An 85,327-nucleotide genomic window follows, 5' to 3' on the forward strand; every position below is an offset into this window, starting at 1 on the left:
CTGGCGGCCGCCGCCGGCCGACAGCTCCCGCAGCACGGTCAGGCAGCGGATCAGCGGACCCACCGCTTCCGGCGGGGCGGCCGGGGAGGGCGGTGCGGCGGGGGCGGGGTGGGTCATGGCCTCTCCCTCGTGCGGTGATCTCGTGCGAACCGTACCCGGCGGACCGTTGACAGGGTCGGGGGCGGGGTCCAGACTCGGAGCGTCCATTCTGAACTAAAGTTCACTGTGCGAACAAGCCGGCGCTTTCTGGTGCCTGGACCTTCGACAGAGGCGGGAGGGCGGGGCCGATATGGCCGACATCCGTTCGTTGCACGAGGCCGTCGCCGAGCTGATCCACGACGGGGACACCGTGGCACTGGAGGGGTTCACCCACCTCATCCCGTTCGCCGCGGCGCACGAGATCATCCGCCAGGGCCGCACCGGCCTCACGCTCGCCCGGATGACCCCCGACGTGGTCTACGACCAGCTGATCGGCGCGGGCGTGGCCGCGAAGCTGGTCTTCTCCTGGGGCGGCAACCCGGGCGTCGGCTCGCTGCACCGCTTCCGGGACGCGGTCGAGAACGGCTGGCCCGGCCCGCTGCGGACCGACGAGCACAGTCACGCCGGGATGGCCAACCGCTATGCCGCGGGCGCGGCCGGGCTCCCGTTCGCCGTGCTGCGCGGCTACCGCGGCAGCGACCTCCCCTCCCGTACGCGCACGGTCGCCACCGTCACCTGCCCGTTCACCGGTGAGGAACTGGCCGCCGTCGCCGCCCTCAACCCGGACGTCACGGTCATCCACGCCCAGCAGGCCGACCGGGCCGGCAACGTCCAGCTGTGGGGCCTGACCGGTGTGCAGAAGGAGGCGGCGCTGGCCGCCCGGCGCGTCCTGGTGACCGTCGAGGAACTCGTCGACACCCTGGAGCCGCGCCCCGGCGGCGTCGTCCTGCCCACCTGGGTCGTCGACGCGGTCGCGGTCGTCCCCGGCGGCGCCCACCCCTCCTACGCGGCCGGGTACTCGGTCCGCGACAACGCCTTCTACCGCCGCTGGGACGCCATTTCGCGGGACCGCGCGGCGTTCGGGCGGTGGCTGGAAGGGATCAGGGGCGGCGCCACCACCTCTCCCGCGACGACCGCCCCCACCACCGCACCCGGTGCCCCACCCGCGCCCGCCCCGGCACCCCAGCCTGCCGCGACACCCCTGCACGCCCCCGCGCCCGCACCAGCCCCGCCCTGCACCCCCGACGAGCTCATGGAGGTCAACGCGGCCCGGGCGCTGGCCGGTGCGCGGACCTGTTTCGTCGGGATCGGGCTGCCCAGTACGGCCGCCAACCTCGCCCGCCGCACGGTCAATCCGGACCTGGTGCTGATCTACGAGTCCGGCACCCTCGGCTCCAAACCGACCCGGTTGCCGCTGTCCATCGGGGACGGCGAACTGGCGGACAGCGCCGACGCGGTGGTGTCCGTGCCCGAGATGTTCAACTACTGGCTGCAGGGCGGCCGGATCGACGTCGGCTTCCTCGGCGCCGCGCAGGTCGACCGGTTCGCCAACATCAACACCACCGTCGTCGACCGCGGCCCCGGCAAACCGGAGGGCCGGCTGCCGGGTGCCGGCGGTGCGCCCGAGATCGCCGCCAACTGCGGGCAGGTGCTGATGGTCCTGCGGCACAGCCGCCGCAACTTCGTCGGCTCGCTGGACTTCGTGACCACCCTCGGCCACGGCAGCGGCCCCCGGGACCGGGCCGCGCTCGGCCTGCCCGGCGCCGGCCCGACCGCCGTCATCACCGACCTCGGCGTCCTCCGCCCCGACCCCGGCACCGCCGAGCTGGTCCTGACCGACCTGCACCCGGGAGTGACGGTCGAGCAGGTACGGGCCGCCACCGGCTGGGACCTCAAGGAGGCGGCCCGGATCGGTGTCACCGACCCGCCCACCGCCGCCGAACTCGCCGCCCTGCGCGCCCTGAAGGCCGCCACCCCCCAGGGCACCCCCGCATCCGGTACGCCCGAGGCGGCCGGCGCACGGAAGGACACCGCCACCCGATGATCACCGACCGGCCCCGGGACGTGTACGTCGTCGACGCCGTCCGTACCCCCTTCGGCAAATACGGCGGCGCGCTGTCCGGCGCCCGCCCCGACGACCTCGCCGCACATGTCCTCAAGGCCCTGGTGGACCGCGCGCCCGGACTGGATCCGGCCACGATCGACGACGTCTGGTTCGGCAACGCCAACGGCGCGGGCGAGGAGAACCGCGATGTGGCCCGGATGGCGGTGCTGCTCGCCGGGCTGCCGGTGTCCGTACCCGGCGTCACCGTCAACCGCCTCTGCGGCTCCGGTATGGAGGCCGTCATCCAGGCGGCCCGGGCCGTCGCGCTGGGCGACGCCTCGGTGGCCGTCGCCGGCGGTGTGGAGTCGATGAGCCGGGCGCCCTGGGTCCTGCCCAAGCCGGACCGCGCCTTCCCCGCGGGACCGGGGACCCTGCACTCCACCACCCTGGGCTGGCGGCTGACCAACCCCGCGATGCCCGGTGAGTGGACCGTGGCGCTGGGCGAGGGCGCGGAACTGATCGCCGACCGCGACCGGATCAGCCGCGACCGGCAGGACGCCTTCGCGCTGGCCAGCCACGAGAAGGCGGCCCGGGCCCGGAAGGACGGCGCGTTCGCCGCGGAGATCGTGCCGTACGGGGACGTGGCCGAGGACGAGGGCATCCGGGCGGACACCTCGTTGGCGGCGCTGGGCCGGTTGCGGCCGGCCTTCCGTACGGGGGGCGAGGCGGTGCGCGGGGCCACCGGGCCGTCGGCCGGCGCGGGCACCGTCACGGCCGGCAACTCCTCACCGCTCAGCGACGGTGCGGCCGCGCTGCTGCTGATGGACGAGCGGGGGCTGGGCGCCTCCGGCTGCACCCCGCTCGCCCGGATCCGCAGCAGTGCGGTCACCGGTATCGAGCCGCAGTACTTCGGGCTCGGCCCGGTGGAGGCGGCCACCCGGGCCCTGGAGAAGGCCGGCCGCGGTTTCGACGCCCTGCACACCGTCGAGCTCAACGAGGCGTTCGCCGCCCAGGCGCTCGGCTGCCTGGCCCGCTGGCCGGAGCTCGACCCGGCCCTCGTCAATCCGCGCGGCGGTGCAATCGCTCTCGGCCACCCGCTCGGCGCCTCCGGGGCACGGCTGGTCGGCGCGGTGGCCCACCAACTGGCGGCCGCCGGCGCCGGAACGGGCCTCGCGACGCTGTGCATCGGTGTCGGGCAGGGGCTGGCGATGGTGCTCGAAAGGTAGTTACCCGCCGGGGGTCCGGAGCCGCATCCTGCAGGAGCGCCGCGCCACGGGCGGGCCGGCGCCGGCCCGGCCGTGCGCCGGGCCGGCGCGCGACCTCGTCACCGCTCGACGCGCCCACACCGGACCTCCCGCCCGCCCCGGCCCGACCGCCCGCACGGAACCGACCACCGGCCCCCGACCACGGGTACCCCTGGCCACCCGCACCGCACCGCCCCGACCACCCGCACCGCCCCGACCACCCGCACCGCCCCGACCACCCGCACGGAGAGGGCACCCATGACCCTGACCCCGTTCACCCCCGCGACTCCCACCTTCCTGCCCGGCGCCCCGCTTCGCGGTCCGCGGCCGCTCGTCGCGCCCGCGCCGCCCCTGCCCACCCAGGCCACCATCAGCCGCGAGATCGCCGCGCGCTCCGCCGCTGCCGACCGGGAACGGGCCGACGGCATCCCCGCCCCGGCGCACCCGGTGCGGGACTACACCCCGTACCGCAGCAGCACCCCCCGCCACCCCCGGCGGCCGCCGGTCGAGATCGACCACCTGGCCGACCCGGAGGCCGTCGAGCTGACCGGCCCCGCGTTCGGCGTCACGGACGTCACCGACCTGGACGCCGACCTCACCCGGCAGCACCCGGGCGAGCCGCTCGGCGAGCGGATCACCGTCACCGGGCGCATCCTCGACCGCACCGGCCGCCCGGTGCGCGGTCAGCTCGTCGAGATCTGGCAGGCCAACGCCTCCGGCCGGTACGCCCACCAGCGCGACCAGCATCCCGCCCCGCTCGACCCGAACTTCACCGGTGCGGGGCGTTGTCTGACCGACGATCAGGGCCGCTACACCTTCACCACCATCAGGCCCGGCGCCTACCCCTGGCGCAACCACGACAACGCCTGGCGCCCGGCCCACATCCACTTCTCGCTCTTCGGCACGGCCTTCACCCAGCGGCTGATCACCCAGATGTACTTCCCCGGCGACCCGCTCTTCCCCTACGACCCGATCCTCCAGTCGGTCACCGACCCGGCCGCCCGCGCCCGCCTGGTCGCCGCCTACGACCACGAACTCTCCTGCCCCGGGCGGACGTTGGGCTACCGCTGGGACATCGTCCTGGACGGCCCGTCCGCCACCTGGACCGAGGAGGACCACTGATGCCCCGCGCCACCACCGACCCGGCCGCCACCACCGACCCGGCCGTCACCACCGACCCGGCCGTCAGCACCGACCCGGCTGCCACCCCCGACCCGGCCGGCACCCCCGCCGCGCCGCTGCCCCCGACGCCCTCGCAGACCATCGGCCCGTTCTACGGCTACGCCCTCCCGTTCCGCGGCGGTGAGCAGATCGCACCGGCCGGCCGGCCCGGCACGATCACCCTCCACGGCCTCGTGCGGGACGGGGACGGAGCCCCGGTGCCGGACGCCCTGCTGGAGTTCTGGCAGGCGGGGCCGGACGGCAGCCTCACCGGCGCGCCCGGCTCGCTGCGCCGCGACCCGGTCACCGGTGCGGTCCTCGGCCGGCACGGCCTGGACTTCACGGGATTCGGCCGGGTCCCGACCGACGCCGACGGCCGCTACGCCCTGCACACCCTGCCCGCCACCGCCCCGGCCGGCCACCCCGACGCCGCGCCCTACCTCGCCGTCTGCGTCTTCGCCCGCGGGCTGCTGCACCACCTCTTCACCCGCGTCTACTTCCCCGAGCACGCCGAGGCCCACGCCGCCGACCCGCTGCTGTCCCGGCTGCCCGACCACCGGGCCCGCACCCTGCTCGCCCACCCGGACGGCCCGGACCGCTACCGCTTCGACGTCCAGCTGCAGCAGACCGCCGACGGCACCCACGAGGAGACGGTCTTCCTTGCCTTCCGATGACCGCCCCCGCTCCGACGCCCTTCACCACCAGGACCACCGTTCCGCCACCCACCGAGCCGCCGCCGCACCGCACCCCGCTCCCCACGACGACGCCGACCTGGGGCTGCTCGCGCCGTCCCGGGCCGGCTCGGCGGTGGCCGACGCCACCGGGGACGCCGCCTATCTGCGCGCCCTGCTCGACGCCGAGGTCGCGCTGACCCGCGCCCAGGCCTCCGCCGGGCTCGCGCCCGAGGAGGCGGCCGCCGCGGTCACCGCCGCGGCCGCCGAGCCCGGCCGGTACGACCCCGGCACGCTCGCCCGCCGGGCCCGGGCCGCGGGCAACCCCGTCGTCCCGCTCGTCGCCGACCTGACCGCCGCGGTCGCCGCCCGCGCCCCCGAGGCAGCCGGCTACGTGCACCGCGGCGCCACCAGCCAGGACATCCTCGACACCGCCACCATGCTGGTCTGCTCCCGGGCGCTGGAGCCCGTACTGGCGGACCTGGCCCGGACCGCCGAGGCACTGCGCCGGACCGCCGCCGCGCACCGGGACACCCCGATGGCCGGCCGGACCCTCACCCAGCACGCGGTGCCGACCACCTTCGGCCTCAAGGCCGCAGGCTGGCGCAGCCTGGTGCTCGACGCCCACGCCCGGCTCACGGCCGTCCGTACCGCGCTGCCCGTCCAACTGGGCGGCGCGGCCGGCACCCTGGCCGCCTTCCATGCGTACGCCGAGGCCGAGGGCACCCCGGCCGTCCTCCCTGCGTACGCCGGGGCCGAGGCCGACCGCGCACCGGCCACCGCGGGCCAGGACCCCGGCACCCGGCTGCTCGCCGCGTACGCCGCCGCGACCGGGCTCGCCGAACCCGCCCTGCCCTGGCAGACCCTGCGCACCCCGGTCGCCGATCTCGCCGGGGCGCTGGCCTTCACCGCCGGTGCCCTCGGCAAGCTCGCCGCCGATGTCCTGACCCTCTCCCGCACGGAGATCGGCGAGCTGTCGGAGGGCAGCGGCGGCGGCTCGTCCGCCATGCCGCACAAGACCAACCCGGTGCGCGCCACGCTGATCGCGGCCGCCGCCCGCCAGGTCCCCGCGCTCGCCGCGGTGCTGTACGGCGCGCTGGCCGCGGAGGACGAGCGTCCGGCCGGCGCCTGGCACGCCGAATGGCAGCCGCTGCGGGACGCCCTGCGGCTGGTGGGCGGCGCCGCCCGGGACGCCGCCGAACTGACCGCCGGCCTCCGGGTGCATCCGGACCGCATGCGCCAGCACCTCGGCGCCACCGGCGGTCTGGTCGTCACCGAACGCCTGGTCGCGGCCCTCACCGCCCGGACCGGCCGCGCCGAGGCCCGCCGCCTCCTGGACGCCGCGGCCCGCCGCACCGCCGAACAGGGCGTCCCCCTGGCCACGGCACTGCGCGACGCCCCGGGCGAGGAGCAGCTGCCGGAGGACCTCGACCAACTCCTGGACCCCACCGCCTACTTGGGGTCCGCCGGTGCCCTCGTGGACCGGGCGCTGGAACGTACCGTGCACACCCCGCAGGAGCCCGTATGACCCGCCCGCCCGCCGGCCCGCCGCCGCACCACGCCCTCGACGGTCCGGACGGTGCCCCACCGCTCGTCCTGGGCCCCTCCCTCGGCACCGACCTCTCCGTCTGGGAACCTCAACTCGCCGCACTGGCACAGCAGTTCCGCGTCGTGCGCTGGGACCTTCCGGGTCACGGCGGCACCCCCTCCGTCGCCACCACCACCGTCCCGGCCCTCGCCCGCGCGGTCCTCGCGCTCGCCGACGGCCTCGGCATCGACCGTTTCTCGTACGCCGGGATCTCGCTCGGCGGTGCGGTCGGCGCCTGGCTCGCCGCCCACCACCCCGAGCGGATCGCCTCGCTCGTCCTGATCTGCTCCTCCGCCCGGTTCGGCGAACCGGAGGCCTGGCACGAACGGGCCGCCCTGGTACGTAAGTCGGGGCTCGGACCGGTCGCCGACACCGCCGCCGGCCGCTGGTTCACCGCGGACTTCGCCGCCTCCCCGCAGGCCACCGCGCTGCTCGCCACCCTGCGGCAGCGCATCGCCCCGGCCGGCTACGCGGCCTGCTGCGACGCCCTCGCCGGCTACGACCTGCGCGGCGACCTCGCCCGCATCACCGCCCCCACCCTCGTCGTCGCCGGCCGCACCGATCCGGCCACCCCGCCCCCGCACGCCCGCGAACTCGTCGACGGCATCCCCGGCGCCGGCCTCCTCGAACTGCCCGGCGCCGCCCACCTCGCGGGCGTCGAACGCCCCGCCGCCGTCCTGGCCGCCCTCCTCGGCCACCTCGCCGCACCGCCGGACGCCCCCGCGGCGGTCCCCGTCCCGTACCGCTCGGAAGGAACCGCGCCGTGACACCCCCTCCGCCCGTCCGCCGCACCACCGTCGGCATCATCGGCGGCGGCCCCGCCGGACTGCTGCTGGCCCGTCTGCTGCACCGGTCCGGCATCGACTGCGCCGTCCTGGAGAGCCGCGACCGCGGTTACGTGGAGCGTCGGCAGCGCGCCGGCCTCCTCGAACAGGGCACCGTCGACGTGCTGCGCGGCTGCGGAGCCGGGGCCCGGCTGGACCGCGAGGGCCTGGTGCACGACGGCATCGAGCTGCGCTTCGCCGGACGGTCCCACCGCCTCGACCTCCCGGAGCTCACCGACGGCCGCCGGGTGACGGTCTACGCCCAGACGGAGGTCGTCAAGGACCTCATCGCGCTCCAACTCGCCGACGGGGCACCGCTGTTGTTCGGGGCGGAAGCACTCACCGTCGAGGGGGCGGACGGGGACCGCCCCGCCGTCCACTACCGGTACCAGGGCCGTGTGCACACCCTCCACTGCGACTACGTCGTCGGCTGCGACGGCTTCCACGGCGTGGCGCGCCGGGCGATCCCGGAGGGCGAACGCCGCACCTACGAGCGCGGCTACCCGTACTCCTGGCTCGGCGTGCTCGCCGACGTCCCGCCCGCCGCGGACGAGTTGGTCTACGCCCACTCCCCGCGCGGCTTCGCCCTGTTCAGCATGCGCAGCCCGACCGTCAGCCGGCTCTACCTCCAGGTCCCCGACGGAACCGACCCGGCGGACTGGCCCGACGACCGGATCTGGGACGAACTGGAGACCCGCGCGGCCGTCGACCCGGCCACCGGCGCCGCCCCCTGGAAGCTGGCACGCGGGCCGATCACCGCGAAGTCGGTGCTGCCCATGCGCAGTTCCGTCACCGAACCCATGCGCTACGGCCGGGTACTGCTGGCCGGCGACGCGGCGCACATCGTGCCGCCCACCGGGGCCAAGGGCCTCAACCTCGCCGTCGCCGACGTCACCGTCCTCGCCCGCGCCCTGGACCGTCTGCACACCACCGGCTCGACGGAACTGCTGGACGCCTACTCCGCCACCTGCCTGCGCCGGGTCTGGCGCGCCGAGCACTTCTCGGCCTTCATGACGACGACTCTGCACACCGCCCCGGACCAGTCACCGTTCGACACCCGGCTGCAGCTCGCCCAGCTCGACCGGATCGCCACCGCCCCGCACGCCGCGGCCGAACTCGCCGAGAACTACGCCGGGCTGCCGCTCCCCGCGGTACCGGCGGAGTGCTCGTCGCGGTAGCGCACCAGCAGCATCGCGGCGTCGTCGTGCAGCGGGCCCTCCGCATGCTCGACCAGGTCCTCGCGCACCGCGCGCAGCGCGGCCTCCGGGTCGGCTTCCTTGAGCAGCGCGGCCCGGTCGTCGAGCGGATAGAACCGGCCGGCCGCGTCGCGTGCCTCACTGACCCCGTCGGTGTAGAAGAGCAGCTGGTCGCCGGGGCTGAACGGCACCTGGTAGGGCAGCGGGGTGTTGGCGGTGTGCCAGGTAAGGCCGAGCGGAAGGGACCGTTCCGGCGGCGCGGGGAAGCCGACCGTGCCGGCGGGGCGGACGACCAGCGGCGCCGGATGGCCGTAGTTGAGCAGGGTGGCGTGCGGGCCGTCACCGATCTCGGCGAGCACGGCCGTGACGAAGCGTTCGCCGGACAGATGGCGGTTCAGGGCCCGTTCGACCCGCTCGCCGACGGCCGGCAGATCGGGTTCGTCGTACGCCGCCTCGCGGAACGCGCCGAGCACCACCGCCGCGCTCTCCACGGCCTCCAGCCCCTTGCCCTGGACGTCCCCGACGATGATCCGGACACCGGCGGGCGAGGTCACCACCTCGTACAGGTCCCCGCCGATCCGGGCCTCGGCCAGCGCCGACGTGTAGGAGACCGCGATCCGCAGGGGTCCGGCGCTGCGCGGCACCGGGCGCAGCAGCACCCGCTGGGCCACCTCGGCGATCGAGCGGACGCTGGCCAGCTCGGCCTCCCGGCGCTGCCGCATCACCGCGGCCACCACCCCGGCCGCGGTCACCCCGGCCACCGACAGCAGCGCGGTCAGCCCCCGCCGGCTCTCGTACACCCCGTTGTAGACCCCCAGACCGAGGCAGAGGACGAAGGCGGTCAGCCCGGCCAGCGCGGTCCGCCGCCAGCCGCCGACCAGTCCGGCGAACGCGGGCCCCAGGGACACCAGCGGCAGGAAGCCCACACCGGGCCCCGCGGTCAGGTCGACGGCGGTGACCACGGCCATGACCGTGTAGGGGAGCACGGACAGCACACGGGAGCCGGTGCGGCGCTCCCCGTTCTCCACGGCCAAGGCGGTCTCCGACGGTGTGGTGTGAGGTGATCGGGTGGAGGGGCCCCGGCCGTCGGACTGTCCGAAAACGGCCCCCAGACCCCCGACCTGAGCATATGCAACATATGCCGTATCGAAATACCTCGCCGACGCCCGTTACCGAATCGCAGTGGCGGGAACATCCGCCGGTCACGAACGCCCGGGGGAACACCGCCGGTCACGAACGCCCGGATCTTACGGACCCGTGACACGGTGGCCGTGGCGCGGGGCTTCCGGGCCGGCCGCGCTTAGCGTGACCGGCATGCGCGTACTGGTCACCGGCGGCGCCGGATTCATCGGATCACACGTCGTCGACGCCCTACTGGCCGGCGGCCACGAGCCCGTCGTACTCGACGCCCTGCTGCCCACGGCACACCGCGAACCCCCGCCGGCGCGGCCCGGCACCCGGCGGATCGTCGCCGACCTGCGGGACCGGCCGGCCGTCGAGGCCGCCCTGCGCGGTATCGACGCGGTCTGCCACCAGGCCGCCATGGTCGGTCTGGGCAAGGACTTCGCCGACGCCCCCGACTACGTCGGCTGCAACGACCTGGGGACCGCCGTCCTGCTGTCGGCGATGGCCACGGCCGGGGTCCGGCACCTGGTGCTCGCCGGCTCCATGGTGGTCTACGGGGAGGGCCGCTACACCTGCCCCGCACACGGCGTGGTGCGCCCCGGCCCGCGCGCGGTGGCGGACCTGGACGCCGGCCGGTTCGAACCCCGCTGCCCGCACTGCCGCTCCGAGCTGCGGCCGGGCCTGGTCGACGAGGCCGCGCCCACCGATCCCCGCAATGTCTACGCGGCCACCAAGCTCGCCCAGGAACACCTCGCCGCCTCCTGGGCCCGGGCGACCGGCGGCCGGGCCGTCGCACTGCGCTACCACAACGTCTACGGCCCCGGCATGCCGCGGGACACCCCCTACGCCGGGGTGGCCTCGTTCTTCCGCTCCGCCCTCGCCCGCGGCGAACCCCCGACCGTGTACGAGGACGGCGGCCAGCGGCGGGACTTCGTGCACGTCCGGGACGTCGCGGCGGCCAACGTACTGGCCCTGACCGCCCTGCCGGACCGGGCGGCCGCCACCCTGACCGCGTACAACACCGGCAGCGGCGTCCCGCACACCGTGGGCGAGATGGCGCAGGAGCTGGCCGCCGCGTACGGCGGGCCGGCGCCGGTGGTGACGGGGGAGTACCGGCTCGGCGACGTGCGCCACATCACCGCCTCGTCGCGGCGGATCGCCGAGGACCTCGGCTGGCGGGCGGCGATTCGATTCGAGGAGGGCATGGCCGAGTTCGCCCGGGAGGAGATGCGGACCGCCGCACCCGCCAGCACCGCACCGCCCTTCCCCGCCGCCCCCCGGCCCGCCCCGGTGGACGTCGTCCTGCCCTGCCTGGACGAGGCCGCCGCGCTCCCGTGGGTGCTGGCGCGCATCCCGGCCGGCTGGCGCGCCATCGTGGTGGACAACGGCTCCACCGACGGCTCCGCCGAGATCGCCCGCGAGCTGGGCGCCACCGTCGTCCGCGAACCGCGCCGCGGCTTCGGCGCCGCCTGCCACGCCGGACTCCTGGCCGCCGACGCGGACATCGTCTGCTTCTGCGACTGCGACGCCTCCCTGGACCCGTCGCTGCTCGTCCCGTTCGTCCGTGCCGTCCGCGACGGCGACCGCGATCTGGTGCTGGGCCGCCGGCGCCCCCAGGGCCGCGGCGCCTGGCCGCCGCACGCCCGGGCCGGCAACCTCGCCCTGGCCCACCTGCTGCGCCGCCGCACCGGACTGCGGCTGCACGACCTCGGCCCGCTGCGCGCCGCCCGGCGCACCGAACTCCTCGGCCTCGGTCTCACCGACCGCCGCAGCGGCTACCCCCTGCAAATGGTCGTACGGGCCGCCGACGCCGGCTGGCGGATCGAGGAGCGCCCGGTGCCCTACCGGCCGCGCACCGGCCGTTCGAAGGTCACCGGCACCTGGCGCGGCACCTGGCAGGCGGTCCGCGACATGCGGGCCGTCCTCCACCAGCCCCCACAGCCCACCCCGGCGCAGGAGGCGGCCAGATGACCCGCCCCGCGCACCGTACGCCGCCCCCGCACGGGCCGACCGCCGTCCTGGTCATCGCCAAGGAACCGGTGCCCGGCCGGGTCAAGACCCGGCTGACCCCGCCCTACACCCCCGCCGAGGCCGCCCAGTTGGCCGCCGCGGCCCTGCACGACACCCTCCTCGCGGTCCGCGCGATGCCCGCCCGGCGGCGGACCGTGGTGCTCGACGGACGGCCCGGGGACTGGCTGCCGGACGGCTTCGAGGTCCGCCCACAGTGCGCCGGCGGCCTCGACGAACGGCTCGCCGCGGCCTTCGCCGCCAGCTCCGGCCCCACCCTGCTCCTCGGCATGGACACCCCACAGGTGACCACCGAACTCCTCGCGCCGGCACTGGAGTTGACCGCCTGGGAGCACCGTGACGCCTGGTTCGGCCCGGCCGAGGACGGCGGGTTCTGGGCGCTCGGCCTCGCCGACCCCGACCCCCGGTTGCTGCGCGGCGTCCCGATGTCCACCGCGGGCACCGGCGCCGCCCAGCGCGCCCGCCTGACCGCGGCCGGACTCCGGATCGGCGACCTGCCGGTGCTCCGCGACGTCGACACCGCCGCCGACGCCCACCGGGTCGCCGCCCAGGCCCCCACCGGCCGCTTCGCCACCACCCTCGCCCGGCTGACAGCGGTGCGGGGCCGATGAGCACCACCGTTCCTGTCGCCCCGCCGCACCCGTCGTCCTGGGGGGCGGACGCCTACGCCGAGGCGCTGCGCAACGGCCGCGGACCGCTCTATCTGCGCCGTACCGACGGCTGGTTGCTGCCGCTGGACGTCGAGCGCTGGTGCGCCGCGGCGGACGAGGCCGACCTCGCGGCGCTGGGCCACTGCGAGGGCACCGTCCTGGACATCGGCTGCGGCCCCGGACGGCTGGTCGCCGCGCTCACCGCACAGGGCAGGCGGGTGCTCGGCATCGACGTCAGCCCGGCCGCGGTCGCCCGCACCGCCGCGGCCGGGGGTGCCGCACTGCGCCGATCGGTCTTCGAGTCCCTGCCGGGCGAGGGGAGTTGGGGTACCGCGCTGCTCCTCGACGGCAACATCGGCATCGGCGGCGACCCCCGCGCCCTGCTCGCCCGCACCGCCGCCCTGGTCCACCCGGCCGGGCTGCTCATCGTGGAGACCGTCCCCGCGGACGTCGACGAACGGGCCCGGGTCAGCGTCGCCGGCGACCCGTACGCGGGCCACCACACCGCCGACCCGTTCCCCTGGGCCCGGGTCGGCACGCCCGCGCTGCTGCGGTACGCCGACGCCGCGGGCTGGACACCCGTCGAGCGGTGGACCGCCACCGGCCGGCGGAGTCAGTCACCGTCCGCCGCACGCTGCTTCGTCGCCCTGCGGCGCCGCAGCCTGCCCACCGCCCGCCGGGGCTGAACCGTACGGCACAGCAACCACAGGGCGGAGCCCGCGAACAGCACGGCGGTGATCAGCAGCCAGCGGCCCAGGAACACCCCGGCCGGCAGCCCGGTCGCGGCCTCGTAGTGCACCGCCCAACGACCCCCCGCCGCATAGGCGATGAGCGGGAACCACACCAGCAACAGCAGGCCCGACAGCGCGGCGGGCACCCGCACGAAGGCCGTCCAGGGCCGATGGCGAGCGGTCCCCGCAGTGCACCGGACCACCGCACGGTCGGCGGACGCGTACAGCGGCAGCAGCACCAGATCGTGCAGCAGCGCCGCCCCCACGAACCACACCACCACCAGCGGCCACCGCCCGCCGGCCAGCAGCCGCACCCCCGCATAACCGGTGAGCGCGAACGACCCGAGCATCAGCACCAGGTGCAACGGCCCCTCGCCGTACCAGCGGCGCCGGCGCAGTCGCCGCCACCCACGGACCAGCGCGGCCCGCCCCGGCATCCGTACCCGTCGCACGCCGCTCACCCCTCCCCGAACGAAAGCCGCGCCACCCACTTGGTGTTGAGCACGCCCGGCGCCGCCGGCACGATGATCCGCGCCGGGTAGCCGTGGTCCCGCGACAGCTCCGCGCCGCCCACCCGCAGCGCGAGCAACGACCGCGGATCGCGCACCTGGCTGCCGCTCAGCGCGGCCCGGCGGAACGCGCCGTGCAACTGGAGCGACTCCACCAGCACACCCGGCGGCCGGTCGCCGAGGCCCACCAGCGCGGCGAGCTCTCGCAACCGCACCCCGCTCCACCACTGGTCGTCCGTCGACCAGCCCTCCACACAGGCGATCGGCAGCGCCGCCTGGTGCTGTGGCAGCCGCAGCAGGTCGGTGCGGGTCAGCCGCACCCGCCGCCCGCCGCCCTCCACCGTCAGCCGCCAGTCGGCACCGGTGTCCTGCGCCCGGATCCCGACGGCCGCCGCGGACTTGTTGATCTGGAACCCGTTCGGCCCGCCACCCGGATCCGCGCCCCCGTGCGGCGCCAGCAGCGCGGTACGCCGCCACCACCCGCCCACGCTCTGCCCCGCGGTCGTCACCAGCAACAGCAGCGACCCGGCGCCGACCAGCCCCAGCGCGCCCCGCCGGCTCACCGTCGGCCGGTCCGGACGGACCGCCACCAGCCCGGTCTCGTCGTCCTGCGCCGCCGGATCGGTCCGCTCCCGCAGCGCCCGTACGGTCCGCGGCAGCCGCAGCACCACATGGGCCACGAACGCGCCGATGAACACCCACGCGCCGTAGAAGTGCAGCCGGTAGAACGACCCGGGGAAGAGGTACGCCAACTGGACGTTGAGCAGCCCGGTGACGAACTCGAACAGCGCCCCGCCGACCAGCAACAGCAGCGAAAGCCGCTCCAGCGCATCGCCCGACGACCGCGCCGGCGGCATCCGGAACAGCTTCGGGATCACCGACCACAGCTTCGCCAGCAGCACGGGCACGAGGACCACGCCGAGGGTGACGTGCACCCCCTGGGTCAGCCGGTAGAGCCAGCGCGGGCCGGTGGGCCAGCCGAACAGGTAGAACCCCAGCAGGCCTTTTTCGGGCGTCTGGTCGTTGACGCCGCCGGCCAGGTCGGGGTTGTAGGCGGCGTACGACAGCAGCCCGGTGACGAACAGCAGGGTGATCCCGGCCAGCAGGACCACACCGAGCAGCGCGGTCAGCCGCGGGCCGCGCAGCGGACTGCGCCAGAACGACGGGGAGGTGGGCGGAACCGGGCGGGAAGCGGCCATGCGCCGACGGTATGCCGGGAACGGCGTCCCGAGCGGGCCGCAACGCATGACGAAAGTCTGACGTCGGCGGAACGGCGCCACCCCGGCCCGGCCGTGGCGGCCTAGCGTGCCGGTGTGACCCACCGTGAGATCCGGCCGGGCCGGGCGGGCGTCCGGCCGGAGCCCGACGAGCGTGCCGCGCGCCGCGCCGACCTGCTGGCCGCCGCGGCCGGCGCCCTCCTCGTCGCGCTCGCCGCCGTCATCGGCACCGTCATCGAGCACGCCAACGGCAGCCTGCACGTGAACTGGCCGCCGTTGTACGCCTCGTGGTTCCCGCACCTGGGCCCCGGCACCCCCGCCGCGGTCACCGTCGCCGTCCTCGTGATCGCCTACGGACCGCCGCTCGCCGCCCGGCTGCCCTGGCGGGCCCTGCTCCTCACCTGCTGGGCCGCCGCCCTCGCCTGGACGACCGCACTGGCCCTGATCGACGGCTGGCGGACCGGCGTCGCCGGCCGGCTCACCACCGCCTACGAGTACCTGACGGTCATCCACCGCTTCGACGACCTCGGCCCGGCGCTGCGCGGCTTCACCGGGCACATCCTCAACAACGCCCCGGACCACTGGCCCGCCCACGTCGCCGGACACCCGCCGGCCGCGATCCTCACCTTCGTCGGGCTGGACCGCCTCGGCCTGGCCGGCGGCGCCTGGGCCGGCGTCTGGTGCCTGGTCACCGGCGCCTCCACCGCGGCCGCGGTCCTCATCGCCCTGCGCGCGCTCACCGACGAGCCCACCGCACGCCGGGCCGCGCCGTACCTCGTCCTGGCCCCGGCCGCCGTATGGGTGGGCACCTCCGCCGACGGCTACTTCGCCGCGGTCGCCGCCTGGTCGCTCGCCCTGCTCGCGCTCGCCGCCACCGGGCGCACCCTCCCCGGGCCACCGCGGGGTGGGGCCGCTCACGGAGGAAGCCGGGGGAGTGCCCCCCTCCGCGCGGCCGCCGCCCTCGGCTCCGGGCTCCTCCTCGGCCTGACCTGTTACCTGTCCTACGGACTCACCCTCATCGTCCTGATCGCCGCCGCGGTCCTGCTGCTCGCCCGGAGCGCCCGCCCGCTGCCGCTCGTGGCGGTCGGGGCGGCGGCAGTCGCGGTGGCCTTCACGCTCGCCGGCTTCGACTGGTGGGAGGGGTACCGGCTGCTGGTCCAGCGCTACTACCAGGGCGCCGCGGCGGTCCGACCGTACGCGTACTGGGTGTGGGGCAACCTGGCCTGCGCCGTGCTGATCACCGGTCTCGCCACGTGCGCCGCGCTGCGGCACACCCTCGCGGGCGCCCCGGCCGCCGTGCGGCGCCTCCGCCCACGCACCGCCACGCGCACCGGCCCGCCGCCCACGCCCGCCGACCGCCTGACCGTGCTCGTGCTGGCCGCGCTGCTCGCCCTCCTGGTGGCCGACCTCTCCGGCATGAGCAAGGCGGAGACCGAGCGCATCTGGCTCCCCTTCGCGCCCTGGCTGCTGGCTGCCTGCGCCCTGCTGCCCCCGCCCCACCGGCGCCACTGGCTGACCGCCCAGGCCGTGCTCCCGCTGCTGGTCAACCACCTGCTGTACACCGGGTGGTGACGGCTGCTGTACGCCGGTTACGTGACGGCTCCCGTACGGCGGTTACGTGAAGGCGCGGGCAGGCGCGCCCCGAAGGACCCGGCCGCGCCGAAGGAACCGGCCGCGCCGAAGGAACCGGCCGCCGTCGCGCCGATAGGCCGGGTCCGCCGTCAGGCCCGATAGGCCGGGTCCGCCGTCAGGCCAGCCCTCACGCCAGACATGCCGAGGCCGCCGTCAGGCCAGATACGTCCGGGTCGAGTTCACCCGGCCGGGGCGCAGGATGCGGATCGGGCCGAGGTTGCAGGAGGGGCAGTCATTGCGGGTCAGCGGGGACGGAACCCGGATGCCGCGCGCGAAATAGTCGGCCCGTCGGTGGCCCGCCAGATCCGTGGTGTGCCGGATCTCGTACTCCTCCTCCCAGCCGTGCCCGCAGTGCAGACAGACGAACGCGTACGCCTCGTGAACCGTCTCGGTGTCCCGTTCCATGATCACCACGCCCTCTCCCCGGCCCCGCCGCACGGGCGGCGCTGCCGGATGCATGCCGGATGCATGCCGGACCCGGCCATGCCGTACCTCCCATTATTGCGCCGTGCAAAGAGGAGCGCGGGGCCGGATTTCCGGGCCGCCCCGGCCCGCGTGACGAGCTCGTTCGCGCCCGTCGGCACCGCCCGCGACCAGGCACGATGCCGGGACAGGTATAAAGGCGCCATGGGGAACGAGGAAGATCGCGCACGCCGGCCGGGCCGGCCGGCCGCGCCCGGGCACGCGCTCGCGCAGCACGGCGGCGAGTACCTCGACCGGGACGTCGACCGCGCCGTCGCCCAGAACGTCGACACGGACGTCGACACGGACCTCGACCAGGACGTCGAGGAGGTCATCGCCGCGGTGCTGACCGCATCCCGGCTGCTGGTCGCGATCTCGGCCCGGGCGCTGGCCCGGATCGAGCCCTCGCTCACCCTGCCCCAGCTGCGCACCCTGGTCGTGCTCGACAGCCAGGGCCCGGTCAAGCTCGCCGCCCTGGCCGCCGCGCTGGGGGTCAATCCGTCCACCGCGATGCGGATGGTCGACCGGCTCGCGGCGGCCGGCAGCGTCACCCGCAAGGCCAACCCCGGTAACCGCCGGGAGGTCGTACTGGAACTGACCGCCGAGGGCCGGGAACTCGTCGCGCAGGTACTCGCCGACCGGCACGCCGAGATCGCCGCGATCGTGGCCCGGCTGCCGGCCGGACAGCGCGCCGGCCTGGTCCACTCGCTGCACGCCCTCGCCGCCGCCGCGGACGCCCCACCGGTGCCGCCCCGCCCCGCCCCACCACCGGAACCGGCGGCTCCCTAGCGGTCCGCCGACCGGGGGCCGCGGACTGCGAGCCCCGTGCCCTCGAAGTGCCTGGCGCCGACTGCCTGCCGCCTGCCGCGGGCCGTCGACTGCCGGCCGCCTGCCGCCGACCATCGGTCGTCGACCGCCTGTCGTCGACTTCCTGCCCCTGTCGTCGACTTCCTGCCCCTGCCGTCTGCCGCGGGCTGCCTGCCGTCTGCCGCGGGCCCCGACTGCCTGCCGCCGACCACCGGCCGCCTGTTGCCGACCGTCGGCCGCTCCCTAGCGGGCCGGGGGCCGGGGGCCGGGGCCGCGGGCCCGGGGGCGGCGTGCGCCACGCCCCTGTCCGCCCCTGCCCGCCCCTCCGTGCTCAGCCGCGCCGCCCGTCCAGCGCCTGGTACACCGCCCTGACCAGCCCGCCGTTGCGCGGGTCGTCGCCCGCCGTCCCGCCGCCGTACTTGTTCATGGTGTACGCGTACGACAGCCGGTTCTCGGGGTCCGCGAAGGCGTACGAACCGCCGGCCCCACCGTGCCCGAACGCCGCCGGGTTCGGGCCCAGCCGGCACTGGTGGTTGAGCATGTAGCCGAGACCCCAGCGCAGCTCGAAACCGGGTGGGGCGAGCGGCCCTATGGCCAGATCCGGTTCCCCGGGCCGGCTCTGCGACCGGCGCATCGCCTCCAGCGTCCCGGCACCGACCAGGTCCCCGCCCACCAGCGCGCCGTACACCGTCGCGAGCCCGTGCGCGGAGGCGTGCGCATTGCCGCCCGGGATCTCCGCCGACCGGTAGGCCGCGCTGTTGACGTCGCCGGTCGGGATGGACATCAGGGAGAGCATCACGACGGCCATCGGATGGTCGTCCAGGGACCGGAACGGTGGCCTCGGCGCACCCGGAAGCCGCTCGGCGAGCAGCGCCTCGTCCAGCTGCCCGACCATGTCCGCGCAGGAGTCGTGCTCCTCGTCCGGGGTGCCGATGAACACCCGGGCCCCCAGCGGCTCCGTGATTTCGCTGCGCAGGAACGCCCCCAGGGACTGCCCGGTGACCCGACGGACGACCTCGCCGACGAGATAGCCGAAGGTCACCGCGTGGTAGCCCTGGGCGGTACCCGGCTCCCACCACGGCTCGGTCGCCGCCAGTACCGTGCAGACCGCGTCCCAGTCGTAGGCGCGCCCCGGCGGCAGCGGGGTGCGCGGAGCGATCAGGCCGGAGCGGTGGCTGAGCAGCCAGCGGACGGGTAAGTCCTTTTTGCCGGCCTGGGCGAACTCCGGCCAGTAGTGGGCGACCGGCGCATCGAGGTCCAACTCCCCGCGGTCGACGAGCAGATGGGCACAGAGTGCCGTCATCCCCTTGGATGTCGAGTAGACGTTGACCAGGGTGTCGCGTTCCCAGTCCTGCGTCCGGTCGGCATCCTTGTGGCCGCCCCACAGGTCGACCACCGGCTCCCCGTCCAGGGTCACCGTGACGGCGGCCCCGACTTCTCCGTGCCGCCGGAAATTCCGCTCGAAGGCCTCCTGCACGCCCGCGAACTCCGGTGCGCAGTGGCCGTTGACGTTGACGGTGGCTGGTTCCACGGCTGCCTCTTCTCGCGTCGCCCGGTGCGCTCATCCCGTACGCAGGGGGTGTGCGTACGTACGCCTGTACCTGCGAAACGGCGTCCCTACGGGATGATCTGCCCGGTTCGATGCCCGTGGCAACCATATGGACCCGGACGGCCGAGAACGGCGTGTCAGGGAGCGCGTCCGGGAGGAGGGGAGAGATGGGCCCTGGCCGGATCACGACACCGCCGGCGCGATCGGTCGCCCCCCACCCGCACCATGGTCATCATGACCACCACCATCGCCGACGAGCCCAATGAGGTCGACGCGGCCGACGACGCCAACGAGGCCGCCGAGCCTCGTACGGGCACCAGCACCCTCCGCGCCGCCGGCGCCGATGCCGACGCGGGCACCAGCACCATGCGCGGGGCCGAGGCCGTGGAGGACGGTGGCGGCGGGGACGGGGGTGTCGGCGCGCCGGTCCGTCCCGTCGAGGCGCTGATCCTCGTCGACATCCAATCGGCCTTCGTCGCGGGCGAGGACGCGGTGCCGGACGCGGCGCGGGTGCTCGATCGGAGCCGTGGTCTGCTGGCCCGGGCCCGCGCCGCCGGGGCCCTCGTCGTCCACCTCCAGAACGACGGTGAGCCCGGGGCCGTCGACGCCCCGCACACCCCCGGCTGGGAACTCCACCTGCCCGTCGCGCCGGGGCCGCGCGAGACCGTGGTCCGCAAGACGCAGGACGACGGCTTCGAGGGCACGGCACTGGGCGACCTGCTGGAGGCGGCGGACGTCGGAGGGCTGGCGATCTGCGGGGTGCTCTCCGAGATGTGCGTCAGCGCGACCGCCCGTACGGCCCTGGCCCGCGACTACCGCGTGGTCCTGCCGCACGACGCACACGCCACCTACGACATCCCCGCCGCCCCGGGCATCAGCGGGGTCGTCCCGGCCGCGATGTCCTCCCGCGCGGCCGAATGGGCACTGGGCGACGAGGTCGAGATCGTCGCCCGAGCCGCCGACATCACCTTCACCGCACCGGCCCACGCTCGCCGGGGCGGGTGAGCCGCCGGGCGCCCTGCCCCTCCGCTCGCGCTGCCCTGCCGGGGGTGCCGCCCCGCTCGGAGCGCTGCCCTGCCGGGAGTGCTGCCCCGCTCGGAGTGCTGCCCTGCCGGGAGTGCTGCCCCGCCCGGAGCGCTGCCCCGTCGGGAGCGCTGCCCCGTCGGGGCGCTGACTCGCCGCGAGCGGTGACCGGACAGGAGCGGTGAGCCGCCGGGACCGGTGCGCCCGGGAGCGATGGCCCGGCGGGGCCCGGCGGGGCCCGGTGGCCCACCGGTAACGGTGACCCGGCGGGAGTGCTGATCCGCCGGTAACGGTGATCGGCGGGAGCGCTGACCCGCCGTGCCCGGCGGAGGCCCGCCGGGCGCGGCTCCCCGCCGGGGCGTGCCTTCGGGCCGTGGGTCTGTGGTCAGTTCTGGTTCTTCTCCAGTGCGGTGATGTACGCCTCCATGAAGTGGTCCCGGACGCCGTCGGACGTGGGGGCCAGCAGGTCGGCGGTGTAGCCCTTGGCGTGGTCGAAGAGGCCGGTGATCACCGGCATGGTGGTGTGGATCTTGCCGGTGGAGTCGATGTAGCGCAGCGCGGAGACGTGGTGGAACGCGGGCTCCGGGGGGAGCTGGGGCACGACGTCGTTGTTGTTGACGAAGCGGTACATGCGGTCGGTGAAGGCCGCGTCGAACTCCCGCGTCAGCAGCCGGTCGCAGGTCCGCGGCTGCCCGAAGGTGTAGACGCCGGCGGCCGTCAGATACGGCTCTTCGAAGTGCAGCCGGGCGCCGGCCAGCATCGCCAGCGCACCGCCCAGGCTGTGGCCGGTGAACCAGACCGTCTGGCCGTTGTCCCGGAACTCGTGGACGGCGGCGTGGACCTGCGGCCAGACGGACTCCAGCGCCTCACCGAAGCCGTAGTGGATGTACCCCTTGCCGCCGGGGCCCGGCCAGGGCGGGGTCGTCGTGTCGGACAGCCAGTCGCGCATGTTCGACGGCTCGGTGCCCCGGAAGGCGGTGATGATCATGTCGCGGCCGCCGAGGGTGTACGCCTGGGTGTCCTCCAGCGGGAACGGTGGCCGGAACGTGGTGTGGTGGTGCCGCACCTGCTCGAAGCCCCATTCGCGGGCGGCTTTGTCGATGGCCGGCTCGTCCTTGTACGCGAGCTCGGCTGCGCGCGCCATGCAGAGCGCATGGCGGACGCTGTAGCTGGTGACCTTCTGGTCGATGACGGTGCTGGTCAAGGTGGGCTCCTGGAGATCGGATCGAGGGGCTGATGGGGCTGACGGTGGACGGACTCGTGGATCGCTCGTTGACGGACTCGTGGACTGCTCGCGGGCGCACTGCGGTGGATTGCCGGCGGTGCCACGGGAACCAGAGGTAGTCGGGAGCAAGCGGCAGTGGGAGCGAGAGGCGGTCGGGAGCAAGAGGCAGTGGGAGAGAGGGGTACGCGGCGCCGGTGGCTGCGGGCGATTACAGAATGCTTGCTGTGATTACTGAGCGTAACGCTTCTGGGTTGCGCCGCGCCGTTGCGCCCGTTTAAACCACTCGTTCGAGCCTCGGGTCGCACAGAGCGGGCCGGGGGGCGAGCCTGGAAGCGTTCGGCTCCCAGCGGAAGGCCCACAGAGGAAGGCCCCACAGTGAACAGCGCGGAACAGGCGTCACACGCGGAACATGTATCGGCCGAGGTGGTGGTGGAGCTGGAGAGCTGTGCGACGCAGGACGCACACGCCGTCTTCAGCGCCCTGCGGACCGCCTTCGCCTCCGACCGGGCCGCCGACGACGTGCCCGAGGAAATGGCGGGGGCGGGGCCGACGGTGTGGACCTCGACCATCGACGTGAGCGAGCACAAGGCCGAGGCCGAGCCCCGGAGGCTGACAGCGCCGGTGCTGGTCAGCCTCCAGGGCGGCTACTGGGCCGTTGACCAGCTGTGCAAGGGCCTGGAGCCGGCGTTCACGGTGCACATCCTCGGCATGGCCGCCGGCGACCAGGAGAAGGAGGTCGAACTCCGCCTGGAGTCCCGCTAGCCCGGCCACCGGACCAGGGCGGCGCCCGGGAGCCCGGGGAGGCGACCGGCCCCTTCGACGGGGCGACCGGCCGTCCTCACCCGGCCACGCCCCGAAGGGGGGTGGCCGGTGGGGCCACGGGCGTACCCCACCTGGCCCTCGCAAGGCGGAACCGGAGCCAGGGCGGAACCGGAGCCAGGGGGAGGCGGAGCCAGGGGTAAGGCCGAGCAAGAGGAAGGCGGAGCAAGAGGAAAAGCGGAGCCAGGGGGAACCGGAGCGAGGAAAGGCAGAAGCGAGTGCAGCCCACCAATCAACCGGCGGACGCCGGAGGGGCGCGGGCGGCGGGCGCCGCGCGTTCCGGGACCGGTGCCGGGACGCGGGCAGGGACGGCCACCGCCCGCCCCGCCGAGGCAGCGGCCGAGCAGAGTTCCGCGCTGGTTCTGCACGTCAACGGAACGGCGTACGAGCTGACCCTGGATCACCGGACCACGGTCCTGGACGTGCTCCGGGAGCACCTCGGCCTCACCGGGGCCAAGAAAGGCTGCGACCACGGACAGTGCGGCGCCTGCACGGTGCTCGTCGAGGGCCGGCGCGCCAACAGCTGTCTGATGCTGGCCGTGGCCCAGGACGGACGGCACATCACCACCATCGAGGGGCTGGCGGACGGGGTGCGGCTGCATCCGCTCCAGGAGGCGTTCGTGGAGCGGGACGCACTGCAGTGCGGCTACTGCACGCCGGGCCAGATCTGCTCGGCCGTGGGCGTGATCCAGGAGGCGGCGGACGGCTTTCCGTCCCACGTCACCCCCGCCGACGCACCCCAGGGCGGGCCGGTGCAGCTGACCGTCGAGGAGATCCGCGAGCGGATGAGTGGCAACCTGTGCCGCTGCGGGGCCTACCCGCGGATCGTCGAGGCGGTCCATGACGTGTCCACCGACCAGGGGGTGGCGTCATGAAACCGTTCGGATACGTGCGGGCGATGAGCGTCGAGGAGGCCGTGCGGGCCGCCGAGGGGCAGCCGGGAGCCCGCTTCCTCGGTGGCGGCACCAACCTCGTCGACCTGATGAAACTGGGCGTGGAGCGGCCCGGTCTGCTCATCGACGTCACCCGGCTGCCGCTGGACCACATCGAGGAACTGCCGGACGGCGGGCTCCGCATCGGGGCGATGGTCAGCAACAGCGCCCTGGCCGCGGCGGCCCCCGTGCGCGAGCGCTACCCGGTGCTGTCGCAGGCGGTGCTGTCCGGCGCCTCGGGGCAGCTGCGCAACACCGCGACCACCGGGGGCAATCTGCTGCAGCGCACCCGCTGCCTGTATTTCCAGGACGTCTCCAAGCCCTGCAACAAACGTGAGCCGGGGACCGGCTGTCCGGCCCGTGAGGGCGTGCACCGCGACCTCGCCGTACTGGGCCACTCCCCGCACTGTGTCGCCACCCAGCCGTCCGACATGGCGGTCGCGCTGGCCGCACTCGACGCGACCGTCCACCTGCACGGCCCGGACGGCGACCGGAGCGTGCCGGTGACCGAGTTCCACCGGCTGCCCGGCGACCACCCCGAGCGGGACACCGTCATCCGGCCCGGCGAACTGATCACCGCCGTGCAGCTGCCGCCCGCGGACGACGGCGCGCGGTCCCGCTACCGCAAGGCCCGCGACCGCGCGTCGTTCGCCTTCGCGCTCGCCTCCGTCGCCGCCGTGCTGGACGTCCGGGACGGTGTCGTACGGCGTGCCGCGCTGGCGTTCGGCGGGCTCGCACACCGGCCGTGGCGGGCCCGTACGGCCGAAGAGGTGCTGCGGGACGCCCCCGCCACCGAAGACACCTTCGCCCGCGCCGCCGAGGCCGAACTCGCGGCCGCCGAGCCGCTGCGCGACAACGGCTTCAAGGTCCCGCTGGCCCGCAACCTCGCCGTCGCCGTCCTGACCGAACTGGCGGCCCCACCAGCCCACGGCTGACCTCCACCCACCCCGGACCCATCAGGGTCTCCAGGAGCACCCAAGGACCCGCCCATGAGCCCCCGCACCTTCCCGCTCGGCCCACCCCCGTACCCCCTGGGCGAACCGCTCGTCCGGCGGGAGGGCCGGGAGAAAGTCACCGGTGCCGCCCGTTACGCGGCCGAACACACCCCGCCGAACTGTGCCTACGGCTGGCCGGTCGCCGCGGGCATCCCGCGCGGCCGGGTCGCCGCCGTGGACACCGCGGAGGCGCTCGCGCTGCCGGGTGTGATCACGGTGCTGACGCACGAGAACGCCCCCCGGCTGGCCGCCGCCGAGGACCCCACGCTGTCACTCCTCCAGGAGGACCGGGTGCCGCACCGCGGCTGGTACGTGGCGCTCGCGGTCGCCGACACGATCGAAACGGCCCGGGCGGCCGCCGAGGCCGTCCGGGTGACGTACGAGACCGACGACGACGTCGACGTCCTGCTGCGCGCCGACCACCCGCGGATGTACGAGCCGGAGAAGGTCAACGGCGGGTACCCGGGGACGCGGGAACGCGGCGACTTCGAGGGGGCGTTCGCTGCCGCGCCGGTCACCGTGGACGCGACCTACCACGTGCCCCCGCTGCACAACCACCCGATGGAGCCGCACGCCTCGACCGCCCAGTGGAACGAGGGGCATCTGACGGTCCACGACTCCAGCCAGGGGGCCACCAAGGTGTGTGAGGACCTGGCCGCCCTCTTCAAGCTCGACACGAGCGAGATCACCGTCGTCTCCGAACACGTCGGCGGCGGCTTCGGCTCCAAGGGGACGCCGCGCCCGCAGGTCGTCCTCGCCGTGATGGCCGCGCGGCACACCGGGCGGCCGGTCAAGGTCTCGGTGCCGCGCCGGGAGATGCCCGCGGTCGTCGGCCACCGCGCCCCGACGATCCAGCGGGTCCGCCTGGGCGCCGGCAGCGACGGCGTGATCACCGCGCTGTCCCACGAGAGCGCCACCCACACCTCCACCGTCACGGAATTCGTCGAGCAGGCAGCGGTGCCCGCCCGCGTCATGTACGCCTCGCCGAACAGCCGCACCGTGCACCGCGTCGTCCCGCTCGACGTACCGACGCCCTCGTGGATGCGCGCCCCGGGCGAGTGCCCCGGCATGTACGCCCTGGAGTCCGCCATGGACGAACTCGCCGTCCAACTGGGCATGGACCCGATCGAACTGCGGATGCGCAACGAGCCGGACACCGAGCCGGACAGCGACCGGGCCTTCAGCAGCCGGCACCTGGTGGGCGCGCTGCGCGACGGCGCCGAGCGGTTCGGCTGGCTGCCGCGCGATCCGCGGCCCGGCGTGCGCCGCGAGGGCGATCTGCTGCTCGGCACCGGTGTCGCCGCGTCCACCTACCCCGTTCTGATCGCCGCTTCCGACGCCGAGGCGCACGCCGACCGCGACGGCACCTTCCGGATCCGGGTGAACGCCACCGACATCGGCACCGGCGCCCGCACCGTGCTCGCGCAGATCGCCGCCGGTGCGCTGATGGCCCCGGAGGACCGGGTCCGGGTCGAGATCGGCAACAGCGATCTGCCGCCCGCGATGCTGGCCGGCGGCTCGGCCGGCATCGGCTCGTGGGGCTGGGTGGTCCACAAGGCGTGCACGGCGCTGCGGGCGCGGCTGCGGGACCATGTCGGGCCGCTCCCGGCCGACGGGTTCACGGTCGCCGTCGACACCCGTCAGGAGACCTCCGAGCGGTCCCCGTACGCCCGGCACTCGTTCGGCGCCACCTTCGCCGAGGTGCAGGTCGACACGGTCACCGGGGAGATCCGGGTGCGCCGCCTGATGGGCGTGTTCGCGGCCGGCCGGATCCTCAACCCCCGCACCGCGCGCTCCCAGTTCATCGGCGGGATGACCATGGGCCTGGGCATGGCGCTCACCGAGGGCAGCGAGGTGGACCCGGAGTTCGGCGGCTTCGCCGGGTGCGATCTGGCCGGCTATCACGTGCCGGCCTGCGCCGACGTGCCGCGGATCGAGGCGTACTGGGTCGAGGAGGAGGATCCGCACCTCAACCCCATGGGCAGCAAGGGCATCGGCGAGATCGGCATCGTGGGCACCGCGGCGGCCGTCACCAACGCCGTGTGGCACGCGACTGGAGTAAGGCTCCGCGACATTCCGCTCACCCCCGACAAGGTGCTGCCCCACTTGTGAGAGGGCCGTATCAGGTGAGCGCCGGGGACCCCGGGGGCCATGAGCTGTTGCGGGCCCCAGGTGGCCGGGTCAGCATGACAGGTGACCCATACGTACCAGATGCTCACTCTTCGTGTTCGGGGTTCGTTGGTCCAACGAGGTGAAGGACGTGAGCCTCTCGCGGTGAGGAGCCACGACATGAGACTTCCCAGCGACCGGCACTACACGGTCGAACTGCATGCTTCGGCGGAGCGCGTGCCGCAGATCCAGCGGATTCTTGCCGCGCACCTGAGGTATTGGGACCTCGAGCTCCATATCCCGCCCGTATGCCGGGGAGTGGCGGAACTCCTGACCAACGTCCATCGCCACATCGGCCCGGAGGCCCGCTGCGTCGTCGAACTCCGCTGGTCCGGCCGCAATCTGACGGCCTCGGTCGCCGACGAGGGCCCGCGGCTGCCGAAGCTGCTGAGCGCCGCCGGCGGCGGGCTCTCCCGGGTCGCCGCGCTCAGCGACAGCTGGGGCACCTGCGGCACCCCCGACGGCAAGGTCATCTGGTTCACCCGGCGCGTCGAGGCGACCCGCAGGACGCGGCTGGCCGGCCGCGCCCCGCTGCGCAGCGTGCCCGACGAGAAGGGGCAGCCGGTGGTTCCGCCGGCCGTACCGGTCGAGCCGCTCGCCGAGCCCGCCCGCCTCGCCTGATACGTCCGCGACAGGGCGGGGCCACGGTCACCGAACCCGGCGGGGCGTCCGTCACGGCACGCCCCGGCACGCCTGGCCCGCCGGCCGATAGCCGCCCCCACCAAGGCAGTTGAGCCGGAAGGCGGCCGTCCGCCGCGGTGACGACCGCGGCACGGCCACGGCCCGGAGCCTCAACGCCGCGCGAGGGCACCGCTTTTCGGCGGTCCCTTCTTCCGCTGCCTCCCCGGCCGGCCCCAGCAGGGCCCCCGCGTCCCCCGTGCGCCCGCCCGCCCGCTGACCGGCCGGACCCGGCTCGACCCGGACCGCGCCGGTACCGGTCCGCGTCGGCCGCCTTCCCGGAACCTCCGCCGTCCTTCCGCCGCCGAGCGGCGCCCCCGCCTCCGTCGTGCACAGGTCCGGATTCCGGCCACTTCCGGAACCGGCCCTGCCGTTCCCGCCTGCCCGCGGTCCTGAGTGCCCGCCCGCTCGGACCGCGCCGCCGCGGCAGCCCTACGGAGCCCCCGCGCCCGGCCGCGCGCCCTCGACCCGTCCGGTGATCGCCCGGATTCCGGTACGAACCGGGCGGCCAGCGGCCCCGGTCGTCCCCCCGGTCACCGAGCGGGTTCCGTGCCCGTCGCTCCCTACCGCTCCGACCAGGGAGTTCGCTGCCCGTACGGCGATCCGACACACATCTGACACCCCCCCTTCCCTGACGCTCGTTCCTCTTGGAACACTCTGCTGACGCTGTCATCGCACAGCACCTCACACAACCGAACAGCTCCGCCTCAACACGCCAGCATTCCCCCCATATCGCGAGGTCCCCAGACTCATGCCTGAACTCAATCGGCGGCGATTCCTCCAGATCGCCGGTGCCACCGCGGGCGTTTCGGCGCTGTCCAGCAGCATCGCCCGCGCCGCCGCCATCCCCGCCACCCGTAGCTCCGGTTCCATCAAGGACATCGAGCACGTCGTGGTGCTCATGCAGGAGAACCGTTCCTTCGACCACTACTTCGGCTCGCTGAAGGGCGTACGCGGCTTCGGTGACCCGCGTCCGGTCATCCTGGAGAGCGGCAAGTCCGTGTGGCACCAGCCGGACGGCGGCAAGGACGTCCTGCCGTACCACCCCGACGCCGACGACCTCGGCATGCAGTTCATCGAGGGCCTCAACCACGACTGGGCCGGCGGCCACAAGGCCTGGAACAACGGCAATTACGACAGCTGGATCCCCGCCAAGGGCACCGGCACGATGGCCTACCTGACCCGCAAGGACATCCCGTTCCACTACGCGCTGGCGGATGCGTTCACCATCTGCGACGCGTACCACTGCTCGATCATCGGGGCCACCGACCCCAACCGCTACTACATGTTCTCCGGCCACGTCGGCAACGACGGCTCCGGCGGCGGCCCGGTCCTGGGCAACGAGGAGCTCGGCTACAGCTGGACGACGTACCCGGAGCGGCTGGAGAAGGCCGGGGTCTCCTGGAAGGTCTACCAGGACATCGGTGACGGCCTGGACGCCAACGGCAAGTGGGGCTGGATCGACGACGCCTACCGCGGCAACTACGGCGACAACTCACTGCTCTTCTTCAACCAGTACCGCAACGCCAAGCCCGGCGACCCGCTCTACGACAAGGCCCGCACCGGCACCAACGCCAAGCAGGGCGACGGCTACTTCGACCGGCTCAAGGCCGACGTCAAGGCCGGCAAGCTGCCCCAGGTCTCCTGGATCGCCGCGCCCGAGGCGTTCTCCGAGCACCCCAACTGGCCCGCCAACTACGGCGCCTGGTACGTCTCCCAGGTTCTGGACGCACTCACCTCCAACCCCGAGGTGTGGAGCAAGACCGCCCTGTTCATCACGTACGACGAGAACGACGGGTACTTCGACCACATCGTCCCGCCCTACCCGCCGGCCTCCGCCGACCAGGGCCTGTCCACCGTGGACACCGAGCTCGACTACTTCGGCGGCAACGCCACCTACTCCGCGGGCCCCTACGGCCTCGGCCAGCGCGTGCCGATGCTCGTCGTCTCCCCCTGGAGCACCGGTGGTTACGTCTGCTCCGAGACGTTCGACCACACCTCCATCATCCGTTTCCTGGAGCGCCGCTTCGGGGTGCACGAGCCCAACATCTCGCCCTGGCGGCGGGCCATCTGCGGCGACCTGACCTCGGCCTTCGACTTCTCCCTGGAAAACACCAAGCCGGCCGCGCTGCCGGACACCGACGGCTACCAGCCGCCGGACAAGGACCGGCACGACAGCTACGTCCCCAAGCCGCCGGCCAACCCCGTTCTGCCCAAGCAGGAGCCCGGCTCCCGGCCGTCCCGCCCGCTGCCGTACGCACCCCTGGTCGACGGCGCCGGGGCCGCGTCCACCGGGCGCTTCACGCTCACCTTCAGCGCCGGCGCCCAGGCCGGCGCCTGCTTCACCGTCACCGCGGGCAACCGCACCGACGGCCCCTGGACGTACACCACGGAGGCCGGCAAGAAGATCTCCGACACCTGGAACACCGCCTACTCCAAGGGCGTCTACGACCTGTCCGTCTTCGGGCCGAACGGCTTCCTGCGCACCTTCAAGGGCGACGGGAAGAAGAAGGGCCCCGAGGTGACCGCCCGTCATGACGCGACCACCGGGCGCCTGGTCCTCACGCTGACCAACCCCGGCAGCACCGACGCCCACCTCACGGTCACCAACGCCTACGGCGGTGCCGCCCAGACCTACCCGGTCCGCGCCGGCGCCACCGTCAAGCACGAGATCGACCTGCGGGCGAGCAAGCGCTGGTACGACCTGTCGGTCACCTCCGACACCGACAAGACCTTCCTGCGCCGGTTCGCCGGCCACGTCGAGAACGGTCAGGTCGGCGTCAGCGACCCGGCGATCATCACCGGCTGACCGGAACCGGACGGGGCGCCCGCCGCACACGCGGGCGCCCCGGCACGGCACCGCCCACCGGGGCGACGCCCGGTGACACGCGCGCCCCCACACGCCGATGACTTGCCCTCAAGCGCGCTCCAGCTCCTAGCGTGGCGACCACGACCGGCCAGAGCGGACCGAAGGGAACCACGTGCGCTACACATTGTTCGGCAGGACCGGCCTGCGGGTGAGCGAGCTGAGCCTGGGCACGATGACGTTCGGCGAGGAATGGGGCTGGGGCACCCCCAAGGAGACCAGCGCCCGGATCCTGGACGCCTACGCCGACGCGGGCGGCAACTTCCTCGACACCGCCAACAACTACACCGAGGGCTCCTCCGAGCGGATGCTGGGGGAGCTCCTGGAGGGCCGCCGGGACGCCTTCGTCCTGGCGAGCAAATACACCTGCGTCACGCGCAAGGGCGATGTGAACGCGGCGGGCAACCACCGCAAGAACCTGATCCGTTCGGTCGAGGCCAGCCTCGCGCGGCTGCGGACCGACCACCTCGACGTGCTGTGGGTGCACGCCCGGGACAACTTCACCCCGGTCGAGGAGGTCATGCGGGCGCTCGACGACGTGGTGCGGGCGGGCAAGGTGCTCTACATCGGCGTCTCCGACTGGGCGGCCTGGGAGATCGCCCAGGCCAACACCCTCGCCGAACTGCGCGGCTGGACCGCCTTCGCCGGCTCGCAGCTGCGCTACAACCTGCTGGAGCGGACCCCGGAGCGGGAACTCCTGCCGCAGGCGCGCGCCTTCGACCTGGCGGTCCTCGCCTGGGCGCCGCTGGCGGCCGGCAAGCTCACCGGCAAGTACCGCCGCGGCGAACAAGGCCGGCTCACCACCGTCGATTCCGAGGTCGCCCGCGACCACAACGCGGACGAGACCATCGGCACGGTGCTGGAGATCGCCGAAGCAGGCGGCTGGAGCCCGGCGCAGGTGGCGCTGGCCTGGCTGCGCGGCCGGCCCGGCAACATCGTCCCGATCATCGGCGCCACCAAGGAGAGCCAGCTGGCCGACAACCTGGCCAGCGTCGACGTCGAGCTGGACGCGGACGCCAGGCTCCGGCTCGACCGGGTGAGCGCGGTGCCGCTGGGCTTCCCGCACGACTTCCTCCGGGAGCCGGGCATCCTGGACACCGTCTACGGCGACCGCTGGCCCGCCATCGAGGACCGGCGCTCGACCTACCGCCGCACGGCCGACGGGATCCGCTGACCGGTGCGCCTTCCGGCCCGGACGGTGCCGGTACCGGGGCCGGAAGGCGCGGTTTTCCCGGAGGCTACTTCAGGGCGCTCCGCTGCTGCCACTGCTGCCAGCTCTCCTGCCAGACCTCCAGGCCGTTGCCGACGTCGGTCTTGTTGGGGTTGGAGGTGCCCTTGACCTCGACCGTGGAGCCGATGGTCAGGAAGTCGTAGACCTTCTTGGCGTCCGAGGTGGTCATGCCGAAGCAGCCGTGGCTGTTGTTGACCACGCCGAGGGACTTGTTCCAGGGGGCGGAGTGCAGGAAGGTGCCGGAGGCGGTGAGGTGGGTGACCCACTGCGAGTCCAGCATCCACTCGTCGCCGTGGCCGATGGTGGCGGAGTCCATGGTCTCGGCGGCGTTCTTGCTGCGGACGGTGTGCACGCCGCCGCGGGTCGGGTCCTGCGGGGATCCCGCGGAGCCGGTGATGGTGCCGACGCTCTTGCCGTTCTCGTACATCGTCAGGCGGTGCGCCGGTACGTCGATGACGGCCTTGTGGTCGGCGCCGATGTTGAAGCCGAAGTTGTAGTCGCGGGCGAACCAGCCGCCGGCGTCCCCCGAGTTGATGCCGGACAGTGCGCCCTTCACCGAGACCTTGGTGCCGCTCGGCCAGTAGTCCTTGGGGCGCCAGTCGATCCGGTCCTTGCCGGAGTAGTCCTTGACCCAGCCCCAGGCGCCGGTGACCTTCGGCCGGGTGGTGACCTTCAGCGCCTTCTCGATCTCGGCGCGCCGGTCCTTGGCTATCGGGTGGTCGAAGAGGATCGATATCGGCATTCCGGTGCCGACGGTCTGGCCGCCGCCCGGGGTGTTGGTGAGCTTGTTGATCCGGTCGGCCTTCTCGGTGGTGAAGGTCGAGCTGGCCGCGGCCTTCCGGCCCTGGTCGGAGGTCGTCCGGGTCCGTACGGTGTAGGTGGTCGCCGGCTTGACCTTGCCGGCGGAGGTCCATGACGTACCGTCACCGGACAGTCGGCCCTCGACCGTGCCGCCCTTGTCGTCCTTGACGTCGACCGAGGTCAGCTTGCCGCCGGCGGCCCGCACGGATATCGCCGAGCCGAGCTTGGCCGCCTTGCTGCCCGCGGCCGGCGTGACGGTCACCTTGGCCGGCGGCTCGTCGGCCTTCGTCGAGCCGGCGCCGCCACCGCCGCACGCGGTCAGCAGACCGGCCGCCGCGGCGACGACGGGTATCAACCGGGCGGGGTGGCGGCGGAGTGCGGGATGCACGGGGGTCCCTCCAAAGCAGAACGCTGACAGTGGCGGGGCCCGGCCCTGGTAAGGGGGGAACCGTCAAGGCTGCCCATGCACCCGCCGCCTATGCAGAGGGTGTGTCCGCTGTGGAGGTTGTCCGCCGCGCCGGAATTTCAGGACACGGTTCGATATCGAGCGGTGTGCGGTGGCCGCGTCAGGTGGCCGGGGCCGGGGTCTCCTGCCCGCCGCTCGGGTGGGACTCGTTGCCTGACGACCCGCCACCGGGGGTGGAACCGCCCGGTGTGGAGCCACCCGGTGAGGACCCGCCGGTCGATTCACCGCCCGTGGACGATTCACCGCCCGTGGACGATCCGCCGCCGGTCGTGCCCTCACTGGGGGTGCTCGGTGTCTCGGGCGTCGTCCCGCCCTCGGAGCTGGAGCCGCCGGGACTGGTCTCCGGCGGGGACGAGCCACCGGAGGGCGGCGTGCCGGGTTCCGTCGTCGGGGAGCCCGGGACGGTCTCGCCCGGTGCGGGCGGTCCGGACGGGCGCATCGAGGACGGGGGACCGCTGGGCGTCTCCTTCGGCGGGGCCGACGGGTGGTCCGCGGCCACGCCGGTCTCACCCTTGGGGCGCTTGAACCACTGGCCGGTCTTCGGGTTGCGCAGGGTGAATTCCTGGATCTCGGAATGGGCGGGCGTGACGACGACCGCGTTGGTGGGCTGGTAGCCGGGCCAGGTCTGACCGGTCGTCCTGGCGCCCTTCGCCAGGGCCTCCGGCCCGGTCAGCGGGTTGCCGCACTTGCAGCGCACCCGCGGTACCCCGTAGCTGTCGACGAGGACGGCGGTGCCGGCCTGCAGGACCGACTGGAAGGGGTACGCCTTGCCGTCCTTGTAGCCGTGGTTGGTGACCCGGGTGTCGTAAGCCAGCTGCACCGGTGTCATCGACCGCAGGTACGCCGGGATGTCACCGGGCGCCTTGTCCAGCGCCCCGGCGAACGCCTGCCGCTTCGCCGGCTGGCTCTCCAGGTACTTGATCTGCTTCTCGACGTCGCAGCTCGCGGTGTGCTCGGTGCCGCCGTAGAGGCCCGGCATCGAGCCGGGGATCTGGCTGTTGGTGCCCTGGGAGGGCTTCACGGGGCGGACCGAGGGGGCCGGGGTGGACTCGTTCGCGGTGGAGGCGGTGACCGGGTTCTGGCCGGTCGCGCCGGCCGGTTCGGCGAACAGCTCGGCCGAGGCGGAGCCGCCGCCCGGCCGGGTGAGGACGATGGTCAGGATCACCGCCGCGACGACCGCCGCGGCCACGATGGCGACCCGGGGCGCGGAGCGCCACCAGGGACTGCCGCCCCCGGTTCCGCCGCCCCAGCCGCCGCCCCCGCCGCCGCGGCCCCGGCCGCCCGGCGGCCTCGGCCCTTCCGGCCTGCCGGGCTGCGGCTGGGGGCGTCCGGGCCCGGAGCCCACCTGCGTCGGCTCGCGCGAGGGACCGGAGGGCCGGCCCGAGAGGGGACCGGTGGGCGGCCCCGTGGGGTGGCTGTCGGGCGGCGGTGGAGATGTCACGGGTCCCTCTTCCGGCACAGGGCCATCCGGCCACGCGGATGTGGTGCGTTTGTTCCCCTTATAGGCAATTGTCTGCCTCAGATCGGCGCCGTCCGCAAGCGGGGCGACGGGGACGCGTACGTGACGCGGCCGCACGCGTACGGAAGGGGGCGTGCCTTCGGTGGCGGGCGCGTTCGACGGATGAGGTAATTGCGGCAGTTGTCGCAATTACTGCGCGCCGGGGAAGGTGAGGAGGCAGCGCGTGAGCCAGATCCGAGGCCCCGCCCCGGCCGGACCCGGACCGGTCCGCCCCGGCGGCGTACCGGCCGCCCTCCGGGCCTGGGGGCAGGCCCTCGGGGCGGCCGCGGCCGGCCTCCTGACCATGATCGTGGTCGCCGCGCTCGGCCTGTGGGCGGCCGGCGCCACCGACCTGCCGGGCGGGGCGTTCCCCTCCGTCGTGGCGGCCGCCGTCGTGGTCGGCGCCGGCGGCTCGATCGGCCTGACCGGTGACGCCGGGATCATCGTCCAGGCGGACGCCGCGCTCGACGTCGTCCCGCTCTCGGTCACCCTGGCCGGTGCGCTGGTGACCGCCGCCGTCTTCCTGCTGCCGCTGCGCCACCGGGCGGTGGCCGGCACGGCGGAACTGCTCGCCCGCATCGCCCGTACGGCCGTGTGCTGGCTGGTCCTGCTGCTGCTGATCGCGCTCGCCGCCCGGCACAGCTTCCAGATCTCGGTGGGCAACGACCTCGCCGACGAAATCGGCGCCGAACTCGGCACCACCCCCACCGTCGGCTTCCGACCCGACCTCGGCGCGACACTGGGCTTCGGGCTGCTGTGGGTGCTGGCGGTGCTCGCGCTGACCTTCCTGGTCTCCCGCCGCGCCCCGCTCTCCTCCCGGCTGCTGCACTACCAGGACTCGCTCCGGCCGCCGGCCTTCGCCATGGTGCTGACCCTGCTGGTCTACGTGGCGATCGCGCTGGTCATCGCCGTCATCGAGCTGATCACCGGCGACCACCCCACCGACACCCTCGCGGTGGTCTTCCTCGGGCTGCCCAACCTCGCCTGGATGGCGCTGGGCATCGGGACCGGCGGCGGCTGGACGGGCCATGTCGACAAAGCCATCGGACTGCCCCTGCCGCACGTCCTGGACCAGGTGCTGCGCACCCACGAGCAGGGCACCCTCGACCTCGGGTCGCTCGCCGAACAGGACGGCCGCGTCTGGTGGCTGCCGGTGATCGCAGCGGTGGTCCTGCTGACCGCGGCGTTCCTGGCCGCGGTCCGCTCCCCGGCCCGCCGGCCGGCCTGGCGGCACGCCGTGGACCTGGCGGTGGCCCTCGCGCTGACCCTGTTCGTCGTCGGCATGCTCACCCGGGTGTACGCCCACTACGGGCTCTCCCTGATCGGCATCGGCGACCTCGGCGGCAACCTGGGCGGCCGGGTCACCCTGCAGCCCCAGCTCCTCCGGCTGGTGGGCGTGGGCGCCGCCTGGGGACTGGTCACCGGCTTCCTCGGCAGCCTCCTGGCCCGCGGCGTCCGGCACCGCGGTGAGGTACGGGACGACGGCCCGGACCGTTAGTGCGTCCGGCCCCGGAACACCGGGGCCGCCCAGCGCGGTGGGGGCGGCGGTGTGCGCCGGTCGCTCCCGGCCGCCTGGCTGCCGGCCACGACCGGCCCGGTGTCCACCTTGGTCGCCTGATGACCCTCCGGCGGCGTCTTCTTGGGCGGCGGCACGGTCCGCCCGGCCGCGCGCAGCGCCGCCACGAAGCCCCGGCAGGTCTCGTACCGGTCGTCCGGCGTCTTGGCCAGTGAGCGGGTGAAGACCGGGTCGACGGCCGGCGGCAGATCCTTCCGCCGGGTGGTGAGGACCGGCGGCTCGGCGTTCATGTGGGCCCACAGCAGCGCCATGTCGTCCTCCCGCCGGAACGGCGGCGCCCCGGTCAGCATCTCGAAGACCACACAGGCCAGGCTGTAGACGTCGCACCGGCCGTCCACCGGGCGGCCCGAGATCTGCTCGGGCGCCACGTAGTCCAGGGTGCCGACGAACTGGCCGACCCGGGTGAGCCCGGTCAGCGACAGCGACTTCTTCGTCAGCCCGAAGTCCGTCAGATAGGCGTGCTCGGGGCGGTCGCTGTCGGTCCCCTCGGCGATCAGGATGTTGCCCGGTTTGACGTCCCGGTGCACCAGGTCGTGCGCATGCGCCGCGTCCAGCGCGGAGGCCACCTGCAGCGCGATCCGGCACGTGGTCTCCAGCGAGAGCGGCCCCTCGCGGGCCAGCAGCGCCGCGAGGTCCTTTCCCTGGACGTACCGCATCGCGATGTAGAGCATGCCCTCGGTCTCACCGGCCTCGAAGACCGGCACGATGTGCGGATGGTCGATCGCCGCGGCCACCCGCGACTCGTGCGCGAACCGCTGCCGGAAGCTGTCGTTGCGGGCGAGCTCGGGCGCCAGCAGCTTCACCGCCACGGTCCGGCCGAGCCGCAGGTCCTCCGCGCGGTAGACCACCGCCATCCCGCCCCGGCCGATCTCGTCCTGCAGCAGGTACTCGGCGATCCGGCGCCCGCGCAGCCCCGACGAGTCGGGCGCCGTGGTGCGCGACCGGTCCTGATCGTCCGGTGCGCCGTTCACAGGTACTCACCCGGCGGGGGAGTGGCCGAATGGGAGGTGGCCGGTGCGTCGTCCTCGCCGCTCCGCGACGACGGCCGGGACCCCACCGCGTACGTCTGCAACGACACCCCGTCGCAGTAGCACCACCGCTCGTGCCGGGCGTCGTACAGCCAGAGCGCGTCACCGTCCACGACCACCCCGATCCGCTGGCCCCGGGTCCGCTCGGCGAACGACTCCCCGTCCAGCTGACCGGCCGCCAGCTCCTCGACCAGCCGCCGGTAGCGGGTCAGCGCCCCCTCCGCCGCGCTCAGCAGCGGCCGCGGGTCGGCGGTCCGGGCGGCGGGCTGTGCGGCGGACGGCGGATCGCGCGGGATCGACAGCAGCAGCCGCCCGTCCACCCAGGCCGACCAGCCGTTGGAACACAGCGCCAGGGCCCAGTCGCCGCGCCGCTCCAGGACCTGGACCGGCAGCAGCGGATCGAGCGGTGCGCTCGGCATGGTCGCGTCCGGTGCCGACCACGTCGCCATACCCTCCGGCGGGACGACATGGCTGGGGAGGAAAGCGGGGGCGGTCACAGGCGGCTCCTCGCTGCTATTGGCGCATGATCTCGGGTTCGTGCCGCCGCAGCAGCCGGGTGACCACGAAGCCCGCGACCAGCGAGAGCACGACCATCATGCCCATGTCGAGCAGCCAGACCCCGGCGGTGTGCCGGAACAGCGGGTCCGCGGTGCTGGGGTCCGGCAGCAGCCGGTGCAGGTCGATGGTGCCCGCCATGGCGCCCAGCGCCCACCGCGAGGGCACCAGCCACGCCAGCTGCTCCAGCCCCGGCACGCCGTTCAGCTTGAGCAGCGCACCGCAGAACACGACCTGGACGATCGCGAGGAGGACCAGCAGCGGCATGGTGACCTCCTCCTTGCGCACCAGCGCGGACACCACCAGGCCGAGCATCATGGCGGTGAACGCCAACAGCGCGACGGCGAGGATGATTTCGATCAGGGCAGGCAGCAACACCCCTTTGCCGCCGGGTGCGTTCAGCTTCACCCCGGTCAGCGCGACCAGCGTCAGCACCACCGCCTGGACGACCGTGATCAGCCCGAGCACCAGCACCTTGGACATCAGGTACGCCGAGCGGGACAGGCCGACGGCTCTCTCCCGTTGGTAGATCGTCCGTTCCTTGACCAGTTCGCGCACCGCGTTGGCGGCACCGGTCAGCACCGCCCCGACGCACAGGATCAGCAGGGCGTTGAGCGCGGTGTCCGGCGTGAGCGAGGACCCGGCCAGGGCGTGCGCCATCGCACCCATCACGAACGGCAGCGCGACCATGATGATCAGGAAGGTCCGGTCCGCGGTCAGCGCCGCCGCGTACCGGCGCACCAGCGTGTGCAGCTGGGCGCCCCAGCTCTGCGGCTTGTGCGCGGCCACCGATCCGGCCGGCGCCTCCGGGGCGTGCGGCGGCTGGTGGGTGTCCATCGCGATGTAGCGCCGGTGCTGCGGCGAGGCCCGGTAGGTACCCGCCCAGTCCCGGTCGACTTCGTTCTCGAAGGCCTCGAACGCCTCCGGCCACTGGGTGAAGCCGAAGTACGGCAGCGCCTCCTCCGGCGGCCCGTAGTACGCGATGGTCCCGCCCGGCGCCAGGACCAGCAGCCGGTCGCAGACGTCCAGGCTGAGCACGCTGTGGGTGACGACGATGACCGTGCGGCCGTCGTCCGCCAGACCGCGCAGCATATGCATCACCGACCGGTCCATCCCGGGGTCGAGCCCGGAGGTCGGCTCGTCGAGGAAGAGCAGCGACGGCTTGGTGAGCAGCTCCAGCGCCACGCTGACCCGCTTGCGCTGCCCGCCCGACAGGCTGTGGATCGGCTGGTTCACCCGGGCGTCCAGGCCCAGTTCGTGGATCACCTCGTCCACCCGGGCCTGCCGTTCGGCCTTCGCGGTGTCCTCGGGGAAGCGCAGCTGCGCCGCGTAACCGAGCGCCCGGCGCACGGTCAGCTGAAGGTGCAGGATGTCGTCCTGCGGCACCAGGCCGATGCGCTGGCGCAGTTCGGCGTAGTCGCGGTAGAGGTCACGGCCGTCGTAGAGCACCGCGCCGTCGTCCGCGGGGCGCAGCCCGGTCAGCGCGTTGAGCAGCGTCGACTTGCCCGCGCCGCTCGGGCCGACCACGGCGAGCAGCGTCCGCTCACCGACCGGGAACGACACCCGGTCCAGCAGCGTCTTCTCCGTCCGGTGGCCGCCGTCGACCCGGACGGTCAGGTCCTGGACGTCCAGCGAGACCTCGCCGGTGTCGATGAACTCCTGCAGTTCGTCGCCGACCAGCGCGAACGCGGAGTGGCCGATGCCGATGATGTCGCCGGGGATCAGCGGGGCCCGGTCGACCGGCTGGCCGTTGAGGTACGTGCCGTTGTGGCTGCCCAGGTCGACGATCTCGAAGCCCTCCGGGCCGGCCCGCAGCTCGGCGTGCCGACGGGAGACCGACAGATCGTCGACGACCAGGTCGTTGTCGGGTGCGCGGCCGATCCGGGTGGTCCGGGCGGCCGGGATCGGCCGCACGGAACTGGGGCTGCGGAAGGTGTGGGTGCCGGCGGGGTGCGAGACGGCGGACGGCCGTCGGACCGGCTCCGGGCGGGGCACCTGGGAGAGCACCGCGCAGGGCCCGTCGGCGGGGTTGCCGAACCGGATCACGCTGCCCGGCCCGACCCCGGACTCCTCGACCCGCCGCCCGTCGGCGAAGGTCCCGTTCGTACTGTTCTCGTCCCGCACCGTCCAGTGGCCGCCCTCCGCCCGCAGCACCGCGTGGTGCCAGGAAACCCGGGCGTCGCTCAGCACGACCTCGCTCTGCGGGTCCCGCCCCACGTGGTAGATCCGGGCGGGATTCATGACCTGGGTGCCGCCGTCGGACTCGACGACGAGCTCGGGCGCGGTAGGCGTCTCCGGCCGCTCAGCCATACCAGGATTTTACGGCGGCGGCCCGGGCCCCGCCCGTCCGCGCCCGGCCGTGGCCGTGGTCCATATCGCCGCCATCGCGGCAAAGGCCCTGGCAAGGCTGCCGCCCAAAACGGAAATTCAAGCGGCGATCCCGCTTTATATGCGCGAAGGCGGGCTTTATGAGGGCTTTATGCGAGCGAACGTCACCGGTTACTCGCGAGGAAGGTCGAAGGTCAACTAAGGTGAGCGATCCGATTGGCCGCCACCCGCAAATTCCAAGGAAATGCCGGACATTGCTGCGCTGATCGAAGGAAGTCCTGCCGAACCAGGACGCAATGTGCAGCGCAGGGCTACGTGGTGTCGGCAACACCAGTTCAACGTCGGCTTTGTAAGACCCAGCCGGCCCGTCCGTTCACCGGGACGCGACGGCGCCGGTCCTTCTTATTCACCTACCTCCTGAAGGCAAGGCAGAGATGGCACGAGTCTCCCGACAGCATCAGCCGCAGTTCCCGAACGAGAGAACGCATCCGGTCGACGAGGTGCTCCCCGTCGGCAAACTCACCCTCTACGGATTCCAGCACGTCCTCGCCTTCTACGCGGCCGCGGTCATCGTCCCGATCCTGCTCGGGAACGCCCTGGAACTCTCCCACGAACAACTCGTCTACCTGATCAACGCGGACCTCTTCACCTGTGGCATCGCCTCGATCATCCAGGCCCTGGGCGTCTGGAAGATCGGCGCCAGGATGCCGCTGGTCCAGGGCGTCACCTTCACCGCCGTCTCCCCGATGATCGCCATCGGCCAGGGGGCGGGCGGCGGCACCGCCGGACTGCTCGTCGTCTACGGCGCGGTGATCACCGCGGGCATCGCGACCTTCCTCTTCGCGCCGTTCTTCAGCAAGCTGGTGAAGTACTTCCCGCCGGTCGTCATCGGCACCATCCTCACCATCATCGGCATGACGCTGATACCGCAGGCCCTGCAGGACGCGGCCGGCGGTGCGCAGTTGATCGGGAAGCCGGAATACGGCGACCTGAAGAACCTCGGATACGCCCTGGGAACCCTGCTGTTCATCCTCGCCGTGGTCCGGATAGGCAAGCCCTATCTGAGCAGCCTCGCCGTGCTGCTCGGCCTCGTCGGCGGTACCGCGGTCGCCTGGGCCTTCGGCGACGTGGATTTCAGCGCGGTGCAGAACGCCGACTGGTTCGGCGTCAGCACGCCCTTCCACTACGGAATGCCGAAGTTCGAGCCGTTCCCCATCATCGCGATGGTCGTCGTCATGCTGATCACGATGGTGGAGACCACCGGTGACGTCTATGCCATCGGGGAGATCACGCGGAAGCGGGTGGACAACGACACGGTCGCCCGGGCGCTGCGCGCGGACGGCGTCGCGACCCTTCTCGGCGGTCTTTTCAATTCCTTCCCCTACGTGGCATTCGCCGAGAACATCGGCCTCGTGCGGATGTCCCGGGTCATGAGCCGGTTCGTCGTGGTCGCGGCCGGTGTCTTCATGATCGCCCTGGGCCTGCTGCCGAAGGTCGGCAGCCTGGTCGCCGCCATCCCGCATCCGGTGCTCGGCGGTGCGGCGATCTCCATGTTCGGCATGGTCGCCACCGTCGGCATCCAGATCCTCGGCAAGGTGGACCTGCGCGAGGAGCGCAACGCACTGATCCTGGCGGTCAGCCTCGGCGCCGCGATGCTGCCGACCGCCGTCGCCCCGTTCTTCGAGCGGATGCCGGAAGGCGTCCGGGCCGTCCTCAACAGCGGCATCACGCTGGGCGGTCTGACCGCGATCCTGCTGAACCTGCTCTTCAACGTCTTCACCCGCCGCAACTCGGTGGAGATCGACTGGGACGAGATGGAGGACGACGGGGAGCCGGCGGACGCGGCGTACCCCTCGCCGGCCGACCAGGACCCGGTGGGCGCCGCCGACCCCCTGGGCGTCCCCGGCCCGGCGGCCGCCCCGTACGACCCGCAGGGCCCGGTCGCGCATTTCCCGCCCGACCCGGCGCAGCATTTCCCGCCGCCCGGCCCGGCCCGGCACTTCCCGCCCGGCCCCCAGCACCCGCAGGGACCCGAGGGCCCCCACTGGGGCACGCCGGCCCGCTGAGCGCGGCCCCGGACGCGCGGCGGGCGGGGAAGGGCCCGCACCCTTCCCCGCCCGCCGCGCTCCCGGAGCCGTCTAGTAGGCGGTCACCGTGTTGAACGGCGGCGCCTCGCCGGCCTCGCCGATCAGCTCCCAGAAGTGGTCGGCCAGCCGGCGCAGGTACGCCGACCGTTCGGCCGCGACCTCCTTGAGGCGGGAGTCGTCGTTGCGTGCCACCAGGTGTCCCATGTAGCGCTCGGAGAACTCCGCGAACTCCGCGTGCATGGTGCGCAGCGCGTCGCTCACCCGGGTCTTGTTCAGCGTGGTGATCTCGATGACCGGTCCGACGTGTGCCTTCCAGCGGCCCTCGATGGCCGACCGCAGGTGCCCGGCGAGTTCCTCGTCCCGTCCCATCACGCCGATCAGCTTCCGCAGCGACAGGCCCAGCGCCTCCACCAGGGCCTTGGTCTGGCGGTAGTCACCGTTCCACCGGTTCGCGGCCTCCGCCGCCCGGTAGGCCGCCGGGTCCATGCCGATCAGCTGGGCCAGCCGGTCCACGCCGATCTGACGGGACATCCGGTGTTCGGCCAGGGTCCGCGGCTCGACGCCCATCAGCGCGGTCGGCGGGCACCACAGGACGTCCGCCAGGGCGAACAGCTGGGATTCGGTCGGGACCTGGGAGCCGTACTCCCAGGCCTCGATGAGCTCGGGCCGGACCGGCGCACCGCAGGCCGTCATGGACTGGGCGACCTGAGCCGTGGTCAGGCCCACGCGGGCCCGCGCGGATCTGGCCTCTGCAGGGGAAAACGGAGTGCTGTACACGTGCGGGACACCTCGCTGCACCCGGCGCTGGAGGGTGCTTTGGGGGGAGAAGAGATGGAGGAACATCCAGGAGCGGGCAGATTAACAGATCGTCCATAGGTACGAACCTCCATTTCCCCTTCGACTCGAAGGCGCCGGGACCGTGCGGGGCGTCGGCGCGTCAGAAGTGCACGATCTGTCCTATTTCCCTCATCAACTCGCTTACTGGGTATAGCCGATAGGTCAGTGCTTACCGGGTGGTAGCGCGCAACGAATCGGCTCGGACAGCGCGGCGTAATAAGAGCGTTACGCAGATGAAGGTGGGGTGTCACAGTGAACCCCGAGGCTGGCGTTGCCGACCGGAACGCGTGACGGACCGGCCGGCTGCACCACCCGACATCCGGTCCTCCCCCCACAATCCGATCAGGATGGGACCCTTCATATGCGAGCAATGCAGGAACGCCGTGATGCGTTCCGAAGCTTGGAGGCTGCGTCAGCAGCCGTGCGTCCGCGCGTCGTCGTCCGTCCCGCCGAGAGACGGACATCCCGGACGACCGCGGCGATGCGCATGTCATGCATCTGACAGCCGACTGAACCGGCTGACGGTCCGGGACCGCCGCACGTCCGGCGCCCGGGCCCGCTTTCGCATGTCTCCTTGCACGAAAGGACATTCCCAGGTGCTCACTTCGCACCACGACAACCACCAGGGCTCACCCACGGCCCTGCTCGACGACGCAACGGACCCGACGACGCACGTCCTCGTCGTCGGCGCACCGGGACCGCGCCTGGAGCGCCTCACCCGGACCCTGCGCGCCACCGGCCACGACGTCACCCACGCCCCGCCCGGCGAGGTCGACCGGCGGATGGGTCACGCACACCCGGACGCCATCGTCGCCCTCGACGACCCCTACGGGTACACCGCGCCCGGCACGGCCGCGGACCACGAAACCGGCCTGGAGGTGATCCGCGAGGTCCGCACCGCCCCCGCCGGGCGGGCGCTGCCGCTGCTCATGGTCACCGCCACCCCGGAGCCCGCCGACGTCGTCGACATGCTCCGCCAGGGCGCCGACGACTGCATACCCGAGGCCTCCGACCCGGTCGAACTCTCCGCCCGGATCGAGGCCAAGCTCCGCCGCGTCCCGGTCCCGGTCGAGAGCCTGCTGCGCGACCCGCGCACCGGCCTCTACTCCCGGCCGCACTTCCTGGACGAGCTCGACCGCGAGCTCCAGCGTCCCGAGGCCGCCCGGCACGGCGGGGTGCTCGCGGTCGTCGGGATCGCCGAGATGGCCGCCCTGGAGGCCCGGCTCGGACCACGGGTCCGCCGGGAGGTCGCCGAGCGGCTGGCCGGGGTGGCCGAGAAACTCGGCAGCTTCTGCGACCGGCTCGGCCGGGACGACGACGGCCATCTGCTGATGCTGCTGCCCGGCGTCGACGAGGAGACCGCCCACCGCGGCCTGACGAAGTTCGCCGCCGCCGTCGCCGGCACCCGCTTCATCGTCGCCGACGAGAACGTCCGCCTCACCCCGGCCATCGGCTGGCTGCCGCTCACCGGCTGCGCGGACGGCACCCAGGCCACCGCGCAGGCCGAGGACGCCGTTCAGGAAGCGCTCCGCCACCGGGACCTGCGGCCGGTCCGGTACGCGCCCTGGATGCGCGGCGCCCCGCACCGGCACCGCCGGCCGCCGCTCGGCGCGCTGATCCGGCCCGTCCTCTCGGCGCTCTCCCCGGTCCTTGCGCTGCTGCTCGGTGTCGCGGTGCCGTTCGTGCTCTACCAGCAGGCGTACACGCTCGGCTGGGACCTGGGCTCGGCCATGTACTGGGTGGTGGTGGGCGGACTGGTGCTGTCGGCGTTACTGATCGTCCTGGAGTGCCTGTTCTCGCTCGACGCGACGGCCCGGCCGGCCGAACCCGGCGCGCCCTATCCACCGGCCAGCGCGGTCATCGCGGCGTACCTGCCCAACGAGGCCGCCACCATCGTCGACACCGTGGAGTCGTTCCTCCGCCTCGACTACCCCAACGAGCTGGAGATCGTGCTGGCGTACAACACGCCGCACCCGCTGCCGGTCGAGGACACCCTGCGTGAGATCGCCGTCCGCGACCCGCGGCTGGTGCTGCTGCCGGTCGCCGGCTCGACCTCCAAGGCGCAGAACATCAACGCCGCGGTGACCCGGGTCCGCGGCGAGTTCGTCGGCATCTTCGACGCCGACCACCACCCCGCCCCGACCGCCTTCAAGGACGCCTGGCACTGGCTGTCCAACGGCCACGACGTGGTCCAGGGCCACTGCGTGATCCGCAACGGCGAGAGCTCGCGGGTGGCCGAACTGGTGGCGGTGGAGTTCGAGGCGATCTACGCGGTCAGCCACCCGGGCCGCACCCGGCTCTACGGCTTCGGCGTCTTCGGCGGCTCGAACGGCTTCTGGCGCACCGACCTGCTCGCCCGCACCCGGATGCACGGCTCGATGCTCACCGAGGACATCGACTCGACGCTGCGCGCCCTGGGCGAGGGCGCCCGGTTCGCGGTCGACCGCACCTTGATCTCCCGCGAGTTGGCGCCCACCACACTCAAGGCGCTGTGGAACCAGCGCTCCCGCTGGGCCCAGGGCTGGCTCCAGGTCTCCCTCAAGCACCTGTGGCGGGGCCTTGTGTCACCGGTGTTCACGGCCCGTCAGAAGCTCGGTCTGTTCGTGCTGCTGGGCTGGCGGGAGGTGCAGCCCTGGCTGACCCTGCAGATCCTGCCCATCCTGCTGTACTCGGCATGGAAGGCCGGCGGCTTCACGCACCTCGACTGGGCCGTGCCGGTCTGTGTGCTGGCCGTGCTCTTCACCCTGGCGGCCGGCCCCGTGCAGGCGCTCTTCGCCTGGCGGCTGGCGGTGCCCGAACTCCGCTCGCGCCGCCGGTGGTTCTGGTCGTACTTCCTCGTCTCGACCGTCTTCTACAGCCACTTCAAGAACATGGTGGCCCGGCAGGCACACCTCAAGGAGGCGCTGGGGGACCGGCAGTGGCGGGTCACCCCGCGCGCCGCCGCGAAGGCGGTGGCCCCCCGGTGAGCACCTCGGCCGCCGCGCCGCCCGGCAACCGGGCCGGCGCCATCGACGGCTTCCGCGGACTGGCCGCACTGAGCACCGTCGCCTTCCACGTCTGGCAGCAGTACTTCCGCTACGACGCCGGCGGCAGCCATCCGCCGGTCGACAACCCCCTGGTGGGCGCGGCCCTCTCGCTCGAAGTCATCGACCTGTTCTTCGTGCTCTCCGCGTACCTGCTGACGCTGTCGTACGCGCGGGCCGCGATCGACGGGCGCTCGCTCCGCCCGGCCCGGCTGTTCCTCTTCCGGCGCGCGATCCGGATCCTGCCGCTGTACGTGCTGGCGGTCCTGGTCGTCTGGGCGAGCCGTAACCCCTCCCTGCCGGGCAACTGGCGCGACCTGGTGGAACACCTCACCTTCACCCATGTCTTCGACCAGCAGCGGATCTTCTACACGCTGGGTCCCACCTGGTCGCTGTCGCTGGAGGTGCTGTTCTACGCCGTGCTGGTGGCGCTGGGGCCGCTGGCCGTACGGGCCTGCCGGCCGCTGCGGCGGCGCGGCAGCCGGGTGGCGCTGTGCGCGGCGGGCTGCGCGGTGCTGTACGCCGTGCCGCTCGCCTGGATCGCCGTCGCCCACTACGGGTGGGGGGTGCCGCACACCGACTGGGTGGTGTACTTCGGCCCGCAGGCCCGCTTCGGCGGGTTCGCGGCCGGGATGGGACTGGCCGTCGCGACGGCCGCGCTCGGTGACCGGGGCCGGCTCGGTCCGCGCGCCGCGCTGCTGCCGGCCGGGCTCGCGCTGGCCGGGCTGTTCGCGCTCTCCCTGGACTCCGGTCCGGAGAACTTCACCTTCACCTTCTACCACCCGATCGCCTCGGTGCTGTGGGTGGTGCTGATCTTCAGCACCCTCCACGTACGCCAACCCCCGGTCTGGCACCGGCTGTTGACCGCCCGCTGGCTGACCGCCGTCGGACTGGTCAGCTACAGCATGTTCATCTGGCACGAACCGGTGATGCTCCAGCTGCACAACGCCGGGCTGCTGCCCGGTGGCCAGGCGGGGTTCTGGCCCGCCCTGCTGATCGTGTTCCTGGCGGCGCTGCCGGTGGCCGCCGCGAGCTACTGGCTCGTCGAGTACCCGGCGAGCCTGCTGGGCCGGCTCAAGGACAGCCGCGGGCGGCCGCGGGAGTTCTATCCCGAGCCCGTCGCGTCACGCTGACCGCCCTCGCCCGGACCTTCGCCGGGGACCCGCGCCGGATGCGCCCGGTCCCCGGCGAAGATCCGTTCCAGGTGGTAGTCCAGGGTCCGCCGGACGTCCTCCAGCGAGCGGCGGTGGTGCAGTACGTCGCCGCCCAGCCCGATCGCCCCGGAGACCAGCAGATCGGCCTCCCGCCACGGGTCGAGACCGGGGGCGGTCCACCCCGCGTCGCGGGCCGCCCCGATCAGCTCCGCCACCAGCCGCTCCAGGGGCTGCTCGGCGGCCAGGAAGACCGCGGCGAGCGCCGGATCGGTCAGGCTCCGGGCGTAATAGGCCGCGAACACCCGTAGGGCGGTGGCCCGTTGGGCATCCAGCGGGAGGAACTCCGCCAGGATGGCACGGAGTACGGCGCGCGGATCGGCCGGGTCCTGACGGAACCGGGACCGGGCGATCCGCTCGTTCTCCTCGTGCAGCAGGTGCAGCGCGTCGACCAGCAGCCGGTGCTTGCTGTGGAAGTGGTACTGGACCGCGCGCAGCGACACCCCGGCCTCCGTGGCCACCTCCCGCAGACTCGCCGCGTGCAGCCCCCGCTCGGCGGCGATCCGCCAGAGCGCCTCGGCGATCTGCCGGCGGCGCCGGGCGTGCGCGGCGGAACCGGCCGGCGGCGCGGCCGGGGGAGCGGGCGGCTGCTTGCGCCGCCGGTACGCCTTGGCCTGGCAGCTGCGCGAGCAGTACAACGCCGGCCGGCGCCATCCCCGTACCGCACATACGGCACGCACGACCGGTCACCCGGCCCTTTTCCTCACGCACAATTCCCCTCCACGGCACCTGAAAATGTGTGACGGAATGCGAATTCGGCTGTAATTCCAAGGCCATTCGCCAATTTCCCAATGGTACGTTCGTAACGTCCCACAGCGGGACGGAAATTGCTGACCACGTATATGAGGGGGACCCGCACACCCATGAAGTACGACATCCTGCAGATCATCGGGGCGGCCACGACGGTGGTGTTCGCGCAGGGGGCGATCCGGCTGCTCGTCGACCACGGGAACACCGGACTGCTCGGCTGGCTCGGTGCCGGTTTCGGCGGCACGCTGGCCGCGCACGGACTGCTCGTCGCGGTGGGCCTGCTGCTGACCGGCTGGTCCCACACCCGCGCGAAGGCCCTCGGCCGGCGCGGCTGACGGTGCCGCCATGGGAGACGCCCGGCCCCACGGTGCGTGCGGGCCGGGCGTCAGAGGTTTTTCTGCCGGTGGGCCGCTAGCCCACGTGGACGCGCGGACGGCGGCGCGGGTCCGGCTCGGCGCGGCGCAGGACCTCGCGGGTCACCGGCGCGACCTCACCGTCACCGAAGACCAGGAACCGCAGCAGATGGCTCAGCGGATGGCCCTCGGTCCAGTTGAAGTACGCGTGCGGCACCTGGCCGGTGCGCTCGCGCAGCTGCATCAGCACGGCGGCGATGGTGTTCGCCACGCCGGCGCCCTCCACCCGAAGGATCTGCGCGCCGTACTCCTCCGCGCCCCGCACGTGCAGGTTCGTGGTGAAGTCCGAGGAGTCGGTGACCGTCACCTCCAGGAACAGCACCGGCCGCCCGTCGGGTATGTGGGTCTCCTCGCGCTGGCTGTACTCCTTCTGCCGGTACTCCTGCGCGTCCCGCTCCTGCGGCTCGTTCGCGATGACCCGCAGCGGCCCGGCCGCGATCGCCGTGTCGATCAGCCGGCCCGCGGTCTCGTCGAAGTCGACCTGCACGGCGCGGAGTTCGAAGGCGCGGTGCACCCGGGACGCGAACGAGGTCAGCAGCATCCCGAGGATGAACAGCAACGCGATCTTCAGACCGTCCGGCCGCTCGATCACATTGGTGACCAGGGTGTAGCCGAAGACCAGGGTGATCGCGCCGAAGCCGACGGCGGCCGCCCGGTGCCGCCGGTGCCGGGCCGCGACGGTGGACGCGAACGAGGCCGACAGCATCAGCACCAGCACACCCGTCGCGTACGCCCCGCTCTGCTCGTCGACGCTGGCGTTGAAGACGACGGTGATGCCGAAGGCGATGGCCAGGAAGATCAGCACCAGCGGGCGCACCGCCCGGGCCCACTCCGGGGCCATGCCGTAGCGCGGCAGATAGCGCGGTACGAGATTGAGCAGCCCGGCCATCGCCGAGGCACCCGCGAACCAGAGGATGGCGATGGTGGAGACGTCGTAGACCGTGCCGAACGCCTCGCCCAGGTACTCGTGCGCCAGATAGGCCAGCGCGCGGCCGTTCGCCGAACCGCCGGCCTCGAACTCCTTCTGCGGGATCAGCAGGGTGGTGGCCAGGCTCGACAGCAGCAGGAAGCCGCTCATGATCAGCGCCGCGGTGGTCAGCAGCCGGCGGGTGCCGCGGATCCGGCCGGCCGGCTTGGCCGCGGTGTCGGTGGCCTCGCCACGGATCTGCGGCATCACCGCCACACCGGTCTCGAAGCCGGACATGCCCAGCGCCAGCTTCGGGAAGACCAGCAGCGCCACTCCGACGATCGCCAGCGGTGAGGAGTGCTCCGCGGTCATCGCGCCCCACCAGTCACCGACCACCACCGGGTGCGCCAGCACGTGCCAGGCCGCGGTGCCCAGCACGACGACGTTCAGCGTCAGGTACAGCCCGACGAGCCCGACGGCGATGCCGATCGCCTCGCGGAAGCCCTTGAGGAACACCGCGCCCAGCGCGGCCAGCAGCAGCAAGGTGATCCACAGGTTGGCACCGTGCAGCGTCGGCGGCGCGAACGGGTTCTCCACCACGTGCGCCGAGGCGTCGGCGGCCGACAGCGTCATGGTGATGACGAAGTCCGTGGCGGCGAACCCCAGCAGCACCAGCACCAGCAGCTTCCCCGCCCACCAGGGCAGCAGCCGCTCCAGCATGGCGATCGAACCCTCGCCGTTCGGGCTTTCCTTGGCCACCCTGCGGTACACCGGCAGGGCACCGAGCAGGGTCAACGCGATCAGCACGAGGGTGGCGAACGGCGAGAGCAGCCCGGCCGCCAGCGCGGCGATACCCGGCTGATAGCCCAGCGTCGAGAAGTAGTCGACACCCGTGAGACACATGACGCGCCACCAGTGGTGGCCCTTGTGCTCGGCCGGCGGCGTGCCGTGCGGGCCGGGGTGACGGGCGGCATGGCTGCTCAGTCCGTCCAGCAGCCAGCCGCGCCACCGTTGGCCGGGAACGGCCGGGGCGGCAGGCGGGGGCTCGGCCTCGGCCTCGGTACGCGTGCTCATGCGGGTTCGTCCTGCCGTTCATCGGTCGTCGGTTCGGGCAACGAGGAGCGAGTATGCATCACCGGCCACCGCCCGTTTCTGCCACCCTGGCCACTTCTGCCCGCTCCGTGCGCCAACCCGGCGTCAGGATCGCGTCAAGATGCCGCCGCCCCCCCGTACACACGGTGTCAAGGCGCCCCACACGGCGGCCGCGTGCCTGCTCCGACGCGCACGCTGACAGGAGATCCGACGGCAGGAGGTCTTCCCGTGGTCACCCTGCATCCCCCGACGTCCTGGGGCCGCCCGCACATCCCGCGGTTCACCCGGGTCCCCACCCGCCCCGGCCCGTGCACCGCGGCGCCGCCCCGCCCGGCGCGCCTGCACCGCGCCCCGCCGGACCGCACCCTCGGGGCCGAACTCGCCCTGCCGCTCGGTGCCGTCGCCGCGGCGCTCCTGGTCACCGTCCTGCTGCCGGCCGGCGGCGGCGCCCACCCGGCGGTCGCACTCGCCGCCCTCGCGGTGCTGACCCTGCTCGCCGCCGTGCCGGCCCGGCCGGTGCTGCGGCCGGCCGTGGCCCTGGTGTCCTGGCTGTTCTACGACGGTTTCGTGCTGAACGGCCACTCCGACCTGGCCTTCCGGTCACCGGACCGGACCGGCCTGCTGGTCCTCCTGCTCGCCGCACTCGCGGGCGCGGGCTGCGCCGCCGCGTTGCGGCTCGTCCGCCGGCACCCGTAGGCCGCGCCGCGGGCCCGCCGTCACCCGCTTCCCCTCACCGGCAGCGGCTGTCCCTCACCAGCAGCGGCACCGGACGTGCCGGCGCGCCGCCTTCTGCCCGTAGAGGTGGTGGCCGGGCCGGCACCGGTGGCCCCGCGCCGCGCGCCGCCGCTTGCCCGGCGCGGCCAGCAACCCCAGCCCGGTCCCCAGCATCCAGACGTCCTTGGCCAGCGGGAGCCCCTCCTGGGTCGGCCGCGGGCTGCCCGGCTCGTGCATCCCCGGCGTCCGCAGGTACATGCCGACCAGCCCGCCGGAGAACCCGGTCAGCGCCAGTCCGGCCAGCCGGGTGGGCACGAACGGCGCCAGCAGGGCCCCGCCGACCGCGACCTCCGCACACGCCAGCAGCCGGGTGAACCGCTCGGCGGGGATCCGCTGCAGGAAGGGATACGCCGTGCAGGCCATCCCGTGCACGCCCTCGGCCGTCCCCTGGTCGGCCTTCAGCATCGTCAGCCCGGCATTGAGGATGAACGCGCCGGTGGCCAGCCGCGGGGCCACATCACGCACGTCGGGCAGCAGCACCATCGCCAGCCTCCGTGATCGGGTCGTCGGCCCCCCGACCGAGCTTAGCCACGGGCCCACGGACGGGCATCCGGGCCCGGACGCGACGACGGGCGTCCGGCCGAACGAAGCAGGACCAGGCACGCGGCCCCAGGGTCACAGCGCCGGTACGTCGTCCCACTGTTCGAGGATGTCCTCGGCCGAGTCCGGGCCGCCCTCCTGCTGCCCGTCGTCGAGCGACTGCTCGGTCCAGATGACCTTGCCGCCCGGGGTGTAGCGGGTGCCCCAGCGCTGGGCGAACTGGGCGACGAGGAACAGCCCGCGGCCGCCCTCGTCGGTGGTGGCGGCCCGCCGCAGGTGCGGCGAGGCGCTGGTCCCGTCGGAGACCTCGCAGATCAGCGTGCGGTCGTGCAGCAGCCGCACCCGGATGGGCTGGGCGCCGTACCGGATGGCGTTGGTGATCAGCTCACTGAGGATCAGCTCGGTGGTGAACTCGAGCGCTTCCAGCCCCCACGACTCCAGCTGCCGCATGCAGGCGGACCGGACCGGTGCCACGGCGGCCGGGTCGGAGGGCACGTCCCACTCGGCCACCCGGGACGGACCCAGCAGCTGCGTACGGGCCACCAGCAGGGCGATGTCGTCGCTGGGGTGCTCGGGCAGCATCGCGTCGAGGACCGCCGCACAGATCCCGTCCGGGTCGCGCCGCCCACCGGACTCCAGGGCGCGGTGCAGCATCGCCAGCCCCGTGTCGATGTCGCGGTCGCGGTCCTCCACCAGCCCGTCGGTGTACAGCACCAGTCGCGAACCCTCGGCCAGCGTCAGCTCCGCGGTCTCCACCGGCACGCTCGCGCCCAGCCCCAGCGGCGGGGAGACCGGAACCTCGGGGAACGTGACGGAGCCGTCCGGGTGAACCAGTGCCGGCCCGGGGTGCCCGGCGCGGGCCACCGTCGCCCGGCCGGCCACCGGGTCGTAGATGGCGTACAGACAGGTGGCGCCGGTGATCCCGGTCCGGCCGCCGTCCGGCCGTCCCCCTTCCGCATCGCTGCCGATGCCCGGCCAGGCCACCGCGTCGCCGTCCGTGGCCCCGGGCCGCCGGCCCGCCGCCCGGGCCTCGTCCGTGTCGATATGGCTGACCAGCTCGTCCAGATGGTTGAGCAGCTCGTCGGGCGGCAGGTCGAGGGCGGAGAAGTTGTGCACGGCGGTGCGCAGCCGGCCCATGGTCGCGGCCGCGTGCAGCCCGTGCCCGACGACATCGCCGACGACCAGTGCGACCCGGGTGCCCGGCAGCGGGATCACGTCGAACCAGTCGCCGCCGACCCCCGCCTGCGCGGGCAGGTAGCGGTGCGCCACCTCCAGCGCGGACTGCTCGGGGAGGGCCTGCGGGAGCAGGCTGCGCTGAAGGGTGACGGCCGTGGTGTGCTCGCGGGTGTAGCGGCGGGCGTTGTCGATGGAGATCGCGGCCCGCGCGGTCAGCTCCTCGGCGAACGTCAGGTCATCGTCCTCGAAGTCGTCGGACCGGTCCGAGCGCCAGAAACTGGCCACCCCCAGCACCACGCCCCGCGCCAGCAGCGGCACGCTGATCAGCGAGCGGATCCGGGCGTCCAGCACCCGCTGGGTGGCCTCCAGGTCCTGCCGCCGCCACTCCTCCGACCGGCGCAGATCGGGCACCAGCACGGTCCGGCGGCTCTCCAGGCTCGTCGCCATCGGCGTACCGGGCACGAACCGCAGCACGTCCCCGACCCGGTAGATCGCCGAGGCGTCCGGGACGCCCCGGACCGCCATCCGCCGCAGCTCGGTGGTCAGCGCGGCCTCCGGTTCGTCGCCGCGCAGCACCGGCTCCAGCAGCTCGACGGTGACCACGTCGGCGAACCGCGGCACCGCCACATCGGCCAGCTCCGCCGCGGTCCGCCCGACGTCCAGCGTCGTCCCGATCCGCAGCCCCGCGTCGTAGATCAGCTTCAGCCGCTCCTGGGCCACCTCGGCCCGGCCGGCCAGCACCCGTAGTTCGGTGGTGTCCCGCAGCGTCACCGCCGACCCGGCCGGACCGCCGAACGGCGCGGTCGGCCGGACGTTGACCGCGAGCAGCCGGTCACCCGCCAGATACACCTCGTCGGTGGCTTCCCGGCCGGACGCCAGCAGGGCGCCGAGCCGTGGCTCCAGCCCCAGCTCCGCGACCGGCCACCGTTCCTGTTCCGCGTCCTCGGGCAGATCGAGCAGCCGCCGCGCCTCGTCGTTGGCCAGCACCAGCCGTCCGTCACTGCCGATGATGAGCACGCCCTCCCGTACGGCGTGCAGCACCGCGTCGTGGTGGTCGTACATCCGCCGCATCTCGGCCGGGTCCAGCCCGTGCGTCTGCCGCCGCAAACGGCGGTTGACCAGCACCGCCCCGCCGCTGACCAGCAGCAGCGCGCCCGCGGCGGACCCGAGCAGCAGCGGCAGTTGGTGCGCCACCCGCTGGTTCGCCCGCCCGGCCCGGATTCCCACCGACACCAGACCCACCACCGATCCGTCCTTGTCCTCGACCGGCACCACGGTGGCCACGGAGGTCCCCAGGGCGGACGTGAAGGTGTCGGTCAGCGTCCTGCCCTTCAGCGCCTCCCGGAAGCCGGGACCGACCACCCGTTTCCCGATCAGCCGCGGGTCGGGATGCGTCCAGCGGACGCCGTCCGGCCGGAAGGCCACGATGTAGTCGACCTTGGTCGCCTTCCGGGCCGCCTCCGCCTGCGGCTGCAGCACCGCGCTCGGATCCGGGGACTTCATGGCGGCGAGGGTGCCCGGCGCGTGCGCGAAGCTCTCCGCCCCGACGAGCGAACGCTGCCGCGCCTCGTCCTGCGTCGAACTCTGCGCCTGGAAGACCAGCGCCACGACAGCGGCGACGATCAACAGCAGCACGAGGGCGAGCTGCACCACGAACACCTGGCCCGCCACACTGTGCGCCGTCACCAGCGCCCGGAGGCGGCCCCCGACGGACGGCGACGAGCCCTGCGACCCGTCGCCGTCCCGCCGGAAATTTTCCCTCATGCCCCATATTTAGCATTCTGTTCCCGTACGGGCGGGGCGGGCGACGGCGGCGGCCTGTGCCGCACCCGCCCGAGGGCGAGGCGCGGCACAGGCCGTGCGGCGACCCGTTCGCCGGATCGGGTCAGGGCATCGGGTCAGGGAATCGGCTCAGCCCGTCCGCGGGATCTGCTGGGTGATGCAGTGCACCCCACCGCCGCCCCAGGCGAGGGTACGGGCGGAGACGCCCACGATCCGCTTGGTGGGGAAGAGGGACTGGATGGTGGCCAGTGCCGCGGTGTCGGACGCCGCGATGTCCGTCGTCGGGACCACGACGCCGGTGGCCGTCGGGTAGTAGTTGGTGTAGCTGAAGGTGATCACCTCGTCCGTGCCGACGGTGAAGGTGGGGAGCTGGTTCATCTCGGTCAGGGTGAAGTGACGGCCCTGGGCGTCCGTACTGGCCTGCAGCACGGACTTGTTCTCGGCCAGTCGCGCGTAGTTGGGGTCCCCGGTGTCGGACGGCAGATTGATCAGCAGGCGGGCCGGACCGGCGTAGGCGGCGACGAGGTCGACATGGCCGTTGGTGACGGTGTCCCCGTACATCCCGTACGGCAGCCAGATCATCTTGGTCGCCTGATAGGCGTCGAGCAGTTTCGCCTCGATCTGGGCCTTGGTCAGGTCCGGGTTGCGGTTCGGGTTGAGCAGACACTCCTCGGTGCCGATGATCGTGCCCTGGCCGTCCTGGAGGAGCGCACCGCCCTCGAAGATCATGTCGACGGGCAGCCGCGGCACCCCGAGGTAGTCGCAGACGCCTATGGGGAGGTTGTCGTCCTTGTCGTGCGGGAACTTGTTGCCCCAGCCGTTGAAGCCGAAGTCGAGGCCGAGGAGCTTCCGTCCGCTGCGGTCGACACCGAAGATGGGGCCGTTGTCGCGCGGCCAGCAGTCGTTGATGGGGTACTCGATGACGGTGACGGTCGGGCCGACCCGCTGCCGCACGAAATCGGCCGTGCCGGTGTTCGCCACCATCGTGACCGGCTCGAACTGGGCGACCGCGCGGGCCACTTCGGCGACCTCGTTCTGCACCGCCGGGAGCTTCTCACCCCAGTTGTCACTGGCGTCCCACGGGAAGGCCATGAGACAGCCCGCGTGCGGAGCCCACTCGCCGGGGACGGTGTACGTCGTTCCGTTGTACGTGGCCGCGGCGGCGCGCCCGGCACCGGCCCCGAGGAAGGCGGCCGAGGCGGCGGCCATCGCGGAGGCGGTCAGGAAGCCGCGCCGGCTGAGCGCCGATCTCCGGGGGATTCCGGCGCCGATGCCGGAGGCGGCGGTGGTGCTGGAGGGGGGTGCGCTCGATGCGTCCGGGCCGGAGGCGGGTGCGCTGGGTTCGGTCATGCGGAACTCCTCACGTGGGTGGTGGCGTGGGGGGCGGGCACTGGGGGACAGGGAATGGGTCAGGGCTGCGGCTCGGTGGCGGGCACCGCGCGCAGCGGGTCCGCCGCACCGGTCGCGTCCGTCTCCGCGCGGGCCGGGATCCTGTCCTGCGGTCGACGGGCCATCAGATAGACCGTGCCGGCGCCCAGTACCACCGCGACGCCGAGCGGTGCGGCCCAGATCTGGTACCAGGGGGCGCCCGGCGGGGCGAGCACCGCGCGCGGCCAGGCGACGTTGGTGACCTCGAAGCCGGTCCAGACGACGGCGATGACGTTGAGCACCGTGCCCTTGCGGCCCTGCCGGATGTGGCCACCGGCTACCCAGGTGCCGCGCAGCCGCGCGATCAGGGCGGCCGCGGAGACCAGGAAGAACGGTACGAAGGTGGCCGCGGTGCCGAAGGCGATCAGCGAACCGATCGCGGTGGCGTTCAGGCCGAGCAGCAGTGCCGCGCCCGACACCAGCGTGGAGGCGATCAGGCCGCCGATCGGCGCCTGCTGCTTGTTGACCTTCCTGACCTGCCGCGAGAACGGGAACACATCGTCCCGGGCCAGGGAGTACAGCCCGCGGGCCGCACCGCCCTGGGACGCCATGGCGCAGGCCAGGAAGCTGACCAGCACGACGAGCACGAACGGCTTGTCCGACCAGGAGCCGAACGACGTGACCACGGCCGTGGTCACCGGGTCGACGTCCTTGCCCGCGACGGCGGTGGCCGTGTGGGGGTACGAGAGGGCGACGGCCACCGCGTTGAGGATGACCACCGCACCGACGGACAGCAGCGCCCACCACATCGCCCGGGGCACCTGGCGCCCGGCGTCCTTGGTCTCCTCGGCGGTCGAGACGCACGCGTCGAAGCCGATGAAGGCCCAGCCGGCGACCGCGAGCACGGTCAGCAGCGCCAGCGGCACCGAGCCACCGGAGAGCGCCTCGGCGCCGAAGGTGTGCGTGAACAGCGAGAACGGGTGCTTGCGGAAGAACAGCAGCAGGGACAGGCCGACGAGGACGGAGGCGATGGCCTCACCGGCGATGCCGGCCGAGACGAACCACTTCAGGAGGTTGATGCCGTACGCATTGACCAGCGCGCAGAGCAGCACGATGGCCATCGAGACGGCGACCATCGCGCCGGGCGACGGCGTCACCCCGATGAGCGCGAACACCCAGGGCGCCGCCAGGTAGGCGACGGTGGTGTTCCCGAACATCACCGCGAACTGCCAGACCCAGCCGCTCAGCCAGCCGAACCGCGGGCCGATGAGCCGCCGCCCCCACTGGTAGGGGCCGCCGGCCAGCGGCCATTGAGAGGTCAGTTCGGAGTAGACGTTGACCACCAGGCACTGGCCGGCCAGGACCACGGGCAGGGCCCAGATCCACGCGGGCCCGGCGATCATCGTGCCGATCATGGAGACCGCGTACAGCGCGACCACCGGGGAGACCACGGCGAAGCCCATGGCGATGTTTCCCAGGATGTTCAGGCTGCGGCGGAGTTCTTGTGTGTAGCCCAGTGACGCGAGACGGGCGGCGTCGCCGTCCCCGGCGGCAGCGCTGACGGTGCTGCCGGCGGGCGGCCGGTGCGGGGGCTTGGAGTGGGGCATGGCGTACCTCGGCTGGCGGTTCGATTAAAACTAACTTTGTTAGTCGGCGAAGGTAGGGAGGTCAGGCCGCGCTGTGAAGCCCCTGCCGGTGAGTAACCTTGAAAAGCCAGGAATTCGAGGGGAAGCGAGGGGTGTCGTGGGCCGCCCACACCAGACATTGCTGAGCAGGACGGCCATAGCGCACGCGGCTCTGGAGCTGATCGACGACCGCGGCTACGAAGCCCTCACCATGCGGGCACTGGCCGACCGGCTGGGCGTGCGCGGCGCGTCGCTCTACAACCACATCGGCTCGAAGGACGACATCCTGGACGCCGTCAGCGAACTGCTCGACGCAGAGATCGACCACACCCCGCTGCGCCACGAGCCCTGGCCCGACGGCATCGCCGCATACGCCCGCGGCTACCGGCGGGTCTTCCAGCGCCACCCCAACGCCATCGCCCTGATCGCCCGCCGCGGTGTGCACACCGAGGGCGCGCTGCGCGAGTACGACACCCTGCTCGCCACCCTGATCCGCGCGGGCTGCACCCCCGCCCTGGCCGCCGAGACCGCCGCCGCCCTCGACTTCCTGGTCATCGGCTCGGCCCTGGAGACCTACGCGGCCGGCTTCACCCGGCAGCCCGCCGCCTACCGCCCCGACTACCCCGCCCTGGCCGACTCCCTCGAAGCCGCCATCCGCGTCGACCTGACCCCGACCGCCCTCGACGACCGCGGCTTCGAACTCGGCCTCCGCATGATCCTGGGCGGCCTGGCGGCGCAGCTGGCGAGCACGGGCAACGACTGACGCCCGCAGGCCGAAACAGGCGCCGCCGAAAAAGAGTTGGCGGCGCGAAGGGCCGCTGGTTTACGGTGAGCGGGTTCCGGAGGGCGGCACCATGCCGCCGTCCGTGTCGGCCGTTGAGGAATCCGGGAGGTGAAGACCGATGGCTGTCGTTGCGATGGGCGCTGCCCGCATCCAGGAGTTCATCACATTCACTTCCGTGGTCTCCGGCTGACTCGACGTCACTTCCGTTTTTCCGCTGCGCACAGCTGCGCACACGGTGGCGTGGGCCGGGGCCGCATTCCCTGAAGGGTCCTTGCGTTGTTCGACCTCGATCTTTCTGCTGCGCATCCGCTGACCGCCTACGGCTGGGACGACGGGTTCGCGGAGAGTTTCACCCCCTTTGCCGGGCAGGGGTTCATGCCCGGTCGTGTCGTCCGTGTGGACCGCGGGCGGGTGGACGCCGTCGTGCCCGACGGTGACGGCGTCCGCACCGTGCTGGCGGACACCGCGCCGGTGGCGACCGGTGATCCCATGCGGGTGCCGTGCACGGGTGACTGGGCCGTCATCGACCTGGAGAACGGGCGGGGCGGTGACCATGTGGACGGCGTCCTGCGGGCGTTGCTGCCCCGGCGTACCTCGTTCGTGCGGTCCACGTCGTCGAAGCGTTCCGAGGGCCAGATCCTGGCGGCGAACGTCGATCACGCGGTGATCGCGGTCTCGCTGGCCGATGCGCTGGACCTCGGGCGCATCGAACGGTTCGTCTCGCTGGCCTGGGAGAGCGGCGGGCAGCCGCTGGTGGTGCTGACCAAGGCCGACCTGGCCGGGGACGGCCGCGGGCTGGCGCACCTGGTGGCGGACGCGGAATCGGCCGCTCCAGGGGTACAGGTGCTGGCCGTCAGCGCGGAGACCGGTGAGGGGCTCGATGTGCTGGCCGCCGTCCTGGCCGGCGGGACGTCCGTACTCCTGGGGCAGTCCGGCGCGGGCAAGTCCACGCTGGCGAACGCGCTGGTGGGGGCGAGTGTGCAGACCGTACAGGCCACCCGGGACCGGGACGGCAAGGGCCGGCACACCACGACCACCCGCGATCTGCTCGCACTGCCCGGCGGTGGCGTGCTGATCGATACGCCCGGGCTGCGCGGGGTCGGGATGTGGGACGCCGAGGGCGGGCTGTCCCGGACGTTCTCGGACGTCGAGGCGCTGGCCGAGGAGTGCCGCTTCCATGACTGCGCGCACGAGAGCGAGCCGGGGTGCGCGGTCCAAGCTGCCGTGGAAAACGGCGAGTTGGCGGTGCGCCGGCTGGAGAGCTACCGCAAGCTGCTGCGGGAGAACCAGCGCATCGTGGCCAAGACGGACGCCCGGCTGCGCGCCGAGATCCGGCGGGACTGGAAGCAGAAGCAGGCGCTGGGCCGGCACATGATGGAGCGGAAGAGGGGGGACGGAAGGTGAGCTGAGGCTGAGAAGCCGGGCGGGTGAGGTTTGCCGCGGGCCCGGGAGCCATTGCGCCCGGGCCCCGGCGGCGCCCGCCAACGCCACGTCCGAAATCCGCCAGCCGGAGCCCTACCGCGGGCGCAGACTGGAGGCGTGATGGACGACGAGACCAGGTACGAAGCGGTGTCCAGCCGGGACGCGCGGTTCGACGGGGAGTTCTTCTTCGCGGTGGTGACCACCGGCATCTACTGCCGGCCGAGCTGCCCCGCGGTCACTCCCAAGCGGGTGAACGTGCGGTTCTTCCCGTCGGCCGCGGCCGCGCAGGCCGCCGGTTTCCGGGCCTGCCGGCGGTGCCGGCCGGACGCCGTGCCCGGCTCGGCCGAATGGAACGTGCGCGCCGACCTGGTGGGCCGGGCCATGCGGTTCATCGGTGACGGCGTGGTCGACCGGGAGGGCGTCGCCGGGCTGGCACAGCGGCTGGGGTACAGCGCGCGGCAGGTGCAGCGGCAGCTGACCGCGGAGCTGGGCGCCGGGCCGGTCGCACTGGCCCGGGCCCGCCGGGCGCACACCGCTCGGGTGCTGCTGCAGACCACCGCGCTCCCGGTGACCGAGCTGGCCTTCGCGGCCGGATTCGCCAGCATCCGGCAGTTCAACGACACCATGCGGGAGATCTACGCCGGTACACCGAGCGAGCTGAGGGCCGCGGCGGTGGGCGGGCGCGGCCACGGCGGCGGGACCGTGACGAGCCCGCGCCCCCGGTCGCGGCCCGTCCCGGGTGGCGGCCCGGCGGCCGGCGGGATTCCGCTGCGGCTGGCCTACCGGGGCCCGTACGCGGCCGCGGAGATCTTCGACTTCCTGGCGGAACGGGCCGTGCCGGGCGTGGAGGAGGTACGGGGCGGGCCCGGCCCGCGCACCTACCGCCGTACCCTGCGGCTCACCTACGGCACCGGGATCGCCGAGGTCGAGGAGCCGCCAGCCGGGCCGCGCGGACGGTCCCGGCCGCCGGCCGGCCGGGTGTGCCCGGCGGCCCGGGGCGGGGACGGCGGCTGGCTGGAGTGCCGGCTGCGCCTGACCGACCTGCGGGACCTGTCGACGGCCGTGCAGCGGCTGCGCCGGCTCTTCGACCTGGACGCCGACCCGTACGCCGTCGCCGAGCGGCTCGGCGCCGACCCGGTGCTCGGCCCGCTGGTGGCAAAGCGCCCGGGCCTGCGCTCGCCGGGCGCGGCGGACCCGGAGGAAATGGCCGTACGGATCGTGCTCGGCGGGCCGCCGGCCCGCGCCGCCGAGCTGGTGCGGGCCTACGGGAAGCCGCTGGACGCGGCGGACGGCGGGCTGACCCACCTCTTCCCGGAGCCCGCGGAGCTGACCGGCGCGGACGTCCCCGACCCGGTGCGCGCGCTGTGCACCGCGCTCGCCGACGGCACGGTCCTGCTGGACGCCGGCGCCGACCGGGCCGCGGCGGAGCGGGCGCTGGCCGCGCTGCCCGGTGTAGGGCCGCGCACCGCCGCGTACATCAGGATGCGGGCACTGGGGGACCCGGACGTGGGCGGCCCGGAGGCCGGCGGGCGGACCGAAGCGGAGCGGGGCGCGGACCCGGAGGGGGCGTGGCGGCCCTGGGGCGCGTACGCCCTGCACCACCTGTGGCGGGCGGGACTGCTCCCGCCGGGCGAGCTACCGGCCCCCGCTGGGGCGGCGTCGGCGGCCTGAGCCCGGTCCCGCGGCGCCCGTCGCCGCCCCTCGCCCGAGGCCGGCTCACCTCGCGAGCACCGTCCCCGCCCAGCCGCCGACCACCAGCAGGCACGCGAGCAGTTCGACCAGCACGCTCAGACCGAGGGTGCGCATCACCGTGCGGGTCGAGGCCCAGGCATCGCCGCGGCCGCCGAGCCGGACTCGTTCCAGCAGGTAGAGGCCGCCGACCGCGCCCACCACGGCACCGATCACCGGCAGCACGAAGAAACCGACGATACCGGCCGCACCGGCCAGGAACAGGGTGCGGTACGGCGCGCCCGCGGCCCGCAGATCACGCACCGGCAGCAGCCACTTCAGCGCCTGGTTGACCAACAGCAGGGCGGTGGCGCCCATCAGCACCGCCCACGCGGGGCCGGACTTCTCCGTCACCGCCCACCACAGCACGCCCGCCCACACGATCAGCGGCCCGGGGATTCCGGGTACCAGCACCCCGATCAGCCCGAGCAGCATCACCAGGCCGACCGCGACCAGCTGCCACGCGCTCATGGCCCCAGACTGCCGGACGGGACCCGGAAGCGCTTGCCGGCCGCCCGCGACCGTGCGGGCCGGCGCCAGGGCGGTTCTGACGGATCTCCGGGCGTCGCGACGTCAGAAGCGCCCTAGCCCACCGCGGACACCCGACCGGCCCCACGCCCCCGTTCGGCCGACCGGGCAGACGGCGGACAGCGGAGGCGGACCGTCCGCCCGCATGGGTTCATGGGAACAGGCCCCTCGAACCCCCGGCCCCGACCCCCTTCCACCCTGGGAGCGACAGCGACATGGCGAAGCAGACCGTGGCCGAGCAGTTCGTGGACATCCTGGTGCGGGCGGGGGTGCGGCGCCTCTACGGTGTCGTCGGCGACAGCCTGAACCCGGTGGTGGACGCCGTCCGCCGGAACGCAGCGATCGACTGGATCCAGGTCCGGCACGAGGAGGCCGCCGCCTTCGCCGCCGGGGCGGAGGCGCAGCTCACCGGCAAGCTCGCGGCCTGCGCCGGCTCGTGCGGACCGGGCAATCTGCACCTCATCAACGGCCTCTTCGACGCGCACCGTTCGATGGCCCCGGTCCTCGCCCTCGCCTCGCACATCCCCTCCAGCGAGATCGGCACCACCTTCTTCCAGGAGACCCACCCGGACCGGCTGTTCACCGAGTGCAGCCACTACAGCGAGCTGATCTCCAGCACCCGGCAGATGCCGCGGGTGTTGCAGACCGCCATCCAGCACGCCGTCGGCCAAAGCGGCGTCGCGGTGGTCTCCCTGCCCGGCGACATCGCCGCCGAGCAGGCACCCGAGCGCGCAATCCAGCACGCACTCGTCACCACCCGGCCGCTGGCCCGGCCCGGGGACGCCGAGATCGACGCGCTGACCCGGATGGTCGACGAGGCCCGCACGGTCACGCTGTTCTGCGGCAGCGGCACGGCCGGTGCGCACGCCGAGGTGATGGAATTCGCCGAGCGGGTGAAGGCCCCGGTGGGCCACGCCCTGCGCGGCAAGGAGTGGATCCAGTACGACAACCCCTACGACGTCGGCATGAGCGGACTGCTCGGGTACGGCGCGGCCTACGAGGCCACCCATGAGTGCGATCTGCTGCTCCTGCTCGGCACGGACTTCCCCTACAACGCGTTCCTGCCGGACGACGTCAAGATCGTCCAGGTCGACGTCCGGCCCGAACACCTCGGCCGCCGCACCAAGCTCGACCTCGCCGTCTGGGGCGACGTCCGCGAGACACTGCGCTGCCTGATCCCCAAGGTCCGCGAGAAAACGGACCGGAAGTTCCTCGACCGGATGCTGAAGAAGCACGCGGACGCGCTGGAGGGCGTGGTCAAGGCGTACACGAGGAAGGTGGAGAAGCACGTACCGATCCACCCCGAATTCGTCGCCTCGGTGCTGGACGAGGAGGCCGCCGACGACGCGGTCTTCACGGTCGACACCGGCATGTGCAACGTCTGGGCCGCGCGCTACCTCACGCCCAACGGCCGCCGCCGGGTCATCGGCTCCTTCAGCCACGGGTCCATGGCCAACGCGCTGCCCCAGGCGATCGGCGCCCAGTTCCTCGACCGGCGCCGCCAGGTCGTCTCGATGTCGGGCGACGGCGGATTCGCCATGCTGATGGGCGACTTCCTCACCCTGGTCCAGTACGACCTGCCGGTGAAGGTGGTGCTGTTCAACAACTCCTCCCTCGGCATGGTCGAGCTGGAGATGATGGTCTCCGGCCTGCCGTCGTACGGCACCACCAACCACAACCCGGACTTCGCGGCGATCGCCCGCGCGGCCGGGGTGTACGGCGTCCGGGTGGAGAAGCCCAGGCAACTGCGCGGGGCGCTGCGCGACGCCTTCCGGCACGACGGGCCCGCGCTGGTCGACGTCGTCACCGACCCGCACGCGCTGTCCATCCCGCCGAAGATCAGCGCGGAAATGGTGTCCGGTTTCGCGCTGTCGGCCGGCAAGATCGTGCTGGACGGCGGGGTCGGCCGGATGCTGCAGATGGCCCGCTCCAACCTCCGGAACATCCCCCGGGTGTGAACCGCCGGGCGCGCGGTCAGCCGCCGGGGCGCTGCGGCCGGAGCCGGAGCGTCAGGATCTGGAACGGGCGCAGCTCCAGCGTCAGTTCCGCGGTCGGCCCCTCCTCCTCGTCGTGCAGCGGGCGCTCCAACAGGTCGGTCACGGTGGCCCGTTCGACGGGGAAACCGGGCGAGAGGGTGCCGGTGGCGCGGCCGCCCCGGGACTCGTAGAGCCGGACCACCACGTCACCGCTGCGGTCCTCGGCGAGCTTGACCGACTCGACGGTGAGCGCCGGGTGGTCGACGCGGATCAGCGGCGGCACCGGCGGCGCGGCCGCGGTCCGCAGGGGCAGGTTCAGGGCGAGGCCCTCGGCGACCGCGGCGCCGGTCGTGGCACCCGGCAGCAGCGCGTAGCGGAACCGGTGGCTGCCCTGGTCGGTCGCCGGGTCGGGGCTGTGCGGGGCGCGCAGCAGGGTCAGCCGCACGGTCGTGCCCAGGCCCTCGGCGTGCGGGACCCGGGTCACGTCGTGGCCGTAGGTCGAGTCGTTGAGCAGCGCGACGCCGTAGCCCGGCTCGGCCACCCGCAGCCAGCGGTGCGCACAGGTCTCGAAACGGGCCGCGTCCCAGCTGGTGTTGGTGTGGGTGGGGCGGTGGACGTGCCCGAACTGGATCTCGGCGGTGGACCGTTCGGCGTGCACGTCCAGCGGGAAGGCGGCCTTGAGGACCTTCTCCGACTCGTGCCAGTCGATGTCGGTGAGCACGTCGAGGCGGTGCGCGCCGGCCCGCAGCGTCAGCTCCTGGACGACCCGGGACGCACCGAACGCCCTGGTCACCCGCACGGTCGCGCCCAACGGCCCGGAGGCGAGCAGATCGACGGATTCGGCGGCGGTCAGATCGGTGTGCCGGTGGCGGTAGTGCCCGTCGAGGTCCCAGGCGTCGTACTTCGTGGGGTGGTCGGGGTGCAGCTGGAGCAGATTGCCGCGGGCGCCGGGCGCCAGCACCTCCCGCCCGGCGTGCAGATCGCGGACCGAGGCCAGCAGGCCGTCGGTGTCGATGCGGACCCGGAGCAGCCCGTTGTCGAGGGTGACGGTGCCGTCGGCGCCGGTGGCGGCCCGTACGGGCGCGGGCGGCGGAACGGGGGAGTCCGGCCCCGGCGGGCGGACGGCCGCCGCCCCCAGCGCGGGGACGTGCACGGCGACGGCCGCACCCGCGCCGTCCCCGTCTCCCGGCAGCTCGACGATCTCGTCCCGGTCGTACGGCGAGGCGTTGAACACCGTGGGGGGCGCGCCGTCCGCCGCCCGGCCCAGTGCGGCGAGCGCCTCCTCGACGATGCCGGTCAGCTCCGCCTCGACCGCCGCGTAGGTGTCCCTGGCCTCCCGGTGCACCCAGGCGATCGACGAGCCCGGCAGGATGTCGTGGAACTGGTGCAGCAGCACGGTCTTCCAGATCCGGTCCAGCGCGTCGTACGGGTACGCATACCCGCCCGCCGCGCCCCCGGCGGCCGCAGCCCGGACCGCCGCCGTCGCCGCCCACAACTCCGCTTCGCGCAGCAGGTGTTCACTGCGCCGGTTGCCCTGTTTGGTCTTGGCCTGCGAGGTGTACGTGCCCCGGTGGTACTGCAGGTACAGCTCGCCCGACCAGACCGGCGCGGCCGCACCGTACTCCTCGTGCGCCGCCGCGAAGAACCGGGCCGGCGGCTCGATCTCGACCCGCGGGGAGCCCTCCAGCGAGCGCAGCCGGCGGGCCCGCTCCAGCATCTCGCGGGTCGGACCGCCCCCGCCGTCACCCCAGCCGAACGGGACCAGGGAGCGGGTCGCGCGGCCCTTCTCGGCGAAGTTCCGCTCGGCGTGGGCGAGTTCCGCGCCGTGCAGCCGCGAGTTGTAGGTGTCGACCGGCGGGAAGTGGGTGAAGACGCGGGTGCCGTCGATGCCCTCCCACCAGAAGGTGTGGTGCGGCATCCGGTCGCTCTGGTTCCACGACAGCTTCTGCGTCAGGAACCACCGCGCGCCGGCCAGCCGGGCCAGCTGCGGGAAGGCCGCGGTGTAGCCGAAGGAGTCCGGCAGCCAGATCTCCTCGGTCTCCACCCCCAGCTCCTCCAGGAAGAACCGCTTGCCGTGCACCAGCTGCCGAGCCAGCGCCTCACCGCCGGGCATGTTGGCGTCCGATTCCACCCACATCGAACCGACCGGCGCCCAGGTGCCGTTCTGCACCGCTTCCTTGATGCGCGCCCAGATGTGCGGCTGGTGCTCCTTGACCCAGGCGTACTGCTGCGCCTGGGAGCAGGCGAACACCAACTCGGGGTATTCGACGGCGAGTTGGGTGACATTGGCGAAGGTGCGGGACGCCTTGCGGACGGTCTCCCGCAGCGGCCACAGCCAGGCGGAGTCGATATGGGCGTGCCCGGTGGCCGAGAGCCGGTGGGCGCTGGCCGCGGAGGGGCGGCCGAGGATCCCGGCCAGCGCGGCCCGGCCGGCCTCCGCCGTGCCCGCGACGTCGTGCAGGTCCAGCGCGTCCAGCATCTCCTCCAGCGCCCGCAGGATCTCGTGCCGGCGCGGGCGGTCGGCCGGCAGCTCCGGCATCAGCTCGGCCAGCACCTCGATGTCGAGCACGAGGTGCCAGACCGTCTCGTCGAGGACGGCCAGCTCCGCCGAGGCGAAGCGGTACAGCGGCCGGTCCGGCGCGGTACGGACGTCGCCGAGGTCGGTGGGGCGGAAGTCCCGCAGCACCGCAGGGTTCGCGGCGGCCTCCAGCAGCAGCCGCACCTCCTCGCCACCGCGGACGGGCGCACCGACGGGCACGTGGCGGTTGCGCGGATGGATCCCCTTCAGCGGCACGCCCCCGGCGTCGTACACCAGGCCCTCCGCCTGGAAACCGGGCCCGTCGCCGCTGAACCCGGGGTCGATGACGGCCTCCACCCGCCGCCCCGCCCACTCCTCGGGCACCTCACCCGCCAGCCGGAACCAGCTCGTCGACCACGGCGGCCCCCACGCCTCGCCCGCCGCGAACGGCACATACGCGGCGTCCAGCGCCTCGGCCACCGGACGCGGTTCGCCCGGCGCATGCCACACGGCCAGCCGCAGCGGCACCCGCGCCGCGTACACCGCGGGCCGGATGAACTGCCCCAGCGCCCGTTCCAGGCGCCCCTCCACCAGCAGTCGGTCGTCGTGCACGGCGGCTCCTCCCGCTCGTCCGGGCCCCACCCGACAGGCATACCCAGCGCGGCCCGGCCCGCCCACCCGGCGCGCGCACGACCGCGCGCCCCGAAGCGGAAGCGGACGGAAGCATGGCGACTGATCCGATGGGCATGCTGACCGTGAGGCTGTTCGAGACCGGACGCCGAGGTCCGTGGGGGGCGGGGGAGAGCATGCGTCAGCCTGTGCGACGCGAGGAACGGGAAAGACGACAGACGACGACCCAGCCGAGCGAGGGGGGCACGGCGCGGGCGCCGGGCGTGCTGGAGCGGAAGGTGCGCCGGGCCGATCTGCGCGCGGTCGGCGAGATACGCAGGGAACTGCGGCAATTACTCAGCCGGTGGGCGGCACCCGGTGGCGGCGAGCTCGCGGAGGTCGCCACGCTGCTCACCAGCGAACTGGTCACCAACGCCCTGGTCCACGCCGAGGGCGATGCGGTGGTCACGGCGAAGGTCGGCGACCGGCTGCGGGTCGAGGTGCGGGACTGCGCTCCCGGGCGCCCTGAGGTGCGTGCGGCGAGCACCGACGGGACCTCGGGCCGGGGGCTGATGCTGGTGCGCGCCCTGGCCGACGCGTGGGGGATACGCAGCGAGGGATTCGGCAAATGCGTCTGGTTCGAGCTGGGCGGCGGACCGGCCTGACCAGGAGTCGGGGGTGTCGGTCGACGCGGTCCGCCGCCGGTCAGCCGAATTGCCGTTCGATCTCGGCGAGTTTCTCCTCCAGGGAGTCCAGACGGGGCAGCGTCTGGGTGTCGTCCTCCGCGGTGAGGTCCACGGCCCGCCAGGACCGGGCCGCGGGATCGACGGTGTCCGTGGCGGTGACCGCGTCGGCGTCAGCGCCGGATACGGCCTTGAGGGCCGGGCGGGAGCGCAGCGGCAGCTCCACGGCGGGCAGGGGCGGCGGATCGCCTGCTATGGCGGAGTCCGGACCGGCCACCTCGGCGCCGGCGGGGGTGACCGCCAACTGCCGGCCGCCGCCCCGGCCGATGCCCCAGCCGCGGTGCTGGCGGTTGATCGCCTTGATCCGGGCCCGGTCGAGCTTGCCCTGCTCACGGCGGCGCAAGCGGTTCTGCTCCCGCTCCCGCCGGTCCTCGCGGACCTCCTCGACGGCCTCGTCCAGCGTCCGTACGCCCTCCAGCAGCATCAGCGACCAGGCCGCGAAGGTCTCGCGGGGCGCGCGCAGCCAGCGCACGATCCGGATCTGCGGCAGCGGCCGGGGCACCAGGCCCTGCTCCCGCAGCGCCGCCCGGCGGGTCTGCTTCAGCGCGCGGTCGAAGAGCACCGCGGCCGACAGCGACATCCCGGCGAAGAACTGCGGGGCGCCGGCATGGTCCAGGCCGCGCGGCGCATGCACCCAGTTGAACCACGCCGCGGCGCCCGCGAAGGTCCACACCAGCATGCGCGAGCCCAGCGCCGCGTCGCCGTGACTGGCCTCGCGCACCGCGAGCACCGAGCAGAACATCGCCGCACCGTCGAGCCCGAACGGCACCAGGTACTCCCAGCCGTCGGTCAGCCCCAGGTTCTGGACGCCGAAGCCGACCAGCCCGTGGAAGGACAGCGCGGCGGCGACCGCGGCACAGCAGAAGAGCAGCAGATAGGAGGCGGAGGCGAAGACGGCCTCCTTGCGGCGGCGGCGCTCCTCGCTGCGTTCCCAGGAGTCGTCGGTGCCCGACTGCGCGGCCGCCCGGCGGCCGCGCACCACCAGCACCGCGGCGGCCAACACGGCACCCAGCGACAGGACGCCGGGAACAAGCCAATCCAGCGATATGTCGGTCGTTCTCATTGTGGGGATCCCTTGCCTCGGATACGCGATTTCGCGCGACATCCTGGCGGAATCCACTCGACCCCCAAGGGCTTTCCGAGCAAGAGAACGCCAAGGAGGGGCAGGACCGGCAGATAGCGGACGCCACCCTCGAACTGCCGTATGCGCACGGCCGGTTGGGTTCGAATCCGGCGACCCGAACGGGTGGTGTGCGGGTCAGGTGGTTGCGGTGAGGCGGGTGATGCGATCCGCGTCGCAGGTGCGCGGACAGGTGATGCAGGTGTCCTCGGGACGCAGCGTGTAGAACATGCAGCAACTGGCGCGGTCCCGGGTCTGCAGCGCGGCCCCGTCCGGGCCGGTCAGCGTACGGAAGCCGGCGCCGCCCACGTACGGGGAGGTGGCGCCCGGCAGCAGCCGCGCCAGCTCCGCCACCGCACGCGGCTCCTCGCCCAGCAGGTGCCCCAGGTACCACAGCCCCTCGACGATCTCGTCGGACGCCATGCCCCACAGTGCCCGCGGGCCGCGCCGCATCCGCCCGCGGAACCCTTCCAGGACGGGCGCCAGATGGCCGGCCACCGCCGCCCGCACCTCCGCGCGCAGCGCCTCCTCGTCCGGCACCACCCGGGCACCGGGCAGCGCCGCCGCCGGATCGTCCGGCAGGCACCCGAACGAGCCGATGCGCACGGCCATCCGGCCCAGCTCGCGCTGGAAGCAGACGTCCTGCACGGGCAGGTACGGCACCCGGCGGTGCAGGAACCACGGGATCGTGATCAGCAGGCAGGCCGGCCAGGCGTAGCGGTGCAGCGCGAAACTGGCGATGACATCCGGCCGGGCGGACTGCCCGTAGTCCCGCTGGATCTGGGCGTCGTCCCAGGCCAGAAAGGATTCCAGGGCTTCCCCGCCGGCCGCGAGCCCGGCCGCGCACACCCAGCCGTCACCGGTCGGCGGCGCCGTGTCCCACAGCGACACCCGCAGGCCGGGGAACACCTCCGAAAGGCGCGCGTACGACTCGGCGACGGGGTGTGTGACGGGCGGGGCGGCGAGGGCAGAAGCCATGGGGGTGACCACCGAATCGCGAGCGTGGGCAGGTAAGCCTTACCTTATCCGAAACCCTACCCGGGCCCTTCGCGAGCCAGTCCCGAACCACCTGTACGAGGGCCGGGACCGGCCGTTCCGCCTCCTTCCGGATTTGAACTATCGCCAAGGCCGCCTATCGTGCTGGGAATGTCAGAAGGAGCCGCCATGGAGCAGGGCACAGCGGAGCAGCAGCCGCGCGCACGGGCCTGGGTGCCCGCGCAGCCGGGTCCCGCCGCACCCCGGCGGCACTCGGTCCGCGCCCAGGTACTGGCCGCGCTGCGCCGGGCCCTCGTCGACGGTGAGCTGACCCCCGGCGAGGTCTACTCCGGCCCGGCGCTCGCCGAACGCTACGGAGTGTCCGCGACCCCGGTCCGGGAGGCCATGCAGCAGCTCGCCGGCGAGGGCGCCGTCGAGGTCGTGCCCAACCGCGGCTTCCGGATCGCCGAACGCAGCTCCCGCGACCTCGCCGAGCTCGCCGAGGTCCGCACCATGCTGGAGGTCCCCGCGATCGTCCGGCTGGCCCGGGCACTGCCCCCGGAGCGCTGGGAGGAGCTGCGCCCGCTCGCCGCCTCCGGCGTCGCGGCCGCCGCCCGCGGCGACCGGGCCGGCTACGCCGAGGCCGACCACGCCTTCCACCAGGCCGTGATGTCACTCACCGGCAACCGCCGGCTGACCGAGGTCACCGGCGACCTGCTCCGCCGCGCCCAGTGGTCCGCGGCCGGCGGCGCCCGCCTGCGCACCGCCGAGCTGCTGGCCGACGCCTCCGAACACACCGCACTGCTCGACGCCCTGATCGCCCAGGAGTACACGGTCGCCGAGCGCATCGCCCGCGAACACGTCTCGGTGGCCCGCCACCCGCATTGACGGCCCGCCGGCCCGGCCCGGACGGCCCGTTCGCCGGGGCGACCGGCCCGGCCACCCCGGGCCGGACCGCTCAGCCCGGCAGCAGTTCCGTCAGCGGCAGGGCCGCGACCTCGGCGGCCGGCCGGGACAGATAGAAATCGGCGTGGTAGAAGCCGTCGGACTCCTTGCCGGCGATGGACAGCCCGCGCCGGGCCAGCGCTTCGAACGCCGCGCGCCGCTCGTCGCCGTCGGCGAACCGCCGCTGGCGGAACGTACGGGTGGTGAGCTGCTCGGTCACCAGCCCGGCCCGGGCCAGCAGGGCGGACACCGGCCGGTAGGAGACCGTCCGCAGGACGAACGCGGCGACCCACGGCGGCCGGGCCACACAGTCGAAGAGCCGGCCGAAGGTCCGCGCGGATATGTAGCCGACGCCTCCGGTGACGGTGATCAGATCGGTGCCGGCCAGTACGGCGCGCAGCTCCGCGCTCGGCTCGTCGAGCTCCAGGTTCTCCGCGAACCCGTGGTCGAGCAGGCCGACCTCCCGCGCGTACCCCACGGCCCGCTCCGCCGCGTCGATGCCGGTCACCCGGACGGCTTCGGCGCGCCGCCGGGTGGCGAAGAACGTGCGGTCCTCGTCGGTCAGTTGGCCGGTCGTCGGACCGTCCGGGCGGTGTCCGGCATAGCGCCCGTAGAGGTCGGTCAGGGACAGCCGGTGGTTGAGCAGCGCCGCGTTGACCCCGTACGAGCAGCACAGGTCCACGACGCTCAGCGGGGGGCGGTCGCCGCGACTCCGGCGCAGGGTCTCGGTCAGTGCGCGGAAGACCGCCTGGCCGTGGTGCGGAATCTGGTACTCCAGGGGTTGCAGGGTGGTGAAGTACCGACGGGGATCAGGGCAGTTGTAGATCGCCTCGAAATCCGCCTTGCCCCAGTCGGTTCCAGTGGTCGTCTTGGTCACTCCTGCTGCCACAGATGGCCTCCTGGTGGGCTCTGTCGATGGGGAGGGGCCCCAGCTGGTTCCGGACCAGCATCCAGGCCGCGACGCCCGCTCACAGTGCGACTTGAGGCCATTCTCGGGGCAGGCGGGGCCCGCCGCATCCCCGCCGCCCGCCCGACCGGTGCGCGTCGCCCACCTCCCGGTTCGCCCCTCCCGCCGCCCCGGGCCACCACCCGCCGACCGTCGCGCCCCGGCCGATCCGCCCTCAGGACAGACCCGTCCCGGCCAATCGCGGCGAACCTCGGCATGGCCGATGACGATGCCTTGACATGTCCTGGGCGGGAGGGGTGGGTTGGGGCGCGGTGGAGGGGGGACGGGGCGGCGACGGGTGTGCCGCAGTGGTGGGTGGAGCGGGGCGGGTGTGCCGCAGGGGTGGGTGCTACTGCGGAAGCGCGGACCCGTGAGGGTGGGGCTCGCGCGGGGGGCGCGGGCCCGTGAGGGTGGGGCTCGCGCGGGAGGGCGCGGGCCCGTGAGGCCGGGGCCCACGGAGGCGGGGACCACAGGGGCGGGCTCCTCCCGCACCGGCGAGCCGGTGCGCGTGGCCGTGCGGTGCGGCTGCCCCCTTACCCGCCGCCCACCCGCACCTTCTTTTGTTTTTCCCCGCCGCCCACCCCCCTTCGGGGGGTGGGCGGGTGAAGCGGTGCGGTTTTCCGGCCGCCCTCTACGGAGCGCGGTGCCGGACGTGGCCAACGGGGGAGCGGTGTATGAGGGGTGAGCGTCGCCAACGCGCGAGCATTGTCGGGGAGTTGCGGGTCGACGTGTCGGCGCGATGGGTTTCGTGGTGGGCGATTCCGGCGGGCGGTCCTCGTGAACGCTCCCGGTGGGTGATACCGGCGGTTGATCCTCGCGAACGATCCCCGTAGGCAATTCCGGCGGTCGACCCTCGTGAACGATCCCGGCCGTTCCCTGCCGTGGCTGCCCGGGCTACGTGGCCGCCGGGGCCGTCGAAAGGTGGTCGGCGAGCCAGGTGGGGACGCCGCCCATGAGGCGGAAGAGGCGGGCGGCCTCGGCGCGGAGGCGGTCCGCGTCGTCCTCCGGGGCGGCGTCGGCCAGTGCCGCGAGTGCCGGGGCCGTGCCCACGAGGAAGCCCAGTTCCTCGCGGATGCGCAGCGACTCGGCGAAGCCGTGCCGGGCCTCAGCCAACTCCCCGTCCCGCAGGGCGAGTCCGGCCAGATGGCGCCAGGTGAAGGACAGCAGCAGGCTGTCGCCCTGCGCCGTGGCGCCGGCGTGGGCGCGGCGGTAGGCGGCGCGGGCCGCGTCCGGGCTGTCCGCGACGTGCTCGGCCATCAGCCCGCGCCGGAAGTCCAGCAGCGGGCGGCCGGCCGCGGTCGGGGCGAGCAGCGCGGCCGCCCGGCCGAGCGCCGAACGCGCCTCGTCGGCCCGGTCCCGTACGCCCAACACCGTTGCCGCGTAGGCGAGATGGCCGCGTTCGCAGGCCGCGCCGCCGCGCTCGTCGTCGGTGCCGGCCAGCGCTTCGGCGGCGCGCAGCGCGTCCTCCGCCTCGGCCCAGCCGGTGGTGGTGAACATGCAGCGCTCCACCAGGAGCGCGGCGCGCCGCAGGGCGGCCGGGGCGTGCCGGACGGAGTGTGGTTCCAGGAGCGCGGCCGCGTCGTCCCAGCAGCCACGGGAGCGCAGCCGCCAAACGGCACGGTCGAGGGGGTCATCCCCCTCGACCGTTCTGACTGTCGGTACTTCCGGTGCGGGTGCCGGTGCCGGTACCGCGAGCGATACCGGATCGGCGGTACTGACGGAATCCGCGGCATCCGCGGATCCTGACATGGCGGTATCCGCCACATTGCCCTCCCCGAGCGCGCCATTGAGCTGGAAACAGGAAGCCTGGGCGAATCTCAGCACGGATTCCGCGGTGCGGCCAAGGGGGTGGGTGAATGAATTCACAATCGCGCCGTGGCCGGTCGTGAGGGGCCGGGCGGCGCAGATCGGGGCCGTCGCCGGGCGGGCGCGCGGCCGGGCGGGTGGTCGGGCACCGTACGGAGTTGGCGGGAAGCCGCCCGATCGGGTGACCCCGAATGGCCGATTCGGGGCGGTCGGCGGGCGGCGGGCACGGTGCGGCGGGCGGGGACGGGGCGGAGCCGGTGCGGTGCCGGCGGCCGCCCCGGCGCGGCCGCGGGCGTACGGATCCCGTAGGCGCTCGTCACCGGGACGGGACGGGACGGGCCGGTCGGCCGGCCCGGAGGCCGCCCGTCAGCTCATCCGCAGAGCCAGGAAGAAGTCCAGCTTGTCCTCCAGGCGGGACAGGTCGCGGCCGGTGAGCTGCTCGATCCGGCCGACCCGGTAGCGGAGCGTGTTGACGTGCAGGTGGAGGCGGGTGGCGCAGCGGGTCCAGGAGCCGTCGCAGTCCAGGAACGCCTCCAGGGTGGGGATCAGCTCGGCGCGGTGCCGGCGGTCGTAGTCGCGGAGCGGGTCCAGGAGACGGGCGGTGAAGGCGCGGCGGACGTCGTCGGGGACGAACGGGAGCAGCAGGACGTGCGAGGCCAGCTCCTCGTGGCCGGCGGCGCAGACCCGGCCCGGGCGGGCCGCGGCGACCCGGCGGGCGTGCCGGGCCTCCTCCAGGGCGCCGCGCAGCCCCTCCGCGGAGTGGACCGAGGCGCTCACCCCGACCGTCAGCCGCCCGTCGCCGTCCAGCCCGCGGCCCAGCGGCTCCCGGACGACGGAGAGCAGCGCATCGGCGTGCAGCCCGGCCGCCCCCGAACCGTCCTCGGGCTCTTCGGGGACCGGCAGCGGCACCAGCGCCACCGCCTCGTCGCCGGTGTGCGCCACCGCGATCCGGTCGGAGGGCTCCGGCCCGAAGGTGCCCGGGTCCACCAGCACCTCCTCCAGGAGGGACTGCGCCACCGGGCCGCCCGGCAGGTCACCGCCCTCCCACTCGACCCTGGCCACCACGATCTGCCAGTGCGGGGCGGTGCCCAGACCGGGCAGCAGCACCGGCGCCGCGACCCGCAGCCGGGCCGCGATCTCGGCGGGCGGCGCACCGGTCTGGACGAGCTCCAGCACCTCCTGCGCGAGCCGCCGGCGGACCGTACGGGCGGCGTCGCGCCGGTCCCGTTCGACGGCGATCAGCTGGGTGACGCCGTGCAGCAGGTCGAGCCGTTCCTCGGACCAGTCGCCGGCGTCCGCCTCGACGGCCAGCAGCCAGTCGCTCAGCAGCGTCTGCCGCAGGTCACGGCTCTCGTGGCGGATCGGGAACAGCGAGTACGTGGCTCCCTCCAGGCCGATCCGGTGCGGGCCGCGCCGGCCGCTGCGGGCGGCCGCCAGATGCTCACCGGCGAGCCGGGCGGCCAGGTCGGCGGGCAGCTCCGGCCCGGAGCCCGCCAGCGTCGATCCGGCGATCTGCCGGCCGGTGGGGGAGAGCACCCAGGCCCGCAGGTCCAGGTCCGAGCCGAGCAGGTCCAGGACGACCTCCGGGCCGCCGCCCGTGGGTCCCGACGTCATCAGCCGGCGGTGGCGGTCCACCACGGCGGCCAGGTCGCCGGCCCGCTCGCTGGAGACCTGCCGCACCACGTGCTCGGTGATGGACGCGAACGAGACCGTCTCGTCCACCGAGAACAACGGCAGGCGGTGCCGGGCGCAGGCCTGGACGAGATCGTCGGGGATCGCGCCCAGCTCGGCCTCGCCCGCGCCGAGCCCGGCGACCCCGGCCGAGGCCAGGATCCGTACGAACCGTTCGGAGTCCTCCGGCTCGCGGCGCCAGGCCAGACCGGTCAGCACCAGCTCGCCGCCGGAGAGGTAGCGGCTGGGATCGCGCAGGTCCGTGGTCATCACGCCGCGTACAGTGCGGTCCAGCTCGTCCTCGCCGCCGAGCAGCCGAAGGCCCAGGGTTTGGGTGTCCAGGAGTGCGCGGAGCCGCATGACCTCGCCCGCCGTTCTTTGCTGTCTGGTGTTGCCGGTGGAATGCCGCGAGGTTTCAGAGCCTCGTCTTTCGTTCGAATCTACAAGACAGGTGGCTTGGCCAGCCAACCGCTTCATGGTTTCAGTGACTGCACCGTGCGGGTCCCGGGCGCGTTCACTAACTCCAACCGCGTTAACAAGACATGAACGGCTCGATGGCGACGAGGGCCCCGGCTCCTCACCATGAGCAGCGAACGACCCCATCTTTTCGTAGAAGAGGCCACCCATGGACTTCCTTCGCCCCGCCAGCTGGGAGGAGGCGCTCGCCGCTAAGGCCGAGCACCCCACCGCTGTGCCCATCGCGGGCGGCACGGACGTGATGGTCGAGATCAACTTCGACCACCGCCGCCCCGAGTACCTCCTCGACCTGAATCGCATCGGTGAGCTGAGCGAGTGGGAGGTCGGAGAGAAGACCGTGCGCCTCGGCGCCTCCGTTCCCTACACCAAGATCATGGAGAACCTGCGGACCGAACTCCCCGGTCTCGCGCTCGCCTCCCACACCGTCGCCTCCCCGCAGATCCGCAACCGCGGCGGCGTCGGCGGCAACCTCGGCACCGCCTCCCCGGCCGGTGACGCCCACCCCGCGCTGCTCGCCTCCGGCTGCGAGGTCGAGGCCGAGTCCGTCCGCGGCCGCCGCATGATCCCGATCGACGAGTTCTACGTCGGCGTCAAGCGCAACGCCCTGGCCCCCGACGAGCTGATCCGCTCGGTGCATCTGCCCAAGGCCGACGGCCCGCAGCAGTTCTCCAAGGTCGGCACCCGCAACGCCATGGTCATCGCGGTGTGCGCCTTCGGCATCGCGCTGCACCCCGAGACCCGCACGGTCCGCACCGGCATCGGCTCCGCCGCACCCACCCCCGTACGGGCCCGCGAGGCCGAGGACTTCCTCGCCGCGGCGCTGGAGGAGGGCGGCTTCTGGGAGTCCGGCAACCCCATCCCGCCGTCCGTCGCCAAGCAGTTCGCGCAGCTCGCCTCCGGTGCCTGCAACCCGATCGACGACGTGCGCGGCAGCGCCAAGTACCGCCGGCACGCGGTCGGCATCATGGCGCGCCGCACCCTCGGCTGGACCTGGGAGTCCTACCGCGGCAATGAGAGGAGCGCACAGTGCGCGTGACATTCACCGTCAACGGCCGCCAGCAGGAGGCCGACGACGTCTGGGAAGGCGAGAGCCTGCTGTACGTCCTCCGCGAGCGGATGGGCCTCCCGGGCTCCAAGAACGCCTGCGAACAGGGCGAATGCGGCTCTTGTACGGTCCGCCTGGACGGTGTGCCGGTGTGCTCCTGCCTGGTCGCCGCCGGCCAGGTCGAGGGCCGCGAGGTCACCACCGTCGAGGGCCTCGCCGACTACGCCAAGCACCGCGCGAGCGCCCACCCCGGCGGCGGCTGCGCCTCCGGCGCCTGTGGCACCTCGCTCCAGGACGCCCAGCGGTGGACCGCCAAGGGCCAGGACTCGCAGACCGGCGAGGGCGCCATTTCCCCGGGCGCAGCCCTCTCGCCGATCCAGCAGGCGTTCATCGACGCCGGCGCCGTCCAGTGCGGCTTCTGCACCCCCGGCCTGCTCGTCGCGGCCGACGAACTCCTGGAGCGCAACGACACGCCGTCCGACGCGGACATCCGCGAGGCGCTGTCCGGCAACCTCTGCCGCTGCACCGGTTACGAGAAGATCCTCGACGCGGTCCGCCTGGCTGCGGCCCGCCAGGGAGAGGCGGTCTGATCATGGCTGGCACCACTACGGGCATCCCCGCCAACGTCACCCAAGGCTCACAGACGAAGGGCGGCGTCGGTGAGTCGATGCTGCGCCCCGACGGCACCCTGAAGGTCACCGGCGAATTCGCCTACTCCTCGGACATGTGGCACGAGGAGATGCTCTGGGGCCAGGCCCTGCGCTCCACGGTCGCGCACGCCGAGATCGTGTCCATCGACACCTCCGAGGCCCTGGCCCTGCCGGGCGTCTACGCCGTCCTGACGGCCGACGACCTGCCGGCCGCGAAGAACTACGGCATGGAGTACCAGGACACCCCCGTCCTCGCCTACGGCAAGGTCCGCCACCACGGCGAGCCGGTCGCCCTCGTGGCCGCGGACCACCCCGAGACCGCGCGCCGCGCCGCCGCGAAGATCAAGATCGAGTACAAGGAGCTCCCGGTCATCACGGACGAGGCGTCCGCGACCGCTCCCGACGCGATCCTGGTCCACGAGAACCGCGGCGACCACCACGCCGGGCACGTCCCGCACCCGAACATCGTGCACCGCCAGCCGATCATCCGCGGCAACGCCGCGGAGGCCGCCAAAAAGGCCGACGTGATCGTCAAGGGCGAGTACACCTTCGGCATGCAGGACCAGGCCTTCCTCGGCCCGGAGTCCGGCCTCGCGGTGCCCGCCGAGGACGGCGGCGTCGACCTGTACGTGGCCACCCAGTGGCTGCACTCGGACCTCAAGCAGATCGCCCCCTGCCTCGGCCTGCCCGAGGAGAAGGTCCGCATGACGATGGCCGGCGTCGGCGGCGCGTTCGGCGGCCGCGAGGACATCTCGATGCAGATCCTCGCCTCCGTCCTCGCCCTGCGCACGGGCAAGCCGGTGAAGATGGTCTACAACCGGTACGAGTCCTTCTTCGGCCACGTCCACCGGCACCCCGCGAAGCTCTACTACGAGCACGGCGCCACCAAGGACGGCAAGATCACGCACATGAAGTGCAAGATCGTCCTGGACGGCGGTGCCTACATGTCGTCGACCCCCTCGGTCGTCGGCAACGCCTCGTCCCTCTCGGTCGGTCCGTACGTCATCGACGACGTGGAGATCGAGGCGATCGGCCTCTACACCAACAACCCGCCCTGCGGCGCCATGCGCGGCTTCGGCGCGGTCCAGGCATGCTTCGCGTACGAAGCCCAAATGGACAAGCTGGCGGCGAAGTTGGGCATGGACCCGGTGGAGTTCCGGCAGAAGAACGCGATGGAGCAGGGCACCATCATGCCGACCGGCCAGCCGGTCGACTCGCCCGCTCCCGTCGCCGAGCTGCTGCGCCGGGTCAAGGCCCGCCCCATGCCGCCGGAGCGCCAGTGGGAATCCAGCGAGGGCGCCGACGTCCGCGCGCTGCCCGGCGGTCTGTCCAACACCACGCACGGCGAGGGCGTCGTCCGCGGTGTCGGCTACGCCGTCGGCATCAAGAACGTCGGCTTCTCCGAGGGCTTCGACGACTACTCGACCGCGAAGATTCGCATCGAGGTCATCAACGGCGAGGCCGTGGCCACCGTCCACACCGCCGCGGCGGAGGTCGGCCAGGGCGGCGTCACCATCCACGCGCAGATCGCCCGCACCGAACTCGGCGTCCAGCAGGTCACCATCGCCCCCGCGGACACCCAGGTGGGCTCGGCGGGGTCCACCTCCGCGGGCCGTCAGACCTACATGACCGGCGGCGCCATCAAGAACTCCTGCGAGATCGTCCGCGAGAAGGTCCTGGAGATCGGCCGGCGCAAGTTCGGCTCGTACCACCCGGCGTGGGCCACCGCCGAACTCCTCCTGGAGGGCGGCAAGGTCGTCACCGATGGTGGCGAGGCCCTCGCCACCATCGTGGACGTCCTGGAGGACGAGGCCGTGGAGGTCGAGGAGGAGTTCCGCCACCGCCCCACCGAGGCCTTCGACCTGCGGACAGGACAGGGCAACGGCCACGTCCAGTACGCCTTCGCCGCACACCGCGCGGTCGTCGAGGTCGACACCGAGCTCGGCCTCGTCAAGGTGATCGAACTGGCCTGCGCCCAGGACGTCGGCAAGGCGGTCAACCCGCTCTCCGTCATCGGCCAGATCCAGGGCGGAACCACCCAGGGCCTGGGCGTCGCGGTGATGGAAGAGATCATCGTCGACCCGAAGACCGCGAAGGTGAAGAACCCCTCCTTCACGGACTACCTGCTCCCGACCATCCTCGACACCCCCACCATCCCGGTCGACTACCTGGAGCTCGCCGACCCGCACGCGCCCTACGGTGTGCGCGGCATCGGCGAGGCCCCCACCCTCTCCTCGACCCCTGCGGTCCTCGCGGCGATCCGCGCGGCCACGGGTCTGGAGCTCAACAAGACGCCGGTGCGCCCGGAGCACCTCACCGGCACACAGTGAGCCGTCCGGGGGCGCTGCTCCCGGACCCCGGCCTCCGGGCGGTACGCGACAAGGGGTGTCCCTGTCCGTCCTCCTCCGCGCACCGCCCGGAGCCTCCCCCCTCGCACCACCGCAGTCGCTGCTGCCTCGTACGCAGTCAGTACCCCACGTTCGCCTCGGGCCGTCCCCCGGGTCGTGCAGCCGAAGATCCATCCCAAATCTCGCCACTTCGCGAGTGCCCCTTTGAACCTTGGGAGCAAGGCACCATGACCCAGCAGTCCACTGAGCCGAGGACCACGGCGGAAGAGGCGGGCGACGGCTCGCGCCAGCCCGCCGGCCGGTCCTGGCTCGACCGGTACTTCCACATATCCGAGAGAGGGTCGACGGTCGGCCGGGAGGTGCGTGGCGGCGTCACCACCTTCATGGCGATGGCGTACATCATCCTCCTGAACCCGGTGATCCTGACCACCACGAAGGACATCACCGGAGCCACCCTCAACGCCGACCAGGTGACCACGGCAACCGCGCTGGCCGCCGCCGTCACCACGATCGTCATGGGGTTCCTCGGCAACGTCCCGCTCGCCCTGGCCGCCGGCCTGAGCGTGTCCGCCGTGATGTCCTTCCAGGTCGCCCCGCAGATGACCTGGGACAACGCCTGGGCGATGTGCATCATTTACGGTGCCGTGATCGTCCTGCTGGTCGTCACCGGCGCACGGGAACTGATCATGAACGCGATCCCGTTGCCGCTCAAGCACGCCATCACCATGGGCATCGGCCTGTTCGTCTGCCTCATCGGCCTGGTCCAGGCGGGCTTCGTCACCTCCATGCCCGGCCCGGGCGGTCTCGCCGGCGCCAAGCCGATCCAGCTCGGCACCGCCGACATGCTCACCGGCTGGCCCGTGCTCTGCTTCGCCTTCACCGTCCTGCTGATCTTCCTGCTGCAGGTCCGCAAGGTGCCCGGCGCCATCCTCATCGGCATCGTCGGCGGCACGCTCTTCTCCGCGATCGTCCACCAGCTCGCCGGGCTGACCGTCAAGGACTGGGGCGGCCGCAACGCACCCGTCATCTCCGGATCCATCGTCGACACCCCCGACTTCGGACTGCTGGGCCACGTCTCCTTCAGCGGCCTGGGCAACGTCGGCGGCATCACCGTCGGCGTCATCGTCTTCACCCTCGTCCTGGCGGGCTTCTTCGACGCCATGGGCACCATCATCGGCATCGGCCAGCAGGCCAACCTCGCCGACAAGGACGGCAAGATGGCCGGGCTGAACAAGGCCCTGGCCATCGACGGTGCGGGCGGAATCGTCGGCGGACTCACCGGCGCCTCCGGCCAGACCGTGTTCGTCGAATCCACCGCGGGCGTCGGCGACGGCGCACGGACCGGCTTCGCCAGCGTCATCACCGGTCTCGGCTTCGCGCTCTGCCTCTTCTTCACCCCGTTGGCCCAGGTCATCCCCACCCAGGTCGCCGCCGCCGCACTGGTGGTCATCGGCTCGATGATGCTGACCAACGCCAAGCACATCAACTGGGACGACCCGGCGACCTCCATCCCGGTGTTCCTGACGACGGTCCTCATGCCGTTCACGTACTCCATCACCGCGGGCATCGCCGCCGGCGTCCTCGCCCACGTCGCCATCAAGGCCGTGCAGGGCAAGTGGCGCGAGCCCGGCTGGCTGATGTGGGTGCTCTCCCTGGTGTTCCTGGCCTACTTCTCGCTCAACCCGATCGAGAACTGGCTGGGCGTACACCACTGATCCGCCCGCATCCACCCATCCGTTATCCGTAAGGAGACCGACATGCTGGACATCGCCGACGAGCTGCACCGGTGGGTCGAGCAGGGCCGTGAATTCGCGGTGGCCACCGTCGTGGCCACCAACGGCAGCGCGCCCCGCCAACCAGGAGCCGCCCTCGCGGTGGACGGCGACGGCACGGCGATCGGTTCGGTCTCCGGCGGATGCGTGGAGGGTGCGGTCTACGAACTGTGCCAAGAAGCGCTGCGGACCGGCCAACCGGTACTGGAGCGCTTCGGGTACAGCGACGAGGACGCCTTCGCCGTGGGCCTGACCTGCGGCGGCATCATCGACATCCTCGTCCAGCCGATCCGGACGGGCGCCCCGCGCTCCGCACCGGGCGGAGCCGCGGGGGAGTGGGTGGACAGCACTGCCGACACGCTCGCCGCCGGGCTGGCCGCCGCTGCCGCCGGGGAGGCGGCGGCGGTCGCCCGGATCATCGAGGGCCCCGCCGAACTCCTCGGCCGGGCACTGCTCGTGCGCCCCGACGGCACCCATGAGGGCACCCTCGGCGGCCACCCCGCCCTCGACCGCACCGCCGTCGAGGAGACCCGCGCCCTGCTCGACGCGGGCCGCACCACGACGATGGAGATCGGGGCGGACGGCTCGCAGTGCGGCCGGCCGGTCGTCCTCCTCGTCGAATCCTCCGTCCCCGTCCCCCGCATGATCGTCTTCGGGGCCATCGACTTCGCCTCCGCCCTGGTCAGGGTCGGCAAATTCCTCAACTACCACGTCACCGTCTGCGACGCCCGCCCCGTCTTCGCGACCCGCACCCGCTTCCCCGACGCCGACGAGATCGTCGTCGACTGGCCGCACCGCTACCTCGACTCCCAGGAACTCGACGGCCGCACGGTGCTGTGCGTCCTCACCCATGACGCCAAGTTCGACGTGCCGCTCCTGGAACGCGCGCTGAAACTCCCCGTCGCCTACGTCGGCGCGATGGGCTCGCGCCGCACCCACCTGGACCGCCTCCAGCGACTGCGCGACGTCGGCCTGACCGAACTCGAACTCAACCGCCTGCGCTCACCGATCGGCCTCGACCTCGGGGCACGCACCCCCGAGGAGACCGCACTCTCGATCGCCGCCGAAATCGTCGCCAACCGCCGCGGCGGCACGGGTGCGCCGCTGACCGGCGCACACACCCCGATCCACCATGATGTGGCGGCTCGGCTCGACTTTGTGGCTTAGGGCGTACGTGGTTGGCTGCGGCGGCGCGGGTGTGGGTCGCCGTTGTGCGCTTTGCGGCGCCCCCGCACGGAGCCCGCCGTCCCGCCGCGGGGCGTCTCGCCGTTGCGCTTTGCGGCGCCGGGTACGTAGTTGTCTGCGGCGGCGCGGGTGTTGTTCGCCGTTGCGCCTGCGGCGGGCTGGGTGGGTGTTGGGTGCGGTGACGGACCTGCGGGGCCGGTGTTTGGGACTGCTGTCGCTTTACGTCCCAAACACCGGCCCCTCCGGCCCGTCCCCTCCCGTTGGGGGAGTGTGCGGGTGAGTGGGGGCGCGCGTCGTCGAGGACGCACCCGGTGTCGTGAGGTCTCGGGAATACCTCGCCCCGCCCGTTGGGTTGTGGCCCCGCAGGGGGCCCTCGCGACCCTTACGGGATCTGTTCGACCGTCCCCTACGGGTCCGCAGGCCCCCTTGTACCCCCAACGCCCGCCCCCACCGTCCTCTTCCCACTCCCCCAACGGGAGGGGACAGACCGGAGGACGAAGTCTGTAGGGCTGGCACCGCACCCAACACCCACCCAGCCCGCCGCAGGCGCAACGGCGAACAACACCCGCGGCGGGACGGCTGAGTACGTACGGGGCGCCGCAAAGCGCACAACGGCAAGCCCCGCGGCGGGACAGACGGGTACGTGGGGTTACTTTCCGGCGGCGTCCACGAACGCATCAGTGATCTGCCGGACCAGCTCCCGCTTCAGCTCGACAGGGTCGTTTGTGACGGTTTCGTCGACGTGCCCTCAGAGCATCGCTACGGCTCGCGCGGCCAAGAAGTGGCTCGCGCCCGCAGCGATCACGGATCGAGATCGGACGGGCTCAGGCGGCGGGCCACACCCCGCCGCCGCCCGCCTCCGCGCAGGCCCGCAGCAGCGGCTCCAGCCCGGCCGGCGGATCGCTGCGGCGCACCGCGAGATGGGTGGTGAGTTCCATGCCCGGGTTGCGGAACGGCAGGAAGGCCACCCGGGGCGTATGGAGCCGGTCCGCGTGCGAGGCGTAGACGACGGTCCACAGCCCGTCCGCCGGGCCGGCGGCGCCGATCGCGGTCAAGGTGTCGTCGAGCGAGCCGTACCGAGGGCCGGGCACGGGGGCAAAACCGGCGTCATGACATGCGTTGACCACGAGGTCGACCAGGGCGCGGTTGTTGCGCCGCTCGGTCAGCAGCAGCGGCACGGGGGCGAGTTCGGTCAGCGCGACCGTGCCGGGCGAGGCGGCGAGCGGATGCCGGGCCGGGACGGCCGCCACCAGCGGGTCCTGCCACAGCGGGAGGAACCTCAGCCCGTCCCGGCCGCCGTCGTCCGGCTCACCGCGGAGGAACGCCGCGGCCAACTCGCCCGAGACCACCCGGTCGAGCCGCTCCGGGGCCCGCGCCGAAACCAGCTCCACCCCGATCTCCGGGGCGAGCCCGGCCAGCGCGTCCAGCACCCGGTCCAGATGCGCGCCCAGGCCCGTGCTCGTACCCAGGCGCAGGGTGCGGGACCGGCCGGCGGTCAGCTCGGCGACGACTGCGCGGGCGCGCTCCTCGGCCGCCAGCAGCGCCTGAGCCTCCGGCAGGAACCGCGCACCGACGGCCGTCAGCCGCACCTGGTGCGCCGAGCGGTCGAACAGCTCGGTCCCCAGCTCCCGTTCCAGTCGCCGGACCTGCTGACTCACCGCCGACTGCACGATGTGCAGCCGCTCGGCCGCCCGCCCGAAGTGCAGCTCCTGTGCGACCGTGACGAAATACCGCACCTGGCGCAGCTCCACGTCGTCCCCCTTCCGACCGGCTCCCCCACCGGTCGATTTCAGTTGCCGCACCGTCCGCGGCCCGCCATCATCCCGTCATGATCGACCCCACCGCACTTTCGGAGAAGCCGGTGCTCACGGGCGAGCGGATCCGGCTGGTGCCGCTCACGCTCCGCCACGCGGACGCCTTCCACGCCACCTTCCTCGACCCCGAGATACGCCGGCTGACCGGCACCCACCGCGACTGGACGCTGCCCGAACTGCAGGACTGGTGCGCAGCCGCCGCCGGGCGCGCCGACCGTCTCGACCTCGCCATCGAGGACCGGGAGACCGGCGGCTACCTCGGTGAACTGGCGCTGAGCCAGATCGACAAGGACAACGCCCACGGCAGCTTCCGTATTTCCCTCGCCGCCGACGCCACCGGCCGCGGCATCGGCCCCGAGGCGATCCGCCTCCTCCTGGCCTACGCCTTCGACCGGGTGGGCCTGCACCGCGTCGAGCTGGAGGTCTTCCCGTACAACCCGCGTGCGCAACGCGCCTACGAGAAGTGCGGCTTCGAGGTGGAGGGCCGATTGCGCGACGCGCTGCACTGGGACGGCGAATGGCACGACGTCTTGATCATGGCAGCCATCGCGTGACCGCTTTGCGGTGCCTCCCACGTACCTGGCTTTCCCGCCGTGCCGCTGCGCTTTGCGGCGCCCCGTACGTACTTGGCTTTCCCGTCGCGGGGCTTGGTCGCCGTTGCGCTTTGCGGCGCCCCCTACGTACTCGTCTTTCCCGCCGCGGGTGTTGTTCGCCGTTGCGCCTGCGGCGGGCTGGGTTGTTGTTGGGTGCGGTGCCAGCCCTACAGACTTCGTCCTCCGGTTTGTCCCCTCCCGTTGGGGGAGTGGGAAGAGGGCGGTGGGGCTGGGCGTTAGGGGTACAAGGGGGCCTTGGGACCCGTAGGGGTCGGTCGAACAGAACCCGTAAGGGTCGCGAGGGCCCCCTGCGGGGCCACAACCCAACGGGCGAGGGTCGGTATTCCCGCTGACCGGCGACGTCAGGTGTACGCGCCACAACGCACGCCCCCACTTACCCGCACACTCCCCCAACGGGAGGGGACGGGCCGGAGGGGCCGGTGTTTGGGACGTAAAGCGTCAGCAGTCCCAAACACCGGC

The 85,327-nt window shown here is 73.2% G+C and carries 65 protein-coding genes and 2 pseudogenes (1 of these 67 only partly in view); 40 read left to right on the plus strand and 27 right to left on the minus strand.

Translation table 11 applies throughout. The features are described 5' to 3' along the window. Positions 1 to 117, minus strand: the 5' portion of a protein-coding gene (locus ACGF4C_RS04995) for an IclR family transcriptional regulator C-terminal domain-containing protein (protein ID WP_393563332.1). It extends 1,596 nt beyond the left edge of the window; only the first 117 of its 1,713 coding nucleotides appear in the window; it begins with the start codon at positions 115 to 117; its stop codon lies off the left edge, out of view. 172 nt (positions 118 to 289) lie between these two features. Here ACGF4C_RS04995 and ACGF4C_RS05000 point away from each other — a divergent pair. The 8 genes and pseudogenes from ACGF4C_RS05000 to ACGF4C_RS05035 all read left to right on the plus strand — a co-directional run. Then, positions 290 to 1,078 (plus strand): annotated as a pseudogene (locus ACGF4C_RS05000) (CoA transferase subunit A); the annotation flags it as partial. Positions 1,079 to 1,231: 153 nt separating this feature from the next. Then, positions 1,232 to 2,023: a CoA-transferase subunit beta gene (locus ACGF4C_RS05005; protein WP_393563458.1), complete on the plus strand. Its 792-nt coding sequence runs from the start codon at positions 1,232 to 1,234 to the stop codon at positions 2,021 to 2,023. Beyond that, complete coding sequence (locus ACGF4C_RS05010) at positions 2,020 to 3,249, plus strand: thiolase family protein (RefSeq protein ID WP_393563334.1); 1,230 nt, start codon at positions 2,020 to 2,022, stop codon at positions 3,247 to 3,249. Before ACGF4C_RS05005 ends, ACGF4C_RS05010 begins: the two co-directional genes overlap by 4 nt. A 276-nt stretch (positions 3,250 to 3,525) precedes the next feature. Further along, positions 3,526 to 4,389: a protocatechuate 3,4-dioxygenase subunit beta gene (gene pcaH, locus ACGF4C_RS05015; RefSeq protein ID WP_393563336.1), complete on the plus strand. Its 864-nt coding sequence runs from the start codon at positions 3,526 to 3,528 to the stop codon at positions 4,387 to 4,389. Next, a complete protein-coding gene (gene pcaG, locus ACGF4C_RS05020) occupies positions 4,389 to 5,102 on the plus strand; it encodes a protocatechuate 3,4-dioxygenase subunit alpha (protein ID WP_393563338.1) in 714 nt (237 codons plus the stop codon). The genes pcaH and pcaG overlap by 1 nt, the downstream gene beginning before the upstream one ends. Before the next feature lie 97 nt (positions 5,103 to 5,199). Further along, a complete protein-coding gene (gene pcaB / locus ACGF4C_RS05025) occupies positions 5,200 to 6,627 on the plus strand; it encodes a 3-carboxy-cis,cis-muconate cycloisomerase (protein WP_393563460.1) in 1,428 nt (475 codons plus the stop codon). After that, a complete protein-coding gene (pcaD, locus tag ACGF4C_RS05030; protein ID WP_393563340.1) occupies positions 6,624 to 7,454 on the plus strand; it encodes a 3-oxoadipate enol-lactonase in 831 nt (276 codons plus the stop codon). The genes pcaB and pcaD overlap by 4 nt, the downstream gene beginning before the upstream one ends. Then, the gene (locus ACGF4C_RS05035) at positions 7,451 to 8,689 is read left to right on the plus strand and encodes a 4-hydroxybenzoate 3-monooxygenase (RefSeq protein ID WP_393563341.1); all 1,239 of its coding nucleotides are present in this window, start codon (positions 7,451 to 7,453) and stop codon (positions 8,687 to 8,689) included. Before pcaD ends, ACGF4C_RS05035 begins: the two co-directional genes overlap by 4 nt. Here the strand turns inward: ACGF4C_RS05035 and ACGF4C_RS05040 are convergent. Then, a complete protein-coding gene (locus ACGF4C_RS05040; RefSeq protein WP_393563462.1) occupies positions 8,638 to 9,675 on the minus strand; it encodes a PP2C family protein-serine/threonine phosphatase in 1,038 nt (345 codons plus the stop codon). The genes ACGF4C_RS05035 and ACGF4C_RS05040 overlap by 52 nt on opposite strands. A gap of 346 nt (positions 9,676 to 10,021) precedes the next feature. Here ACGF4C_RS05040 and ACGF4C_RS05045 point away from each other — a divergent pair. From ACGF4C_RS05045 to ACGF4C_RS05060, 4 genes and pseudogenes are all read left to right on the plus strand, one after another. After that, a pseudogene (locus tag ACGF4C_RS05045) lies at positions 10,022 to 11,074 on the plus strand (NAD-dependent epimerase/dehydratase family protein); the annotation flags it as partial. After that, positions 11,060 to 11,803 carry a glycosyltransferase family 2 protein gene (locus ACGF4C_RS05050; RefSeq protein ID WP_393563463.1) on the plus strand — a complete coding sequence of 248 codons (744 nt, stop codon included), beginning with the start codon at positions 11,060 to 11,062 and terminating at the stop codon, positions 11,801 to 11,803. The pseudogene ACGF4C_RS05045 and the gene ACGF4C_RS05050, both read left to right, overlap by 15 nt. Beyond that, positions 11,800 to 12,471: a DUF2064 domain-containing protein gene (locus ACGF4C_RS05055; RefSeq protein WP_393563342.1), complete on the plus strand. Its 672-nt coding sequence runs from the start codon at positions 11,800 to 11,802 to the stop codon at positions 12,469 to 12,471. Before ACGF4C_RS05050 ends, ACGF4C_RS05055 begins: the two co-directional genes overlap by 4 nt. Further along, positions 12,468 to 13,196 carry a class I SAM-dependent methyltransferase gene (locus tag ACGF4C_RS05060; RefSeq protein WP_393563344.1) on the plus strand — a complete coding sequence of 243 codons (729 nt, stop codon included), beginning with the start codon at positions 12,468 to 12,470 and terminating at the stop codon, positions 13,194 to 13,196. The genes ACGF4C_RS05055 and ACGF4C_RS05060 overlap by 4 nt, the downstream gene beginning before the upstream one ends. On the opposite strand, the gene ACGF4C_RS05065 is transcribed toward ACGF4C_RS05060, so the two are convergent. Next, on the minus strand, positions 13,124 to 13,678 hold the full coding sequence (locus ACGF4C_RS05065; RefSeq protein WP_393563464.1) for a hypothetical protein: 555 nt from the start codon (positions 13,676 to 13,678) through the stop codon (positions 13,124 to 13,126). The genes ACGF4C_RS05060 and ACGF4C_RS05065 overlap by 73 nt on opposite strands. 20 nt (positions 13,679 to 13,698) lie before the next feature. After that, on the minus strand, positions 13,699 to 14,949 hold the full coding sequence (locus ACGF4C_RS05070) for a molybdopterin-dependent oxidoreductase (protein WP_393563346.1): 1,251 nt from the start codon (positions 14,947 to 14,949) through the stop codon (positions 13,699 to 13,701). A 114-nt stretch (positions 14,950 to 15,063) separates the two neighbouring features. On the opposite strand from ACGF4C_RS05070, the gene ACGF4C_RS05075 reads away from it, so the two are divergent. Next, positions 15,064 to 16,539 carry a hypothetical protein gene (locus tag ACGF4C_RS05075; protein ID WP_393563347.1) on the plus strand — a complete coding sequence of 492 codons (1,476 nt, stop codon included), beginning with the start codon at positions 15,064 to 15,066 and terminating at the stop codon, positions 16,537 to 16,539. A 213-nt stretch (positions 16,540 to 16,752) separates the two neighbouring features. Here the strand turns inward: ACGF4C_RS05075 and ACGF4C_RS05080 are convergent, their stop codons facing one another. Beyond that, a complete protein-coding gene (locus ACGF4C_RS05080) occupies positions 16,753 to 17,004 on the minus strand; it encodes a hypothetical protein (protein WP_030413200.1) in 252 nt (83 codons plus the stop codon). Positions 17,005 to 17,226: 222 nt separating this feature from the next. Between ACGF4C_RS05080 and ACGF4C_RS05085 the strand changes: the two genes are divergently transcribed. Beyond that, on the plus strand, positions 17,227 to 17,850 hold the full coding sequence (locus ACGF4C_RS05085) for a MarR family winged helix-turn-helix transcriptional regulator (RefSeq protein ID WP_393563349.1): 624 nt from the start codon (positions 17,227 to 17,229) through the stop codon (positions 17,848 to 17,850). Between the two features lie 349 nt (positions 17,851 to 18,199). Here ACGF4C_RS05085 and ACGF4C_RS05090 read toward each other — a convergent pair whose 3' ends face one another. Then, positions 18,200 to 19,399, minus strand: coding sequence for a serine hydrolase domain-containing protein (locus tag ACGF4C_RS05090; RefSeq protein ID WP_393563351.1), 1,200 nt, complete (start codon positions 19,397 to 19,399; stop codon positions 18,200 to 18,202). Positions 19,400 to 19,783: 384 nt separating this feature from the next. Between ACGF4C_RS05090 and ACGF4C_RS05095 the strand changes: the two genes are divergently transcribed. Beyond that, the gene (locus tag ACGF4C_RS05095; protein ID WP_393563465.1) at positions 19,784 to 20,422 is read left to right on the plus strand and encodes an isochorismatase family protein; all 639 of its coding nucleotides are present in this window, start codon (positions 19,784 to 19,786) and stop codon (positions 20,420 to 20,422) included. A gap of 403 nt (positions 20,423 to 20,825) precedes the next feature. On the opposite strand, the gene ACGF4C_RS05100 is transcribed toward ACGF4C_RS05095, so the two are convergent. Next, entirely contained in the window at positions 20,826 to 21,644 is an 819-nt protein-coding gene (locus tag ACGF4C_RS05100; protein ID WP_393563353.1) for a lipase family protein, read from the minus strand. 396 nt (positions 21,645 to 22,040) lie between these two features. Between ACGF4C_RS05100 and ACGF4C_RS05105 the strand changes: the two genes are divergently transcribed. The 7 genes from ACGF4C_RS05105 (at position 22,041) to ACGF4C_RS05135 (ending at position 31,298) form a co-directional block, all read left to right on the plus strand. Continuing rightward, a complete protein-coding gene (locus ACGF4C_RS05105) occupies positions 22,041 to 22,427 on the plus strand; it encodes a hypothetical protein (protein ID WP_030413195.1) in 387 nt (128 codons plus the stop codon). Between the two features lie 275 nt (positions 22,428 to 22,702). Continuing rightward, the gene (locus ACGF4C_RS05110) at positions 22,703 to 23,359 is read left to right on the plus strand and encodes a 2Fe-2S iron-sulfur cluster-binding protein (RefSeq protein WP_393563355.1); all 657 of its coding nucleotides are present in this window, start codon (positions 22,703 to 22,705) and stop codon (positions 23,357 to 23,359) included. Further along, positions 23,356 to 24,351, plus strand: coding sequence for an FAD binding domain-containing protein (locus ACGF4C_RS05115; protein WP_393563357.1), 996 nt, complete (start codon positions 23,356 to 23,358; stop codon positions 24,349 to 24,351). Before ACGF4C_RS05110 ends, ACGF4C_RS05115 begins: the two co-directional genes overlap by 4 nt. Positions 24,352 to 24,405: 54 nt before the next feature. Beyond that, a complete protein-coding gene (locus tag ACGF4C_RS05120; protein WP_393563358.1) occupies positions 24,406 to 26,523 on the plus strand; it encodes a xanthine dehydrogenase family protein molybdopterin-binding subunit in 2,118 nt (705 codons plus the stop codon). 177 nt (positions 26,524 to 26,700) lie between these two features. Beyond that, positions 26,701 to 27,201, plus strand: coding sequence for an ATP-binding protein (locus ACGF4C_RS05125; RefSeq protein ID WP_393563359.1), 501 nt, complete (start codon positions 26,701 to 26,703; stop codon positions 27,199 to 27,201). Between the two features lie 808 nt (positions 27,202 to 28,009). Beyond that, a complete protein-coding gene (locus ACGF4C_RS05130) occupies positions 28,010 to 30,067 on the plus strand; it encodes a phosphocholine-specific phospholipase C (protein ID WP_393563361.1) in 2,058 nt (685 codons plus the stop codon). Positions 30,068 to 30,239: 172 nt separating this feature from the next. Further along, positions 30,240 to 31,298, plus strand: coding sequence for an aldo/keto reductase (locus ACGF4C_RS05135; RefSeq protein WP_393563363.1), 1,059 nt, complete (start codon positions 30,240 to 30,242; stop codon positions 31,296 to 31,298). Positions 31,299 to 31,362: 64 nt separating this feature from the next. On the opposite strand, the gene ACGF4C_RS05140 is transcribed toward ACGF4C_RS05135, so the two are convergent. Together ACGF4C_RS05140 and ACGF4C_RS05145 are read right to left on the minus strand one after the other, a co-directional pair. Beyond that, on the minus strand, positions 31,363 to 32,544 hold the full coding sequence (locus ACGF4C_RS05140; protein ID WP_393563365.1) for an Ig-like domain-containing protein: 1,182 nt from the start codon (positions 32,542 to 32,544) through the stop codon (positions 31,363 to 31,365). 178 nt (positions 32,545 to 32,722) lie between these two features. Then, positions 32,723 to 33,811, minus strand: coding sequence for a DUF6777 domain-containing protein (locus ACGF4C_RS05145; RefSeq protein WP_393563367.1), 1,089 nt, complete (start codon positions 33,809 to 33,811; stop codon positions 32,723 to 32,725). A 493-nt stretch (positions 33,812 to 34,304) separates the two neighbouring features. Here ACGF4C_RS05145 and ACGF4C_RS05150 point away from each other — a divergent pair, with 493 nt between their 5' ends. Beyond that, on the plus strand, positions 34,305 to 35,618 hold the full coding sequence (locus ACGF4C_RS05150) for a streptophobe family protein (RefSeq protein ID WP_393563369.1): 1,314 nt from the start codon (positions 34,305 to 34,307) through the stop codon (positions 35,616 to 35,618). On the opposite strand, the gene ACGF4C_RS05155 is transcribed toward ACGF4C_RS05150, so the two are convergent. The 3 genes from ACGF4C_RS05155 to ACGF4C_RS05165 are packed head-to-tail and all read right to left on the minus strand — an operon-like array spanning position 35,615 to position 39,589. After that, positions 35,615 to 36,667, minus strand: a complete 1,053-nt coding sequence (locus ACGF4C_RS05155) for a serine/threonine-protein kinase (protein ID WP_393563371.1) — start codon at positions 36,665 to 36,667, stop codon at positions 35,615 to 35,617. The two genes, ACGF4C_RS05150 and ACGF4C_RS05155, sit on opposite strands and share 4 nt — an antisense overlap. Beyond that, entirely contained in the window at positions 36,664 to 37,221 is a 558-nt protein-coding gene (locus ACGF4C_RS05160) for a hypothetical protein (protein WP_393563373.1), read from the minus strand. The genes ACGF4C_RS05155 and ACGF4C_RS05160 overlap by 4 nt, the downstream gene beginning before the upstream one ends. A 16-nt stretch (positions 37,222 to 37,237) precedes the next feature. Further along, positions 37,238 to 39,589 (minus strand): FHA domain-containing protein, encoded by a 2,352-nt coding sequence (locus ACGF4C_RS05165; protein WP_393563375.1) that lies wholly within the window; start codon positions 39,587 to 39,589, stop codon positions 37,238 to 37,240. A gap of 452 nt (positions 39,590 to 40,041) precedes the next feature. Here ACGF4C_RS05165 and ACGF4C_RS05170 point away from each other — a divergent pair, with 452 nt between their 5' ends. Continuing rightward, entirely contained in the window at positions 40,042 to 41,673 is a 1,632-nt protein-coding gene (locus ACGF4C_RS05170) for a nucleobase:cation symporter-2 family protein (RefSeq protein ID WP_393563376.1), read from the plus strand. A gap of 72 nt (positions 41,674 to 41,745) precedes the next feature. Here the strand turns inward: ACGF4C_RS05170 and ACGF4C_RS05175 are convergent, their stop codons facing one another. Then, on the minus strand, positions 41,746 to 42,471 hold the full coding sequence (locus ACGF4C_RS05175) for a transcriptional regulator (RefSeq protein ID WP_393563378.1): 726 nt from the start codon (positions 42,469 to 42,471) through the stop codon (positions 41,746 to 41,748). 656 nt (positions 42,472 to 43,127) lie between these two features. Here ACGF4C_RS05175 and ACGF4C_RS05180 point away from each other — a divergent pair. Next, positions 43,128 to 45,497 (plus strand): glycosyltransferase, encoded by a 2,370-nt coding sequence (locus tag ACGF4C_RS05180; RefSeq protein WP_393563380.1) that lies wholly within the window; start codon positions 43,128 to 43,130, stop codon positions 45,495 to 45,497. Beyond that, on the plus strand, positions 45,494 to 46,687 hold the full coding sequence (locus ACGF4C_RS05185; RefSeq protein WP_393563382.1) for an acyltransferase family protein: 1,194 nt from the start codon (positions 45,494 to 45,496) through the stop codon (positions 46,685 to 46,687). Before ACGF4C_RS05180 ends, ACGF4C_RS05185 begins: the two co-directional genes overlap by 4 nt. Here the strand turns inward: ACGF4C_RS05185 and ACGF4C_RS05190 are convergent. After that, positions 46,660 to 47,445: a TetR/AcrR family transcriptional regulator gene (locus ACGF4C_RS05190; protein ID WP_393563384.1), complete on the minus strand. Its 786-nt coding sequence runs from the start codon at positions 47,443 to 47,445 to the stop codon at positions 46,660 to 46,662. The genes ACGF4C_RS05185 and ACGF4C_RS05190 overlap by 28 nt on opposite strands. Positions 47,446 to 47,628: 183 nt before the next feature. Between ACGF4C_RS05190 and ACGF4C_RS05195 the strand changes: the two genes are divergently transcribed. Continuing rightward, entirely contained in the window at positions 47,629 to 47,850 is a 222-nt protein-coding gene (locus tag ACGF4C_RS05195) for a hypothetical protein (RefSeq protein WP_393563386.1), read from the plus strand. A 76-nt stretch (positions 47,851 to 47,926) separates the two neighbouring features. Here the strand turns inward: ACGF4C_RS05195 and ACGF4C_RS05200 are convergent, their stop codons facing one another. Continuing rightward, the gene (locus tag ACGF4C_RS05200; protein WP_393563388.1) at positions 47,927 to 49,909 is read right to left on the minus strand and encodes an amino acid transporter; all 1,983 of its coding nucleotides are present in this window, start codon (positions 49,907 to 49,909) and stop codon (positions 47,927 to 47,929) included. Between the two features lie 246 nt (positions 49,910 to 50,155). On the opposite strand from ACGF4C_RS05200, the gene ACGF4C_RS05205 reads away from it, so the two are divergent. Beyond that, on the plus strand, positions 50,156 to 50,623 hold the full coding sequence (locus ACGF4C_RS05205; protein ID WP_393563390.1) for a DUF4118 domain-containing protein: 468 nt from the start codon (positions 50,156 to 50,158) through the stop codon (positions 50,621 to 50,623). Positions 50,624 to 50,677: 54 nt separating this feature from the next. Here the strand turns inward: ACGF4C_RS05205 and ACGF4C_RS05210 are convergent, their stop codons facing one another. The 4 genes from ACGF4C_RS05210 to ACGF4C_RS05225 form a co-directional block, all read right to left on the minus strand. After that, the gene (locus tag ACGF4C_RS05210; protein ID WP_393563392.1) at positions 50,678 to 51,184 is read right to left on the minus strand and encodes a hypothetical protein; all 507 of its coding nucleotides are present in this window, start codon (positions 51,182 to 51,184) and stop codon (positions 50,678 to 50,680) included. Between the two features lie 132 nt (positions 51,185 to 51,316). Beyond that, a complete protein-coding gene (locus ACGF4C_RS05215) occupies positions 51,317 to 54,181 on the minus strand; it encodes a SpoIIE family protein phosphatase (protein ID WP_393563394.1) in 2,865 nt (954 codons plus the stop codon). A 147-nt stretch (positions 54,182 to 54,328) separates the two neighbouring features. Beyond that, a complete protein-coding gene (locus ACGF4C_RS05220; RefSeq protein ID WP_393563396.1) occupies positions 54,329 to 55,549 on the minus strand; it encodes an agmatine deiminase family protein in 1,221 nt (406 codons plus the stop codon). Between the two features lie 59 nt (positions 55,550 to 55,608). After that, positions 55,609 to 57,174 carry an APC family permease gene (locus ACGF4C_RS05225; RefSeq protein ID WP_393563398.1) on the minus strand — a complete coding sequence of 522 codons (1,566 nt, stop codon included), beginning with the start codon at positions 57,172 to 57,174 and terminating at the stop codon, positions 55,609 to 55,611. A gap of 136 nt (positions 57,175 to 57,310) precedes the next feature. Here ACGF4C_RS05225 and ACGF4C_RS05230 point away from each other — a divergent pair, with 136 nt between their 5' ends. The 3 genes from ACGF4C_RS05230 to ACGF4C_RS05240 all read left to right on the plus strand — a co-directional run bounded on the left by ACGF4C_RS05230 (position 57,311) and on the right by ACGF4C_RS05240 (position 61,069). Then, entirely contained in the window at positions 57,311 to 57,955 is a 645-nt protein-coding gene (locus tag ACGF4C_RS05230) for a TetR family transcriptional regulator (protein WP_393563400.1), read from the plus strand. 297 nt (positions 57,956 to 58,252) lie between these two features. After that, a complete protein-coding gene (rsgA, locus tag ACGF4C_RS05235; RefSeq protein WP_393563402.1) occupies positions 58,253 to 59,380 on the plus strand; it encodes a ribosome small subunit-dependent GTPase A in 1,128 nt (375 codons plus the stop codon). 138 nt (positions 59,381 to 59,518) lie between these two features. Further along, complete coding sequence (locus ACGF4C_RS05240; RefSeq protein WP_393563404.1) at positions 59,519 to 61,069, plus strand: bifunctional transcriptional activator/DNA repair enzyme AdaA; 1,551 nt, start codon at positions 59,519 to 59,521, stop codon at positions 61,067 to 61,069. Positions 61,070 to 61,114: 45 nt separating this feature from the next. Here ACGF4C_RS05240 and ACGF4C_RS05245 read toward each other — a convergent pair whose 3' ends face one another. Further along, positions 61,115 to 61,597 (minus strand): DUF456 domain-containing protein, encoded by a 483-nt coding sequence (locus ACGF4C_RS05245; RefSeq protein WP_351539391.1) that lies wholly within the window; start codon positions 61,595 to 61,597, stop codon positions 61,115 to 61,117. A 272-nt stretch (positions 61,598 to 61,869) separates the two neighbouring features. On the opposite strand from ACGF4C_RS05245, the gene ACGF4C_RS05250 reads away from it, so the two are divergent. Continuing rightward, complete coding sequence (locus ACGF4C_RS05250; protein ID WP_393563406.1) at positions 61,870 to 63,612, plus strand: pyruvate dehydrogenase; 1,743 nt, start codon at positions 61,870 to 61,872, stop codon at positions 63,610 to 63,612. Between the two features lie 16 nt (positions 63,613 to 63,628). Here ACGF4C_RS05250 and ACGF4C_RS05255 read toward each other — a convergent pair whose 3' ends face one another. After that, positions 63,629 to 66,760 carry an alpha-mannosidase gene (locus tag ACGF4C_RS05255; RefSeq protein WP_393563408.1) on the minus strand — a complete coding sequence of 1,044 codons (3,132 nt, stop codon included), beginning with the start codon at positions 66,758 to 66,760 and terminating at the stop codon, positions 63,629 to 63,631. A 194-nt stretch (positions 66,761 to 66,954) separates the two neighbouring features. Between ACGF4C_RS05255 and ACGF4C_RS05260 the strand changes: the two genes are divergently transcribed. Further along, positions 66,955 to 67,422, plus strand: coding sequence for an ATP-binding protein (locus ACGF4C_RS05260; RefSeq protein ID WP_393563410.1), 468 nt, complete (start codon positions 66,955 to 66,957; stop codon positions 67,420 to 67,422). Positions 67,423 to 67,462: 40 nt separating this feature from the next. Here ACGF4C_RS05260 and ACGF4C_RS05265 read toward each other — a convergent pair whose 3' ends face one another. Together ACGF4C_RS05265 and ACGF4C_RS05270 are read right to left on the minus strand one after the other, a co-directional pair. Further along, positions 67,463 to 68,563: a DUF2637 domain-containing protein gene (locus ACGF4C_RS05265; RefSeq protein WP_393563412.1), complete on the minus strand. Its 1,101-nt coding sequence runs from the start codon at positions 68,561 to 68,563 to the stop codon at positions 67,463 to 67,465. 195 nt (positions 68,564 to 68,758) lie between these two features. Next, positions 68,759 to 69,598, minus strand: coding sequence for a (2Fe-2S)-binding protein (locus ACGF4C_RS05270; protein WP_393563413.1), 840 nt, complete (start codon positions 69,596 to 69,598; stop codon positions 68,759 to 68,761). A 186-nt stretch (positions 69,599 to 69,784) separates the two neighbouring features. Here ACGF4C_RS05270 and ACGF4C_RS05275 point away from each other — a divergent pair, with 186 nt between their 5' ends. Continuing rightward, positions 69,785 to 70,483: a GntR family transcriptional regulator gene (locus ACGF4C_RS05275; protein WP_030413161.1), complete on the plus strand. Its 699-nt coding sequence runs from the start codon at positions 69,785 to 69,787 to the stop codon at positions 70,481 to 70,483. Between the two features lie 70 nt (positions 70,484 to 70,553). Here the strand turns inward: ACGF4C_RS05275 and ACGF4C_RS05280 are convergent, their stop codons facing one another. From ACGF4C_RS05280 to ACGF4C_RS05290, 3 genes are all read right to left on the minus strand, one after another. Next, a complete protein-coding gene (locus ACGF4C_RS05280) occupies positions 70,554 to 71,417 on the minus strand; it encodes a hypothetical protein (protein WP_201807548.1) in 864 nt (287 codons plus the stop codon). 963 nt (positions 71,418 to 72,380) lie between these two features. Then, a complete protein-coding gene (locus ACGF4C_RS05285) occupies positions 72,381 to 73,235 on the minus strand; it encodes a hypothetical protein (RefSeq protein WP_393563415.1) in 855 nt (284 codons plus the stop codon). 423 nt (positions 73,236 to 73,658) lie between these two features. Beyond that, the gene (locus tag ACGF4C_RS05290; RefSeq protein ID WP_393563417.1) at positions 73,659 to 75,323 is read right to left on the minus strand and encodes a PucR family transcriptional regulator; all 1,665 of its coding nucleotides are present in this window, start codon (positions 75,321 to 75,323) and stop codon (positions 73,659 to 73,661) included. Between the two features lie 265 nt (positions 75,324 to 75,588). Here ACGF4C_RS05290 and ACGF4C_RS05295 point away from each other — a divergent pair, with 265 nt between their 5' ends. The 5 genes from ACGF4C_RS05295 to ACGF4C_RS05315 all read left to right on the plus strand — a co-directional run bounded on the left by ACGF4C_RS05295 (position 75,589) and on the right by ACGF4C_RS05315 (position 82,422). Beyond that, positions 75,589 to 76,476 carry a xanthine dehydrogenase family protein subunit M gene (locus ACGF4C_RS05295; RefSeq protein ID WP_030813635.1) on the plus strand — a complete coding sequence of 296 codons (888 nt, stop codon included), beginning with the start codon at positions 75,589 to 75,591 and terminating at the stop codon, positions 76,474 to 76,476. Continuing rightward, positions 76,467 to 77,075: a (2Fe-2S)-binding protein gene (locus ACGF4C_RS05300; protein ID WP_393563420.1), complete on the plus strand. Its 609-nt coding sequence runs from the start codon at positions 76,467 to 76,469 to the stop codon at positions 77,073 to 77,075. The genes ACGF4C_RS05295 and ACGF4C_RS05300 overlap by 10 nt, the downstream gene beginning before the upstream one ends. A 2-nt stretch (positions 77,076 to 77,077) precedes the next feature. Further along, on the plus strand, positions 77,078 to 79,465 hold the full coding sequence (locus ACGF4C_RS05305; protein WP_393563421.1) for a xanthine dehydrogenase family protein molybdopterin-binding subunit: 2,388 nt from the start codon (positions 77,078 to 77,080) through the stop codon (positions 79,463 to 79,465). Positions 79,466 to 79,710: 245 nt separating this feature from the next. Continuing rightward, entirely contained in the window at positions 79,711 to 81,198 is a 1,488-nt protein-coding gene (locus ACGF4C_RS05310; protein WP_393563423.1) for an NCS2 family permease, read from the plus strand. Positions 81,199 to 81,240: 42 nt separating this feature from the next. Then, positions 81,241 to 82,422 carry an XdhC family protein gene (locus ACGF4C_RS05315; RefSeq protein ID WP_393563424.1) on the plus strand — a complete coding sequence of 394 codons (1,182 nt, stop codon included), beginning with the start codon at positions 81,241 to 81,243 and terminating at the stop codon, positions 82,420 to 82,422. 842 nt (positions 82,423 to 83,264) lie between these two features. Here the strand turns inward: ACGF4C_RS05315 and ACGF4C_RS05320 are convergent. After that, positions 83,265 to 84,191, minus strand: coding sequence for a LysR substrate-binding domain-containing protein (locus ACGF4C_RS05320; protein ID WP_393563426.1), 927 nt, complete (start codon positions 84,189 to 84,191; stop codon positions 83,265 to 83,267). 77 nt (positions 84,192 to 84,268) lie between these two features. On the opposite strand from ACGF4C_RS05320, the gene ACGF4C_RS05325 reads away from it, so the two are divergent. Then, entirely contained in the window at positions 84,269 to 84,808 is a 540-nt protein-coding gene (locus ACGF4C_RS05325; protein WP_393563427.1) for a GNAT family N-acetyltransferase, read from the plus strand. The last annotated feature ends 519 nt before the right edge of the window (positions 84,809 to 85,327 follow it).

It is taken from the genome of Streptomyces sp. NPDC048197, assembly GCF_043202395.1.
In the GTDB taxonomy this organism is placed as follows: Bacteria; Actinomycetota; Actinomycetes; order Streptomycetales; family Streptomycetaceae; genus Streptomyces; species Streptomyces siderophoricus.

What these genes read in the sequence shown, in the direction of transcription:
- ACGF4C_RS05005 (WP_393563458.1), top strand. Translation starts at nt 1,232, where the DNA reads ATGGAGGTCAACGCGGCCCGGGCGCTGGCCGGTGCGCGGACCTGTTTC.
- ACGF4C_RS05290 (WP_393563417.1), bottom strand. Translation starts at nt 75,323, where the DNA reads ATGCGGCTCCGCGCACTCCTGGACACCCAAACCCTGGGCCTTCGGCTG.
- ACGF4C_RS05225 (WP_393563398.1), bottom strand. Translation starts at nt 57,174, where the DNA reads ATGCCCCACTCCAAGCCCCCGCACCGGCCGCCCGCCGGCAGCACCGTC.
- ACGF4C_RS05325 (WP_393563427.1), top strand. Translation starts at nt 84,269, where the DNA reads ATGATCGACCCCACCGCACTTTCGGAGAAGCCGGTGCTCACGGGCGAG.
- ACGF4C_RS05165 (WP_393563375.1), bottom strand. Translation starts at nt 39,589, where the DNA reads ATGGCTGAGCGGCCGGAGACGCCTACCGCGCCCGAGCTCGTCGTCGAG.
- ACGF4C_RS05040 (WP_393563462.1), bottom strand. Translation starts at nt 9,675, where the DNA reads ATGGCCGTGGTCACCGCCGTCGACCTGACCGCGGGGCCCGGTGTGGGC.
- pcaH (WP_393563336.1), top strand. Translation starts at nt 3,526, where the DNA reads ATGACCCTGACCCCGTTCACCCCCGCGACTCCCACCTTCCTGCCCGGC.
- ACGF4C_RS05065 (WP_393563464.1), bottom strand. Translation starts at nt 13,678, where the DNA reads ATGCCGGGGCGGGCCGCGCTGGTCCGTGGGTGGCGGCGACTGCGCCGG.
- ACGF4C_RS05050 (WP_393563463.1), top strand. Translation starts at nt 11,060, where the DNA reads ATGCGGACCGCCGCACCCGCCAGCACCGCACCGCCCTTCCCCGCCGCC.
- ACGF4C_RS05265 (WP_393563412.1), bottom strand. Translation starts at nt 68,563, where the DNA reads ATGAGAACGACCGACATATCGCTGGATTGGCTTGTTCCCGGCGTCCTG.
- ACGF4C_RS05085 (WP_393563349.1), top strand. Translation starts at nt 17,227, where the DNA reads ATGGGGAACGAGGAAGATCGCGCACGCCGGCCGGGCCGGCCGGCCGCG.
- ACGF4C_RS05115 (WP_393563357.1), top strand. Translation starts at nt 23,356, where the DNA reads ATGAAACCGTTCGGATACGTGCGGGCGATGAGCGTCGAGGAGGCCGTG.
- ACGF4C_RS05275 (WP_030413161.1), top strand. Translation starts at nt 69,785, where the DNA reads ATGGAGCAGGGCACAGCGGAGCAGCAGCCGCGCGCACGGGCCTGGGTG.
- ACGF4C_RS05215 (WP_393563394.1), bottom strand. Translation starts at nt 54,181, where the DNA reads ATGAGGGAAAATTTCCGGCGGGACGGCGACGGGTCGCAGGGCTCGTCG.
- ACGF4C_RS05240 (WP_393563404.1), top strand. Translation starts at nt 59,519, where the DNA reads ATGGACGACGAGACCAGGTACGAAGCGGTGTCCAGCCGGGACGCGCGG.
- ACGF4C_RS05095 (WP_393563465.1), top strand. Translation starts at nt 19,784, where the DNA reads ATGCGCGGGGCCGAGGCCGTGGAGGACGGTGGCGGCGGGGACGGGGGT.
- ACGF4C_RS05170 (WP_393563376.1), top strand. Translation starts at nt 40,042, where the DNA reads ATGGCACGAGTCTCCCGACAGCATCAGCCGCAGTTCCCGAACGAGAGA.
- ACGF4C_RS05055 (WP_393563342.1), top strand. Translation starts at nt 11,800, where the DNA reads ATGACCCGCCCCGCGCACCGTACGCCGCCCCCGCACGGGCCGACCGCC.
- ACGF4C_RS05060 (WP_393563344.1), top strand. Translation starts at nt 12,468, where the DNA reads ATGAGCACCACCGTTCCTGTCGCCCCGCCGCACCCGTCGTCCTGGGGG.
- ACGF4C_RS05080 (WP_030413200.1), bottom strand. Translation starts at nt 17,004, where the DNA reads ATGGAACGGGACACCGAGACGGTTCACGAGGCGTACGCGTTCGTCTGT.
- ACGF4C_RS05120 (WP_393563358.1), top strand. Translation starts at nt 24,406, where the DNA reads ATGAGCCCCCGCACCTTCCCGCTCGGCCCACCCCCGTACCCCCTGGGC.
- ACGF4C_RS05245 (WP_351539391.1), bottom strand. Translation starts at nt 61,597, where the DNA reads ATGAGCGCGTGGCAGCTGGTCGCGGTCGGCCTGGTGATGCTGCTCGGG.
- ACGF4C_RS05070 (WP_393563346.1), bottom strand. Translation starts at nt 14,949, where the DNA reads ATGGCCGCTTCCCGCCCGGTTCCGCCCACCTCCCCGTCGTTCTGGCGC.
- ACGF4C_RS05250 (WP_393563406.1), top strand. Translation starts at nt 61,870, where the DNA reads ATGGCGAAGCAGACCGTGGCCGAGCAGTTCGTGGACATCCTGGTGCGG.
- ACGF4C_RS05010 (WP_393563334.1), top strand. Translation starts at nt 2,020, where the DNA reads ATGATCACCGACCGGCCCCGGGACGTGTACGTCGTCGACGCCGTCCGT.
- ACGF4C_RS05260 (WP_393563410.1), top strand. Translation starts at nt 66,955, where the DNA reads ATGCGTCAGCCTGTGCGACGCGAGGAACGGGAAAGACGACAGACGACG.
- ACGF4C_RS05210 (WP_393563392.1), bottom strand. Translation starts at nt 51,184, where the DNA reads ATGGTGCTGCTGCCCGACGTGCGTGATGTGGCCCCGCGGCTGGCCACC.
- ACGF4C_RS05220 (WP_393563396.1), bottom strand. Translation starts at nt 55,549, where the DNA reads ATGACCGAACCCAGCGCACCCGCCTCCGGCCCGGACGCATCGAGCGCA.
- ACGF4C_RS05285 (WP_393563415.1), bottom strand. Translation starts at nt 73,235, where the DNA reads ATGTCAGGATCCGCGGATGCCGCGGATTCCGTCAGTACCGCCGATCCG.
- ACGF4C_RS05195 (WP_393563386.1), top strand. Translation starts at nt 47,629, where the DNA reads ATGAAGTACGACATCCTGCAGATCATCGGGGCGGCCACGACGGTGGTG.
- ACGF4C_RS05125 (WP_393563359.1), top strand. Translation starts at nt 26,701, where the DNA reads ATGAGACTTCCCAGCGACCGGCACTACACGGTCGAACTGCATGCTTCG.
- ACGF4C_RS05315 (WP_393563424.1), top strand. Translation starts at nt 81,241, where the DNA reads ATGCTGGACATCGCCGACGAGCTGCACCGGTGGGTCGAGCAGGGCCGT.
- ACGF4C_RS05305 (WP_393563421.1), top strand. Translation starts at nt 77,078, where the DNA reads ATGGCTGGCACCACTACGGGCATCCCCGCCAACGTCACCCAAGGCTCA.
- pcaG (WP_393563338.1), top strand. Translation starts at nt 4,389, where the DNA reads ATGCCCCGCGCCACCACCGACCCGGCCGCCACCACCGACCCGGCCGTC.
- ACGF4C_RS05310 (WP_393563423.1), top strand. Translation starts at nt 79,711, where the DNA reads ATGACCCAGCAGTCCACTGAGCCGAGGACCACGGCGGAAGAGGCGGGC.
- ACGF4C_RS05130 (WP_393563361.1), top strand. Translation starts at nt 28,010, where the DNA reads ATGCCTGAACTCAATCGGCGGCGATTCCTCCAGATCGCCGGTGCCACC.
- pcaD (WP_393563340.1), top strand. Translation starts at nt 6,624, where the DNA reads ATGACCCGCCCGCCCGCCGGCCCGCCGCCGCACCACGCCCTCGACGGT.
- ACGF4C_RS05200 (WP_393563388.1), bottom strand. Translation starts at nt 49,909, where the DNA reads ATGAGCACGCGTACCGAGGCCGAGGCCGAGCCCCCGCCTGCCGCCCCG.
- ACGF4C_RS05295 (WP_030813635.1), top strand. Translation starts at nt 75,589, where the DNA reads ATGGACTTCCTTCGCCCCGCCAGCTGGGAGGAGGCGCTCGCCGCTAAG.
- ACGF4C_RS05270 (WP_393563413.1), bottom strand. Translation starts at nt 69,598, where the DNA reads ATGGCTTCTGCCCTCGCCGCCCCGCCCGTCACACACCCCGTCGCCGAG.